We start from the raw sequence: 115,343 nt of genomic DNA, 5'->3' as shown, positions 1-115,343 counted from the left end.
TAAATGTTACACAGGCATATCTTTCAGATATAGAAAATCGTAGAAAAATGGTCAGCCCTAAAAAGGCAGCAGAAATAGCCGGTCTACTTGGTCAGTCTCAAAAACAGTTTATAAGGCTTGCAATTCAAGACTTACTTGATAGAGACGGATTACACTATGATGTTGATCTTCATGATGTTGCGTAATAACTGGCTTTTATAAAATTGTCTCAGCAGCGAAGTCTTCAGCTTTAGGCGTTACCTTTAGTAGGGTGACTAACCATCCATGGCAGCTCCGCATTGGATCCTCACGCCATCCTGGCTCAGGATGACAAGTAAGAGGCTGTCATTGCGAGCATGGATGCGTGGCAATCCATTTTTATCAGGGATGATTGATTTAACGTCGTTGCAAAGCCTATATTTACAAGCTGCTTCTGGATATTAATTTAACATAATATATATTATGCGAAATATTATTGGAAATAGTGGGAATGACTACTATGCGCATTTATGCTTGTGTTCATCTTGTTAATTAAGGTAAAAACAACTATCATCTTTCATTATGAAAACTGATATGACCATTTATTATCATGGATAAATCCAAAGCGCTTATTGCAATTTTACTTTGTACACCAATATTTGGAATTGGCATTGATCTTTATACGCCATCTTTGCCGCATATGAGTGCTTACTTTAATAGCACGGCAGCAGCAACTAAGTTAAGCATTAGTTTGTTTATGCTTGGTGCATTTATTGGCATGATTGTTTTTGGTACGATTGCTGACGCTTTGGGAAGGCGCAAAATTGTCTTATGGAGTTTGGCGCTTAATGTCATATTTAATATCGCTATTGCATTATCACCTTCCATGTCATGGGTTATTTTTTTCCGTTTTATCACGGGTATTTGTGCAGGAAGTGTGTCATCGATGAATCGCGCGCAAGCCACAGATATCTTTAGCGCACAAGAGATGAAAAAAGTCTCCTCATCGATGACGATTGCTTGGGGGCTTGGACCGATTTTGGCACCCTTTATTGGCGGTTTGTTACAAGAATATATTTCATGGAAAGCAAGCTTTGTGTTTCTCGCTTTTTATTCCTTTATTCTCATGGCATTTGTTTATCGTTATGTGCCCGAAACCCACATACATAAGCATAAATTAAGCTTATCCAAGGTGTTTACTAATTATAAGTTAGTGCTAAGCTGCCAACAATTTCTAGGTGCTATTTTACAAAGTGGCGTGTTGTATATGCTGCTGCTTTATTTTGGGATTATTGGCAGTTTTTATATTCAAGAAATATTACATTATTCTGCCGCAAGTTTCGGTTATATTTCGTTATTTATCGGTATCGCTTATTTTGTCGGGACGATCGTCAGACGCCTATTAAGCTTTGTTGATGATAAAATTCTAATGAATATCTCATTTGTTATTTTGCTTATGAGTAATGTTGTATTCCTTATCATGAGTTTTGCGTTTAGCCAAAGTCTTAGCATATTACTTATTAATATCTTTATCGCCTGCTTTCTTACCGGTATTTTATATCCTATTTACTTAAGTAAAACCTTAAGCTTATTTCCGCAATTAGGAGGTACTGCAGGCGCTATGGCAGGAGCTTCAGTGATGTTAATTATCAGCTTAATGACCTCCATTGCCAGTCTTTTTCGTATCCATACGTTAACAGAGTTTTTTGTGCTTTATCTTGTGACTGTCGTTATTGTAATTATTATTCAAATGCTAACAACCACAAAAAAAGCTTAAAAATGCCGTTGGTGTCGTTTCAAAAAAACCATTGACAACAATAATGTAAATAATTATTTAAGATATCTCATATTTTGTGTTTTGATTTTAAATAGATGAGCTTTTGCGCAATTTTACTCTCAAGTCCCCTATCCGTTGGATAGTAATATTGGTGAGTTACACCTTCCGGTAGATAACGCTGATTAACATATGCATCTGGAAAATCATGTGGGTATTTATAGCTTTGCCCTATTACCTCTCCGGCAGGTTTTACATTACGCAAATGCATTGGCACACTGACATCTGAATGATTTTTTAAATCACTAAAAACATTCTTATATGCCATGTATGAGGCATTACTTTTAGGCGCTGAAGCTAAATAAATCGCTGCTTGAATTAATGGCAAGCGCCCTTCTGGTAAACCTAAACGTTCATACGATTGCCATGCATCTAATGCAACGTTTAGCGCACGTGGATCGGCATTACCAATATCTTCTGAGGCAATACACAGCATACGCCGTGCAATCACTAAAGGATCAGCACCACTTTCGATCATATTAGCAAGCCAGAAAATAGCCGCATCAGGATCAGAGCCGCGCACTGACTTGTGAAATGCCGATAACTGGTCGTAGAAATAATCACCTTGCTTATCGAGCTTATGCGCGTTTTCACCCAGTGCAATGTTTAGCAATTCATCATTTAATTCAATCGGTTTTTCTTGACTGGTATCTGCCATTAAAAAGAGCATTTCAAGAACATTAAGTGCTTGCCTACAATCTCCTTTGGCATAATGATATATTTTATCAATGACTGTATCGGGTAATGTTAGTTCGTGTGCTGATAGTGTTTCATCGTAGATAAGCACATATTGCAAAAGCTCACTGATATCTTCAAGAGACAATGGCTTTAAGCGCAGCACCGTTAAACGCGATAATAATGCATTATTAACTGAAAAAAATGGATTCTCTGTGGTCGCACCAATTAAAATTAAATCACCACTTTCAACATGAGGTAATAATGCATCTTGCTGCGATTTATTAAAGCGATGAATCTCATCTAAAAATAAAATAGTTGCCTGTTTATGCTCAGCAAAATGCATTTTTGCGGATTCCACGGCAAGCTTAATATCTTTAACTCCTGCACTTACCGCCGATAATTCTATAAATTGATAGGAAAGCTCATGAGCTAAGACTTTGGCCAAAGTGGTTTTGCCCACCCCAGGATCACCATAGAAGATCATCGATACGATATGTGACTTATCAAGCATCCGTGTTAGTATCTTTTGCTCACCTAACAAATGTCGCTGACCAACATAGTGCTTGATGTTTTTAGGGCGCATTCGATAGGCTAATGGTGCTTGAGCATAAGACATGGCTAATCCTTATTGTTTTGATAATTATTGACGATTTCGTATAACATGCCTTCACGCAATGCGCCATCTGATTTCAACATGTTTTTAATCGATAAACGATTAAACAGTGCATAGAGTACACAAAACCCACCCGCTAAGATGTTTTCGCGATCTGTCCTTAGACCATTGAAGTGAATATTAGCAACCACCTTCTTTTGTAATAACTCAGCAGCTAAATTTTCTAGCACTTCACGCGTAATACTGCCATCTGACCAGTTATTTGCTAATGCTAAATCCGCAATCGAGCGAATAGTACCAGAGGATCCCAACACAACTTCCCAACCCTTTTGAATATATTCTGTGGCAATTGGTTCAATCAACGTGTGTGCATAGGTAATCGCCTGCGTCATATTGGAGAGACTTAGTAAACCATCATTAAAAAATTGATTTTGCATGCTGACACAACCCATTTCAAGACTAACTAACGCCTTTAGATTCTGTCCTTTGCCAATGACTAGTTCTGTTGAACCACCACCAATATCAATAATCAAGGCTTGTTTCTTTTTGGCTTGAGTTACAGATGAAGCACCTACATAGACAAGACGCGCTTCTTCTTCACCTGAGATAACTTCAATCTTTGTTTTTAAGATATGCCGAGCTTCTGTTAAAAAGTCTTGAATATTATTTTTTGCCTTACGCAATGTATATGTGCCAACGACTTTTACCTCATCTACTTGATAATGGTCAATCGATAAGCCAAAGTTTTGCAGGCATTCCAAAGCACGTGCTTTGGCTTCATCAGTAAGCCCCATGTCATCGGTAAGTCCTGCCCTTAATTGCACTTTGCTTTTACCACGATATAGCTCTTTGATATCACCCTCAGTCGTCACCTCAGAGATAAGCATATGAAAACTATTAGAACCCAAATCGATTGTCGCCACTTTTTTACTCGACATAATGTATTATTTTTCCCAATTTTTTCTATCCATTGGCATCATAGCATAGCAACCAGTAATGCCAAAGGTATTCATTTATTGACTCAACAACTCCCAAGCTTGTTCTTTGTATGAACAAGCTGCTGATCTAGGATTATTTGCTCCGTAGATCCCTCTGCCCACAATAATAATATCTGCTTTCTTCTGCATGATGACATGTTCTGGCGTATTATAGTTTTGTCCTAGATTATCCCCTTTAGATTCAAAGTTAACCCCAGGCGTCATCGTGATTAAATCATTATCTTGACTTAATTTTTCTTGCGCAATAAAACCCATGACAAAGTCTTTGTGATTTTCTGCTTCAAACACTGTTGTTTGCATGTATTCATCACTAAATAAATTACCTTTACTACTCATTTGTGCCAAAAGGAGCAAACCAATATCATGCCCTTTACACCCTTCTTTTAACCCATCAATAATGCCAACACCAGGCAAAAGGTGGGCATTGATAATATCTGCCCATTGGGCAATATGATAAATCCCATCACGCACTTGGTGACAAACAGTGTTACCAATATCGGCAAATTTACGATCTTCAAAGATAAGAAAACCTGCTTCATCTGCAATTTGGCGTAATTCTTTTGTTAATTGTGGTGTGAAGTCAGACACAATATCAATATGGGTTTTCAAAATAGCAATATGATCCGCTGTTTGCTCAACAAGCTTTAAAAGTGATTTACTATCAGTAACATCAGCTGAAAGTGCTAAATTAGTTTTTTTGTTTTGTACAATTTTGTGTAATTTTTGTGTGACCGGATGCGTTGATTGAGCATAAGGAACTAGCATATATTTCAAACCTAACTGGATAAGTGATTTGAGCGCAAACTATAACATAGGCACCCTTAAGCGTCTATGAATGACATTGAATATTTTAATGATTTTAATTATTTAATCGACTGCATCAAATAACGAATAATCTGATCATCGGCATCAACTGTTGGTGATTGGTAACTTACGGGAATAAGCTTAGGTGCTATCAAATACCCTTCTTTAGCAATTTTATGCAGGTTATCAAGATACTTAAGACTGGTCTTACCAGTAAATAACAGATTAATATCCATCTTTTGATGCGCGTCAATGACTTCACGTAAGCCGCTGAGATATAAAAAGTCTTTGCTAAAGCCACCACCACGATAAGCACGCGCGACCAAACGAAAACAAGCATGTGACTCAAGCCCGCTAATCGAGCGCAAATAATGATAGGTTTTAGAAAACTGCATGTGTTTTATCATATGTTCAACAGCAATAACACGAAGTGCTAATTCATGCAGGCGCTTAATCGTGAGGTTTCCAGATAAATACTCACTAAAAATTGCCAAACCTTCTTGCGTATGCGTATTATTTGGCAAGCCTAAACGCAGTAAGGACAAAGGCTGAGCCTCAGCATTAATCGTTGTTAATGCATGCACACCGACCTCATGATGGATCAACGCTTGTAATTCTTTATGATTGAATTTGGCATTTTTATTAATCACCACTTCTTTTTTGCCATTATCAACCATTGCTTTGGCAATAATCTGATCGGAAAGTTTGATTTTAAAGTCAATTTGATAATTCTGAATGACCTCTTCAAAGGCACTGATAAGCTCATCACCTTCATAACTTAATTTGCATGGTTTAGTGATATCCGGTGCATGCAGTAAAAAGTTGGCATTAGCAATATCACGGTTACTCGGTTCACCATAAATACGTAAACTATTATAGAAAAATTCATCTTTGCCAACACTTGTTAAAAGATCGACATTTAAAGCAATCGAGTCGATCACCTCGCAATATAACTGCCTTAATGCAGGAGATTCAACATCATGCAAAGGTAAATGATAAAGCTTCTCTCTAAATTCAAAAGGGTTGATTCTTAACTGGCGATAATGAAACTTCGGCTCATAATCACCACGCTTTTGAAAAAATTTCTTCTTCTCGGTGTAAAAATTCACAGGGTTAACATAATTAAGCACATCGATTTTGTGCGATAATTGAAAAAGTCGTTTATCAAAAGCAAGTAACCCTTTATCGAGCAAAGGTTTTTTATGACGAACTTGACGAGGCGTCTTACTAAACCCTTCCATTGTTTTATAAACTGCACTTTGTAAGCCTTGGGCAATCGCCTCAATGACCAGAGGATAACTCTCACTACTTAACTCATCCATATAGATTTTTTTGACTTCTAAGGGTATGAGTAAGGTGTTTTTAAAATGTGTATGGATAAACTCAGCCTGATAAGCGCGTCCATAAAACACCAGATCCTGCTCAACAGTCGTTTCAATATTTGGGATAGCCATTTCAGTTAACAGTGCTAGGCTGAATTTTTTAAGTGTATTATGCCATTTACGCTTATTGATAAAATGTGTGCCAATGTTAAACACCGGTGTGATTTTATCCTTAATACGTTGATAATTATAACTGTGTACATCGATAACACAGCATTTTTGATGAGTGCTTTCAATTGCAGTCACAAGCGCTGAAAGCACCTCATAATAACTTGTATGCTTAGCAAGTATTGCATTCGTTACTTTACTGGCAAGTGGCGTGTGCCAAACGGCTTTACCCCAGGCAGTATAATAAATACATGAATCTGGTGTGCGATTGAGATCATACGCATAACGCGAATCATGGGCAATTAATGTTATTGGCAGTCCAGTAATAAAATGATCAGTAAATGGATCTTCTTCAAAATAGCGCTCAGTTTCAGTGAGCTTACAGTGAGATTTAAGCGCGCTATCAAAGTTGCTACCCGCATGAATAGCGGTAGCAATAAATGGCGCATAATCACGAATGGAAATACTAAATCCACCATGATCAACCGTTGCCTCAAAGCATTCATGAGATTTTATTTTATCAATAATTTCATTGGTCGTTAGCGTTAGCATCATCAATCACCTTGGTTAATAACTTCTTATGTTTGATCAAATTTTTGCGTGTGACTACAATATTCTCCAAGAAATCAATGACTTTTTCTTGTAGTTTGACTTTGTTTAACATGTTTATCCGTGAGATACCACCTGGACTTTGGACATTAACTTCAATCAACTTGCCATTGATGATATCAACTCCAACAAAATAAAGTCCATCTTCTACTAATTTAGGACCAATAAACTTGCATAGTGCTTTTTCTTGCTTTGTTAAACTATGTTTTTGTACATGCCCTCCCGCGTGAATGTTTGAGCGAATATCATCTTTAGCAGGTACACGCTTCATTGCGCCAATGGGCTCACCATTGAGCATGAGAATTCGTACATCGCCCTCTTCAGCACCATCAACATACTCTTGCAAAATAACATAATTGCCTTTGGAGTTTTTATCCCCTATATAGAAATCAAGTAATGATTTGAAGTTTGATGAAGCTTTCTTTTCAACCACAATCACACCTTCACCACCAAAACCATTTAAGGGTTTTAAAATCATCTTTTCGCCGGGTGATTCCTCAAGTACACGCTGTAGATACTCACGGTTTTTTGAAGCGTGTGTTACTGGAATAAACTGATTTTCATGATCATTAAAGCCTGCAGTATAAAGCTTATTATTAGCGATTCTAAGCCCATTTAAGCTATTCATAATAAAGGTATCTGAATGAATTGAATCAAGGAAATTTAATGCCAAATTATCCAACGGTGGATTATCACGCATAAAGATCACATCAAAACCTGATAATGGCAATTGGCAACGTTTAAACTTAGCATTATTATAAAAGGACACAAAACTTGAGCTTATCTTTGTTTCTTTGGTAAAAACATCCGCATAGGCCTGTGCAACGCTATCACGAATCGTGAGGTTACTAGGTGTTGCAATCGCAACCATATGCCCTCTTTTAACACATTCGTGAATCAAACGCAGGGTTGAATCCATCTTTGGTTCAACACGCTCCCAAGGGTACATAATAAAGCATATTCTCATGTGTATTTCCTATTTTCTTATGCCAATTTGGCAATCCATGCGCATCTTAATCACAAATAAGTGTAGTGTAAAATAAAAAATATGTCGTGCATGAAGAAGGATATTTGATGGAAAGATGATTCCATCGGAGAAATTGACTTGTTATTCGCTTTCAGCTGGTAGGTTTTTGTCAACACTATGAGCGACAGTGCAACCGGCAACTACTGCAGTAAAAGCTGTTGCTAACCAGAATATATAAAAGCTTTCAAATACATAGGACAACACCAAAGCGGCAATGCCAATAATCCATAAAATTAACTTCATTTTAAAACCTCTTAGTTTTCTTAATATAACTCATGTGAGCGTTGTTCAACTTCTTGTGCGGTCATTTTTGCATCTCTGCCCCACATTTTCTTGTAAACAAAGGTCGTGTAGATAAAAATGATTGGCAACATGATCACTGCCACAACCAATATGCCAATTAACGAAGTCAATGAACTACTTGAGTTCCAAAGCACCATACTTTGCATAGGTTCAATGCTTGATGGCATGATAAATGGAAATAAACTAAATCCTAGTGTGAACACGGCACCAAAACATGCAATGACACTGCCTGAAAACGCAAGTAATGGCTTAGGTTTTTTGGCAAAGCTTAACACCATAATTGCACCAACGAAGCCAAGGATAGGCGCGATTAGCATCCAAATATGGTTGCCGTAATTAGTCCACCAACCGCCTTGTGTTACCGTTACAACACCACCAGTTAATGGGTGATTGATTGCTTGTGAATACGTGCTTAAGTCGCCTGCTAACTGCCAATGAAAGCCAGGAAGAAAGATAAGCCAAATACCACCAATAGCAAATAGGATGATAAAAAGCCACGCAGTCACTTTCTGAATTTTAACAAAACGATCTAATAACACGCCACTGGTGCGCATTGCACAATAGGATGCGCCATGCATAATCGACATAACCACAGCAAAGATGCCAATTAATAATGCAAAAGGTCTTAGTAAGCCAATCAGTGAGATAAAGGCAGGTTCTTGCACCAATGCTTTGGTTTCACCATAGTAAAAACGCAAAGAATGTGGGTCAAATTGAAATGGTAAGCCTAAGAATAAATTGCCAATAGCCACACCAATAATCAAGATGGGAATCAAGCTACCTAAGCATAGCATCCAATCCCAGAAACCTGCCCACTTGGTATTTTCAATTTTATGGCGATACTCAAAGGCAACAGGACGTAAAAACAAGCCCCAAAGCACAACCAAAACACCTAAATACATGCCTGAGAATGATCCGGCATAGACACGTGGCCAAATGGCAAATAACCCAGCACCTGCGGTGATTAACCAGACTTGGTTGCCATCCCATGTTGGTGCAACAATATTGATAATCGCACGTTTTTCATTGTCATTTTTACCAACAAAACGCGCAAGAATGCCCGCACCAAAGTCAAAGCACATCGTTGCGGCCGTCAAGAACATGATAAGACCAACCGCTAACCAGCTTAATAACTGAATAACACTATATAAATCGATCATTATTACTTCTCCTTCGTGATTGCTGGTGCTTTATTAAGAACTTTGCTTGGTCCTAAACGTGCAAACTTAAACATCAAATACATTTCAACAGCAAACAATAAGGCGTAGAACAGGCAGAATACGGCTAGCGTAAACAAAATATCCCAGCCATTAATCATTGATGAGCTTACGGTTGTTGGCAATATATCATACACTGTCCATGGTTGGCGTCCGTGTTCGGTAACGATCCAGCCACACAAGCAAGCAATCCAAGGTAATGGAATCATATAAAGCATCGTTCGTAAAACCCAACGCTTCTCCCATAAAGTTTTTCTAAAGAGCAAGATCAAACCGCCAACCATAACTAAGAACATAAAGACACCAATGCCAACCATAATTCTGAATGTCCAGAATATGGTTGAAACATTTGGCACTGTATCTAAGGCTGCAGCACGAATTTGTTGAGAAGTCGCTTGAGTTAATGGTTCACCGACTGGTAAATAACGCAACAGCAACATGCCATACCCCAGATCTTGGTGATATTCGTTATAAGTAGCGTAGTCACTTTTTGCTGCCGAGCCATCGCGCATTTTCATCATTGCCTCATAGGCTTTCGCGCCATTGGCAATGCGTGTGGTAACTGCTGGAATCTCTTTGCCGGTTATCACATCAGTGTAGCCATCAAACAATATGGTGTTGACGCCATAAATCTTCTGATCAAATGAATGCGTTGCTAATAGACCTAATAATTTAGGTACTTGAATTGAGAAATCATTCTTGCGTTCAGATTGGTTAGGGAATGCTATAACATTAAAATTCGCAGGAGGCGTTTGCGTGCCCCATTCTGCTTCAATCGCCGCCAGTTTCATAGGCTGATATTTATACGCCAAAATACCCTGCTCATCACCCATCACCATCACCATTAATGAAGCGATTAAACCAAAGCCTAGACCAACACCCATGGAGCGCTTAGCAAAGGCAATATCACTTTTACTTTTCTTGCGCAGCAAGTAAAAAGCGCTAATACCAATGACAAAAACAGACGATGTTATGTAACCAGCAATTACCGTATGAGCAAAGCCAATTTGAGCTATTGGATTAATAAATAAATCCCATAAATGCGTTGTTTCCATACGCATCGTTTGCCAAACAAACTCGCCACCGGCAGGGACTTGCATAAAGCCATTAGCAACGAGAATTAACAATGCAGATAAATTTGAACCAATTGCCAAGCAGAATGTTACACATAGATGCTGTTTCTTAGAAAGCTTGTTCCAACCTAAGAAGAACATACCAACAAAGGTTGACTCAAGCATAAAGGCAACTAAGCCTTCAATTGCCAATGGTGTTCCAAAAATATCACCAACAAATTGTGAATAATATGCCCAATTTAAACCAAATGAAAACTCCATCGTTAAACCTGACAAAACACCTACTGCAAAGTTAATTCCAAGGAGTTTTCCCCAGAACTTGGTCATGTCTTTATAGACTTGTTTGCCAGTAATGACATACATAAGCTCCATCGTGAAAATAATCCACGTAAGCCCCAGTGTCAATGGTACAAAAATAAAGTGAAAGCAGGCGACAAAGGCAAATTGCCAACGCGCAAGCTCCACCGATAATAGACTTGGTATCATTTATACTACCCTTCATTATGATTGAACGTTTTTATCGACACCATGCCTATAGCAAAGCATCTTAGTGCCATTGTAGTTTGAGTTATTAGCAAGCTAAACTATCAAAGATAAATCAATGAAGTAAGCTTGCTGTTTATTGACATAAATCAAGTTTTTGGCACAATGATTGATATCTCTTTTTAGAATAAGAAACAAATTCATGGTGATACGCCCAATACATAAATCAACTGATCGCCCTAAAACTTGTCATTTTTGTGATTGCCGTGATTTATGTAGTGCACTTAATATTAATCCGTTTGATGATGACAAAACACTAACTAAGGTGAAGTCTATTGTGGTTAATGTTAAAAAAGGCGATGCGTTATATACAATCAATCGTAATCTAACTGCCTTTTATAGTGTGCGCGCTGGTAGCTTTAAACTGGTGAATGCTCATGAACATATCGTTGATTTTTGTCTACAAGGTGACGCGTTTGGATTTGATGGCATTGAGGCAAGTACGCATCAATTAAATGCAATTGCCTTAGAGGATAGTACGGTATGTGGTTTTGATTACCATAGTTTTGTACAAGCCATTTCAAATGATACGCTATCTAATTTAGATTTTTTGCAATTAATGAGTAAAAAATTTAACGCTGCCATTCATCTTGTTGATGCAAACTGTGAGGCGCATATTAAATTAGCACAGTTTATTTATCGATTAAGCACCCATCAAAAACGCTGTGGTTACTCCAACACATTCTTTACTTTACCGATGAAGCACTTAGAAATTGCCAATCATCTCAACCTAAGTATTGAGACAATTTCGCGCGCCTTTAAAACACTTGCCAAAGATGGTATCGTTCAAGCTAAGCACAAGGAGATTACGATATTAGATAAGGTGAAACTTAAAGCGCTCGTATCATAAACTTTTCACACTTAATTCAAACTAGACGAATTGTCGCAACCAATACGCTATGCTACACTACGCGTCATTATGCATAGTTAGCTAGAGTGTTTATTTATGTCTAAAGATATTCAAACCGTCAAAGTGTCCAGTGGACAAAGAATCTGTTGCCCTATTCCTGAACACGCTTCTTGGAACCAACATCCACGCGTATATATAGACCTACATGATCAAAACGAAGGCGTCTGTCCCTACTGCAGTACGCGCTTTGTTGTCGTTGATAATGACCAAACTGTCTCTGATGCGTAAATATCTTATTATTGCGCCTAGTTGGGTTGGTGATATGGTGATGTCGCAATCGCTTTATCGCTTTCTCAAATCACAAGATCTCAATTGTATTATCGATATCGCAGCGCCCAAACATTGTTGTGACCTAGCGCAGTTTATGCCTGAAATTAATGAAGCCTTTGAGCTTGAATTTAAGCATGGTCAATTTAGCTTTAGTGCACGTAAACAAAAAGCCCTTGAATTTAAAGGCAAAGATTATAGTGATGCCATTGTATTACCCAATTCATGGAAATCGGCACTCATTCCTTTTTTTGCCCACATTAAAAAACGCACAGGTTGGCATGGTGAAATGCGTTTTGTGCTGTTAAATGACCGCCGTAAACTCAATAAAACAAAATATCCCTTAATGATTGAGCGTTTTTGCGCATTAGGCATTGCTAAAAAAGAACACTTACCCACAAAGCTGCCCTACCCTAAGTTTAATGTTGATAGTAACCTCGTTGAAACGACACTGGCTAAGTATCGTTTAAGCAAAGATAAAGCGATTATCGCGCTGTGCCCGGGGGCTGAGTTTGGTCCTGCTAAAAAATGGCCAAGTGCTTATTATACTGAGCTTGCGCAATATCTTTTAGATCAGAATTATCAAGTGCTTTTATTAGGTGGGACTAAAGATCAGCAAACCACATCAGATATTAGCAAAGGCTGCAATCATCACGCCCATTTATTTAATTTAGCAGGAAAAACCACTCTATCAGAAGCCGTTTATCTGTTAGCAAGTTGCCAAAGGGTCATCAGTAATGATTCAGGGTTAATGCATATCGCTTGTGCGCTTAATATTCCAACCTTAGTTATTTATGGCTCAACTTCTGATAAGTTCACTCCACCATTAAATACATTGGCGAAAAGTGTTTATCTTGAGGATCTTGACTGTCGTCCTTGTTTTAAACGTGAATGCCCATTAGAGCACATGGATTGTATGAATAAATTGCTCCCACAAAAGATTATTGCTGAGCTTGAGAAATTGCCACTAAGCTTGCCAACATCATATTCACATAATCCGGACTACTAGGTACCCCTTGAACTTTATTCATTGCTTGTTTAAATGCTTTTGAACTTATTGCTAATGAGCAGCGCTTAAGCGATGGCAATGCCTCTTTAATCGCAGGATAAAGTGATTTATCAACACTACTTATCGTCGCTCTTAATTTCGTTAGATCTAAATCTTTATGATCAAAGCTTTTAGGATCAGAGATCCATTTGTCTAGCCAATATTGTTCAATAAACTTTGACATATCCATTTGTAATTGACTAAACATTAAGGTTGGATAAAGTGGCAAACCCTCCTTCTTAGCAATTGCTTGAACGTTTTGTAACACCTTTATCTCACGCGCTGGTGCGTAAATATTTGTTTTATCTGAGTATTTATCAGCAGCGACTAATTGCATCACTTCAGCCCGTTTTGCAATTAAATTAAATGCATTGGTGAGTTTGCTGCTATCACAATCAGAGGCATGCGCCACACTGGTTAATACTACTGCCATAAAACATACCTTTGTTACTTTATTGATTATTTTTAACATTATTTCCTTCTCATGATAAAGCCGTAAAATCAATAATATTAAGCTATATCAAATCGTTAGTTTCAATGCTTTTATGCAAAAAACATTAATTTATCCAAGTCTTTGCCATTTCATGCGCCACTTCTCGCACCAATTTAGGAACAAGATAGCCTGAGGTTAATGATTTAAGCCTGGTATGTATTTCTTTGGCTGTTATCTCATCAACATCAAAGTGCGCTGCCCCTTTGACTTTATCCAACACATGTAAATAATATGGTATTACACCAGTAGCAAAAAGTGCTTCAGATAAAGCTTTTAATATATGTGCATTATCATTAACGCCTTTAAGTAACGTTGATTGATTGAGTAAAGTAAACTGTGACTGATTCTTAAGTGCTGCCAAAGCAGTCGTGACATCGTCATTAATTTCATTGGCATGATTGGCGTGAATGACCATAATTTTTTGTAATTGCGTTTCTTTAAACACATCAATCAACTCAGGAGTGATTCGCTCAGGCAATACTATAGGTATTCTTGTATGAATGCGCAAACGTTTGATATGTGGAATATCCTCTATTTGCGCCAAAAACCATTTCAATAACAGATCATTATGCATGAGTGGATCGCCGCCGGATAAAATGACTTCGTCAAGCTCTATGTTTTTGCGAATATACTCAAAAGCATCAAGCCACAATGCTTTTGATTGTGTTTGCGCTTGATAATCATACTCTCGACGAAAGCAATAACGACAATGGACGGCACACGCTGGATGAAGTATTAATAATGTGCGATTTTTATACTTATGCAAAACGCCTTTTGTCGGATTAAAATCCGCTTCTTGTAAGGGATCATCAATATAGCCATTGGGCAACTCAAACTCTTTTGCTGAAGGTAAGACTTGCAATAATAATGGGTCATTGATGTTACCCTTTTGCATACGTGACGCAAAGCTTAATGGAATACGCATTGGAAATGATTGAAGTGTCGGAATATCATAAGACACCGGATCAATTTCCAAAAATTGCGCCAAAGCTTGCCAATGTGCAAAACCTGTTGCCAATGCATGCTTCCAATCTGCATTTTTGCTATGCGCTTTATTCTGTTGCTTGACGTGTTTTTCGTGTATCATGTTCGACGTTTTGAAATAAAGTAGCGCTAATATACTAAAGAGGAAAAAGATGGCAAGTTTTAGTACAAACGAATTCAAAAATGGTTTGAAGCTTTTACTCGATGGCAATCCAATGGTTATCGTTGAAAACGAGTTTGTGAAGCCAGGTAAAGGTCAAGCATTTAATCGTGTCAAGTTACGTAATCTAAAAAATGGGCGCGTGATTGAGAAGACATTTAAATCAGGTGAATCCGTTGATGCAGCAGATGTTCTAGAAGTAGCAGCAAGCTATTCATACTTTGATGGTGAGTTTTATGTTTTCATGCATGATGAAACATTTGAGCAATACAATGTTACTGAAATAGCATTAGCTGATAGTAAAAAATGGATCAAAGAGCAAGATCAATGTGCTATCACTTTGTTCAATGGCGAACCCATTAGTGTGACACCGCCAAATTTTGTGCAACTTAAAATTGTTGAAACAGACCCAGGATTAAAGGGAGATACCGCGGGCACAGGTGGTAAACCGGCAACACTTGAAACAGGTGCTGTGGTTAAAGTGCCTTTATTTGTTCAAATTGACGAGATCGTCAAAGTTGATACACGTACCGGTGAGTACGTTTCACGCGCTAAGGACTAAGGTTGTGAGCGACGTGGCACAAACAAAAAGCAACCTTATTTGGCTTGACCTTGAGATGACAGGTCTTGAGATAGACTCTTGTCATATTATTGAAATCGCTGCGATTATCACTGATCCAGATTTGAATATCTTGGCTGAATCGCCTGCTATTGCCATTCATCAAAATGAAAACGTGTTAAAAAATATGAATTCATGGTGTGTTAAAACGCATGGTCAATCAGGCTTAACGGAACGTGTCAGACAAAGTGACATTGGTTTAAACGAAGCAGAACAATTGATTTTGGATTTCATTAAGCCGTATGTCAAAAAAGGTCAATCCCCCTTATGTGGTAACTCTGTTTGGCAAGATCGCAAATTTTTAGCAAAATATATGCCCACTTTAGAGGACTATTTCCATTACCGCCTGTTTGATGTAAGTTCTTTTAAAATTGCAGCCTCCTTCTGGCGACCAGAGCTATTGCAGCAATTCAATAAAGAAAGCACCCATTTGGCTTTAGATGATATTAAAGAGTCCATAGATGAGATGAAGTTTTATCAGACAAACTTATTAAATCTAGATGCATAGCCAACTTATATTCACTTTGGGGGGTATTATAGTCTTGTAGAGTGGCTTACTTTCGATCAAAAATTTTGTAGACCTCATCATCGTTTCTTTTTCCAACCACAGTTATATAAAGTATTTCACTATCTGTTTTATAGATTATTCGGTACTCACCTATATCTTTACGAAAAAAGTCATCAGACCCTTTTAGTTTTATAATGTCTTGTTGTTCAGGGTTTTTAGCTAGTCTAAAAAGTTCTTTTACAATTTGTTTAAATTGTTTTGGTGGTAACTTATCAAGAAATTTATCAGATTCTTTACTTAGATTGATCAAGAGCATTTTTTAGCTTACCCATACTTTGCTCAACACCAATATACCCATCTTTTTCAGATTGTAATGCTTGATTAAGCCAATATAAATCTTCAATAGATTGCAATCTATCATATTCCTTTTTACTAATAAGGACGGCTTCATTTGATCGACGTTTCACAAAAACAGCTTTGTGCATTGCTTCTGTTAAATACTCACCTAAATGTGTTTTAAACTCTGTACTGGTTATCATGATTAAATAAACCCATTTGATTAATTTAATCAAATTATAGGATGAATCACTCGATAGATCAAGATGTAAAATTTTCCCCCCATTTTTCTTTGCTATATAGCACCCTAATTGACCCAGCTAAATCATTAGCTAGCGATTGCTTACTAGATATTTCCTTTTTAAAACAACTTTTTCTTTAAGATATAAACTCAATTCAAAGACATCATTTAGTTTAACCTCACCAACACCTTCGGGTGTGCCTGTCATCACAATATCATGATCATTCAAGCTGAAATACGTCTGAATATATTGAACTAAAGACTCTGGTTTATAAAGCATATGCTCATACAAGCCATGCTGTTTAACACAGCCATTAATCATTAGTTTAAATGATAAATCAGCTAAATCCTTGATATTCTCTAAGGGAATAAATGCACTAAAAACCGCAGCGCCATCAAATCCTTTGGCTTTCTCCCATGGTAGCCCTTTTTGTTTAAGCTTGCTTTGCAGATTGCGATCGGTTAAGTCAAGCCCCAAGCCAACCCCTGCTATTTTTTGTGATTCTACCAGCAGACATAACTCTGCTTCATAGTGCAGTGCGCGCGCGGAATCAATAACTAAAACTTCACTAATTGCTGAAATAGGCTTTATAAAAAGCACAGGCTCTTCGGGCATCTCATTATTAAGCTCTTTGATGTGATTTAAGTAATTACGTCCAACACAGACGATTTTTGAAGGGAAAACAATTTTATTATTAAAAGCAATGCTATGCATATAAGCTCTATCACTCTAACTTAAGTAAAACAAGGCTAACAGTTTTTAAATCTTCTGTAATGATTAATATAAGCAAAATCATAAAATTAACCGATTGAGCGTTTGCGTGAATTACAAATTTTTCTTATGATAGCCGCCGCTCTTAACCGATTAATGGAAGTTATAACAAATATGTTTAATAAAAGTCTTATGACAAATCTCGTTGCCCTAATCATCAGTATTTTAGGGGTAGTATTTGCTAATGCCCAACTTAAAGCCGTTGGTTTCTATGCCCTTTCTGGTGCTATCACCAATTGGCTGGCGATTGTGATGCTTTTTGACAAAATCCCCTTTGTCTATGGCTCAGGCGTTATTCCACGCCAATTTGAAGGCTTTAAACGCGCTATTAAAAGTATGTTGTTAAAGCAGTTTTTCAAGACTGAATACCTTGAGCGCTTTTTGTTAAGTGCTTTTTCTGATGAGAAAAACAGCTTTAAAGACACTATTGCCAAAAAGGTTGATTATGACTTGCTATTTGACAGTTTTGTTGAAGCAATCATGGAGAGTCAGTTTGGTAGCATGATCGAGTCTTTTCTTGGCGGAAAAGATGCTATTGAGCCGATGCGCGACTCTTTCAAAGCCAAGATGGAAAAATCAATTATAACGATGCTAAGTAACGCTGATAGCAATGGCAGTTTTCAATTTGATCAGTTAAATGCACACCATATTGCTGAAAAGCTTGAATCTATGATTGATGCGCGTCTAGAAGAACTCACACCTAAAATGGTGAAAAACATCATTCAAGAGATGATTAGAAAGCACCTTGGCTGGCTCGTGGTTTGGGGTGGCGTTTTTGGCGCTATTATTGGGCTTGTTGCCAGTTTTTTCTGAATTAACCATCTAAAATAAGATCTCTGTTTACAGCAGATATTCTCGGACTTGCTCAGAGAATTAAAAGAATAACTATGTTTGTATGACTACTTAATATGCTCTTGGCATAACTGCTCAGCAATTCCGATATAATTAGCAGGTGTCATTGCTTTTAGACTTTCCTTAACGTCATGTGGTAAAGCTAATCCATCGATAAAGACGGATAAATCATTGAGTGAAATACGTTTGCCACGTGTTAACTCTTTGAGTTTCTCATATGGCTTTTCAATACCATAACGACGCATCACGGTTTGCACGGCCTCACCTAAAACTTCGACATTATTTTTTAAATCTTCTAAAATAGGCTCTCGATTAAGCTCAAGTTTTTTCATGCCCTTTAGCATCGCCTGATAAGCAATCAAGCTATAGGCTAAGCCAACACCAATATTGCGTAGCACCGTCGAATCCGTCAAATCGCGTTGCCAGCGTGAAATAGGCAATTTAGCCGATAAGTGATTCATTAACGCATTGGCAAGACCCAAGTTACCTTCAGCATTTTCAAAATCAATTGGGTTAACTTTGTGTGGCATGGTTGATGAGCCAATCTCACCGGCAATCGTTTTTTGTTTGAAGTAATTTAAAGAAATATAACCCCAAATATCACGATTAAAGTCGATACAAATAGTATTAATACGACATAAACAATCAAAACATTCAGCCACATAGTCATGTGGTTCGATCTGTGTTGTTAATGGGTTATAGCTTAACCCTAAGCTGCCGACAAATGACTTAGCCAATTTCTGCCAATCAATATCAGGGTATGCTGCAATATGTGCATTAAAGTTACCCACCGCACCATTGATTTTACCCAAATACTCAATTTGTGCTAACTGCTTGGTTTGACGCGATAAACGATAAGCAACATTAATGAGCTCTTTGCCAAGCGTTGTCGGTGACGCAGGCTGACCATGAGTGCGCGATAACATCGGTTGATCAGCAAAATCATTTGCTAATTTTTGAATAAAGTCTTGAACGTGTTTAACCTCGGGTAATACGACTTTTTCAATTGCATTTTTCAACATCAAAGCATAAGAAAGATTATTGATATCCTCAGAGGTGCAGGCAAAATGAATAAACTCGCTGATATTAGCAAGCTCGGCATGCTCTGCAATTTTATTTTTAATGAAGTATTCAACGGCTTTGACATCGTGATTGGTTGTTTTTTCAATCTCTTTAACCGCCAGCGCATCTTTTTCACTAAAGTTATTGATAATGCCATCTAAGACATTTAAAGCATCATGAGATAACTTTGGCACTTCATTAATTTCAGGCGTATTAGCAAGATGCTTTAGCCATTTGATTTCAACTAGCGCGCGATAATAAATCAGACCATACTCACTTAAAAAGGGACGTAATTCAGATGCTTTATCAGCATAACGACCATCAACAGGTGATAAACACAATACGGAATCCATAAGACTAAGACTCAACATTCAAAAACAAAGGTAGCCCGATTGTAACAAAAACTATTTAGCAGCCTCAAACGCTATTTATAAGTTTTAATGAATTATTTGTTTTTACTGTCAACAAATATCTTTAGAGATCAATCACAAATGATAGTTATCAAGATCCATCAGATTTTGATGCTGTTTACTGAGATGATTAACTTCATATTCAAAAATGTTATTAAGCGTATCGTTATCATTTGCTTTGTCTACGCGATCTGTAATTATAGAGATAACTCCTTTAAGATTGCTCCTTTTTGGAAAGTTTTTGGCTAAATAGTCTCCTACATACGTTAGCTCTTGATCTGTATCTAATAATTCATTTAAGTATTTATCCTCCAATTTAGCTAGTTCAAGCATGTTTTCTATGGTCAAAGGACGTTCTTGTGCAAGTTTCATTTCTTCGGTTGGATTATCTACAATGCTGTTCATAATGGATGAACCCAATCCACATTTGTTAAAAGAATACTGCACAGCCTTTTGCATGTGTAAACACGTTAGGTCTTTTTTTTGCGTTTCAAACAATCCTAAACCTGGTGTTTCGATGTCTTTGAAAAGCATATTTCTGTAAGCATTGTAAGCAACATAGGCAACCATAACCTTTTTGGCTGTTTTCATTTATTAACCTTTCCTGTTTTATTGGTTTGTAACACTACCAATCATTTTGTACTTAAATGTAGTTGAGAATGAATGGCATAATTAGACTATCACGATAGTCAGTGTTTATATTCAGGGATTCAATAGCATATTTAAACTCTACTAAAATCTATTTTGATATATTTTTTGTTCATAATTGGATTTAACTATTCTCAATGTTGATTATTGATATTGTAATTAAAGAGAATTAATTACATTTTAAGGAATGCTTTACTTTGGGCATTAAATCCGCTATTTTCCTTAGCATTGTGACTAGGCTTTTATGTTGATTTTATGGCGTATTATATTTATGAAGATATTGAAATGATTCGCGTATTTGGCGCGGACTGCGTGAAGTTCTTACAAGGACAACTTACCAACGATGTGACATTGCTTAATGCTAAGAACCCGATACAGCTAAATGCGCTATGCAACCAAAAGGGACGTATTATCGCCCTATTCTTTATGCGTTTTGTTGCTGAGAATGATTTGTTGTTAGCGTTACCTAGAAACTTGGCTGACCAAGTATTACAAGCCCTTAGAAAATATGCTGTATTTTCAAAGATTAAGTTTGAAGCTTGTGATCAATATCAACTGGTATATAGCCAAGATGATGAAAAAAGCTTTTTGCTGCAACATGCCATTGTTGATGTTTCTCAACAGCTTGTTAGCTCATTAAATTTTGACGAAGTACAAAAAGAGAATATTTGCCAACAATTGCCGATGATTGATATTCATAATAGCGAATCCTTTTTACCGGCAGAGCTTAACCTTGATCGCCTAGATGTCGTTAGCTATCAAAAAGGCTGCTTTATGGGGCAAGAGATCATTGCACGCATGAAATATCGCGGTAATTTAAAGAAATCCTTGTTAAGCATTGAAACCGATAAGGCATTGCCTTTTGCCGAGAAACTGCAAAACGTTGAAGGAAAAAATATCGCTGACATTGTCAATCAAGTGAATATTAATGATAAAAGCTTTGTGCTTGCCGTGTTTAATCACGCCATTGAAAACGCACCGATTATCTTACAAGGCGATATTGATGCCAAAATTATTGCTTAAACTAAAATGCGTCAATTAAATCCAGAGCAACAACAAGCGGTTGAATATATCAGTGGTCCACTATTAGTACTGGCGGGTGCCGGAAGTGGTAAAACCAGTGTCATTACTGAGAAAATTGCCTATCTCATTCAAAAGTGTCATTACAAAGCGCATAGTATCTTAGCGGTTACCTTTACCAATAAAGCCGCCAAAGAGATGAAGTCACGTGTGCAATCTCGTCTTGAAGGCGAGAACACTAGAGGCTTGCGTATCTCAACTTTTCACAATCTTGGTTTAACCTTATTACGTAAGCATCATACTTTGCTTGGCTATAAAGCTAATTTCACTCTATTTGATGAGCAAGATGCCATTACCCTAATTCACGAGATTGCTTATAGTGCTTTTCAATCAACCAAACAAGCAGCGGCTGAATTTAAGCAACAGATTTCATTGTGGAAAAATGCATTACTCACCCCAGCTGATGTCATGCTCACTGGCAATGATCATTTAAAACAGGCGCATGAAGTATATATTCAATATCAGAAATATCTTAAAGCCTATAATGCGGTAGACTTTGATGATTTGATTTTCATTCCAGTGCAATTATTGAAAAAACATCCTGAGGTTAAAGAGTATTGGCAACAACGCTTTCATTATGTATTAATTGATGAGTATCAAGACACCAACGAAAGCCAATATAAATTAATGCAATTATTAGTTTCTCAGCGCCAGCAATTTACCGTGGTCGGTGACGATGATCAGTCAATTTATGCTTGGCGTGGTGCGCGTCCTGAGAATTTATCTCTCTTGCAACAAGATTATCCAAAGCTTAAAGTCATTAAGTTGGAACAAAATTATCGCTCAAGTGGGCGTATTTTGCATGCGGCGAATACATTAATTGATAACAACCCTCACCTATTTACCAAGAAACTGTGGTCAGCTCATCATTATGGTGAACCAATTCGTGTACTTATAACCAAAAGTGAAGAAGATGAAGCGCAACGCATTGCCAGTGAAATCATGACGCACAAAGTCAATAATAATACGCATTTTAAAGATTATGCCGTGCTTATTCGTGGCAATCATCAATCTTTTTTGATCGAGCGCTATTTTCAGTTATATAAAATCCCCTATGCCATTAGTGGTGGCAGTTCATTTTTTGCTAAAACAGAAATCAAAGATGCGCTGGCTTATTTTAAGCTTTTGGTCAATAATCAAGATGACTGCGCATTTTTACGCGTGATCAATACCCCAAGGCGCGAAATCGGTCCATCAACACTTGAGAAGCTCGGTGAATATGCAACATCACGACATATCTCATTATTCGATGCCATCGATGAAATGGGGTTAACACAAGTATTAAAACCTATTGCAATTGAAAAGCTGAAAGTTTTTAAACAATTTATTTATGACTATCAGCGTAAAATTAAGGATGTACATCATTTAGCAATGCATCTGATCCATATGATGGAAGCAATCAATTACCATACTTGGCTGGTTGATAATGCGAATTCGTTAGCGCAAGCGGAAAAACGCTATAAAAACGTACTGGATTTAATTGGTTGGATTTGTGAGAAAAAAGAAGATAACGATATAGCTGATGTAGAGAAAACAACAGAAGCGGAAAATACGGAAAATGCAGAAAGCTCAAAAAACCAATCCGTAGCGATAAATTTTGCAGAAACGATCAATCGCATGCTGTTATTAGATATTATTGATCGAGAACAAGAGCAAAAAGAGGATGAAAAAGTGCAGATCCTCACAGTGCATGCCTCAAAAGGTCTAGAATATCCACATGTTTATGTAATGGGCGTTGAGGAAGGTTTATTACCACATCAGCAAAGCATTGATGATAATTTTGTCGAAGAAGAGCGCCGTTTGGCTTATGTGGCCATCACGCGTGCCAAACATACCTTAACCCTGACCTTGACAAAAATGCGTAAAAGATTTGGTGAAACAATCCCTTCAAAACCCAGTCGTTTTATCGATGAGCTGCCACAAGATGACCTTACTTGGAGTGGCAAATCAGAAACCACTCAAGCCGAGAGAAAGACACTTGCTAAGAGTAATTTAAGCTTATTAAAGGGGCGTTTTAGCTAGTTGTCGTAAACAAAAACGCATTTTCATGAGCTAAGTATTTGGCTTTGATTTTAAATGCTTCTCTAAACTTATCATCAAGTATTACTTTTTTGGGCTCATCCATTTTAAGCAATCTGCCATTATCCATTAAGAGCATTTGATCACAAAATTGAGCGGCTAAATTTAAATCATGCATCACCATAATGACACCCAGATTATGGCGCTTTAATAACTCATCTAAAATTTCAAAAACCAGTGCTTGCTGATAAAGATCTAATCCAGCAGCATGCTCATCTAATAGCAGCCATTTTTCTTCATTATTATTGCCAGCAATAATTTGTAATACCACACGCGCTAAATGAACACGCTGTTTTTGTCCGCCTGAAAGCGTATGAAAAGGCATGTTTTTTTGTTTAGTTACCCTTAACATTTCGCACACTTGATTGATTAGATTCTCTTTACGATTGGAGTTTAAATCATATGGGTAAAGCCCCATACCGATAATATCATTAACAGTGTAATTAAATAAAACCTGTGTATTTTGCGCAAGAAAAGCAAATCTTTGGGCGCGCTTTTTTGGATTGAATTTAGCTATATTTTTACCGCCAAGCAGAACCTCCCCCGTAACCTGTTTATTGGAAAGCTTGGCTGATATTATGTCTAACAGCGATGTTTTACCGGCACCATTGATGCCGATGATTGCGTATTTTTTACCAGACTCAAATGATACGTTCACGTCAAAAATCCTAGCATCAATATTGATATTTCTTAACTCAAGCATGCGCCTTGCTCAATCCAACCAACAAGGGCATCACTATAAAGAAAAGCCCTTAACATCGCAATAAAGAATCATTTGCATATTTATGCATCTTAACATTCAAATACCCGAACATTCATATATTTAAATATTCAGATATACAGATATTTGAAAAATCAGGTATTTATATATGCCTTTATGCATATATTGTTTGACTGCCCTGCCCTCATCGGTAAAAATAGATGTAATTTAAGATCATCAAGGGATATTTATATGTCGATATTAAAAAACTTAGGCTCAACTTATCAGACAGAACTGTGTTTAAAGGCATTTAAAGCACTGGCTAATCCCGATAGATTTAATATTGCCCTATGGTTATTAGAGCCTAAAAAAAATTTTTTCTCTGAGAAAATTGATATTGAAAAAGAAGGTGTCACCATTAATATGATTATGCAAAAATTAGACCTCTCTCAATCGGTCACCTCACAACACATTCAACAACTTCAAGAAGCTGGCATTATTAGTTGTGAACGCAAGGCGCAATTTAGAATGTGCAAATTAAATAAAACCTACACACGCCAAATGTTTGAATCCATTGCCGATATGTTTCAGTAACCTGCCCTTTTATTCATAGCGTATAAAATTTCTTTTTATTATCAATTGTCACCTAATAAAAACCGATGGTTTTAGTTATTTCTAAACTTTATGATTTTATTCATTTAATCTAAACAAACATCGCTATGTTATTGATGGTTTCTATTTTAATCCAACTAAAATCATATTGACAAAATGACATGTATCCCTCGTAAAGATAGCTCTTGCTAGTTTATAATATCAATCTACTTTTCATAAAGAGACAGATAAAATATGCAACATTTTGATTTGATTTGTATTGGTGGTGGCAGTGGCGGCATTGCCGCAGGTGTTCAGGCTGCACGCTTGGGGAAAAAAGTCGCTATTGTTGAAGCCAAAGACCTAGGTGGCACTTGTGTTAATCGCGGATGCGTGCCTAAAAAAGCCATGTGGTACGCAGCTAATCTTGGCTCTCGTTTAAAACATGATTATCAAGGCTATGGCTTTGATTTGGATGTCAAAGGCTTTGATTGGCAAACACTTAAAAACAAACGTGACACCTATATTTCTAACATTCACCAGTTTTATAATAAACTATTTGATAGCCAAAAAATCACCCACTTTAAGGGATGGGGAAAATTTAAAGACAGTAATACTATCATCATTAATAACGAAAATAATATCACTGAAATTAGTGCTGATTATATCTATGTTTGTCCAGGAGCCTACCCTTTGATTCCAGAGAATATTCTTGGTGCTGAGCATGGTATTACATCGGATGATTTTTTTGAGCTTGACACACAACCGCAAAAATCAGTCATTGTCGGTGGTGGTTATATTGGTGTTGAAATTGCCGGTGTTTTTCATGAGTTGGGTACTGAGACACACCTTCTTATTCGTCGTGATAAACCACTTAAAGAATTTGATGAGATGTTAAGTGATGAATTACTTAATAGCATGCAAATGCTAAAGATGGATGTAAGAACCAATACCACTATTACTAAAGTGGTTAAAAAATCCAATGACCTACTTGATATTCATTTAAATAATGGTGATGCGCTTTATGATGTTGATTGTCTCGTTTGGGCAACTGGACGCGCGCCACTCACCGCTAATTTGGGATTGGAAAATACAGACATTAAACTCAATGCCAATGGCACGATTATTGTTGATGAATATCAAACGACAACGGTTTCTCATATTTTCGCCATTGGTGATGCTACGGGGGCTGCACAACTAACTCCAGTTGCAATTGCCGCCGGCAGACGTTTATCCAGACGGTTATTCAATGATGAAACTAAACTTAAATTAGACGCACATTTGATTCCTACGGTTGTCTTCTCGCATCCTGCAATCGGTACTGTTGGTTTATCAGAAAAAGAAGCCAATGATCAGTATGGCAAAGATAATATCAAAGTTTATCAAAGTAAATTCACTCCACTTTTTGCTGCGATCTCAGGCTTTAGATTGCCTACTGTGATGAAGCTTATTGTTGCAGGTGTTGATGAAAAAGTGGTAGGTTGCCACTTGATTGGTTTAGATGCCGATGAGATATTGCAAGGCTTTGCAGTTGCTATCCAAATGGGGGCGACAAAGCAAGATCTTGATAATACCATTGCTATTCATCCAACCAGTGCCGAAGAACTGGTTACGATGCGTTAATTTCTAAAAGGATTAATATATGGCAGATGATGTTCGTTTAGATAAGTGGCTGTGGGCAGCGCGTTTTTTTAAAACGCGGCAACTTGCCAAAGAAGCCATTGAAGGCGGTAAGGTGCACTATAATGGTGCGCGCTCCAAAGTCAGTAAAAAGGTTGAGATTGGTGCAAAACTTACCATTCGTCAAGGGTATGCTGAAAAAGTTGTTATCATTGTGGCTTTATCAGATAAACGCGGCGCGGCAAGCATTGCGCAAACGCTTTACAATGAAACCACTGCTAGCATAGAAAAACGTGAACACGAAACAATGCTTAGGAAACTAAATAAAGCCACCCTGCCCAATCCAACAAAACCAAATAAAAAAGAGCGTCGCCAGATTATCTCTTTTAAACATCAACAAGATAGTGGTGATTGAGAAGTTATAACCGCAATATTTTCTTTAACAATATCTTCATCGGTTACGTTATAACTTAGTGAACTTTTGCTAAAAACACTTTCACTTTTCACATTACTTTTGTTACTCGCCGCTGAGAAATGCACGGCATCGACGCCAGTTTCCTTAAATTGTGGAATATTATCTTTATTAACACCACCACCTGCCATAATTTCAATTTGACCATGATATCTTTGCACTATTTTGGCAATATCATCTAGCCCCATATATGCTTTACTTTTACCACCGGATGTTAAAATGCGATCAATACCTAGATCAATACATAGCTGCACACTGTCAAGGTAATCAGGCACCATATCAATCGCACGATGAAAAGTCACTTCTAATTGATAAGACTTAGCAAGCTCTGTTAAATATTTCGTTGCTGCGATATTAATATGACTATGTTTGTCAAGCACGCCTAGAACGATACCATCAGCCCCAGACTCATACATAAGTTTTATCTCTTGCGCCATCATCTTAATTTCAGCCTCGTTATAACACAAATCCCCCGCGCGTGGACGGATCATCGTATGGCGACAAGCCACTGATTTCTCTTTAGCATATTGTACTAAATACGGTGAGGGGGTTAAACCATCTAAACTCAGTGCGTTACAGATCTCCAAACGAGTTATCTCGGGGAATTTTGCTACCACATCAATGGATTCAATATTATCCACGCAAATTTCAATATTCATGTTTAACTGTTTCCCCCCACTTTTTGCTTTTAATATCTGTTATAGACTTTCTTGATTTGCTATTTTCACTATTTTTTTATCTTTTCATTTTTTCATTTTTTTATCATGTGCTAAAAGACAAATCATGTCACAAGCAACATGTGCCGCAGCAATTGCCGTAATTTCAGCATGATCATAAGCCGGAGCCACTTCAACCACATCAGCACCAATTAAATTTAAACCGGTTAACCCACGCAAAATAGCTAAACCTTGCGCTGAGCTTAATCCACCTGCTACAGGGGTGCCCGTACCTGGTGCAAATGCTGGATCCAAACAATCAATATCAAAGGTAATATACGTTGGTCTATCCCCAACAATCTGCTTTACGCGTTCAATTACTGTTTTAACACCATGCTCATGGACAAAAGGAGCATCTAATACATTCATGCCCATAAAGTCTTGATTCCATGTACGAATACCAATTTGTGCCGAATGCTTTGGATCGACAATGCCATTTTTAATCGCTTTATAAAACATTGTCCCGTGATTTAACGAATCTTCATCATCATCACGCCACGTATCACAATGCGCATCAAAATGAATGACTGATAAGCCTTTGCCATATTTTTGAGCCATCGCTTTTAAAATAGGATAAGTAATATAATGATCACCACCAAAGGTCAGTGGAAAAACGCTGTGATTAAGTAAATGCGCGATATGTGCTTGTATGGCATTCGGTGTCGTCAGCGGATTATGTGGATCTAAAAAACAATCACCATAATCAATTACTGCCAATTCATCAAAAGGGTTAAAGCCCCATGGAAACGTAGTAAGCTCTGCCAATTGCACTGATGCTGCGCGTATTGCCCTTGGACCCAAACGCGCGCCTGAGCGATAAGTAACTGCCAAATCAAAAGGCACACCGCTCACGGCAACATCAACATTGGTCAGATCTTTGGTGTAATTGCGACGCATAAAGCTTGTTACCCCACCATACGTCATCTCAAACTGTGATCCTTTTAACGCTTTGCGCGCAATAGCTGCATCAACTAATTCACTCATTTATGATCATTCCTTTTATTGATTAATTTGTGTGTAAATACGATTAGCCCAAGGCAACATCTGCTCGTATTGAACAACCTCCGCATGATAGCGTGAAAACTGCAAACGATAGTAATCCAAACTGTTATCAATCACATGTAACTCGTCAAACAAAGCATGATGATTGATTAAATTAGTAACTGATTCATCATAACGTTTGATAATAAGATCTGTTTCAATATTGTGTCCACCCTTTTTAACTCGATCAGCAACACGCTCAATATTCAGCTCAACGCGCTCTAAGCCCATAAAATAACATACAGTGCGATAACCTTGCTGTTTAGCGCGCAAGATACGACTTAAAATACTTTTGCCTGAGAACGTGCTTTCCATACAAGTGTTTAAGCTATTATCAAGTGCGGTTTTATACAGAGCAATGGCTTGCTTTGATGCAAAGATCAACGGGTTGTCTTTATTTTTTAACGTCGCAATACGATTAAGCGCGTCAGGATCAATATTCGTTTGAATATTTGATAAGTCCAAATAGGCACGTAATGAGCTTTTGCCCGAACCATTTGCCCCTAATAAAAAAATAGCAACAGGCTCACTCTCAGAGCTAACCTGAATGGATTGCGTTACAAAATGATTAATCGTTGTATTCATCGCATTTTTCTTTTTTAGTGATTAGGTGTAATCCGTGTCTAATCGGCAATATTAAATTATCCACTTCTGGATGACCACAAATATATTGATTAAAATCATCTAAGGCCTTGGCGCGCTTATCCACAGGATCAAGCACCTCACCACGCCATAAAACATCATCAACAACAATCATCCCCTTTGCACTTAACTTCGGCAGTAGCAAGTCAAAATAGCGATGCGTTTGCATCTTATCAGCGTCAATAAAAGCAAAGTCAATACCATCAGGAAGTGAATTAATTGCATCAATCCCTTCTTGAATAAGCATTTTAATTTTATAACCCACATCGCTTTCTTCAATATATTTACAAGCCAATTCATGACCGGATTGATGTTCTCGATCAATCGTATATATTAGCGTATCATCATCAGCTGCTTCCGCCATTGCTAGTGCTGACAATCCACTAAAGGTGCCTAAATCAACGCATATTTTAGGGTTTTGCATTTTGATAAAGAATTGCAAAAGCTTAGTGACAATGGTTTCTGATAACATTTGTGCGCCATGTACTGAACTTTCAGTGTCAGCCTTTAATGCTTGTAAAAGCGGTGAGTTTGGCTTGGTATGGTCAAGACAATACTGCCATATGTTTTGTTCTGTAAATTGGTTTTGTTTCATGTGATAATCTCCCAGTAACCACCTTTAGCTGAACCAATCCGCTTGATAACACCTTGCTTTTTAAGACGGCTAATTATTTTCTCTACACCTGAGGTACTTAACCCTGTTTCTTCTGCAATAGCTACTATGCTTATATTATTGCTATATGAAATCAATGCCAAAACTTTGCTTTCATTTTCACCCCACTTTTCACCCCACTTTTCACCCCACTTTTCACCCCACTTTTCACCCCACTTTTCACCCCACTTTTTCACCGGCGTTTTCACGCTTTTGTCGAAATCTTTTTCTTCCAACGAGTCGAAATAATCACGATCATAAGGAAAAGCAACCTCCATAAAATTTTCACTGAAATGGAAAACACGTTTTGAATAAGCTTGTAAAATACGATTCATGCCAGAGCCTAACTGCTCAACCAAATCAAGGTCTCGGTATACTCGCATCAACTCACGATTACGAATCATTGAGCGACCTTTGAAAAACTCTGCTTTACTTAAGCCTGACACCAGCCCACCGTAAGAAGTAATTGTTAAACGATCAGCATAAATTTCAACAACAGGTGTCACCTCGCGGGTATAATCATTGTGCACCATAGCATTAATCAATGCCTCTCGAAGAGCCGTTTTATCGATCATATTCTTTTGCAATCGACGTGCTGCACCGGTAACCTTAGTAAAGGTTTTATTCTCAACTACAAGCTTATCTAATACTCGCTCTGTCGCTTTAATCAGTGAGCAATAGCCATACTCTTCATTTTCAATCAAATCAACTTTATTGCTCCCAGCATACTTTGCAACTTTGATTGATACACTGTTTTGATCTGCCAGTAGATATGCGACATAATTAAACTCACCATGTGATGTGTATAGATCCAGATTCTCCAAGAAGGCATCATTTACCGTAAAACCTTTCTCGTCATAATAAATTTTAAGCTGATGAAAGCTTAAGTTTTTGCGCGGTGAGGGAATGTTACGCAATGAATCACGCGCACGTGTGGCGTAAAGCCTTTCAATCATTTCAGTCGTCAGCGGCTGAGCTGCCGTACCAACCCGAATATATGCACCTGCTGGAGACATGCCGTATTTTTTCAGGTAATAAGGCTTCTCAGTACCGCGCGTCACGATGACTTTAATCACCGATTTACCATCAAATGTTTGCGTCACCACATCGAAAAACCCCAAAGTAGTCGGTAAAATATTATTTTTAATCCGATCAATAATGGCTAATTGTAGTTTATCAGGATGCTTTACACCGATAATAGTCCCGTCATCTTCAACCCCAATGTAAATATCACCACCTTTTGCAGAGTTTAAAAAAGCAACTACTTCCTTTTCCAGTCTATCGGTGAGTTCACGCTTAAATTCAGTGGTTTCGTCTTCGTAAGGATGAAAGGTGGTCATTTTTGCTGCTTCCTCAAACTGACAATTTTATTGTTAATAATTGGAGATTTAGACAATGTTTTTATCAAGATCATCATTTATGCTATTTAAATATCGAATGCAGCTTAAGTTTATGCGCATTATCACATGCTAAAGTAATTCCGACAACCTGATCGCTTATAGAAAAGCTACATGCGCCAAAATCTTTACTATAATTTATTAGAAACATCAACAAGGACTGTGATATGAAACCAAAATTCAATTTAGAACAATGTGATTCGTTAAAAGCTTTATGTGAAAAAGAGCTTCGAAGAACACACAAAGCGCCACCACAAAAATTTAGCCTAATGCTGCCATCTATTGAGGCTCTTTTGTATTTAGTTGGTATTATTTTTTCCATTTTTTTATTTTCGATGGCGCTTTTGGCAATACCATTTTTTCAAGAAATTAATGAACATATTCGTCCCACTTTCTCGATTACCCCTACCATATTTATTGGTATTATTGCAGCGATCATTGCAATCTGTACTTTCGTGCTAGAATATACGAACTCAGATAAAAAAAACGGCAGAGCATTAGTTGCTAACAGCTATTTTTATGCTCTTTTTATTACCTATATGACAACCTTATTTTTCATATTGCAGTCTCATCTTTTTAACAATTATTTGTTTCCTATTTTTGGTTTTATAGTAATCTATCTTTGGCTTATATTTGCTTTTCATAAAACTGTAATATTTATTATATTCTCAGCTAAAAGAAATCAATTGATTGACAAATTTTATATTTCACTATTTGATCAAGCTTATGCGGAAGCTTATATCTATGATGAAATAAAAAATTTTGCTGATCAACAACTTATATCACTAGAGTTGCTTGATTATAAATTTTTTGGTCAAAATAACCCAAACTATAAGTACATTCGAGCCAATCAAAATGGCTTTGTGTTAGACATATCTCTAAAAGCACTGATCCAATTTGCCAAACAATTAAACTCTCCCATATATCTATACCCTACCATATCCAGAAAAGTAAAAATGGGTGATGCATTAATTGCCATTCCAAACACTGATAACTTAGATTTAGGTGAATTTAATAGTCTTATCAACATATTTACCATCTCAGATCATTTATTATTTCTAAATGAATTTGATGAACTTGAGGTGAGCACAATTGAATCCATGAAAAATGAAAACAAAACTAATATCCAAAAAAACTTCGATCTATACAAAAAATTGATTCTACATTTTTATAAGCTTGAAAAACCTCTCACTCGAAAACAAGCATACTGTGTGATGCAGAATAATATGCTTGATCCATTTATGTGCCTTGTTCCTTTTAGATCGTTGGAAAGGAGCATCTATCCATGGTGTTTTAAACAAATAGATACCTTAAATTTTCCTTTGCTATGGCAATTCCACAAAGACGTCCTCTTTTTAGCTATCCGCAATCAAGATTATTATTTCTTTAATATGCAAATTCAATATTTTCAAATACCATTTTATAGTGCAGTTAAAGATGTCACAGACCCAACTATAGGTAAATCTGAAGCATGGGATTTTTTGCGGCGTATTTTTATGTATCAGATCAGTGATGTTATTAATAGCAATCCTGAGAGGTATAAAGAGTATGTCATATGTATACTACAAGCTTTTCAACAATTATTTAAACTAGCATTTGATGCTAATAAAGATAATGATTTTCGTGAAATGTTGCAAAGCTATTTAAATTTATTTGTTGATCAAACGTATAGTTCTGAATCCGATCAAAGTACTAAAGCGCTATTTGAATTTCGCCAGCAAGTTAGATCCTGTATATTGTTTGAATTTATGGCGTATTTACTTCATGTGGCAAACAATAATTCAAAATGGGGAGAGCGCTGCAAAAATTTCTTTAGCATTTTTATGGAAAATAAAACTCCCTTAAACTGGAATTCCTTTTCTTCGCTTAGCAATATTTATCTTAATGCTAAGCCTTATGAATATCAAAGCTACTGGGCAAAATGGTGTATGGAATCTTCAAGTGGGGGTGCTTTTGAACTTGAGCAGGTTGAGACATTTCGTAGACTTTATGTAGTATTACTCCTTAAGTTGGATATAAAACCATTAAGACTATCAGGAGTTGGTAGTTTCGAGGATAAAAACAATGCCTTAAAGCAAGAGAAAACCCAATTAATTGAAGACTTGAAATCTATTGAAATGTGGGCAAGTTTTTTGGATATGACCCAAACTCAAGCAGATGAGCTTATTCAAAAGATAGAAAGTAGCCCATTTTTTAATCCACAAACCACATCATAAACTAGCACCACCCTTCTCAATCTCCAACAACTTCGCCTTATTATCCAATCCCCCACCAAAACCGGTTAAATTGCCATTGCTGCCTATGACTCGGTGACATGGCACAATAATTGAAATCGGGTTTAAGCCATTGGCAAGTCCAACGGCGCGTGCTTTGTTTTTATCACCCAAGCGTCTTGCTTGCTCACCATAGCTTATGGTTTCGCCATAGGGTATCTGACGAAGCTCCTGCCAAACACTTAGCTGAAAGTCTGTGCCATGCGGGCATAATGGAATATCAAATACTTGACGTTTGCCTTTGAAATATTCAGTCAATTGAGTTTTTGCTTTAACAATTATCGGATGATCAGCATCTTGCTTAAATGATTGAATACCCACCTGAAAAGCTTCTAACTGTGCTTCGTGTTCCCAAAAGACATGATGAAGTCCTTTATTCGATGCAAAAAAAATAAGCTCGCCAACAGGTGAACTGATCTTATCATAGACCGTTTGATCAGGTAAAATTTTAAAAAATTTTTGAATTCTTTTCATGGTTTTCCCTTTCGTTTTACGATGTAATGAGCCAAGGATAAGTTGAGTTTTAATTTACCCCCTCACCCGTGCAGCTTAAGCTACACGACCTCTCCCACAAGGGGCGAGGTGAATACCCATCACAAAGAAGTTATTTATACCTCATTACTATCTCACAATTTTATCATTTTACAATTTCAAAATCAGGTAAATTCTCCAAAAGTGCTTTGCCATAAAATTTGGTTCTTAAGCGCTTATCTAGAATAATCACCTCGCCAATATCGGATTCTGTACGCACTAGACGCCCTACCATTTGTGTTAACTTTAGTGATGCTTGTGGCAGTGATATATCCATAAAGGGCTTGCGCTTAATCGACTCTAACCACTCCGAGCGTGTTTTGTCAATCGGATTCGTTGGTACAGAAAATGGTAATTTATGAATAATCAGTCGTGTTAAATAAGCGCCTGGTAAATCAACGCCTTCAGAAAAGCTGTCAACACCAAAAATAATCGACGGTTTAAATTGATCAACGCGCTTTTTATGAATGGCAATCATTGCCTGCTTTGAGCGATCACCCTGAATCAACGTGATTTTCTTAAGGACACTGTTTAAGCGCATATAGACCTTTTCCATCGCATGGATACTGGTAAAGAGCATTAAAGCGCCTTCATGCAAATCCTTAAAATAGACTTCATTAAGTAACTTGGCTGTTTCTTCAATATGTTTATCTTGTTGCGCTGGCTCATACTGCATATCAGCAATAACAAGCTTTGATTTGGAGTAATTTAATGGCGATGACAACAGTAAGGTTTTGGCTTCTTTTTTAAGTGCCGTGGCATTTAAAAAACGATCAAACTTACCCAGTGAGCGCACTGTGGCTGAACACATCACCACTCCGTGTTGTACATTTTGCCAAAAGACTTGTTTTAATAATGACGCCGCTTCAATCGGTGAGGCGTGAATATCATAATCTTGAAAATTAGTTGCCAACATATCCGTTTGCACTTCTTCCTGCTTGACTTTCTTTTCATGCGGAATAACCCATTTGGCAATTGGCGGCATCGTTGCTTGGTTGATCATCAATGACCACACGCTATAAAGATTTTTTGACCGCTCTAACAAAAAACCGATTTGCGTGAATTGTTTCTCTAAGCTACTGGCTGAATGAATTTGACTTTTTTCGGCAAAATCATCAAGTTTTGTTTTGAGCTTATCACACTGATTCATATAAAAGGCAGCACCCTCTTTGATGGACGTGGCAAGCGTCAACATCTCTTCATCAATGTGTGTCATACGCCAAACATTTTCTTCTTTTAATGCCTTATTATAGATTGGATCAATCAATTGTTGCATTTGGGTTAGCTGCTGAATGAGATTTTTACGCACCTCTTTCCAGTTCTCACGCATGGTTCGATCAGCCAATTCAGAAGGTAAGGCATTTAACAGTTTATCAACATCATTAATCCATGTTTGTGAGCCTAATAGTGAGGCAAAACCAGAAAGTGACCTTAATGCCCGATCAGGTAAGTGATGACACTCATCGATAATATAAAGACTGTCTTCAAATTTAGGTAAAATCGCGCCATCTCCTAGATCCAAGTGCGACAGTAATAAACTATGGTTGACGACAATAATATCAACCTTACGCAAGCCTTGGCGCGCGTTAAAAAAAGGACATTCACGATAACACTCACAGCGGCTAAATGAACATGAACTGCTGGTGTTATAAATCTCACTCATCAATGCTTTAGAAACAGGCTTCTCCAATAGATCAAAATCACCATCCCAATCTTTGCTCAAACGCTGATCTAGCATTTCAGCTTCTTTTTGCAAGTCACTGTCAGCACTGTCAAAGTGATGCAATTTACGTGGGCATAAATAGCGTGAACGCCCTTTTGCCAATTGATAACTAAACTCAATTTTATGGTGTTGCATAAGCTTATGAATAAACGGCAAATCTTTATCAATCAGCTGTTCTTGCAACGCCACCGTTGCTGTTGATACGATAATCGATAGCTTTTCTTCGCCCTTCGCTGCTCGCGCCTCATTGGCTAAAAGAGCACCCAAAAGATAGGCAAAGCTTTTACCGGTTGCCGTTGGTGCTTCAATAACAATTTTTTGATTATTGATTAGTGTCTCTTTAACCGCTTCAATCATTTGTAATTGCGCATCACGCACATATAAACCGGCTTCTTCAAACAATTTTTTGATATTGAATTCTGTATGATTGATGCTTTGTTTAGCCATAATACTTACCTTTAACATATTAATGGCGTCAAGTGCGCAATCTTAAGGCTAACATAAGTACTGCCATTAAAATGCTCTTTAGATAAACGGTACGCTACTTGAACTTCATCACCGACTTTAAGGTCTGTGTGATTTAAATATTCATCGGCAAAAAACCAGATACTTTTAAGTGTTTTACCATAAATGGTGAGCATTAATTGTAAATGTTGGCTTTCTTTACCCACCCATTTGAAGCTATGAACACTTGCCTTATTACAAAATATAGGTGCTTCAAACTCGCGACCATAAGGCTCAAGCAAAGCGAATTTTTCAACATGTTTAAGCGTGAACTCCTCAGCAGTTAACTCACCATCACAATAAATAATTGGCGTGGCAGCAATATTTTTTTTAAGAATCGCTTTTTGACAATAATCATTAAATACTCGAGAAAATTCTACAAACTTTTCTTTATAAATAGTTAATCCAGCAGCTCCTGTATGTCCACCGTATTTGATCAGAATATCTGTTGTATTGTGATGAATAAGGTCTAAAACCGCTTTAATATTTAAGCCATCGATGCTGCGCGCCGATCCTGTGATAATATCATTCTCACCTTGCTTGGGCGAAAATAAAATCGTCGGCAAGCCAAAACTATCTTTAATGCGACTAGCAGAAATCCCATGCACCCCAGCATGCCCATCGTCAAGATAGACACAAATACTTGATGTGCCTTTTGCATATTGTTTTGAGGCTTCCATCATCGCTTTGGCAGTCATTTCTTTTTGAATTGCTTTGCGATGATTATTTTGTTGTTGTAAGAACTCAACCCATCGTTTGGTTTTTTGATGATCATCATTTAATAAGAAACTTACCGAGCTTAATGCATCGGACATTCGTCCATCGCTATTTAATAATGGTGCAATTACAAATCCCAAAAATTCACTATCGACCTTATGGTGAAAATAATCACTAAAGCTACTCCAACAGCTACGTGTTAACTGTGAAATCTTGCGCATCCCATAAAAAGCCACAACGCGATTATTAATACTCTTTGCCATAGACACACAGTCAGCGACGGTGCCAACAGCAACGAAGTCTAATAAATCCGTTAACTGATAGTCATTATTGATCGGTTTTCCTTCAAGCAATAGTAGCCTTCTGACTTCAGCCACCAATAACCAAGCAACCATACATCCGGCAATAAAGGGATCATTATACTCACAGCCCTTTTGTGTGGGGTTCAACACCGCATAAGCGCTTTGCGGCACACCTTCTTCAGGAATCGCGTGATGATCAGTAACAATCACATCAATGTCTTGTGATTTTAATAACGCAATACGCGCTTCATCAGTAGAGCCATTATCGGCAGTGATTACAAGATTAGGGCGTATGTCATCATCTAAAATACGTTGCGCAAGTTTATCAGATAAACCATAACCTTCCTCCATTCTATGCCCGATATAAGATCGGACTTTATCTAGTGGATGGTTAAAAATCTTGGTTAATGCAACATGTAAAATCGCATGTGATGTTTGCCCATCACAATCATGATCGGTTTCAAGCCCAATAATTTCGCCGGCTTCTAGTGTTTGAATAATACGTTTTGCAGCTTTGGTCGCATCTTTTAATAAATGTGGAGAAGTTAAAAATTTAAGCTTTAAGTTGACAAACTTTAAGGCGTGCTCTGGATCATCAATGCGTCGCGCGATAATGCTTGCGATAAAACTATCGACCTTATTTTCAAGCAACACTTGGTGTACTTTACGATGAAATGGACGCAGTTTAATGATGATCTCTGGACGTTTTAATTTTGGTGCAGCAATTGTTTCAGCCATTAGGCTTCCTTTGGTTTTTTGTTATTAATATTGCGTCGTGTCCACATTTTCACACCTGAGTTTATGAGTGCTGCCAATGGAATCGCAAAGAACAAACCCCAAAAGCCCCATATACCACCAAAGATAAGCACTGCGGCAATGACTGCTACCGGATGAAGGCTCAGTGCCTCAGAGTATAATAGTGGCACCAATAGATTGCCATCCAAACCTTGAATGATCAAATAAACCAAAAGCATATAGAAAAGCTCGGAGCTAAAGCCAAACTGACTAATGCCAATAAGCACAACGGGGATCGTAACAATCACCATCCCAATATAAGGGATAAATACTGAAAGCCCGACACAAATGGCTAATAGTAACGAGTAATTTAAGCCAAAAACAATAAAGCCAATATAAGTAACGACGGTAACAATTAAACATTCAATGGTTTTACCTTTGACATAGTTACCCAACTGTGGGCGCACATCTGCCCATACTTCCTCTAATGCACCACGCTCTTTAGGCAACATATTAACAAACCACTTACCAATACGTTCTTTGTCTTTTAAAAAGAAAAATGCTAATAATGGCACAATAAATAAATAGACCAACCAAGTAAATAGACTTGATAACGAGGCAAGCGAAAACTTCAATAAATACTGACCAATACCTGCAATTTTATCCATTTTAATATTTGAGATGGTGCTAATCGCGTCCTTAATCTGCTCAGGTGTGATAACTGTTGGGTATTTCTTCGACAACTCCAATAAACTTGCATGGAGATTATTCATTTGCTGAGGAATACTTTGCACAAACTGCCCTGCTTGGTGCATCAGTGCAGGTAGCACAAATAGCAATAACATAATCACTAACGCAATAAAAATTAAAAACACAATGTAAACCGCTATGTTACGATTAAGCTTTAATACTTTAGATAGAAAAGAAACAACTGCTTCCAATAAATAAGCAATGATCACACCCGCTAAAATCGGTGCTAAAAGGTCACCAAAAAAGTTAATAATCAGTACCGCAACAACCGTTACGACTATAAAAACGGCAGGCTCATTGCTATCAAATTTTTTCTGATACCACTGCCTTAAATACTTAATCAAAGGAATTACCTATTTGTAAGATTCAATGACAAATGATTGTATACAAATTATTATGTTTTTTATAGTGTTTCATGATCGCAAATTGCGCGGAATTTTTGAGTGTTAGAGTGTAATTGACTGGTAACAACCTAAGTTCTTCAAAAACGACGTTTTCTTTAAAATCGCTAATAAAGCAGCTTGCACATTATGCTCTTCTTCATGCCCTTCAAAATCCACAAAAAAGCTATAATCCCAAGCACGCGAGCGTGATGGTCTAGATTCAATCTTACACATATTGATATTGTGCTCTGATAAACAAGCAAGTACTTGTACTAATGCATTAGGTTTATGCAATGTTGTAAAGATAATTGATGATTTATACAATTGATCTTTTTCATAGGGTATATTTAGCTCATCACGTCCCAATAAGAAAAATCGTGTGAAGTTAAACGGCTCATCTTCAAAGTGCTCTTTGATGACCTTTAACGAATAGGTTTGCGCGGCTAACTTACTAGCAATCGCCGCCTGCGTTAAAATCTCTTTTTCGGCAATGTATTTGGCAGCACCCGCGGTATCAACAAAACTCTTAGGTGATAAACCCATGCGCTCAATATTGTTCTGGCACTGTGCCAAAGCTTGTGGATGTGAACGCACTAGCTCAATGTTATCGATATCTGCATCAGGGTGAATCATCAAACAATGCTCAACCTTTAAAATAACCTCATGCTGAATACGCAGATTGTATTTAATCAACTCATCATAGGCAGGAATGACACTACCAGCAATCGAGTTTTCCACTGGAATCATCGCAAAATCGGCCTTTTTTTCAGCAACCATCTCAAGCGCTTCGGCAAATGATGCACATGCTAAGGTTTCAATTTGATCTTGCCTATTTTGCTTATTTTGCGCTTGATAAAACTTATGAATCGCCTGTTCTGAATAAGCACCTTTTTCCCCTTGAAACGATATGACTAAAAGCAAATTAACCCCCTTTTTTACTATCTTTTACTATATAGAAACAGCTTCAATGATTAACAACAATAACGACTTGAGGTTTCAAATCGAAAATTCTTGGCAACATAATCTGACACTCATGTGTTATTTAATAAATCTAGCGGATAAACTATTATCAATTAACTGTTGGATTTCTGCAGTACCTAACTGTAAACCTTCAATCAGTTCAATATAGTTTTGATTAACATAACCACCAAAATACGCCGGATCATCGGAGTTAATCGTCACTTTGATGCCTTTATCTAACAAAATTTGCGCCGGATGATCGATCAAGTTTGGGACTACTTTTAAAGCTTTATTTGATAATGGGCACATCGTGAGCGCGATATTATCTTTGGCAATACGTTTCATCAATACATCATCAGTTAAGATTGCATTACCATGATCAATACGTTCAACCCCTAGAATATCCAACGCCTGCCAAACATAATCGTCAGGTCCCTCTTCACCAGCATGCGCAACGAGATGTAACTTTTCTTTACGCGCTAATTCAAAGAGGTTTTTAAATTTCTCGGGTGGATTGCCAAGCTCAGAGCTATCCAAACCAATGCCAATAAAGTTATCGCGATAATCCATTAATTGATCAAAGGTGTTTAAAGCATCTTTTTCCGATAAATGACGTAAGAAACACATAATTAATTGTGTATCTATGTTTAGTTCAGCTTGCGCTTGTTTAACCGCACGATTGACACCATCAAAAAGTATATAAAGTGAAATGCCACGTGATAAATGCGCTTGTGGATCGATAAAAATCTCAGTATGTGTTACATGATCTTGTTGTGATTTGAGTAGATAAGCATAAGTTAAATCATAAAAATCATCCGCAGTTTGAAGCACTGACATGCCTTGATAATATAAATCTAAAAACTCTTGCAGATTGTTAAAGTTATAGGCTTTTTTAACCTCTGCTAAATTTTTGTACTTTAGTTTGACGCCATTTTTTTGCGCCAAGTTCAGCATCATCTCAGGCTCAAGACTGCCTTCAAGATGCATATGTAATTCAGCTTTAGGTTGTTGCAATAAGGTTTTGATATTGTATGACATGGTTTTGTTTTCACCTATTTTTTGTGTTTTTTCTTTGACTTATTTTTATTTACCAAAAATCTGCTTAAGCATACGCGCACTATGCGCTTGTAGGTTAGGATACTTTACCAGTTGTTCTTTTAACTGGTTTTGCCAAGGGGTGTGCGCAATATTGGCAACGACAGAATATACAATATGATCCAACAAACTGGGAGAATCATCAAAGAAATAGTTGTTGTGACCTAAAAAATTAGATAATGCCCACAAGTCTTCATCTGCTTTTTGATAAATTTGCGCTTTGGTCAAGCGCCCTAATCCTTGTTCATATGTTTGCTTTGTCGCATTTTTTGTCATGACTTTAAAGATCATACCAAACAATAACTTAGGCAACTTAGTGCCCTCTTGAACTACCTTGCGCCAGTTATTATCAGCGGAAACATCAACCCAACGACTATAGACCAACGCCCAATACAAATGCTCCTCACATAATCTCTGATAAGCCAAGGTTTGTGATTTTTCTAAATCAGTTAAGTTTTGCTGCATTGGTTCAACACATTCTTTCTCAAGCAAATCAATAATTAAACTACTGTCGCTATAAAACTTATCTTGTTTCCTAATATATGGCATTTTCCCCGTTGGGGAGCGACGCAAATCCGCACTATAAAAGTTTTGATACGGCACTTTTTGTGCAATCAAATAGCTTTCTAATTTCATGCAAAAAGGACTGGAATTTGGCACATTACCTAATTTAGGAAATTGATGTAATTCAATCATCAGCTCACTACTCCTTGTCATTATCTTTATTGGGCGGTTTTTTATCTTCTGTGCGATAAGCACTTAAGTCGATAATATTATTTGTGTATGTCTGTTTATTATAAGTTGTGTTTTCGCCTTGTATCTCTTTGAAGTCTATCTTTTGATCATTCGATATAACCTGCAAAAATTGATTACCATTAAACTGCAACAAAGCCTTATAACGATCAATACCATCATAGCTATACTCAAATGCATATTCGCGAAATAAGCACATGCTACCGATATTGCTTTGGCGCGATAAGCGCATTTTGGTCAAACACACCGTATCATCTAATAGCTGAACATCCCATTGCTTTGCTATTTTAACTGCCATATAAACCGCATGCTCTCTTGCTTTCATTGAGCTGCGCCAGATCAAGATCGCGATAACGATAATAATGATGGCACTTACTACGCCAATACTCATGCTAAACCTACTTATTGTTTAAGTTATTTAAAATGACCGTTGCTCTTTGTCCGGTATTTGGCACAGTCACCAAACCATTTTTGGTATCATAAAGCACTTTATCTCCGGAGAAGCGATTACCTGCGCGGTCAACATAAGCTTTATCTTGTATGGTCAACGTGCTATTGAGCAAATTAAAGTTCATCTGTCTGCCTTCAGCATACATAGTTTGTTGATCTGAGTCAGGCTCTTTCTGTTTAGATTGTTTTGGAAACGGCAAAGAATAAAATTTAGCAATATATGGTGCTGTAGAAGTCAAAACCACATCTTTGACTTGCTTATTTTGATCATCAAATAAAACCGTTAGCATTTGCCCCGTTAAAAAACGGCAGCCATTTTGCTTTTTACAAATGTTCTTGGCATAGTCTAATGCCGCTTGTTGCACTTTGGTATAGTCCACTTTGCCATCGGCTTCTTTTGGGTCAGGGAATTGATATACCGGCCACTTACTATTTTCATTAGGCACACTATAACCGCCACATTGAATATTGGCATCTTTGGTTTGCATCACAAGCACATTGCCCTGATAAATCATCTTATGCGCATCCTGACTATAAGATAAACTGTCACTACAAATGGTAATTTGTCCATCACTGCTGGCGTTTTTACCAAACATGCCAGCAGCATCCATTGAACCACCTTGTTCAGCGGCAAAAGCATGCTGTAACATAAATAAAGAAGCCGCGCCAAATAATGCATACTTTAGCAATCTATGTTTTATTTCATGTTCATTTTTTTTACTTTTTTTACTTTGTTTGCTTCTTTTGTCTCTTTTACTGTCCTGCATAATAACTTCTTACATCCTTCAATAACTTAAAATCACCTTTTTTAGGTGATCCATTCATGCCTGTACCAATCGTATTATTTAGTGTACCTGGTTGACTTATCGTAACTTTTTTATCTGTATCCATATAGTCTTTGTCATCATCGTAATTGACCGAATCAGTCGTAATTTTAATCGCAGGTGAGTTTTTGCCATTGGCATGACGCAACATCACCACATTGCCATATAAATGCATATTATTGTTGTTATTGGTAATATCGGCATAATGTGCACTGATATTCCAAGGTTTATCTTTTTTGTCTTTTGAATATAGCGTAGCGTTAACCGTTGTAAGCTTTGAATCTTGATTATAAAAACGTGTTGCATCAACTGCGGTTGCTGTATATTCTAGCCAACCTTTTGTGTTATATTTTTCATAGGTGATAGCCTTTGCGGTGTTCTCAACAAAATGCGCTGGCAGGTCCCCATGGCTAATTTGCTCTTGCGCTGATTTAACCACCAACCAACCGCTAGTACCAATCACAACGACAAGTCCAACGGTTGTGAAGAAAACGCGCTTACTAAAAAACATTAAACTTTAACCTCACCAACAGTGATATAATCATCAATGATTTTATCTAATAACCCTTTACTTTCTAATATCAGATCACAGACTTCGCGCACTGCACCGCAGCCGCCTTGTTGTGATGTTACGTAATCAACACGCATTTTAACAGCACTTAACGCGTCAGCTGGTGCAAAGGATACTGCTGATTTCAGCATCAAAGTCAAATCAGGTAAATCATCTCCCATATAGGCGACATTTCTCTCGATTATTTGATGTTTTGTTAATAAATCTTCGTAAGCTTGAATTTTATTTTTTTGTCCTTGGTAGATGTCATTAACACCCAAAGCAGTTAATCGATCATGAACAATTTGTGAACTTTTTCCTGTAATAACAGCCAGTTTAATGCCAAATTTTTGCAGTAAAAGGATCCCTAAACCATCTTTTACATCAAAGTGTTTAGTTTCATTACCATCATTGCTTAAAATAATTTTACCATCACTTAAAACCCCGTCTACATCCAGTATCAATAACTGAATATTTGCCATTTTCTCTTTTAAACTTTTGTTAATCATTATGTGATATAAACTCTATTTAGAAACTTGGCTTAGTATATACCGCTCGCAAATCATTTTACAGTGTTTCTCTAGCTATAATCAACGCGATTTAAAAACTTCAACTCTCTGCATGACATTTAAATTATGGCGTATTAGTATGCTTAAGCTTATTAATAAATAGTAATAAAAAAGGAAACTAAATGTTAAGTTATAAGGACATGCCCAAAGGTGTCTTAAATATTAATTTAATTCAAATCTTTTCAACCGTTGGCTATGCGGTACTCATGGGACTCTTAAATTTCTATCTTAGTCGTCAAGCAGGCATGAGCAAGATCGAAGCAAATACGCTAACTGCTAGCTTTTTTGCACTAAACTTTTTGTTTCACTTTCTAGGAGGGGCTGTCGGTGGACGGTATGTAAGCTTTAGAGGTCTATTCTGTGCAAGTTTAGTGTTACAGTTTATGGGATTATTTCTTATTGCCGTACATGTACATATGATTATTTTAATCGGCATGGCAGTTTTTATCACGGGTTCTGGCCTTAATGTTAGTTGCATTAATATGATGCTCACGCAATTATTTAATCAAGATGACAAACGCCGCCGCATCGCATTTTCAATTAACTATAGCTGCATGAACATAGGCTTTGTTTTAAGCTTCTTTGTGGCTGGAATTTTGCAAGGAAATAACCTTTACAGTGCTGCTTTTATCTTTGCCGCAGTGTGTTTATTTATCGCATTTGTACTTCATCTTGTGAATTGGAAAAATGTTAATGACAAAGATACGTATTACGTTACTTCATTTGCCTTCAATACAAAGCGTTTTTATATTGCGCCTTTAATTGTCATTGCCTGTTTACTGTTTGCTTATTACTTGATGCATCACCCTGATGTTGGTTCAATACTTATTTATATTGCCTTTATTGCAGCATTGATTTACATGATCTATTTTGCACTAAAACAGCAAAGCAATTATCGCACAAGAATTTATGCCTATCTTATTTTAAGCTCGGCGAGTATGGCGTTTGCGTTTGTTCAAGGCTTACAATCAACAGCTTTAGAAAACTTTGTTGAATTCAATACCTCAAAATCTCTTTTTGGTATTCCGATGCAACCTGCTACTGTCAATCTTTTTGAAAGCCTTGGGGTTATTATCTTTGGCTTTATCTTAGCAGGCATGATGAAAAAACGTCAGCAAGCAAATAATCCTTATCAACCCGGCTCATTAGTAGCGCGCGGCTTAAGCATGTATGTTATCGCTTTTTTAATGATCCCTTTAGGCATATTTCTTGCAGATAAAGCGCATTTAGTTAATGTCTTATTCCCTATCCTGCTGCTTTTAATCGTTTCAGCGGGTGAAATTCATGTTAATGCTGTGAATTATGCTATGGCAGGAGAGATGATTGAGCCCAAGCATCAAGGTTTATTCACGGGTTATTTATTTATCAATATCGCCTTTGGGATTAACTTAGCAGGTCCTGTGTCAAACTTTGCGTTAAGTGGTACTGAGCACGCGCAAAACATTACTGCTGCTGCAACCAACCCAATGTACGCCAAGATATTCTTAGTCATGACAGCAGTTGCTTTTATTGTTGCGATCATTTTCTCACTGATGATGAAAAAACTAAACAGTATGCTTAACGCCAATAGAATACAACCCGTTTTACAAAGCGAGTTAGAATAATCTAAGAATTAGTATCAACCTCAACGGTTGCTGATGCGCCAACGCGCAGACTCGGCACTTTGTTAACTTCACTCTGATTAAGGACAACTTTTACAGGAAAGCGCTGTATTACTTTGACCCAGTTACCTGATGCATTCTCAGGAGGCAATAAAGAAAATACACTGCCACTTCCTTCACTAATACTTTGAATCGTGCCATGTAATGTCACATTCGGATACATATCAAGGATGACGGATGCTTTTTGTCCGACTTTCATCCGTGACATTTGCGTTTCTTTGAAGTTAGCATCCAACCAATAGGATTCATTACTCACTAGCACAAATAGATTTTGATTTTGTGTGATCAGTGAGCCTGGACGCAACGTAAAGTTCGTCACAAATCCTGATGCTGGCGCATAAACCTTAGTATAACTTAAGTTTAATGACGCCGTTGATACATCTGCTTTAGCTGCAGCAATTTTTGATTTTTGCAATGTTAATTGTTTTTGCTCTTGGGCAATGCTAGCTAATGCGGCATTAACATTGGCATTGGCCACTTCAAGATCACCTTTAGCCTCATCGGCATCTTCTTTTGAAACCATTGCTTGAACAGCAAGCTTGGCAATGCGTGCTTCTTTTTGTTCTGCGACAAATTTTTGTGCTTGTGCCTGTTTTAGCTTGGCTTCTTGTAGGTTAATCGAGTCTTTAATCGCAGCAACTTCCACTTCTGCCAATGTCAAATCTGCTTTGGCTTTAGCAAGCTCATACTCAAAGCTTTGCGGCTCAATTGTAAATAACAGCTCACCCTTTTTCACCGCTTGGTTATTACTGATATATAACTTATCAAGCTTACCTGTGACTTGCGCTGACATATGAATAACATCGGCATTGACATAAGCATCATCGGTTGATGGATAAATTTCGGTATATTTTACATAAGCATAAAATCCGATCACACAAAGCAAAATAACAACACCTAAAATAACATACTTCTTCCATGCTTTTGCCCCTGCATTTTTTGATGTTGGTATTTTATTTTGACTATCTGTTTCGGTTTTATTTGAAATTTCTGTTGTTTGTTCAATCATTGACAATAGCTCCAGTCGTAAAAAACCTAAAAAACCTAAAAATCATAACCCAATGATTTAAGCGCGCGATCATCATCTGACCAACCTTCTTTAACTTTAACCCATAGTTGTAAAAACACTTTTTTTCCAAGCATAAACTCCATATCTTGACGAGCTTCACTACCGATCTTTTTGAGTTTCTGCCCTTTAGCACCAATGACCATTGCTTTTTGACCAGAGCGCTCAACAAAGATTGTTGCGTAAACGTCCATAATTTGCCGTGCTTCATCAAATTTGCTTTTGTTAATCTCAACGGTTAATTGATATGGTACCTCTTGACCCAGTGTACGCATTAATTTCTCACGAATAATTTCCGCCATCATAAATCGCTCAGTGCGATCAGTAACCTGATCTTCAGCATAAAAAAAGTGCTCACTTTCCGGCAAGTAACTTTCAATTTTAGCTTCTAGTTCATTGATTAAATGCCCCTGTTTGGCAGAAATAAGAAAACTTGCGGCAAAGGGATATTTCTGCTTGATTTCATCAGTAAACTCGACTGCTTCTTGACGGTTATTTAATTGATCAACCTTGTTAATCACTAAGATTACGGGTACTTTGACCGACTCAATTTTTTGTAATATCCACTCTTCAGCCGTTGTCCATTTACCAACCTCAACGACAAATAAAATGACATCAACATCATTAATTACACTACTTGCTTGTTTATTCATCATACGATTAATCGCACGTGGCTCATCTTGATGAAGTCCAGGTGTATCGACATAGATAAATTGTGTGTTTTCAATGGTTTTAATGCCGGTAATTTGATGGCGTGTTGTTTGTGGTTTACGACTTGTGATACTGATTTTATATTTTAGGATATGATTTAAAAGCGTTGATTTTCCAACATTCGGTCGCCCAATAATGGCGACAAATCCACATTTTTTCATCTTATGATCGTCTTACTGTTTCCTTATGAAATTGTAGATATTGTAGTGAGCACCACGCTTATTGTCGAATGAAATCATGACTTTATATTGCAATGCAATACTTCATTTTTTATTGTGTTATGCGTAGCACCCTGTCAACACTACTAAGCAACGTGTCGTTATGCGTAATGATGATCACCGTTTTATCTTTAAACACTGCTTGTAAGTTATCAATCACCTTTCTTTCAATGACCTTATCTAAACCTTCTGTCGGTTCATCCAAAATCAAAATAGGTGTTTGAGATAATACCGCACGCGCTAATGATAAACGCTTTTGCTGACCCTTTGAAAGATGCTTGCCATACTCCCCGGTCCAGCTGTCTAACTGACATGGCAACGCCAAGGCAAAGTTTTTTAAATCAACAACATGTAAGGCATGCCACAACATCTCATCAGTTGCCTGAGGATTTGCGATTAACAGATTATCACGGATACTACCATTAAAAATATGTGCATGCTGACCGATAATCGTTATTTGCTCACGCAGTTGTGACTCGGTAAATTGTGCAATATTAACACCACCTATTAATATGTTGCCTGCTGATGGCGCATAAAACCTTGCCAACAAGGAAACAATCGTTGACTTACCACAACCTGTAGCGCCTACAATAGCAAGCTTTTCATTGGCTGCAATCTCAAGATTAAAATGCTCATAGACAAGCTTATTGCGTCCTGGATAACTAAATGAAATATCTTCAAAAGAAATGTTATTCAGTTTTGGACTATTTAGTTGCTCACTGTTGTCAGCATTAACAAATAATTTTGCCGGTTTTTGCTCAATAATATTTAATAGTCTCTTAGCTGAAGACAGCGTACGCCCCAAATACTGATAAGCCACAGGTAAAGGCATAATCGCCTCAAATAAGCCCATAATACCTAAAGCAACTAGGGCAATAAAAGCACCACTTATAACACCTTGATGAACAAGTCCGACCATTAGCCACACACCACACCACAGTGTCGCACCCAAGAACAAGGTCATAAGGGCAGCATTAAGCCCCGTATAGTGACTCATTTTTTGTTGCGTTGTAATAAGCGCTTTATTTTGCATATTAATTATCTCTGCATGTTTATCTTCTGCGGCAAAGACTTTAAGCTCTGCTAAATATTGCACATGCTCAGTTATTGATGTTTTTAAATCTGCAGACTCTTGTGCTAGCGTTTTTGCGGTATGAGCAGATAATTTGCCACCCACGACAGGGATACAAAACCCTGCAACAAAAGCAAAGCCCATGGTCATTAATGCTAAAGGAATACTTAAAAAGCTAAAAAATACACCAATCAGTAATATCGATAAAAACAGCACACAACTTGGCGAGATAATCCGAATATATAGGTTATCCAGACTATTGACATCATTCACTAAGCGATTTAGTAAGTCACCACTTTTATATTGTGCTAAATGTGTTGGCGCCAAGGGCACAAGCCTGTTATAAACCCATACCCTAATATCGGTTAGTAGCTTAAACGTTGCCTCATGTGTGACAACACGCTCACCATAGCGCGTTAAAATACGCATCAATGAAAAGGCACGCACGCCAGCGGAAGGATAAAAATAATTAAATTGACTGGCAATTGCGTAACTTGAAATAGCCACAAATCCTGTTGATGAAATAAACCAACCAGATAAAGACAATAAACCGATACTGGCTAAAATCGCTAAAAATGCAAGAAATGTACCAATAAACATCCATTTTGCTTGATGCTTAAAAATACTTAAAAAAGGAATTAATGCGCGCATGCAACTTCTCCTTCTAAGATTTGGTGACGATATAACGCATAAAAGTAACTTGACTGATCTTGCAACAATTTCTCCAAGCACCCTTGTTGTACGATGTGTCCTTCATCCATGACGATAATATGATCCATTTCACTCAAGAACTGTAAGCGATGCGTCAACATGATCACCGTTTTATTTTGCCAATTATTTAATAAGCTGTGCATGATAAGACGCTCATTTTCTTTATCTAAACTTGCTGTAGGCTCATCTAACAAGAGTAACTCACAAGGCTTAAGATAGGCGCGCGCTAATGCCAAACGCTGTGCCTGCCCTCCGGATAAGCCTATGCTTTGCTCACCGATTTCAGTTGCTAATTTATCGGGGAATGCATTCACTTCTTGATCTAATTGTGCCAATTTTAACGCATGCCATAATGACTCATCTTGAGCATTAGCATCTGCAAGTTGTAAATTATAGCGAATGCTGCCTTTAAAGAGACCTGCATTTTGTCCAAGCCAACTAATTCTACTAAGCCAAAGCTTTTCATCAATGCGATTAAGTGGTAAATCATGATTGATCATAATGCCTTCATCTTTTGCATGCATAAATTGCATAAGCAAATTTAAAATAGTCGTTTTACCGGCACCACTGGCGCCTACAATTGCAACTTTTTGCTTATGCTTAATTTCAAAGCATATATTTGTCAGTGCATTTTTATGTTTATTGGCATAACAAAAACTTAAATTATTAAATTGAATTGAATCAATCATTGGTAAGTCTTGTATCAAGCTGACTTGATTAATCTTTCCATCTTCTTTAGCTTGCTCACCATTCTCGCCTTGTACATCTTCATGTTTTGATAAAGCAAATATTTTTTGCAATTCAAGAGCGGCCCCCATCGCTTCGGTTTTTGCATGATAATGCGTGCTTAACTCACGAAGAGGCAAGAAAAATTCAGGTGCCAATAGCAAAATAAACAAACCACCTTGCAAGGTCATATTTTCAAAAGACCACCACACTGTATGTACATTGGCACTGTTGATAAAACCCATACCCAGATAAATAGCTACTAGTGCAATTGATGCGGCGGAAAACACCTCAAGGACTGCCGATGACAAAAAGGCAATACGCAATACTTTCATCGTTTTGATGCGATAATCATCAGAGTATTCAAAGATTTTTTGCGCGTGACTCGACGCTCGATTAAATAAACGTAAAGTCGTTAAACCATGCAGTGTGTCTAAAAAGGCACTACTCATTCGCGCTAAGGTTTGAAAATGTTTTTGGTTTTCACTTTCAGCGCCCCAACCAACCAGCATCATAAAAAGTGGGATTAACGGTGCGCACACCAATAAAATAATGCCACAAACAATACTTTGTGGAAAAATAAAGATTAAAATCGCCAGTGGCATAAGTCCTGCTAAGGTCATTTGTGGCAAAAAATACATTAAGAAATTATTTAAGCCTTCCACTTGCTCCATTGCTGCACTGATTAAATCACCACTACTTAGCTCACCTGATTTCACAGGACCTAATTGATTAATATGTGCAATAATATCGTCTCTTAATTGCTCTTTTACTTTAGCCGTAGCCTTAAAGCTCACGATCTCCTTAAGCCACGACAAACCTGCCCGCATAAACACAATAGCAATAATAGCAACAAAGTAGCTAATCAATTCAATGTTTGAGAGTTTCTCAATATAGGCGGCATAACAAATATGCGCCAACAGATAAAGTTGTCCAATAAGTAACAAGCCACTTAAGAAACTCACTAGAATGGTGAGTTGTACCCATTTTTTAGCAGGATGAGCACGAGATTTTAACCAAGCACGCGCTGACTTGCGTTCTGAAGCTGTATTTGCTTGCATAAAGGTGAAATAAATCGATCTAAAACAGTGGTGGCATTATAACAGCACCACGCTGACATGTAAGTGAATATAGACAGTTTGCGAGTTTATTGTAGGATAAATTGGCTATAACCATATTCCTGCCCACTTTGATTGTGTAAGCGTTGGCTGAGCGTAAGTCGAAGCCTCTATGAAGTGTGACTTTTCCAAGCTTACCCACTTCGACTGATGCTCAGTGCATCGCTTCGACTTACGCTCAAGGTAAGGTAAGTACTTGTGGGTGAACATTTAGTCTTAGGCGATAAATCAATCTGAAAATGGTGCAGAAGAATGATGTAAGACAATTTTTAGCTGACCATTTGGCATTTTAACGTAAGCGAAGGTATATTCAACGGTTGTTACTTTACCCTCATCATCGGTAAAGTCATACGTACCCATCGCAATCGCCATATCACCATGGAAATACATCTCATCATTGTGGAAAATCACTTTTGTCCATGGCTGAAGCGCAAAGCCTTTATCTTCTTTAAATTTTTTGTTGCCACCAACAAAGTAAGAAAGTGCGGATTCCTTCGTTGGTCTAAACGGAATATCCTTTGCTTTAGTCGGTTTAAACATCACCACACCTTTTTCATAATTATAAGCATAGAGCTTATTGATTATTTTTCGCGCCACTTTCTTGTAGTTTTTTTTGTTGGTATAAGCCTCTCCTATTGCGACAATTCCTGCTGCCCATTGAGATTGTGCTTTTTCAACTTCTTCAACGGTAATACTATTAGTGCTTTGCGTGAGTGTTGTTAATGCTTTACTGTCAGTTGTAGTTGGTGCCGCTGCTGCATTTATTTTTTGCGTGGCAGCAATCCCAAGCACAAGAAACAAACTCAATACAACAGGTGTAATACGCCCTTTTAAATCCAATGACTTCACTTTTTCAGACTGAAATTTTAGTGATTTTTTATCGCTATCCATAAACCATCTCCTTTGTTAATAGCTTGTATCAATATGTATACCTTGGTGAGTTAAGCATCAAATTGCTAAATTTGCAATTTTTTTACATTTTGTGCTAGCCAATCGCTAAGAATTTATATTAAAGTAACTGGCAACTAATAAGCACCATGTTCAATTTTAGCTTATTTACCGAAGCAGGATGCTTAATTAGGACACGTGAATTGTAATATTTTGTTAAGTCGCAATGACAAAACAAATATAAGGACGAACGCATAGGGAGAAAATTAATGAAGAAAATCACCGTTGAAGAAAAAATTACTAACCTTTATCACTGCTCGATTTTAGAGTTTTTTCAACAGTGCATGCAACGTAAAATGGAAACCCATGATATAGCCAAATTACTCGATTGTAGTGTCAGTAATTTACGCCGTATCGCTCGTAAGTATAACTTTCATTTTCACCACCCCGAGCCAACACCGATGTTGGCGCAAAATCAAAATTTTCTGAAAAAGAAGCTTAATATCGATAATTTCCTCTCGCGTCGCTGGCGAATTGGGCAGTATGCTTAGAAAAAATACCTCTTTGTTGAAAATTGCCCACTTGGGTCGTCAATCGTTAAAGAGAAGCCTTTGTTTCGATCAAAACTGTTAGCAGCTAATTGCCATTGATTATTGCCTTGTCGAATAAGGTGTCTATTTTGTGGAATGCCTTGTTTGTCTACATAATGAATAATCACATAAGCACGCTCTTGTATAGCATTAAGCTTGATATGAAACGCCCCATTAGACTGATTAATAATTGCCAATAAGCTAAAGTGTTCTTCATCTATCTCAATACGTTGATCGACATTATGATTGCTGTTGTTAGAGGAGTCACTTGCAGATTCTGTTGTATCCGTTGCTGAGTCCACTTTCAATGGCGCTAATGAATACTCAGAAGAGCTAAATTGCCCAACATGCATATCGTGTACGGTAAACTGCACTGATTTCATCACGTCAATATTGCTACCCTGCCAAGTCCATTGATAACCATCTGTATGTAGCCGACGGTCATGTCAGCAAAATGTGGGTATTGATAACCTGAATTGCGTTGTAGTATTTTGCCCTGCCATTCATGCGAATAAACACGTGGCTCTTGTGGATAGCCAATCTCTAACCCTTTGGCATTTGTTTTGACACTTAATGGATGCGGAAACATCGCCTCTGAAAACATGTTTTGATTATTAAAACTCCAAATCAGTGACGACCACCAATCCGTTGTTGGGTAGGGTGAGCTCAATTGTGATGAGACCTTAGGTACTGCATTTAATGCAGTAAATGGTTTGCCACTGATGATATCTACTCTATTATGCAAACTATCGGTATAACTACCCTTTTCAAGCTGTAAGATATCAGCAAATGTTGGTGACAAACAAAATAATGAGCCAAAGCCTAAATATCGCGATAGGTGTGACACTTTAAAAAACTTAACAGGCAATAACAACTTATTTGTATTCATAATATGCTCCTCTTAAAGTGAAAAGAATATGTGCACATTTAGTATACAAATGAATAAAGAATCACAGGTGTTATTCTTGATGACTAAAGATGACTAGAAATAACTCATGCGACAAACAATCGCAAATTCACAATACTGACAACTAGCCGCTGAAGGCGTTAGCATCGACTCACCTGCGACAAAACTCGACATTTGTTCATCAAGTTGGACTTGCCAATAGTGCTTTAATGCCGTGTAATTTTGTGGTGCATCATCAGCTATTTTATTGCCTTTTTTCGCTGGATAAGCTTTAGGTTCGCCTTCTTGTATCCAATCGTCAATGCTTGAGATACTTTGCAAACCAATCTTCGCACCATTTACCGTCGCAACTGCCACGGCATCAGCATTTTCATAGATGGCATATAATGGCAGTTGAGATTCGGTAATCGGTGATTTGAGCAAATCACTAATTTGGTAACTTTTAGAGGTTTTATAATCAATGACTACCGTATGATTATCCAACAATCTATCGATTCGATCTAACCGTAGCTTAAGTGTCACGCCTGCAATCATGCATTTGAGTTCTTTCTCAAGTGCTAAGACCTCAAATGGCGCTTGTCGTGATTTCTCATAGTCAAGCCACTGTAAAATTACCTCTTGCAGACGCACAATCTCAACTTCTTTGATAAGTTGCGGCAGCATATTGATTAATGCCACATGCCTATTTAATGCTGATTGAACATGTTGCGCTACTTTTTCAATCAGCGTCTCTTTTGGCATATTAATTAAGTTGTCAGATGTTTTTAATTCGCGCCAAATCTGCTCTAGTACATGATGGATAATCACACCCTTCTCAAGCGCTGATAATATTGGCTTATGAGCTTTATCAGCATCTAGATGCAAACGATGAATCAATGCTGCGCGATACGGACATTCCGCAAAGTTTTTAAAAAATTGCGAACCACCCTTGAGTGTTTGACAGTCGTTAGCTGTCATAGCTTGTAATGCATTATCTTCAAATAGTGTAAATTGCACTTCATTACTCTTTTTGCAATCAAACTTTGTGTGATCATAATCAATTGTAGCTAGCCCCATCAGTAAAGGTGAGCACATTTGTATTTTTTCATCATTTAATAATGCATAGCTAAAATGAATATGTTTCGCCTGCTTTGTTAAACGCTTGGTAATGGTTTTGGCAAATTGAAGCTCACGCTCAACACTGGAATGCGGCATCGATTGTGATCTTTGCAATGACAAAGGCAAATAAGGATTCATATTGGCAAGACTTGGCCAGTTACTATCATTCATGCGTATCACAAACAAGTGATCAAAGTAAACTTCGGTTGCCTCAAGCATCCCTAGAATATGCACGCGTGGATTCGTTGTCGTTTCAGTTTGAAAAAGTGTGTTACTGGCTAAGGTTTGTAGCTCAACCAACCACTGATTAAATTCAAGCTTAATCTCTAAACGCGTTAATATGATAAGCTTATTAAGTAGCTTATAAAACTGTGTCAACGTCTGGTGTTCTATACTGGTAAGCTTGCAATGATCAAGATACCCAAGTATTGCGAGTGCTTCTTTTAACTTCTCAATAAAAGTAAAAGCCGTGATTTTACCCTCTTGCCTATGCGATTTATGAAAATGCAACATCTGTGTGATCACTTCCAATAAAATTGGATCACAATCATCAATAAATAACTTAAGCTTAATCAACTTAGCAAATTCAATGGATTCAGGTACTTTCGATTTAAGTACCTGTAGCTTTTGATATCTTTGTGCTTTGTAATCGCCATGCCCTTTAAGATAGCTCGAGCTTAACATCAACTTAATCTCATCATAGCTTAGCGTTTTACTCATCTTAAGCCATAGCATCAGCTGATAAACAATGCCTTGACACAATAAGCTTTCGCCACCTGATATGGTATATTCACGAGAACTGTTATCTAAAAGTGGGTTTGGCTTTTGTTCATCTGCAATAAAATACTGATCAAAGGCATCAGTCAAAGTATCAAATTGTGTCTGTAAATCTGGCACAATTACGCCAATTGTTGCTTGTGGCTCTCTTTGACTTAATTCAAAAACAGCTTTGGCAACTTTTTGAATCTCTAGTTGTTCCTCAAGGTATTCGGTTATGTTAACCTTGGTTTTTGTATCCGCTAAAGTCCAGTCATCTATAATAATATTAAGCTCAGAGGTGCAATGCGCAAAAAAGACGTCCATTTGCGGTGTCACAGTATCAAAACCGACAAGCATAATTTTATGATAATCTAAATACGCAAACGTCTTAGCTAATATCTCATGCTTTGCCAAAAGCGCTGTAATCAGGCGTGACTTATCTATCCAGTTATTTTCAGTTAAGGTGTTTTGATAGCGCTCGATCCATCTTAAAAATAAACGAACATTCTTATTATATGTTTCACTCTCAAGCGCTTCTGTCGTCAAATTCCATTGCTGTAACAATTGCCACGCACTAAGTACAAGCTTCGCCTGTTGCGCATTAGGCATAAAGACATCTGTATCTTCCTTAAGAAAGCTTAATAACAAAAATCGTGCTTCATCATCGCTGATCAGATTTGGTAATGAGGGATCTATCATTTGTGCATTAGCATATAGCGCATCCACAAATCCATCAAAGCTCATAAAAACATCACGCAACACAACATATTGCTGCTGATTGCGTGCATAGTCTAAATACATTGTCGTTAGATGATCTTTTAAGCGAGTATTAGCCGTAATAACGATTGTTTTGTTATCGATTTGATTTAATAAACTAAGGTAATGACTTATATCTTTATCGCCATTTAATTGACTTTGTGCATTTTTTGCATCAAGCATTTTTCAGAATGACCACATCACACGGTGCATTATTAGAGATCTTACTTGCCACTGAGCCCATGCGCCCAAAAACGCCATGGTGATGTCCATTGAGAATCAAAAGATCAATGTTTTGTTTTTCAATATATTCAATAATGCCATCTGCCACAGAATCCGCATCAATCACTTTGCAGATCACATGATCGTGTTTGGCAATATTTGCGGTAACTTCAGTAAACTTCTGTGTTAAGCGATCCTTGATTAATTGATTAGGTGTCTTCTCTGAAATGCCCGCGCCATAGCCATAATCAAACACTGTTTTGTGCACAGTAACAACATGCAAGTTGGCTTTTTTGGTTTTAGCATAATCAACCAAATGATCTAATACTTTTGCTACATCATCATTGACATCAATTGCATAAATAATATTTTGGTATTCAAACATTCATATCTCCTTTTTTATCTCTTTTTTACCTGATCAAAGTCACCTATTTTCATCCCTCTATACTCTATTGTGATCTTGGGATTAAGGTCAAGCGAATACTTTGCAGGAATGAACCTTTTTACTTCAATTTAATTTTAGCTACAATATCCTTGTTTTGTATTTTCAATAAAAGATCAATAAAGGACAAGTTATGGATAAGGATTTGAGTTTTTTATGCAATATGCCATTAGCGCCCCATGCCAGTGCTATCAAGCAATTGTTTACTAGCAAATTATCACCTCAAGAAAAATGGCAGCAACTAACACAATGCTATTTAACAGCCGATATTCCTTTTGATATTCATTATAAGCTATATCACCTTTGTTATGCTGAAACCGAATTTAAACCCATTTGGCTACCTGATAATGAGACAGTGAACAATAGCTATCTCGGCAAATGGCTTGAGAAGCTTAATTTTTCAGATGTTTCTCAATTTTATCAATACAGCATTGACTGCCCTGAATCTTTCTGGGGACAAGCGATTACTGACCTAAACTTATCCTTTAGCAACAAGCCAACAGCAAGCTTTGATATGTCATTATTCCCCTACACGCCAACATGGTTGCCGAGTGCTTCTTTTAATATTGCTGATTGCTGTATTGAGGTTGAAGAGGATCTTGCCATGAAGCCTGCGATTATTTATAAAGGGATGCGTTATGGTAAATGTGTTGAACAAACAATAAATTATGCCGAGTTCAAAAACTTGGTACTTACAATTGCTAGAGGACTTAAGCATCATTATCAATTAAGCCCCAAAGATACCGTAGCCATTATTATGCCGATGAATATCGAGGTAGTGGCAACTTACTTGGCCGTTATCTATCTTGGCGCGAGTGTTGTCTCAATTGCCGATAGCTTTTCTGAGAGTGAAATCAATAAACGACTTAAGATAAGTAACTGCAAACTCGTGGTAACACAAGATGTGATCACTCGTGGCAATAAAACATTGGATCTTTATCAAAAAATCATAAATTGTCAGGTTTCATCAATTATCTGTTTAAACACCAAACATCAAGGCATCAACTTACGCGCTAATGACATGTCCTTTGATGATCTATTGACGCCAAACAATATAAATATAACACCCGCCCCTTATCTACAGAGTGCACAAGGTGTTATCAACATTTTATTCTCATCAGGCACAACAGGCACACCAAAAGCCATTATTTGGGAGCAAAGTACGGCACTTAAAGTAGCAACCGATGCTAAGCTGTATATGGATACGAACAAAGAAGATATCTGGGCGTGGCCCACAAATCTTGGCTGGATGATGGGACCCTGGCTTGTATTTGCGGTTTTTTTAAATCGTGCAACGATGGTATTAACTGAAGATTTACCTACTTCGCTTGAATTCGCCCAGTTTATTGAAAAAACTCAAGTAACCAAACTGGGTGTGATTCCAAGTATTGTTAATGCTTGGCGCACTAATGCTGTGCTTGAGAAAGTTAATTGGCAGCATATGAAGCTCTTTGCCAGCACTGGTGAATCCTCTAATGTTGAAGATATGTTTTATCTATCATTACATGCCGGCTATAGACCGATTATTGAATATTGCGGTGGCACCGAGATTGGTGGTGCTTATATCAGCTCAACACTGTTGCAGGCGAATGTCCCCTCTCAATTCTCACAAGTTTGTTTTGGTATTGAGCTTAAGCTTTTGGATGAGAAGCATCATATTTTGTCACAAAACACTGTGTGCATTGGCGAAGCTGCGTTAAGTTCTTGTGCATTAGGCTTGTCCAACCGCTTATTAAATGCCGATAACAGTGATATATATTATCGTGATATGCCACCTTATAATAATACACCATTACGTCGACATGGCGATTTATTAAAGCGCTCAACTAATGGCTATTATCGCTCATTAGGGCGCGCTGATAACACCATGAATTTAGGTGGAATTAAAACCTCAAGTGCTGAGATTGAACAAGTGCTTTTAAATTTAGAACATATCTATGAGCTTGCGGCAGTGGCAGTGAATGATGAAATTGAAGGAATATCTAAACTCGTTATTTATGTCGTACCAACAGCACAAATGGATCTTTGTCAGTTAAAATCACAAATGCAAACATTGCTTAAATCGCGTTTAAATCCATTATTTAAAATAAGCGATGTTATTTTAATTGAAAAACTGCCCAGAACAGCAAGCAACAAGGTGATACATCGTCAATTAAAATCGCATTATGCACAATATTGTCAAAACAGTCCGTGTTGTTAAAAATTTATCAGGGATATAGGGATATTAAGTACCTATGTAATAATTCAAAAATAAGTTGAGCTTTAATTACTCCCCCTCACCCGTGCAGCTTAAGCTGCACGACCTCTCCCGCAAGGGGAGAGGTAATAGTTGACGCAACTTATTCTTGATTCATTACTATGCAAATATTATCAGGTATTTTTTTAGATTCTCAAGGAGCTATTGTTTAGGTGCTTAATTGCTATCTGGATTAGCTTTACGCGCTAAAGTTTGCCCTTCGGTTAAACTATTTTGGTTAGATTGAGTCTGTGTTTTTACTTGACGAATCGTATTATAACGTTCTGTCGTCACATCAACATCAAAGCCGGTTGCGATAATCGTAATATCAACAGTGTCACCCATATCTTCTTTGATAGAGGTTCCGATAATAACGGGCGCATCAGCAGAGGCAATCTCTGCCACTTTATCACCTAGCTCAGTAAATTCGCCTAAAGAAATATCATTGCTTGAAGTAACACACACCAATAAACCTTTGGCATCTTTAAGTTCAATATCTTCTAACAAATCACAAGAAACCGCCTTATCAACGGCTTTTAAAATACGATCTTCACCACCGGCGTGCCCTGTCCCGATCACTGCCAAACCAGGGGACGCCATAACTGTTTTCACATCGGCAAAGTCAACGTTGATGTGTCCAGGGGTTCGAATAATCCCAGTCATTGATGACATCGCATTAAAAAGTACATCATTGGCAGCATGAAATGCTTCCATTAGGGTTGTTCTGTCCCCCAATGATTTACGTAATTTATCATTAGGAATAACGATCAAGGAATTGACATGCTCTTGAAGCGCTGAAATACCTTGTCTGGCAACAACTTCACGACGACGCCCTTCAAATGAAAAAGGTGTCGTTACCACGCCGACCGTCACAATACCTTTACGCTTTGCAACTTCGGCAATAACACCTGCGGCCCCTGTACCGGTACCACCACCCATACCCGCAGTAATGAATAACATATCACAATCAGCAATAGCTTCCTCAATATGATGCATGCTTTCTTGCGCGGCTTTAAGACCAACCTCAGGATTGGCTCCAGCACCTAGTCCTTTGGAAATAAACTCACCAATTTGTACTTTGTGTGGTGCGGCATTCTTATCAAGTGCCTGCTTATCGGTATTCATCGCATAAATTTGCGCACCTTGTAAGCCTTTCTCGACCATGTAACCTACCGCGTTACCTCCGCCGCCGCCAACACCGATTACTTTAATGCGACCATGTTCAAAACCACTTGAATGTTTTTCTTGCTCTAAACTTGCCATCGTTTCTCCTAAAACTTTTCCCTTAACTAAAAACGCTTATAGTATATACGTAAATACGCTAAAATAACGATATTTCTGCGCTATCATGCAAAAATCTTTCGTAAATAAAAGAAATTGGCTAAGACTAAATGCTCACCCACAAGTGCTCACCGTACCCTGAGCGTAAGTCGAAGGGTAGCTTGTGAAAATCATACTTCATAAAGGCTTCGACTTACGCTCAGCCAACGCTTACACAATCAAAGTGGGCAGGAATATGGTCATAGCCAAGAAATTTAGCATAAATTATTTTTTGCATCGTGTATTTGCTTTTCGCATATATTGATATTGGGTGATTTATGTTACACTGCGATTCAAGCAAGTTTTCTAGATAATGGGAATTTTTTCATGGAGAAGCAATACGACAAAAACGAAGTTAGGCTCATTAAGAAGTATCCTAATAGGCGCTTATATGATACACAGGACAGCTGCTACATTACGGCAGAAGGTGTACATAAGCTCATTATTGAGCATGAAAATGTTGTTGTAGTTGAAAATAAAAGTGGCAAAGATATTACCCGAAGTGTATTGATGCAGATTATTAATGATCTTGAGGAGACCAGTCCAAGACAAATGTTTAGTAATGAGTTTTTAGCTCAAGTGATTAAATCCTATGGCACAGATATGCAAAATACATTGGTGATGTGCTTTAATAAAACATTGGATTTATATCTAGGACAAAAGCACGCCACCGCAGCCATTACTAAAAAACCAAATGCGGCAATCACACCAAGTGATTATTTCAATACCACCGCAAGAGACAATATTCACCGTTGGCAAAAATCATGGGATAATTTAAAAAGCTCTAAGAAGTCATAGTATTTATTTTGAGTTCAAGAAACGTTCAATCCGCTGATATAATACCTCACATTCTTGTGGCACCAATTTGCCAAAATTAATAAACCCGTGAATCATATTATCAAAATGATAATGATGTGTATCAACCCCTTTTTCCATCAAGCTTTGTGCAAAGAGCAAACCCTCATCTCTTAAAGGATCAAACCCTGCAGTAAACACCATAGTGCGTGGCATTTTTTCAAGATCGGTAATGTACAGCGGAGATATCTCGGGCTCAGTACCATTCATATCTTTAGGGCGATACTGTGAGTTATACCAATTAACTTGACGTGACTCTAACAAATACCCTTGACTAAACTCACGCATTGATTCTGTATTATGTGTTAAATCAGTTGTCGGATAGATGAGCACCTGATTGCTAACTATAAATTCACCTGTTTGAATGGATTTCTCAACACAAAGCGCGGTGTAGTTGCCTCCCGAGCTATCACCAATCATCGTAAAATCGTTATGATCTGCCTTAATATCAGCAGCATGCTCATACGCCCATTTAGCTACCTGATAAACATCATTAAACCCAGCTGGATATGGACTTTCAGGTGCTAAACGATAATCAATGGCTAACACCACACGATGGGTTGTATGAGACAGGTGCCTGCATGGTGTGTCAAATGAGTCCAGCGTTCCGGATACAAAGCCGCCACCATGAATATAAATCACAATAGGTAAATGTTCTTTAGGATTTGGATGGTACAAACGCACATTAACCTCACGCCCATCGACCTTCACTGCGAAATCACGCACAGAGGCAATATCAACCTCGCTACCGGCATATAACATAAGTGATGCTGCCGATTTGCGTACGCCTTCGATGGATAAGGTCTCATCTTTTTTATACTTATTGACGAAATCTAATAAGTTTTGCAGTTTTTCTGGTACCGCTTTTTGTCCATGATAAAGGGTTACTTCTCGAATACGCTCAGCAGCTGCTTTGGAAACAACAACTTCACTATTAGATTTTGCTAACACATTAAACCAGCTTTGTTGGCGCGGCGTCATTCTATCGCCCATGCCACTGATAGAGCTTGCAATACCTTGATCACTACAATCATTTTGTGAAAATTCGGTTAATTTTTCACCAACCCAGTGAATTAAAGCCACAGCCTTAGCATGGTTATCAAAGCGGGTTTGCAATATGCAGTCGTTATTATCAATATCATCCGACCACGGTACGTAATCAACAATAAAGTTACAAGGTAGATAATGAAGTCCCGCCTCGCGTGCTAAGGCAAATTCAGGAAAGGCAGTCATCCCAATAACCCCTCCGCCCATTGCTTGATAACATTTAGCATCAATCATTGTTGGAAATTGCGGACCTTCAATACATACACAAATTTGCCCAAAATGAATTGGAAAATCAAAGTTTGCCTTTTGTTTTTTAATAATATCAGCAGCTTTTTCACTGATTGGATGGGTTAATGATACATAGGCCAAAATGCCATCATCACAAAAAGTCGATTCGCGCAAACCCTTAGTGCGATCAATATACTGGTAGGGAATTGCCATATCACCAGGTTTTAATACCGTTTGCAAACTACGCACAGATGACAAGGCTAAAATAGCGGTTGCACCATATTTTTTAAGGGCATAAATGTTCGCGCGATAATTAATTTTACTCGGTAAAATATTTTCAGATTGTCCGGTGCGACACAGAAATAACATTTCTCTATTGCCAACTTTAATACGATAAAAGCCATTGGAGCATAGCCCAAATGGTGTCTCGCGTGGCAATGTTTCTACTATCTCAAACTCATCAAACTCTTCAAAGCCACTGCTACCGATAATTGCCCACATAACGCTTCCTTATAATGCTTGTGAATGATTAGCATAAGTATCCCAATCAGGCACATAGTTTTCTGATTGATTTCCCCATACTACCCAACTCTCTCGTGAACCTCTAGCAAAAAGCTCTAAATAAGGACCTGGACTACATGCTTCAATTAATTCATATTGCTCATCTGGTTTTCGGCTATGCTCACGCTTTCTAGATAGAAGAATATTTTCCTGACTTCGACCTGGTTGTAATGTTCTTGCGTTTTTGCCTCTTATTCCAAATAGGATTATCTCTGTTACATTTCTAAAATAGAATCCGACACCTCTTCGATCTGGGCCACCATCTTTACGAATTTTATACCAGACTAAATTTGTTTTATAAGTAAAGCCCCAAGATTTCATAACGTCAAGGCCTTCAGCTAGTAGTGCATTAGGAACCCATAAGTATAAATGAGATGTATCATCGGATACATCAGCTATAGGCAATTGTTTAATTTCATCTAGCGTTAACGTTGGATAACGGTTTAATCTTTTATGCTCAGGAGCGACCTTTCCAGTTCTATTTTGAAATTGCCATGGTGGATCTGCTAAAATTGTTTTAAATTTTTTGCCACCTAACTCATTGATAAAGTCTTCTTTAGCCCCCATTTAAACATCCTCTTCAAATAAACTTTTCTTAATCCCAAAAACAAGTAAAGGGCAACCAGCACCTCCGCCTCCACTTATTCTCGGTAATAACTTGCCAATGTGCGTTGTGGATGCGCCATAAGATGATCCTCGTCCAAGCTCATTAAAGAGTTCTTGTAACTCATCTGAGCGAGTAATAATAACCCCAACACTTATGGCTTTTAAATCAAATAGCAGTCTAAAATTATTAAGATCCCTATCATAAAAAGGGTCTTTATTATTCCATTCGATCTCTAACGCTACTCTATTTTTGAAGCAATCAACCTTATGTGTTGGGGAGTCATAATTCACACTATCTATAACTACTTGGGTGTTAAATTGTTTCTCAACCCAACCACGTTTGTACAAATATGTATCAATATATTCAGACACTTTTGATTTGCGCCCACCTGAGTTTACAATCCAACTTTTTTTTAGTTTAAAATCACTTAGCAAAGCAAGGAGCTCTGACCATTCTTCAGGAAAGTCTTCCTTTAAAATGGCACAAGCATGTTTATATTCATAAACCTCATAGTGTGAACGAACATAATCAGACAATACTTCAATTCCCATTGTTTACACCTCAAAACTTGCCGTAATATCCTTCTTTTAAAGCGTCATAAAGATTCGCTGCGGTGTGTTCTTCACCATCATATTCAATCATTTCATTGCCCTTTAGCTCAAGCACTGAGCCATCATCAAGGGTAAAACGATACTTGGTTTTCTCAAGATCTTCATCTTTAACCAATACACCTTGAAAGACTTCAGGATTAAACCTAAAGGTTGTACAGCCCTTTAAGCCTTGATGATAAGCATAAAGATATATGTCTTTAAAATCAGCAAATGGGAAATCCGTCGGCACATTAGCTGTTTTTGAAATACTCGAATCAACCCATTTTTGCGCTGCTGCTTGAATATCAACGTGCTCTTTTGGTTTAACATTATCGGCACTAATAAAATATTCAGGTAACTTTTGTGCTGGTTCCTTGGTAAAAGGCATTGCTTCTTTATTGATTAATTGGCGATATGCCAATAGCTCATAAGAGAATACATCGACTTTTTCTTTGGATTTTTTGCCCGCACGAATGACATTACGTGCATAGTGATGAGCAAAGCTTGGCTCAATGCCATTACTGACATTATTCGCTAATGATAAAGAAATCGTGCCAGTGGGGGCAATCGATGTATGATGGGTAAAGCGACAACCATGCTCACAAATAGCGTCAATAATCGAGATATCTTCTTTAGAAATGCGCTGCATATAGCGGCTATATTTGGCATGTAACATCCGCCCTTTTATCACATCACCCACTTTAATCCCATCTGCAGCCATCTCAGGACGCAAGCGCAAAAATTCTTCAGTGACGGTATAGTCTTTTTCAAGCACTGGCGCACTACCCTTTTCTTTGGCAAGTTTAACGCCTTCACGCCAGCCTTCTAGCGCCATTTGTTTGGCAACTTCTTCGGTAAATGCTACCGAGTCTTTGCTGCCATATTTCATCTTAAGCATGGTAATAGCAGATCCCAAACCTAAAAAGCCCATGCCATGGCGGCGCTTGGATTCGATTTCATGACGTTGCTCTTTTAATGGTAAACCATTGATTTCAACGACATTATCAAGCATACGCGTGAAAATACGCACGACTTTACGGTATTTATCCCAATCAAAACGTGCTTCTTTGGTAAATGGTGCTTCGATAAATTTAGTCAAATTAACCGAACCCAACAAACAAGAGCCATAAGGTGGTAATGGTTGTTCACCACATGGGTTCGTTGCACGGATCGTCTCACAAAACCAGTTGTTATTATCTTCATTAACCTTGTCGATCAAAATAAATCCAGGCTCAGCATAATCATAGGTTGATGACATGATCATGTCCCACAAACGACGCGCCTTGATCGTGTTATAAATCTTGCAAGCAACAAGACCTGAATCATCACTAATATAATCATCTTTAACTGGCCAATCACGCCATAATACTTGTGTTTTATCCTGCAAATCAATGTTATGTGCCTTTTGTTCAGCCTCAGTCATCGGGAAAGCCAAATGCCATTGACCATCATGCTCAACAGCATCCATGAAATCTTTAGTAATGAGTAATGACAGATTAAATTGGCGCAAACGCCCATCTTCGCGTTTGGCACGAATAAAATCAAACACATCTGGATGACCAACATCGAATGTGCCCATTTGTGCACCGCGCCTACCACCTGCTGATGCCACGGTAAAGCACATCTTGTCATAAATATCCATAAATGACATGGGGCCCGAGGTGTGCGCACCGGCTCCAGCAACAAACGCGCCTTTAGGACGTAATGTCGAGAACTCATAACCGATTCCACATCCGGCTTTAAGTGTTAACCCTGACTCATGTACTTTTTGCAAAATATCATCCATTGAGTCATGGATCGTGCCTGAAACCGTACAGTTAATCGTAGAAGTCGCCGGCTTATGTTCAAGCGCGCCGGCATTAGAGACGATTCTTCCGGCGGGAATGGCACCATTTCTTAGTGCCCACAAGAATTCTTCATAATGTTTTTGTTGCAACTTTTTGGTTGTCTCAACCTCTGATAATGCTTTAGCAACACGTTGATAAGTTGCATCAATATCTTGATCAACTGGCTCACCTACACGTGTTTTTAAACGATATTTACTGTCCCAAATATCCAAGGATGCTGCCTGGAAATCGATTGTTGGTATTGCTTCTGTCAATGACATGACGGGCTCCTCATAAGCTAAAAATAACAAAATACATTCGCTATTCTAGCGATATTTTTCACGAAAGGCGGCAACTTTTTCCTTGAATATTTCCGTAATATGACTTGACTCACTCTCCGTAATTAGATCTTGTGATAAAAATAAAACCTTTTGATGGCATGTATAAGAGCAAGATCTAAAAGACGCGATTAAAAATCATAAATTACATTTGCTTTCAGTCACTTTTTCTTTACAGTTATCAATCATAAGCAAAGCAATCAAGTTTAGTTATGTCCTTAAAAAAAACCATTATCATTACTGGTGGCAGTCAAGGAATCGGCAAGGCGTGCTGCGCTCTGTTTCGTGCCAATAATTATCAAGTGATTAATCTAGATATAGCCCAAAATGAACTTCAAGGCGTTGATTATATTCAAACGGATTTAAGTCAAGTTGCGGCAATCAATGAGTCTTTTAAGCAAGTTAAAGAAAAATATCCACGTATCGATGCGCTTATCTCTAATGCCGGCATTCACTTTTCAGCTAGTATTGAAAACACCACAGAGGCGGACTATTTTCGTGTATTAAACACTAATCTGACTTCTTGCTTTTTTGTGCTTAAGGAAACAATACAATTAATGAAGCACAACCCAAACGGTGGACGTATTGTTACGATCGGTTCGGATCAGTCTTTTGTTGCTAAGAACAACTCGGCAGTTTATGGCTTAACAAAAGCTGCAATTGCTCAATTGACCAAAAACATCGCCCTTGATTACGCTAAATATAATATTACTGCCAACTGTGTTTGTCCCGGCACCATTGAAACACCACTTTATTGGCAGGCAATAAAAAACTACTGTCAACAATCAGGTGCTGATATTGATACCATTCATAAAGAAGAACAATTACTACAACCGGCAAAACGCTTAGGACAACCAGAAGAAGTCGCCAGCTTGATCTATTATTTGATTGATCAAGCTGGCAGTTTCTTATTGGGTAGCGATATTGCCATTGATGGCGGCTATACTGCGCAATAATCGGCATCTTTTCTGGTATATGTTAAGGGAGTTCGATAAAATAATGCCACCGAATATTCTAGATTTAACTTTACCATGCAGATTCTGCCAAAAGCGACACGCAACATTTATGCCAATGCCATTCCTACGGCGCTATCGCTTGCTTTAAATGAATATATCTTAAACCATGATCAGCAGCCTCATTTGCTGGTATGTGAGAGCGCACAAGTCGCATTACAACTGTATGATGAACTATGCTTTTTACTGCCACAAAAAAACATTTTACATTTTGCTGATCTTGAGATTTTGCCTTTTGATTATTTCTCCGCGAGTGAAGATGTTATTTCCTCGCGCTTGAATACATTAAATCAGATTCTAAACAATCCTAATAGTATAATTATCGTCAGCGTTAATACTCTGACTAAATATTTGCCTCCAACATCCTTTTTACATACTAATGCTTTCATGATCAAAAAAGGTGACAGACTTGATCTGACTGAGAAAATGCGTCAATTACAGACGGATGGTTATCAGAAAGTCACCCAAGTGATTAGTCGAGGCGAATTTAGTGTGCGTGGTAGTATCTTGGATATCTTCCCAATGGGGTCAGATGACGCTTATCGTATTGATTTGTTTGACGATGAGGTTGATAGTATCCGTTGTATTGATGTCGAGACGCAACGTTCACACACCGCGATTGATGAAGTTAATATTTTACCGACACAAGAGTTTATACTGGATAAAAAAACACTCGATCAATTTGCGCTAAATTGGTATGAGCTAATACCGCACGCAGATACTCAAAATCAAATTTACCAAAGTATTATCAAAGGGCAAATGATCAGTGGTATTGAATTTTATCTGCCACTTTTTTTTGAGCGTGTTAACACCCTCTTTGACTATTTACAACAAGATACAATCATTCATAGCATTTATAACTGTCAATTGTCATTGGAGAAATATCACACTGATATTTTGACACGGCATGACCAGTTAGCGCATGATCGCGAGCGCCCTATTTTAAAACCTGAGCAGGTTTTTCTATCACCTGCTGCATTTAATGGTTTAATTAAAAACTTCTCACATATTAAATGGTTGCATCAGGATAAAACCAAAGCAAATAACCTTGAGGTTAACGCACTTCCTGATATTCATGTGCATTATCAGTATAAAGAGCCCTATCAAAAACTTCTGGATTTATTAACAAATACAAGCTTTAACAAAGTTATTTTTTGTGCTGAAAGTCCCGGTAGAAAAGCGCTTATGTATGAAAACTTAAGTAAATTGGGCTTAAAGCTTGATACCTATGTGAATTTTAGCGACGCACTTGAATCCACTTCAACACACTCGATCACGGTTGCGCCCTTTACCCAAGGTATTATTACGGAGGACGAAAAGAATAATAGGATATTGATTGTTACTGAGTTTGATCTGTTTGCAAATCACAGTGCCATCAATTTACGCACGCGTATTAAACAAAAAGATGAAAGTATACCCACTGTTGCCCTCAAAGATTTATCGGAATTAAGCTTAGGCAGTCCGGTGGTACATATTGAACATGGCATTGCTCGCTTTGATGGCTTGACTAAACTGGATTTCGGTGCTCAAGACACCGAGTTTCTAACGCTTAAATTTAAAAATGATGAAAAACTCTATGTACCCATTTATGCACTACATCTAGTCAGTCGCTATAGCGGCACTGAGCTTGAACACGCACCTATTAGTAAACTCGGTACCGACACTTGGCAAAAAGAAAAAGAAAAAGCCGCTAAAAAAATCAATGATGTTGCCGCTGATCTTTTGGCAATTTATGCAGAACGCGCACTTAAAGAAGGCTATGGCAATATCTTTCACGAGAAAGATTATCTGGCATTTTGTGAAGGCTTTCCCTTTGAAGAAACCCCTGATCAAGCCATTGCCATCAATGATGTCATTAAAGATATGCTCTCAAATAAACCAATGGATCGACTCGTGTGTGGCGATGTTGGCTTTGGTAAAACAGAAGTGGCAATGCGTGCGGCATTTATTGCCGCGAGTAACAATAAACAAGTCGCCGTTTTAGCGCCTACGACCTTATTGGCACAGCAACACTTTGATAACTTTAGTGACCGCTTTAGTGAAATGGGCGCGACAGTTGAGGTGCTATCACGCTTTAAAACAACCAAAGAGCAAAATGCGGCTATTAAACAAATCAACGATGGCAGTATTGATATCGTTATCGGCACACATAAACTATTATCTGAAAAGATTAACTTTCATAATCTGGGATTATTAATTATTGATGAGGAGCACCGCTTTGGTGTGACACACAAAGAAAAAATGAAAGCAATGCGTGCTAATATTGATATTCTAACAATGACAGCCACCCCTATTCCACGCACCTTGAATATGGCATTTTCGAATATTCGTGACTTGTCAGTCATTGCCACGGCTCCGGCAAAACGTCTATCGGTTAAAACTTTTGTCAGACAATATAATAACAGCACTGTTAAAGAAGCCGTGATGCGTGAGGCATTAAGAGGTGGACAAGTCTACTATCTTTATAATAGTGTTAGCACAATTTATCATAAGGCTGAGGAGTTACAGAAACTCTTTCCTGATATTAAAATTGCAGTAGCTCATGGTCAAATGCGCGAACGTGAACTTGAAAAAATCATGTTTGAGTTCCAACAAAATCGCTATCAAATTTTAGTATGTACCACGATTATTGAAACCGGTATCGATATTGCTAACGCCAATACCATTGTTATTGAACGCGCTGATAATTTTGGCTTAGCGCAATTACATCAATTGCGTGGACGTGTTGGGCGTTCACATCATCAAGCTTATGCTTATTTACTGACACCTCCTGAAACATCATTAGCAAAAGACGCTAAAAAGCGTCTTGAAGCTATCTTAGAAACTGAGTCTCTAGGTGGTGGCTATATGCTTGCCAATCATGATCTTGAGATCCGAGGCGCCGGTGAGATGCTTGGCAAAGAGCAAAGTGGTAACATGCAAGGTATTGGCTTTAACCTGTATATGGACTTACTGCAAAAAACCATTTCTGCCTTACAAAAAGGTGAAACCTTTGATGCAACCAAGATCAATCAATCATTTCAGCTAGATGCTCAGATTGAGCTGCGGATACCAACACTTTTCCCTGAAGAGTATATCTATGATGTGCACACGCGCCTTGGACTTTACAAGCGTATATCCAGTGCAGAGACACATGATGAACTCGATAGAGTTAAAGTTGAAGTGATTGATCGCTTTGGTTTATTACCCGAACATGCGCAATATTTATTTGACATTACTCATTTGAAATTAAGTGCAACACACCTTGGTATTCATAAAATCGAAATGCACTCATCAGGTGGTAAGATCAGCTTCAACACACCGCTTGAGTTTGATCCTATTCACCTTATCACGCTAGTGCAAATGCAGCCGCAAGATTTCCAATTAAGCCAAGATCAGAAATTGATGATTAAAAAAGCTTTACCTCAAGCCCAAGAGCGAATTGCATTTATTAGTGCGTTTATCGATAAGTTACAGTCAAAAATAAAACACACTATTAACATGTAGGGGCGTATCGCATACGCCCTGCCATGCTCGAGATTATAAAACAGATAAATCAGCTACTTGACGAAATAATTGGGATATTTTTTGTAAGATTGCCAAACGATTATTTTTGATCTTTTCATCTTCAGCAATAACCATGATGTGTTCAAAAAACTCGGCAATCGGTTCATCCAATGTCGACAAAACCAGTAAAGCCTCTTGGTATTTTTTGTCACTTATTAACAGAGATAATTTACTTTCAACAGAATGTAATGCTTCAAACAAACTGATTTCTTCAGCTTCTTGCAGTATGCTTTGATCAACACTCAACACATCATTGACAGCATTTTTTGCCAGAATATTAGCAACACGCTTGTTGCTTTGCGCCAAGCGTGCGCACGCTGCATGCGACTTAAAGCTAATCAAGGCATTAATACGCGCATCAAAGTCAGCAACATCGGCGTGATCAACGGCTTTCACTGCTTCAAATATTTCTGCAGTAACCCCCTCTTCTTTATAAATTACCTTTAAGCGATCAATAAAGAATTGCCTCAAGCTATTCTTTAAATCTGCTCGTGCTGTTAATTGCCCCGCTTGGAAGGTGTTGATCGATAACTCGATCAATGTTGATAAAGAGATCGCTAAATGATGCTCTTTTAATATACGTAGCACACCAATCGCTGCACGTCTTAAAGCAAAGGGATCCTTGTCCCCTGTTGGCTTTTGTCCAATGCCAAATATGCCAACTAACGTATCCATTTTCTCAGCAATAGCTAACGCTTGTGCTATTTTACTTTCAGGCAATTTATCGCCTGCATATTTTGGCCAATACTGCTGTTCAATTGCCTGACACACTTCACTGTCTTCGCCATGTGCTTTGGCATAATATTTACCGATAATGCCTTGTAAATCAGTAAACTCATAAACCATATCGGTCATTAGATCCGCCTTACTTAAGTATCCTGCACGATGCGCAAGCTTCTCATCAGCGCCAATGACCTTAGCAATCGCTTGCGCTAATAAAGCGATACGTTCAGTGCGATCAAATACAGAGCCTAATTCCTTTTGGAATGTCACAATCTTTAACTTCTCAACATACGCTTCTAATGGCTTTTTAACATCGGTATCATAAAAAAATGCGGCATCTGATAAGCGTGCTGCCATTACTTTGTTGTTACCTTTAATCACGGTTTGTGGGTTTGAACTATCGATATTACTCATGGTGATAAAATGATTGATCATCTTATTGTTGTCATCCATTAAGGCAAAACACTTTTGATGCTCCTCCATTGCCGATATTAATGCCTCTTGTGGCACACGCAAAAAGTTTTGATCAAAGTCACATAATAAAGCATGTGGATACTCGACAATGGCTGTAACCTCTTCAACTAAGTCATCATTTAATACCACATGAGCATGGTGCGTTTTAGCTAAGGCTTTGGCAGAAGTGACCACTTTGTCTTTACGCACTTGCCAATCAATCAATACATGTGCCGCCTCTAATTTACGTACATACTCACTAGCATCATTGATGTGTATTGCATCCGGCGCGTGAAAACGATGACCATAAGTAATATGTGAGGTTTTGCAGCCATAAAAGTGAGCATCAACTAGCTCATCACCAAGAAGCAGTACCGCCCAGTGCACAGGACGCACAAACTGATACTCCTCATCGCCCCAACGCATCATTTTTGGAATCGGTAGTTTCTTCAGTGCACTATCAATAATATCAGCAATGATCTCTTTGGTTTGTTGTCCCTTTTGCTCAATTTGATAAAAAAGTCGTGTACCTTTACTGTGTTCAATAGTGGTAAGTTGATCAAAATTCACACCGCAAGATCTTGCAAACCCTAAAGCCGCTTTAGTTGGCTTACCATCCTCGTCATATGCTTTATCGATAAACGGACCTTCTTTATCGATCAATTTATCTTTTTGCGTTATTTGTAATTGCTCAATCACAAAAGCCAGACGTCTTGGTGAAGCATAGAATATTTTGCCTTGATAGCCAATATCTAACTCATCTAATACTTTACAGACATTTTCTAACAGTTTTTGTGCCATATTTTTTAAGGCTTTCGGTGGCAGCTCCTCCGTGCCTAATTCAAATAATAAATCAGCAGTATTCAACATAAATTAATTTCGTTAATTTCATCACTTGCAATGGGGCTGTATTTTAACGTTAATAATAAGCAAAAGTAAGCAAAAGCAGTAAAAACCTAAAACTCTAATGGAAAAATACTATTTTCACCCTGCTTTAAGTATACTTTGCATCATTTTCTTCTACACTGTCCTTGAGCATATACCGCTCGTAAATCATTTTGCGGTGTTCGATGTCAAAGAAGTTTTTGATGATTTTGAGTGATTGTATTACAGGTAATAGCTAGGACTATTGGCAAAATACAATCACTCAAAAGTGCAGGAAGTTCGACGGCAGAAATATTGTAAAATGGTTTGTGAGCGGTATATAAGACATGCTCCCCAACTTAAAAGGAAATTAAAGGAGAAGACAATGAAGCGATGGAAGTTAATAATCAGTGTTTTGATGTTAGTGATCACACCCTATCTCTTTGCTGCTAAGATCAAAGTGATGACGTATAATGTGAATTTATTACCCAACATTCCTACCCCATTAACCACAAATTTAAATAAACCTTATCAACGTGCTTATTATATCCCTAAAGAAATTGCCAAACATAATATCGATGTTGTCGCACTGCAAGAAGCGATTGCGCCGATTTCTTTTTATATTTTGGATAAACGCATGAAAGCTTTCGGCTATAAGTATCGTACAGATGTTGTCGGTCAGCCAAGTCTCGCGCATCTAAATCTACTTAATGGTGGCGTTGTCATTTACAGTAGATATCCAATTGTTGGTCAACCTCAATATGTGATTTTCCCACGTTCCTATGGACTTGAGAGCATTTCCAATAAAGGGGCTGTATTTGCTGCCATTGAAAAAGATCATCAAATCTATCATTTTATTTCACTACATGCGCAAAGCTTCAGCGGCACTATCGATGATAATGAGTTTAACGTATGGAAAAGACAGATGGGCGCTCTGCAAGAAGCTATTTCAAATCAACATTTCACAAGCAATGACAAAGTTATATTAATGGGCGACTTTAACGCAGATAGCGGTTATTCAAGTGCTACAGAACCTACTACTGGTAATATCGTCTATCGAACATTGCTTAATATGCTGCATTTAAAGTCAAGCGCGCCTTTTGCTCAAAACACACTGCCCTTTAGCTATGATAAATTAACCAATAGCATGGCAGTCAGTGATGAAAGAACGACACTTGATCACATGCTTTGTATTGATGGCGCTATCTGCCCAAGTGACACACAATCAACCATAGAAATTGTTGCACTTAAAAACAAGCATCTAGGTGATATGCCAGATTTATCTGATCATTATGCAATGATTGGCAGCTTGGTTTATCCTTAGTCTTTCTTAAGTCTTATCTTTTTGCGTGGACAAAAAGGTAAGCGAAAAATCCAGCGCAGAAAGTTTTTAAATGGCACTTACGCCGCAGTTTTTAAAACTCGTTACACTCAAACAGTTAAAAACCTTATTGCCCCTTAAGCGCCTAAAACTTCTCATCTGCACCGAACTCTGAAGGTTTTTGTCATTCTTTTCGACTCAACTTTAAATTATCACAAAGCAACTATTAAGCATGATGAATTCTCGTTTTAAATGCATTGCACCATCTGACATCACTATTTAAAATGCCTTTGCTTTACATAAAAAACACGATTAAATTAATGCTGCAATTCTTGATATATCCGATTCACATCTTTGAGACTCAACTCCGTAATTTCAGCCACATCCTCAATTGTGTAACCTTTCGACAGCATGTTTTGAGCAACTACTACGGTTTTGTCACGCATACCTTGTTGCATACCTTGCTGCATTCCTTGTTGCATTCCTTGTTGCATACCATCTTGCTTTGCTGCTGCTTCTCTTCTTTGTAGGTAGTTCATAAATTCACCTTCTGTATTGTCATTAATTACCGCAATCAACCGATCAATAATCACTTCATTGGCACCAGGCCTGCTTTCTATGTATGAGAATATCTGATTTAACAGGTTTTTTCCAGCCTGTAAAAAATATATGGCTTGATTGGGATGCACTAATAACCACTCAATCAATGATTGCACTAATCGCTCGCGACTATGTTTGAGCATATACTCAAACATTAAATCTGGATCAAACTTTGCAAGTGCTTCATCACTCATTGTTGTCAAATCAATCAATTCAAACTGTCCCAGCTTAAGCTTGCCTGCTAACTCAGCATCCTCAAAACAATCATCCAGCGCTGTGCTATACGGATATGGAGAAACCTCACCATGATAAAGCACAATTGGTACCACCAAAGGCAACTGTTTATTGCCTTGATCTAAATGCCGCTGTATGATTTGCACCGAGTACGAAAGCATTCTAAAAGCCATCAAGCTTTCTGCTTTAGATTGATGTTCCCACAAAAAATAAAGATAGGCATCTTTATCATTAATCTTTGCTGCATATAGCACGTCAGAAACCACTTTACGTAAGTTATGTTGAATAAACTCCGTAGGTTGTTTGACTAAGCTTTTAAAATCAACCTTAGCCACTAAATACTCTGGCAGATGTTGCTTAATCAGCTTTACCACTTTAAGCTTTTCCGAGAGATTCGCCTTAAAAAAAGCATCATGCGCAGTTAATACCTCTTTATTCTTTTTCGGCTTTTGTTGATGTGTTTGATCATTTTGTTTGGTTTGCCCACTATCCTTAGCCTGATCAATGTCTTTGTTTTTTGTCATAAACATACACAGCTTTACTTCAATACAACCATTGTTGTTGATTCACGCAACTAGATCAACTGTATTCTGTTGTCAATTTGATGGGAAAAATACTTCACCGCTGCAAGCGGCTTGTGTGACTTACTTTTTTGCGTGGACAAAAAGTAAGCGAAAAATCCAACGCGGAAAGTTTTCAAACGACACTTACGCCGCAGTTTTTAAAACTCGTTCACTCAAACAGTTAAAAATCTTATTGCGCCTTAAGCGCCTAAAACTTCCCATGCGCACCGAGCTTGTATGGCTTCTGCTTGCATCAAACGCTAACTGCTGCGATAGCTAAAAGCCCATTCAAGTTTTTAGCCCAAGAAAATGGTACAGATTTTTGCTTGCCAATCTCTGTCCTCTGTCATCTGAATGGGCAAATACTTATCAATATGCCATCAAACCGCATAATGGATATTAGTCCAACTCTGTCATTTTTGGTGTCTGTGGCGAATGTTAGCCCTGCCCCGTCATTTTTCAAGATAAAGCTTTATAATACATTAACGATTTATGCTTAAGTCTTATCTTTTTGTGATATTGGCTGCATTACTTGCCCTAAGCGAAATTTTTTATTGCCCAATATCGCCTGATTATAGACCACCATATTGCGCAAAATATTCTTAACGTATTTACGCGTCTCACCAAACGGGATGATTTCAATCCATTGATCCGCATCTAGTTGTTGTGCTGGTAACCAGTTTGCCGCATTACCTTGCCCTGCATTATATGCTGCCATACCGATAATCAAATTATTGTTAAACAATTGATCCATAAAGTTCAAATTAGCAGCACCCAGCATGATGACTTTATTAGGTTTGTATAAATCATCATCTTCATAGCTTAAGCGGTATTTTTTTGCCAGAAATGCGGCTGTCGTTGGCAAAAGCTGCATTAATCCTGTAGCACTTGCAGAAGAAGTCCCATGTACACGAAAAGCAGACTCTTGACGCATCATTGATATGATCACATCTGGTTTAATATGAAACTCTTTGCCCGCCTTTTGCACATCTGACCAAAATGCTAGCGGATATAGTCCTGTTAGATTATTCCAACTTCCCGCATTAGCATAAGCACTGGTTGAGATCTGATAAATCTGTTGTTGTCCAGCAAGTTGCGCAATGGCTAACTGTTCCTCGTTGGTAAAGCCATTTCGACTAAAGCGCCATAAAGCAAATGACAAACCATATTCTTTAATCTGATATAAATCAAAGATCTGTAAAACGGTCTGATTACTTGCCATCTCGTCTAAGGTTTTTTGATCAACCTTGACGGTTTTATTATTTAACACATAAGGTAGACCTAGGTTATCGGCAGCTAAAAAGCCATAATAACTCGTATCTTTTGCCAATGCTGTTAAAATCGCTTTAGCTTTACTCTCTTGCTTTAAAGCTTGATAACTTTTCGCCTGCCAATAACGCCAACCATCTGCTGATTTGAGCGATTTCGGTAATTCACTATACCAATTTAAATAGTCATCATAATCATTCCAATAAATTGCTGTACGTAAACGCCACTGCCATAAGAGAGTTGATGCATATTTATTTTCGACATCTTTGAGCCATTTCAGCGCTTTTTTATTATGCGCTCTGGCATAATCAATCGCAATTTCAGCACTGATCAAATTAATGGTTTTATTATCAAGCAAATGCTTTTGTTTAAAGGCAAGCCAAAAATCCTCGGCATAATGTGTATCTTTAGACGATAGATTGGCCATGACACTGATAACAGCAGATGAGAACCCATTGATATGATGATATTGAACCGTCCAATCATCCATATATTTTTTAGGGTTTTGCGTAGACTTTAACCATAAGCCATAAAAGCCTTGAAGTTCTTTATTTTTTGTCTTATTAATCCACTTGAATGCTTCTTTAACGCGACCAGAAGTAGCTAAAGCATATGCTTTTAACCTGATTTGACGCTCACTTAAATTGACATGTTTCTCCCAAGTAGATTCAAAATCATCACAAGCTCGCGGCAAATTGGCACGCGATAGCCACAGATTAGTAAAATCATTAATCGCTTTATCTTTATCACCAACGCTATACTCGGCAACAACGGCATAACACTTGCCATTAAAGCCTAAGTTATTGTCATAATAATGTAAAAACTTCTGCCAATCTTTTTGCTTAAGATAGTAATTTGCTAAATCCTGCTTCAATTGACTTGCCCAAAAACTCCCTTGATTTTGCTTTAAATAAGCATCGATGGTTTCTTGCTTAAATGAATCAGGGTCAACAGTGATCTCTTGGTATTGTAGAAAGGGGTACAATGGCGTTTTAGTGAGCTTTGCTTTGACTTGATAATAGTCTTTATAATTTTTTGCCTGTAACAAACTTTCCGCTTTATTGAAATTAGCTAAGTCTGTTTTATTCATTGCAAAGCTTGTTGATAGCATCAAAATGGGTGCAGTTAATAGCAGTAATTTTTTAAAGTGCATGAAGCGGTTAATCCTAAGAAGCTGTAATAACACCTCATTTAATAAAAAATGTGGCATAAATACAATAATTGCACTCACATTTGTATGCGTTTGTATAAAAAAATCTTACAATAAGTCACTACAATACATGCCTTACCAAAGGATGATTATTTTATACTCCGCATTAGTCGGATTTTTTGCAAGCTGCTTATCCAGCATCTTTGGTGGTGGTTTTGGTCTACTTTCAGTACCTGCCATTTTCTGGATTATTAGCCATTTCTATGCTGACATGCCCCAAGCGATGCAAATGACTATTGCCACTGGCTCATTATGTTCAATTCCTTTAGGCATTATTGCCAGTTATAAGCAAATCGTAAAATACAAAAATTTTGATGCTGCTCTTTACAAAAAAAGTATCATTTTCATGACAGCAGGTGCATTAATTGGCGCCTTTATTGCCTCAATCATTCATAGCGATCAGATCAGGTATACCTTTGCTATTGTGGTATTAATCGCGGCTGTTTGGTTGTTGTTTTTCAACAAAGAAAAAGATACTGAACACCACGCCCCTCAATCGTTATATCGAGTATTATCAGGCTTTGTTGGCGGTATCTCGACACTCACAGGTGTCTCAGTATTTACCGTACCCTTTTTCGTACTATGTGGCATTAAAATCAAAAAAGCCATTGGTACATCAACCGTTATTGTATTTACCTATTCGTCCATTGCTGGCATTTGGCTTATTTGTCTTGGCATTCCCTCTATGGGCATTAGCTGGCATAACTTTGGTTACGCCAATTTAGTAATCTTTGCCTCAGCATTAATTCCCTGCTTAATTGGCGGATTGATCGGTGCCAAACTTGTCCACATACTACCGAGTCAATTTCTACGTAAAATTTTTATTTTAATGATGTTTGTCGTTGCGATTTCTATGCTTGTTTAGCATTTTATCAACTTTACATTATACTTAACCTTCAAAAGGACCTGATATCTAATTGATGGAAAAAGCATGACAAGCCAATTTACACAAAAAGTAAACACACACTTCACAACACTTTTTCTAAAGAACTATATCAGCTTCCCAAAACTGATTAGCATTATGCTGATTCTAGTTATTCTCAATAGCTTTTTTATTACGGCTATTCACTTGCACTATCACGCAAAATATGAGGATTCATTAGTGCAAAACTCGCTGTTTAGTTTACTACGCATTCGTAATCAATACTTAACCCAAGCTAATGTTGAGCCGCGCTTTGTGCACTTTCAAACAGAAGTGCATCAAAGTACGCAGCTCAATCAATTTAATATTATCTTTCAAAAAGTTGCTGGCGCCTATGAAGTGAATAATACCTTTGTTAGCAACGAACTATTTGATCAAATGCATCACGACCTACTGGCTAACCACCAATTGTTTATTACCAGTGCTATTGATGATGATAAAGACCATAAGGTTATTACTTTTTATGTTTTCCTTAATCCTGATAATGACCTTCCTTATCTTTTAAGTAGCAGCATTAGTATTAGTATTGCTATTATTTTATTACTTTTTTTCATGTGGTATCTAGCACGGTTTATTCTTCCGAAATTATTACTCAACTCAGCAACCAATGATAAACAAACAAATCAATTGCCAAAATATCTCAACAAAGACGTCTCAATCCTAAAGCAGCAAATACATTTATTGCTACAAGAAAAAACCATTATGTTGTCATCAATGTCACATGATATGAAAAACTCACTGACTAAATTAAAACTCTTGAAATATATTATTGATAATGACAAAGCGCAATCCATATTAAGTCAAGAAATCGATGAGATGCAAATGATTATCGACTCATCTTTGGCCTTTGCAGAACGTGGTAGCAATAATGCAAAAGTGAATTTTGATCTATGTGCATTTCTTGACAACGTATATCAACAGCTCTGCCAACGTGGTTATGCATTTACTTTTACCAATGAGCTAAAAGCGCATACTTTTTTCTTGGGGTACCCTAATTTATTAAAGCGTGCGTTACTCAATATCATTAATAATGCTGTCAAGTATGCACCTAATTACACGTTGAACGCCTACATTAAAAATGATCATATTGTCATTGACATTAAGGATAACGGTCCTGGTATATCAGAAAGCGACTTAAAGAATATTTCTCAAGCATTTACACGCGCACAACACGACGAACATCAAAACATCGATGGTCATGGTTTAGGGCTTGCCATTACTCGAGTTGCCATTGAGTTTAACGCTGGAGAGCTTAGTTTTGAAAACTTAAAACCCAATGGACTGCTTGTTCGCATACGTTTAGCAATCAGTGAAAGCTAAACAGTACGAAAGGATTCAGGTCAAGACCAAATATTCATCCATAAGTACTCACCACACTCTGAGCGTAAGTCGAAGCGATGCACTGGGCATCAGTCGAAGTGGGTAAGCTTAAGAAAATCACACTTCATAGAGGCTTCGACTTACGCTCAGCCAACGCTTACACAATCAAAGGGGAAGCATATGGTCATAGCCAGAATTCACAGCCATACGCAATACTTTATATACGGTATACATCACAGTAAATAGTACATATTTATTGAAAATAAACTACATAAGATGTATTTTATAGCTACTTTTGATTTGGCTAAACATTGTAAAACGTTAGTAACTTCGTTAGTACAAAGCAAATAACATTACGATATAGCTGTTTCATTTATGCTTTACGTATTTTAGTTTCTATATATACTTGAGTGCATGATAATATTGCAGTTAATAGCTTGTTCTATTAGCAATAATATCATCATATAAAAGTCCCAAGTAGATGGCGAAAATTGTGCAGAGAGTATAGATGGGGTGGCGATAAATACAATGGGGGATAAAACAATGATAATGAGGGATAAACAATGGGATTAACATTATATGCGCCTGTTAATGGGTTTATTGTTGAATTAGATCAAGTGCCAGATCCGGTATTTGCAGAAAAAATGGTTGGTAATGGCTTTGCAATTGAACCTTTGGATCAAAATATATACTCACCAGTAAAGGGTGTTGTTAAAAATATTGCTAAAACCAAACATGCCATCACCATTGCTACTGAATCAGGCTATGATGTACTGATTCATTTAGGACTCGAGAGTGTTGCACTTAATGGGCAAGGGATTGATGTACATGTATCAATCAACGATCAAGTTGATATCAATACTCTATTGCTTAACTTTGACTTAGCCGTCATCAGCAAAAAGATTAAATCCTTAATTACACCGGTGATTATTACTGATTATCAAGAAGATGACTTTTTATTAAAAATCAAAGGCAGATGTGCCGCCCAAACACCAGTCATTACATTGGATGGCACAATACATAATGATGGCAATAAGCCATCATCAAAGTCAGAAGATCAAATTTTTGTCACTCGCAGCATCATGATCAAAAACCCACATGGCTTGCATGCTCGCCCTGCGGCATTATTAGCGCATACCTTAAAATCATACGATGCTACTGCAATAATCTACAAAGGCGATGCTAGTGCTGATGTTAAAAGTCTTGTTGCATTAATGGGACTAAATATACAACTCAATGACAAAATCACACTAACTGTCAGTGGTCAAGATGCTGAAAAGGCAGCTTGCGCATTAGAACATGCACTCATTAACTTTGTCGACGATCACATAGCCGAAGCGCAACCGGCAAAATCTGAACTTAATCAGAATAAAATTAACGGTAATCAATACTTAGGTGTCTCTGCTGCTAAGGGGCTTGTTATCGGTCAATTACAACGAATTAATGAGGAAAGCTTTAACTATGCCGATGAGACCAATGTGCCAGAAGCACAAGAGCTTGAGCGCTTTACATTAGCCAAAGAACAGCATGAGAAGCAACTATCAGCACAAATGTCTACGTATGCACATGATAAGGCAAAACATGCAATGCTTGATGCACATTTAGCACTTTTAAATGATGTAAATATCAACAACAGCGTCACTCAATTTCTCGCACAAGGCAAAACAGCAGAATATGCATGGGATCATGCAATTTTAGAATCAATTACTACTCTTGAAAAGACACAAAATACCCTATTGCAAGAGCGAGTTGCTGATTTAAAAGACATTCGCAAACAAGTGCTATACCTATTAACCAATAGCACACCAGCAAAAACACATTACACCAAGCCAACCATTTTGATCGCTGACGAGTTTACCTTGTCGGATATTTTAGAGGCGGATCAAAATATTGTAGGCTTTATCTCAATAAAAGGCGGACGCACATCTCATGTTGCGATTATTGCCAACAATAATAACTTGCCTTTATTAATCCAAGTAGATAGCAATTTATTTAATCACTGTGCTCAACAAGTTATCTTAAATGCGACAGATGGTTATGCCATTATTAATCCTGATCTTGATACGATAACGCAATACCAAGCTAAAATTGCTACTTTAAATGATGCCTTAGCACTAATACGTGCTAAAGCAACAGAACCTGCTAAAACAAAGGATGATCATACAATCCATTGTTATATGAATATCAAATCACCTGAAGGATGTTTTAGTTTTGCGCAATCGGGTGCTGAAGGTGTTGGGCTATTTAGAAGCGAATTTATTTTCTATGATCGCGTAACAGCACCCACTGAAGATGAGCAACTTAGCATTTATAATGAAGTATTAGATGCAACCAATGATACACCAATTATTATCCGTACTTTAGATGCCGGTGGTGACAAGCAAATCGATTATTTAAATATGCCACATGAAATGAATCCTTTTTTAGGGGTTCGCGGTATTCGTTTATGTTTGAAGCACCCTGAGATTTTACGCACACAATTGCGCGCAATTATTCGTACACAAAACCCTAATGCGCAGATTATGCTGCCAATGATTACGCATATTGATGAATTTCGTCAGGTCAAAGCCATCTATGAAGAAGAGCGCCTAAAACTCGGTATTAACATCAAACAACCATTAGGCATTATGGTTGAAGTCCCTAGTGTTGTTTTTCAAGCGGAGCTTTTTGCCAAAGAAGTTGACTTTATGTCAATTGGCACCAATGATTTGACACAATACTTGTTGGCAATGGATCGTGAGCATGATGTGCTTGCCGCTGATATTGACCACTTACACCCTGCGGTTATTCAAGCCATTAACATGGTCAACATTGCCGCACAAAAGCATAACACTAAGCTCTCTGTTTGTGGATTAATGGCTGCAGATCAAGAGGCATTAGCAATACTCATCGGCTTAGGTATTAAGCATTTATCAATGCGCAGCAATATGCTTGCTGAGAACAAAGCTTTGATTCGTGGACTTAGTTTGCTTGATTGCCAAAAACTGGCACAACAAGCTTTAACACTTGAATCAGCCGAAGCCGTGAGAATACTTGTACGTCAACAAATTAGTTTTAATGAGGGAGGAAACTAATGGCTAAAAAATTTAACTTTCAAAATTTACAACAACTTGGTCGAGCATTAATGCTACCAATTGCAGTATTGCCCGTTGCTGGTATTTTACTGCGTTTTGGTCAACCCGATCTACTTAATATCAAAGCGGTTGCTGATGCTGGCAATGCCATCTTTGCTCACTTACCACTCTTATTTGCTGTGGGTGTAGCCTTGGGCTTTGCTAAGAAGAACCATGGAGCTGCTGCTCTTGCCGCTGTTGTTGGTTTCTTTATTATGAATAGTGTCATCAACACCATTGATACCGGCGTTAATACGGGTGTACTTGGTGGTATTGTCATCGGTATTATTGCAGGCATGCTTTATAACCGTTTTTATGAAATTAAACTACCCGAATATCTGGCATTTTTTGGTGGCAAACGCTTTGTGCCCATTATTACAGGGCTTACCGCTGTATTGCTTGGCTTTCTCTTTGGGTTTATTTGGCCACCCATTCAAGATGGCATTAATGCCTTTGGTACCTGGTTGATTGGCTCAGGTTCAATTGGCTTGTTTCTATATGGTGTCTTTAACCGTATTTTATTGATGTTTGGTTTACATCACATCCTAAACAATCTTGTCTGGTTTCAATTTGGCTCATTTCATGGTGCAGCAGGTGTTGTTCATGGGGATATTGCACGCTTTATGGCGGGTGATCCAACGGCTGGTGCATTTATGGCAGGCTTCTTCCCCATTATGATGTTTGGCTTACCTGCAGCTTGTTTTGCGATGTATCGCCATGCCCATAGCCATAAACAAAAAGCGGTTGCCGGCATGTTATTTTCCATTGCATTAACTGCCTTTTTAACCGGAGTTACTGAACCAATTGAATATAGCTTTATGTTTCTTGCTCCTGTTCTATACCTTATACACGCTGTACTTACTGGTATTTCAATGGTCGTTATGTATGTGCTAGGTGTTAAGCTTGGATTTACTTTCTCAGCAGGCTTAATCGATTATGCACTCTTTTTTAAGATGGATACACATCCGTGGCTATTGCTACCTGTCGGTGCCGTGACTGCTGTTGTTTATTACTTCTTATTTAGTTTCTTTATTAAGAAGTTTAACCTGCTAACTATCGGTCGCGAAGTCGATGAAGTCGTTGAAGAAGATGAAAAGGACGCTCCACAGTTGACCGAGTCACGTGCACTTAACTTTATTGGTGCTTTAGGTGGTAAAAACAACTTAGATAATATTGACGCTTGTACAACGCGCTTACGCTTGCAAGTCAAAGACAGTGACAACATCAATCAAACACTACTTAAAAAGCTTGGTGCGCGCGGCATTGTGATACCTGATAGCAAAACCGTTCAAGTCATCCTAGGACCTGAAGCAGATCTCATTGCAGGTGAGATGAATGAAGCCCTGCCATACGCAGCTGATATATCATTTGGTAATATATCTGAAAATAAAGCAAGCATTCAACCTAAGGTGACTTCAAAAGCAGTTGCGTCGAACGCCAAACATTATGACATTGACGCGATTATTCATGCGCTTGGTGGTAGTGATAATATTATCAATGCCAACATGTGCTCATTAACGCGTATTGATGTGGAACTTCAAAGTGTGCATCAGTTAAATTTAACTAAGCTATATGAGCTTGGTGTTGATGGTTATACTATGTTGAATGACACCACGATACAGTTGTTGGTCATGGATAATGCCAGTGCAATGGCAAATGATTTAAAGACAACAAGTGTTAGTTGCGAATAAGGCTCGGAATAATCTACATCAAAAAACTAACACAAATTCAAAAAAGCACTTACCAAGTGACTCAATAACATTTATGATTTGTATATGATCAAGCTTTCGCTTTATGATGATAACTAATTACTATATTGTTGCGGATTTGCATTTAAATGAATCACGCCCACAAACTATTGATTTATTTAAGATATTTTTAAATAACATTAGCCACGTGGGTAATGCACTTTTTATCTTAGGTGATTTTTTTGATTACTGGGTTGGCGATGATGTAATAAGCCATATGCAAGAAGATATTATCGAAGCACTTTTTAATGCCCATCATAAGGGGTTAACTATTTATTTCATGCACGGCAACCGTGATTTTTTAATTGGCAAAACCTTTGTACAAAAAACGCAAGTAATCCTTATTGATGATCCATATCTTTTGCAATTAAAGCACAAAAATATTGTGCTAATGCATGGTGACTTATTATGCACTAATGATAGAAGCTATCAAATATTTCGCTGCATTGTCCGTAATCTACTGGTTAAAAAACTTTACCTATCACTATCAGCAAAAACACGCCAACGTATTGCACAAAAAATCCGCGCTAAAAGCAAACAGAAAAACAAAAAATACAAAATAATTGATGTCACATCCAAAGGAGTTAAACGATATTTAGGTGATAATAAATTATTAATTCATGGTCATACCCATTTGTTCAATACGCATTATGAAACAAGCTATACACGCTATGTTTTAGGTGATTGGTTTAATACAGGCAGTTATATTCATATTGATCATGATGAAAATATTAAGCTTTTAAAGCTAGATGCAGTTTGAAAAATAGCAAGACTTTGCCATACTTACAGTGTCATAAATATTTCAAAAAATGGAGCTTAACATACGATGAGTCAGGAAAATATTACTAGCATTACCACGCAAACGACAACGCTCTCAAGTGATCCACATGCCATTTTAGGCATGGGCATTGCACTACTTATTATGATCGTTGTTTTCTATATTTTTTCAATCGCCTTTTCATGGAGCGTTTATAAATTATTAAAATGCATTGATCAAGACAAACAAGTCACCAAACCATGGTTTGCCTGGCTTTTCCTTATTCCGATCGTCGGTTATATTTTCCAATGGATTGTATTGCCCTTTGGCGTTGGTAATGCACTTAAAAAATATCAATATATGACCATTAAACTGCGCGGTGATACTCTATTCATTCTAGGATTAGCTTTGGTTATATTGCCAATTATTACCTTTATTCCGATCATATCACCGTTTGCATCAGTCGCTTGTATGGTGATCTATATTATCTATTGGGTCAAAATTGTTAAAGTGCGTAAACTACTTGAGGCATCAAATCTTAATACAAATGAAGCTTAATAGACACTTATTCTCTACTACTGCGTAAGCGTTGGCTGAGCGTAAGTCGAAGCCTTTATAATTCCCCCTCACCCGCGCAGCTTATGCTGCACGAGGGATCCCACAAGAGGCGAGGTGGAAAAATAACACAACTTTATTTCTATCATTACTAAGCATCTTGCCCCCAAACGTGCCCTTCGACTGATGCTCAGGGTACGTGCTTTTGAGTAAATATTTAATGCAGTCAATACAGGCTACTTTTCTTCTTCTCAACTCTGTTAAGCACGTGGATGATGTTCCTTATATAAATTCATTAATCGCACTTGTGATATATGCGTATAAATCGTCGTCGTTGATACACTGCTATGCCCTAACAGCATCTGTACTGAACGCAAATCAGCGCCATGGGTTAATAGATGTGTCGCAAAGGCGTGACGCAATGTATGCGGTGAAATCTCTTTTTTGATGCCGACAAGCTCAACATAAAACTTAATACGATGCCAGAACGTCTGGCGCGTAATCCCCTTTCGATGATGTGATACAAATAACTTATCAAGCTTCAATCCCTGCAGCCAGCCATCACGTACTTCATTAATATACTTATTTAAATACTCCAAAGCATATTCACCGGTTGGCACTAAACGTTCCTTTGAGCCTTTACCCATAACACGCACGACACCTTGACGTAAATTAACATCGTCTAAGGTTAAATTAACCAATTCACTCACGCGTAAGCCCGTGGCATAGATTAGCTCTAACAATGCCTTATCGCGAATGCCAATCTCTGTCGTTAAATCAGGTGCATCTAGCAACTTCTCGACATCTTCTTCAGATAGGTCTTTAGGTAAACTTTTAGGTAATTTGGGTAATATTAACTTCTGTGTTGGATCTGTTGTAATCTTTTGCTGTGCGTAACACCAACCGTAAAATTTATGCAAGGTTGAAATCATTCGTGCATTAGATCGAGCACTGTAACCTTCACTTAAGCGTTTGGCTAAAAAGGCTTGTAACTCTAAAAGTTGAAGATTAACTAAATCATGCTTTTGATAGAATTTAAGCAGATGATTTAAATCCGTTTTATAAGAGGATAAAGTGTTTTGGCTTAAACCTTCACTTAGCCAGATATCATCGATAAATTGATTAATAACTTCAGAATAATTATGCATTTTTAGCCGCAATTAAATTTTCTATGCTTTCAAGCCATTCATTAAAGAGAAAACATTTTTCTCTTATGCAAGGTATGCCTATTTTCATTGCAATAGCTATCCCCGTTGTTGTCTTGGCAAACTTACCTGTTGCAGTAAATCCATCAAGTCTTTTAGAAGGCGCTGTCTCTCTAGAGTTATTAATTGCTTCAGGTGTAGAAAACGCTTCAACTATCTTAGTTATTTTATGTTCATCAATATTTAAGGATTGTGCCAGAATGCTACTGTCGCTAAATAACAACGCCTCGAATTCATGCATTACCATATAAGGGATAAATCGTGCTGTGATGTGTAACTGAGGTAAGTCTTCACATAGTGTACTAATCGTTCGCTCATTAAGGTGTTTTGAAATGTCTTGTATTGAGTAATTTTGTGATATATCTGCAATACCAGGCCATTCTTTAATCCCGTAGTAATCAATCATGGTTGTTACATAAATATCAGAACGTTGCTTTAGATGTATGGCTATATCTTGCTTAACTCTTTCAAATCGAACATCACCACCTTTTTGTCCAGGTTTTGAAACTTGAGTTGCCCGTATAAATATATTCTTAGGCGCAAGATACGGCTGCACTACTTTTTCAATAAACGTCTGCTCTGTTCTACCTTCGACTATAGTCATAACCTCAATATAATTACTCATACTGAGGTCCTCCAGCAATAACATTTTTAGCCCATAACTCGCCAACTGAGTAATTTTCAAGCCATTGTGAAAAATCTTTTTCACTTAAACGCTCAAAAGTCGATGCTCCTTCTTTGCGATTAACGACAATAATATCTTCAACTGCAAATTGATCGATCAATTCCGGAGATTGTGTCGCTACAATTACTTGCGTTCTTTGAGCTGCTTGCTGAATTAGCTCTGCCAAGATAACAATAGCTGCTGGATGAAGCCCTAACTCTGGTTCATCAATAATAATTGTTGATGGTGGTTCAGGTTGTAATAAGGCAGTTGCTAGACAAATAAAACGAATTGATCCGTCGGATAAATGATATGGTTGCATTGGGTAATCTGAGCCTTTTTGTAACCAATCAAGCTTTACTGTTTGCTCTTGTCCAGATACTTTAATATCTAATATAAAATCATCAAAAAATGGCATAACCAATCTAATCGCATTAAGAATTTCTATATAGGAATCATGAAAATTATTTCTTAAATTTAATAGAAATGATGCAATATTTTTTGCATCACCATAAAGCTTCTTATTATTCTCAACAATATCTGATCGACGCATCGGTGAGTTAGCACTTGTATCATGAAAGTGATATACAACCCAGTTAGATATCGAACGATGCACAAAATATCCAATGCCATTATATTTGCCATCTGCAGACCTCTCACTTTTTAACTCCGAAATTCTGCTCTCTCTACTGGGCAGTCCATAGCTACGCCATGTATCTTTTGATGGCCATGACCACCCTTCATTTTCTGTATGCAACTTTGAATCCATTTCGTCAATCTCAAATTCCAAACCCATGAAAGGGTTCTTTTGAAATGCTCTACTTTCTTCAATTAGAAAATCCTCTTCTACTGTTGGCACTAGCTCAAGAGCATAGTAATTTCTCGCTTCCATATTGTTTGTTGACTGGAACTCAAAAGAAACTTTTATTCTTTCCGTAATTTTGGGGCCATTATAAAGGAAGTTATCAGCCCTACCACGACTACTAATAAATGATGTGAAGTTACCCTCACTCATTGCCATCAGCATTCGAAAAATTTGAATAAAATTACTTTTTCCTGCACCATTGGCACCAATTAAAATATTTAAACTTCCAAGCTCTAGACTATCTAAATCAGCAATAGATTTAAACCCACTAACTTTCATTCGCGTTAAATAACCTTTCATATTATTCCTTGAGATCACTCAAAACTCTGAAGTTGTCTAAGTACATTAGGGCTATTTTAATCAATATTTCGGATAACGTTAACCAATATTTTGGATCAAAAAATCATGACAACGAACGCTTAAATGACATGAGACAAACTTACTTTAACAAAAAAATCGAATGGTTAATTTTAAGTAAGTCATAAAAACAAAAAAGGTTGGCGATGCCAACCTTGAAAATTATACTTTTTCTTTGATTCTTGCGGCCTTACCAGTCAAGCCACGCATGTAGTAAAGCTTAGCGCGACGAACTTTAGCACGTCTTTCGACAACAACGCTGTCAATAATTGGGCTATGTGTTTGAAACGTACGCTCCACACCTTCACCAGATGACATTTTACGTACAGTAAATGCTGAGTTGATACCACGATTCTTGATCGCAAGTACGAAGCCTTTAAACGCCTGAATACGCGCTTTATCACCTTCTTTTACCCATACATTAACTGTTACTGAATCACCAGGGTGAAATGTTGGCAAATCAGTGCGTAGTTGTGAATTCTCAACCATTTCTAAGTATTTATTCTTCATTTCTTTCTCCTAATTGTGCATTCTCTATCACATTTATTGTTTTTCATCTTGGGCTAACTGCTCAAGATATTGCTTATCTTCATTCGATAGACATAGGCACTCAATCAATTCTTTACGTCGTAGAAAAGTACGTTTTAACTTTTGCTGATACCGCCATTGTTGAATCTTCTGATGATCTCCAGATAACAATACCGTCGGCACATCACCTGCATCAACATGTGTTGCAGGTCGCGTATAATGCGGACAATCTAACAAACCATCATAAAATGAATCTTCAACAGCTGATGCTTGATCATTTAACACACCCGGCAGTAAGCGCACGATGCTATCAATCAATGTCATCGCCGGTAGCTCGCCACCGCTTAAGACATAATCACCTATTGAAATTTCTTCATCAACATGACGCTCAATCAAACGCTCATCGATACCTTCATAACGACCACAAAGCAAGATTAAAGCATCTTCACAAGCAAATTCTTTAACTACGTTTTGAGTTAAGGGTTTTCCTTGCGGCGACAAGTATACAACTTTAGCGGGTTTGTTCAATCTTTTTTTGGCTTCAACAATGGCTTTTTGCAAAGGGTCATACATCATCACCATCCCAGGTCCACCACCAAAGGGACGATCATCAATTGTCTGATAACGATTCATTGCAAACTGGCGCGGATTAATGGTCATAAGCCTTGCTTTTTCAAGCTGAAATGCGCGTGCTGAAACACCGTATTGAGTAATCGCATCAAACATTTCAGGAAATATCGTAATCGCTGCAAAGTTAATCATTATACTTTCTCTTAATAGTCGTATTGCCAATTAACAGTTATTATCTTTTGATTCTTGTTAACGTCAATCACATAGTCGTTCACAAAAGGTATCAAATACGATTGATCTTTATGTTTGCAACAAAGCACCTCATTGGCACCTGTATCTAAAATATCATCAACCCTGCCAAATGACTGCCCTTCTTTGTTAACAACCTGCATACCGATTAAGTCTACCCAATAGTATTCATCTTCTGCTGTTTCTTTTAACACCGACCTTGGCACAGCGAGTAAGGCATTGGTATATTTCGCTGCAATTTCTTTGACATCGGCATCAGCAAACTGAATCACAAGCTTATCACCGACGCGACTGACAGATTCTCCTGTTAACACTGACCACGTGCGATCACTTGCTTTTTTGATATACCATTGACCATAAGACAGCGCTGTTTCAATCGAATCACTTAAGACATATAGCTTTAATTCACCTTTTAAACGATATGTTGCACCCACTTTGGCAATGACGATCATTTCATCATTTTGCACATTATCTTGTTGTGACATGTTAACAACCTTATTCTGCAATCAATTAAAATAAAATTAAACACATAAAACAAAAACGCCAATCAACGATATAAGCGTGATTGGCGTTTCTTAAAAACTTAAAAACTCAACATAAGCACTTAGCGTGCTTTGTGCTTTTATTTTATTTAAGCTTGCGCTGTTGCTTTACGCGCTTCTTTAACAATAGAAGTCACACGATCAGACATCTTAGCACCTGTACCTAACCAGTAGTCTACACGCTCAAGATCAACACGCACTTTTTCTTCATGTTCTTTTGCCAATGGATTAAAGAAACCCACACGTTCGATAGGACGACCATCACGCGCTTTACGGCTATCTGTTACTACGATTCTATAAAAAGGACGCTTCTTAGCGCCACCTCTAGCCATACGAATTACGACCATAATATTCTCCAAATTTTCTATATTAATTATTGTTGCTCTAGAATCTGTGCTAAACACAAAAACGGGCGCATTTTAGCGTATTTTTGACATAAGCACCAGTGGTTTTCGAGTTTAGTTTTTATTTTTATGTAAATTAATTTATGGCTTATCTGATCATTTTATTGGGCGCTTTGACAGCGAGTCTTCTCCCAGTATTTTTCCCAGTGGATCATAAACTCACAGCGACATACCATAAAGAAACAGCAAAATGAGTTTGCTTTAATTACAAAATAAGGAGAGCTTTTTATGAGTATTGCTACAGTTCATGGGGTACCTAGCAATTCGAGCGTGGATACAGAAGAAAATATTGAGGATTTTTGTTACAAACTAAATATCGTTGCTGTTTGCTATAACGACGTCGGCAAACTCGTTAAGACCACAGCAAACTTTGACCTAATAAACCTACCATTAAATGAATTTCACAACTTAGTCTCATTTGAGAGTCTATCGCGTTTAGGCACTCAGTACATAACGCATGAAACAACCAACCAAGTGATCACATTGCGCTTAAATATTATTTACCAATCTAAAAACCACTATTGGATAGGTGTTAATATTGCCGAACTTATGAAGCTGCCTAAATCCTATCGGCAAATTTTAAAAGATTTTTCCAAGCAAATCCCTATTGCCAATTATGTGAAAGATGCAAAAGGTATTTATATGTACGGTAATGATTATCTACGCCGTCTTACAAATGTGAAAAGCATCAATAATAAAACTGATCATGATCTCATCTGGCATAATCATGCCGAGCACCTTATCCAAAATGATTACAAGGTTATGAGCGATATTGCACCAAATTATTTTTTTGAAACCGTTACTGTTGAAGATAAATCAACAACATTCTTATCAATCAAAACAAGTGATGGCTCAGATCTTTACGGTTCATCAATCAATCTTAGCTTTATTCATACAAAACTTTTACAACAAATGGAACAAATTCCAATTGATGTCAATGATACATCACTTTCAGCACAGGAATTTGAATGCGCTTATTGGATGTCTCAAGGCAAAAGTGCCTGGGAAATTGCACAATTAACGCATCGCTCACAAAAAACAGTTGAATGGTATCTGGCAAAACTTAGAAAAAAGTTGCACTGTAAAAAAGCATCAAGCCTTGCATTTTTATTAGGGAAATATCACACCAACTTTGTTAAACATTAATATCTTGTGTAACGCCATGATCAATAAAGCAACTACCACACAGTGTTATATCGACTTTTGCCAAAATATGCAAATCCCTCTTATCGTATGTCGACATGATTTTTCTGTGGCATATTATAATCTTTATATCCCGCCTATTTTTGGTGACTCATTACAACGAGAATTAAACCTAAACGCTACGCATATCCAATCACTCGCGAAAGGTGAGACTTTCTATAGTATGATTACCAACAAAACATATGATTTCAAATTGCGCTGGGACTTGCTTAGTAGTGATCATGAATATTATTGCTTTAGCATTCGTATCGTTACTAAATATTTGAAAAATACACACAAAGAACTTACTAATTTATTTGACACACTTCCCATTTCAAGCTTTATGAAAACAGCCCAAGGTATCTACGTGCATAGTAATGCATGCCATAATCAATTAGCCGGATTTGACTCTCTTGTTGGGCGCTCACATTATGATGCTTTTGGTGAGGTGGATGGCAACAAAGTAGCACAGAATGATTTAAAGCTTTTGCAAACCAAATCCAGCCTTTTCGTATATGAACATGTACATAATGCGCTTGTGCTCACCATGAAATTTTATACTGTTATTGATGGTCAAGAGTATATTTATGGTGCAGCCCTTAACATGTCCAAAGCGCACAAAGCACTACTGACATCTGAGGTTGCGCAGGCTGATGCCCCTGACATTGATATTAACTTAACAGAATCTGAAATTCGTTGTGTCAACTTCATGGTTAAAGGTCACACTGCATCGACCATTGCCCGTCAATTAAATATATCCCATAAGACCGTTGAGTTTCATTTGGATAATGCTAAGCGCAAACTGAATTGTTACAAAACCAGTAAGTTGGCATTTATGATTGGCAAATATCATGCCCACTTTATAAAATAATAAAAGTGATCAAACTTTAGAATATTTACCACAACGATAATTTTTATAACCATCTATTAACTGTTCTTGAACACTTATTTTAGCAAGCCTTTTACGTGTTTTTATGCAAATTTTACAGCGTGTTTTTTTACCCCTATAATCCGCCTAAAATATCACTTACATACTTAATTTATGGACACTCGACAGACTATTATTTCGTTCTGTGACAATATGCATATTCCGTTAATTATTAGCACACCAAACTTAAACATTACGTTTTATAATGACTACGCCAAGATACTGTTAGATTTACCAATCAACTTACGTCATGCTGTTGATAATATTGAAAAGCTACTAATACATTCCCAAAATGAGCTTACAAGTTATCATAATACAACGAATAAAACACTCACATTAAGATGGTATCAACATCATCAAGGTGTCAGCGAACGTTATATTAGTATTAAAGTCGTGAAGCGTGAAAAGCGTAACCATGATGACAGACCAACGATAAAGCAACTGATTGCACACCTACCTGCTTCAGTACTTATTAAGGATCAGTCTGGCAACTATCTATATGCCAACAACCATCATACACAAGCAGCCAGAGCAACAAGCATTGTGGGACGCAAAGATGTTGATTTACCATGGTGTGAATCAGCACATAAGTTTCGTGCGCATGACAGAATTTGTTTTACCAAGGATGAAAATGAACCCTACTATTTTATTGAGCAGCAAGCATATCGCAATGATAATAATCAACTCATTCACAACACCATGCTTTGTGCAACGCACCATAAAAACAATCAGCTTTATGGCTTTTCAATGAATCTACGCGATATTCACCAAAGTCTTTTTGTAAAATATGCACAAACAACGGGTACTACTGATGCCAATATCGACTTATCAACGCGTGAGATGGAATGTATCAATTGGCTTGTCGAGGGAAAATCAAGCAGTGAAATCGCCACGATCTTAGGGATATCACGCAAAACCGTTGAATGGCATATCGCCAATATTAAACAAAAATTTGGCTGCTATAAATTAACAAAGCTTGCCTTTTTAATCGGCAAGTTTCATGGGTATTTTATTGAGAGGGATTTTGCAGGCTGAAAAATTATTATACGTCAGTTTCCAAGAATCTAGTTGCCCCTTGAACTCTAGCAACTGTTCCTCGAACTCCAGAAATATAATCTGTTATAGAGTTTTCAATTCTCTGCATAAAATAACGAGGGATCTCACGATCTCCAAATAATGGGTTATTCATACTTCTGGACACAGACTGATAACTTACATTCCCTGCTTGGTCAAGTTCTACGGAAAAGCCCGCAAACACATCATCATTTGGTCTCTCAATATATTTTTTAAACACTTCATGTGATGAATAAGCTTCTGAATTTCCAGTCCTTGCATCATATACTTCAGTTATTCTCGGCAAAAATTCAAGTTCTTTTTGAACTAATTCCATATAAGTACGGCGCCTACTAAATCTTTGTATTAAACGTTCATCATTTGGTGGGTCATAAGGTGCTCTCAAACCCACTAAGCTATAGTACTTATTCATATGAGCATTTCCATCTAATGAATTTGTCATCTTCCAAACATACTGTTGATAGCCTGGAAAAAGATGTATATCCCCATTTCTCATATTAATTAAGCCGACAAGTGGAAACCCTTGAGCAAAAGGTCTATCAATCATTCGCGTAGAATCTCTTGTTAGTTGAACAGTATTTGGCAAAGGCACCCCTCTGTTTGCACGACGAACTGGATGTGGGTCATGACGATTAAATCTTAACATATTTACTCCTTGGTCTATTTTCTTATTTATTTTTTGATTTAGATCCACTTTCAGTTATATTCGCAAGCGAACTAGCCCTAGCCAAATGGATTATGTCTGCTATTTCTTTAATTCCTCTATCGTTAGGCATGCAAACTATCTCCAATATACTTTTTCAGGGAAAATCCATATAAGTAAAATTATAAATTCTGATCAAATAAAAACAGCTAGTAAAAACACCAATCAAATGAAGTGTATCAACACCAATCTACAACCTAAAAACATTAGGAAAATCACTAGTTATTATAAAACCAACAAATAAGTAGCATATTCAGTCTAGCTACCATCACTCAACACCATGAAAGCATTTGTTTACACGTAAATTTTGAGGTTCTTTATGCCATTTAATTATAAAAAGATACCATCTGAATGGTTATGTTACACCAAAAATAAAAAAGTAAGTGATGATTATTATTATCATATTACTCGTTTATCGACATTTAGAGAATTCATAGAACATTCTGGACTTACTACGTCATACAATCGCACTTTCAAGCTTCATGAAAATAAACATGGCGCGTTAGCTGAAGGTAGAGATAAACGAATTCAGGAAAGCTATAATCAATTATTGCAAAAAGCCAGTAAAATGTTTATAAATTCAGATGTTATAACAAGTAAGCTAAACTATAAAATATGCGAATTTATTGATAACTCCATATTTGAAAAGATTGCTAAAAACTATGACGCTTATGACTTAAATCTACAAAACTTAGCAAAAGATGGGCTCTATTGCTCAGACTATATCACTGAACTTTTTAATACATTTGAATATGATATTCAACAAACCATTATAAATAAACAACCAGCTAAACAAAACAAAGTAAGACCACTTGATTTAACGCTTTTTTGTCAGCTTCCTACTGAGTCAATTGAACATTTTCAATTAGCATTTGACACCCTTCCCGCATTTAAAAAAAATAAAATTAAAAATGCTCGCATCAGCCTCATGAGGCTGTATGACATGGTGAAAGAAAATAAACAACGCCAAAGTATATTACAGACCTTAATATATGATAACCCTAATTCTACCTTTGCTTTAGCCTGTATGGTGTTGGCTAAGTTAAAATGGAATGCCGAAGCTTATATGTGCGCTACACACATATATTTCTTTGATCTATATGGATTAAAAGATAATTTTTTGACTTATGCCACAAAACATCTTCAAGGCAGTGATGTTGTACTTATACGTGTTAAGAAAAAAGATACGCTTGTTATTCCTGATCCTCAACAGTCAGATGCATTTATCTCAAGTCAAAACTTACCATCTTGCTTACTTGAATATTGTATTTTTAGGGGACAAAATATAGGTAATGACATTGCCAATAATATCCAATGGATTAATACTGCAGCAAGATTAAATAGTGTAAACATGGATTTTGGTGAGGAGCCATCTTATGAACAAGCTCAATTAATTTATAGCCAAATGAAGAAAACTAATAATGATATAAACCCTGTTTTAAAATTTTATCATCAATTCACGCTTAATAAAGCGCGATTCCGACTAATTTAAAGATTCTCATTAAAACAAATCCATCACATCAAAACCAAAATGATCATTGATTTTTTGGTGCGCATTTTTAGCATGATGCCATTTAAGCTTGCTTTGGCTCCATTGTTGAACCTTCTGCTGGTTTGGTTTGCCAAAACAAAATTATTATTACTTGGATCGCAATACATAGCCAGATAAAAGGCTAACGAGCCTTCTTGCTTAGCATTAGGCAGGTATGGATAAAAAGCTTGGTAGGCATTCTCGAGTTATTTAACCCCAATCTGGTGCATTACATACTGATAAAGCGCTTTTTGTACCTGATACGTTGGATGAACATGATCCCAGAAAGCATAGCGCCATGGGTCATTACACATTTGTCCACTGGTTGAAGCCATAATCGTTGCTTTGATATCAGCAGATAATGGCACTTTATTAATGTACTCTAGATTATTTTCACCCGTTACATTTTTCATCAGCAACATTCGATAAAAAGCATTTGGATCCTCAGATTCGGCATTTAAATGTGTTGCAAAATATCCACCTTGCCAACAAGATTGCCCTATGACCTTGGGATCTAGTCGCGTGTGATAGGTTTGGTTAAACTGCTCTGGGTCTTTTAACATTGATTCAAACATCTCATCAATACCAATAAATTTAACATTGCTTTGAGAAGCTGCAAACTGCTTTAACAAGGTGTTGTGTAGATTACTGATATAACTTAACACAGCCTCATTACCCAACTCTTTTGATTCAATGGTTAATGCTAAATTTGGTAGTCCAATAATGAGTGCATTATCTGCACCAACTTCACCAATTGATGAAATAATCTTGCCAACAACCTGATTAACCGCATGATCCATTGCCTCTTTGCTCATTGATTTATCAGCTGTGAGGTAGTCATTGGCACCAATAAAGAAGATTGCCAGTTTATTTTCACCTTGCGGCCAGCTTTGTTTATCTAACTGATACATTTTAACCTCTGCCGCTAGATTATAAGGCAAGCCCCGACTCGCCCAGCTTGGTGACAACACAACCGTGGCGCCACCAACCGAGTAGTTGCTCACTTCAACGCCATAAGGCTTGAGCATATTTTTAAGCTGCACTGCCCATACATTGCCATTGGAGAACATGCCACTATAGTAAGGGGTGGATTTAGGAATTAATCCGCCTGAGAAATTATAAATATTGCCTTGATCACTTAAACTATCGCCAAAAATTAAGACACGATTGACATGTTCAAGCGCACTGCCCTTGATGCTTAATGCGCTTCGGCAAGCTGAAACAGTAAAGCTTGGAATATTATAGTTACCTGACAAGGTATAGCTATGCCATGATTTTTGATAATCCTGAGCGAGATTTCCATGTTCAACCTCAATCTCACCATTTAGCTTCTTAAATGTTGCATTATTACTTGTCCAACCATTATTTAATAGATATTGCACACTGCCTGATGGCTCCTTATCATCTGTAGAAGACGCAAAAGATATACGAATATCTGAGGTGGTATGACTAAATTTATTACTATTGGTATATCTTCCTGCTAGGTAATATTGATTGGGTGAAACTTCTGTACTGAAACTTGATCCGGCATTATCGCCATCTAGCTTAAAAGTCACTGGATAAGGGCAATTATTCTCTAAGATCAATTCTGATCTAGCATCAGCATTACTTAGCGTAGCACACCCCATTAAAGATAATGCGATAACCATTGATAGTGATTTTTTATTTGTACTAAACATATATGACTCTTTCCTATATTTTAACAAACATTGATACGTACTTTAGGTGTACCACTTGGACGGTTCCACCAAGTTGATGTCTCATTAAGATTCTCCGTCCACCAATTATAAACAGACATCGTCAGTGCCCCTTGTAAAGGAGCAACATACATGGTATTAGTCCACAGCCCTGGCGTTAATGTTAAGCTGATTTTGCCAATGATATTTACAATAGAATCCCCTGATTCTTTGACCGTAATTTCTTCATTTAACGGTGGTGAGTTATAGCTTGCTGTTGCAATTTGCCCTAATGACACCTCAGCATCTTGCGCAATAACTTTTTTTAAGTGTGTTTCCTTCGCTGTAATCTCAATCGGGTTAACACAATTGTTTTTAACCGTGACATCAATACCAACATTTGCCAAGGCTGCCACAGGTAACAAACAGCCCAAACTATATATATGTTTTATCTTCATTTTGCTCTCCTTAACTGACGATATGTTCGATAATATCCTGATAGTCACTATTGTTCTTGATGTAATGATAATTAAATGACAGCAACCCTCCATACCCATAAGTATTATAAGGATCCCATAAATAAACCGTAGCACTCTTTGTTGGAAGACCATTTATACCTAAACTGGGTGCCTCAAATTGCAAACCGTCTTTTGATAACTGATCAAAGGTTAAATAGTAATAATGACCATTGAAATTAAACTCATCTGCATTCTGTGCATAGAAGTATTCATTATCATAACGTTTGCCAAGCTTAGCAACAGGCGCAATCCCTTGATAAATATAATTACTCTGTGTGCCAAAATCTCCGGATAGTAACACACGTTTTTGAGCACTTGCACCTGCTTGATCAACAGAGTTTTTCACTGCCACAATCCAACTTTGATTACTCGGCAGCAATGATGTCCATGGATAGAGCGCGTATTGTTTGAAGTTATTTTTTAACACACCAACATGCTTAAATAACTCTAGTGCACTAAGTGATGACTTATCATAAGATGCAAGCTTTACATCGGCATTACAATGGTCAAAACCTGACTCACCCATACATTGATTTAAATTGCGTTCAATCGTAGTCATATTACTTTTGGCAGTATCTTTAAAATGGGTCAATATGCGACGCAGGTCACTACCATCCTCTGTGAGACTTGATAAACTTTGTGCCGCTGAATAAATACTTGCCTGCGCATTGTATAAATCAAAGAGTTTTTTTGATTTCTCATCAAAATACTCTGGTGCTTTCGCATCTTCAACAATACTACTACCTCATCCTTTAAATAAGTAAATATTATGTCGCCTGTAGAACTCTCCCCTTATATGTCCATTTAAATGGCTTAGCCAATACATCATTAAAGTACCCAATAAATGCCGTTATTTTATCTTTAAGCTCAACTGTTGACTTCGTAGATAAACGTTTAAGTAATCGCTTAACCAAAATGCTAAACCATATCTCAACTTGATTAAGCCATGAAGCATGTTTCGGTGTATATACAAACCGAATACGATGTGAACTATCTTCAAGAAACGCTTTACGTGTTTGCATGTTTTTCAACACGCCATGTTTGCCTTTTTCACCAATATCCACCCCAGTAATACCACACAAATTAAGCACTAGCAAAACCAACGCTTCAGACATGTGCGTATTTAATTGATCAACAACGAAAACCCAATTAGCCTTAGGCTTCGTTTGCACTGTTTGCTCGACATGATTCTTGAAATCTTCTTCCGTTCTGGTATCACCTATGGTTGGAGCAATTATTTTACCTGAAGCAATATCAAAATTTGCAATTAAACATTGTGTGCCATGGCGTTCATAGCTGTTATCAACGCGTTCACAATGATCCAGATTCATTGGAGTGATTTGACGCTCCAATGCCTGTATCCCTGTTTTCTCATCACAACTGACCACTTGAAGCATGTCATTGTCCTTTTCATCATATGCTTTTTGATAGGTGTTGCACACTTGCGCTACTTCATGATCAAATGTGGCTTGATCCTCAATGGGTGTGTGTATCCACTGTTTTACCTTATGGGGCTTTATATCTGCCTGATTTTAAAAAAACATGTAGTTGGGAAATTGAAATGCTGTCCACTATTTGTCGTTTAACTAACTCTGCAGCCAAACTTGGTAAACTCCAATGACTTAAAGGAAGCCCTGATTTTTCTGGTGCTTCGCAAGCAACGCTTATAATTTTACAAATTTGCTCTGCGCTAAACTTTGCAGGTGTTCCTTCTCTAGGTAGATCATCAAGTATTTCGCATATAGCTCGCTCATACTCAATACCTTTTATTTCTTCTCGTTCAAGGCATGCAAGTTTTTCTGAAGCATTATTCCAACGATCACGCCATTTGCCTACCGTGCTAGCTACTATATTCAACTCAGAAAGTGTATCTTTTGTGCGTCTATGATCTGCGCTGTCAAGAATAATCTTGGCTCTTAGTTTATAGCGATATTGTCCCGTATTTGATGTATGCAGTTTTGACAGAATATGTCTTTGTTTTTCAGTCAGAATAATTGCTTGTTTAGCCTTTGCCATTGTCGCTTTAATAGTCAGTCATTTATAAGGATTTATTATACTACATTTTGTCTTTGTTTATTTAGAATATGCAGCACTACTGCTATCAATCTCTGAAGGTAGTCCGATATTAACCGCACCCGCTGATTTTAATTGTGAATACGTTTTTGCTTTGTCAATTTGCTGTAACTGATACGAATAACCCGTGGTTGTTTTATCATCAGCAATATACTCCATAATTGCATTGGCAACACCAATACACTTATCCATGTTATCGGCATTACAATATAAAAATCCGTCTTTAACGTCCTCTTTATTTAGAATTGAATTAATTGATGATGGATTGCCGCCAACTTGCTTAATCGTAATGCTGATACTTGTCTTAAGACCAAGATTCTTTGATGCGGCTTTAACACTCATCAATGCATCAACGAAGGTAGCATAGCTGATATTAAGTTGCGACTTAAACTCACTCATAGCAACGGATGACTCCATATCAATATTAATTGAAGCTAACAAATATGAACCTAATGATTGCCCAACAACAATGCTACTACCGCAACGTTTTGCAAATAACTGTGGTGTCTGGCGATACATCTGGCCATCTTGATTGAGTTTCACACGTGAATTTAAACGCACTTTGCGATAAGTTTTTGATAAAAAGGTAAGCCTTAATGCATTACTTTTATTTTGCTGTGAGCTCAGATAAGAAGCCTGCAAACTGCCAGATAGTAGTCCATAATTACCTTTAATTGTTGAGTTGATATTAAGCTCTTGGGCAAGCTCTTGCTGTTCTTTGATAAACTTCAAGCTCAGACTCCCTTCTGAAGCACCAAAAGAAACCTCATCATCTTTGGGTAGTTCTATACAATTAACCGCCGCTAATGCATTATCTAGCGGCATTACACCAACGCCAAGTTCAGCATAGTCAATCACCGCCAGTGGGCTACCTACAAGTGATTTTAGTTGTATGTTATTAGTTTGATCACCGTCTATATGATGACGAATCGTTTGATATTGTTTAATCAGCTCAGTTGCACTGCCAACACTGACACCTGAGATGATTGCTAATGTAATTAATGCCATATTCCTTATCATTTCTACTCTCCTTTTATAACGATATCTTATTTACTATTACCCCTATTGCTCTCTCCTGAGAAATTTCTTCTATTAAGTACCTAAGCAATGGTTTGTAATAATTCAAAAATAAGTTGAGCTTCAATTACTCCCCTCACCCGTGCAGCTTAAGCTGCACGACCTCTCCCGCAAGGGGAGAGGTACTAACTGACGCAACTTATTCTTGATTCATTACTTTACTGGTAATCATGGATATTCGGGTCAAGCCCGAACATGACGACTTGTAGTCACTCTCGGACTTGATCCGAGAATCCAAAAAACACCTGATAATATTTGCATAGTTACTTATTTCGATACTAAGTAAATTATAAAATTATTAATAAATAATCTGGCTTTCTAATGCGAAATGATCCGATAAATCAAGCATCCCATAAGGTGCATAAGGCACTTTAAGTCCACCATCATACATAGCATTCTCATCTGGCGCCCTTAGCACCAAAATTTGTGAGGTTTGTGTTATTGGTTGCGCGTAATCTTTCATAGCTAAAACATAATCCAACATTTCACGTGAATCATCGGTGTTCATCTTATTCTTAGTGAAATCAGATGAATAAGGTACTAATGTTTGGTTAATCCAATGCGGTGCTTGTAATACATGCGGCATGATATTGCGATTATACTGTACTCTATCTTTTTCCCACCAATTGATATTTAAATCCCCTGCCAATAATACTGGCTCAGTATTTGGAATATTTCTGCTTTGAATAAAGCTATATATTTGTTGAAATTGTCGATCTCTTGCTGCAATCGCCTTTTCATCATTCCATGCTTGAGTATGCGTACCAAAGATATTGTAAAGCTTGCCTTTTTTATCGATTTTAACCCACTGAATCGCCTTGTGTGCACCACAATCTGAACCTGCACAATCACGATAGATTAGTGCATCACTTTGCACAATAGGCCAACGACTAAATATGACTACACCACTGGTTAACCTTGGATCAATTTCACTAGGACAAACTGGACCATAGTGATAAGGATAAGATTTGTTCATTCCGGCAATAAAGTGCTCACGATGAGATTTATCAAATAACTCTTCAGCAATAACAACGTCATAATTCTGGATTTTAGTAGGTATGATCTTTGCTCTTTCACTCGCCATATTCATACGCGTATTCCCTACGGCAAAGTAAAAAGGATTTAACTGCACATTATAGGTTAGCACATTTAATACATTAGCCTCTTCATTGACCTTAGATGCCAATGATGGCTGTGGCGCATCAAGCACAAAGAAAATATCATCGGTACTTTGCACACTAGCGCCGTGATGTACAATGCCTACATATAAATTAAAGACTTGTCCATCATGTGTAAATATCTCTTTTTTGCTAATAAGCTGAGTATTATAAGGAAAGCTTCCTGGTGTTGGTTTGCGATCAAAAAGTGTTATTTTGCTACGCCCATCATTCGTGTGTACTTCACTATCTGAAGACATAACACTAGAGCCAACCCAATCCCCTCTAATACATAGATTAAAATCAATGCGATTAAATGCTTTTTGATGACTTAGATCTGCTAATGTACTGACAAAGCAATATGTCTGACCATTTTTAATCCCTTCGTTATAGTTAATATCAAACAAAGGCGCATATCCATAAGGTGAGACATCATGATCATATCCCTTGTATGCACTAGTAGAAATTGCTTGTGACGATGCGCCTGCATTGAAAGAGGACTGCGCTTTCACTGCCTTATTTGTATTATTAATAAACTCAATATGATATTCCCCATATGACAAACCGCTACATAATAAACTGAGCACCCAGATAGATTTTCTCATCATTGCTTCCTGTTATCCTTTTTTATTTTTAACCCATCATTGGTTTAATAAAATTCTAATCACTTAAAAAATTTTAAATAACTAGTAAAAGTACTCAATAGTTATATCTTAGGTTTTTTCCCTCTTAATCACAAAATGACAAAACCTGAAATAAAAGTAATCTGGACTATTGGTGGTATCTGTACCATATCTGTTATGGCAATTTCAGCCGTTGCTATTTTTTTATTGTAAAAATCTGCGTTTCAGCGCAGCTAATCAAAATCTAAATGTAACTCTATTACTCTGTAATTGATATGGACAATGCTTTACCACTATTATCACTATCGCTAGAGTTGGCTTTGATATCAAAATCACCTAATGGCCCAATACCATGAATAGTAATAGAACCCCTTCGCTGATAAGCCCACGCATAAATTCCACCTACTATTGTATAACGCACGTAGTGACTAGGTATGACATAGCTAAATGAAATATTCCCTCCTTCTGACGAACAAAAATTCTGCTGCGCCCGAAATGAGTACGACTTTAAGGTTTTTTTATCAATAACATTAAATGACATATCAGGTCCCCAAGTTAACGAAGCCTCTCCAACCAATTTGGTTTCATTACATGTAATAATATATCCATGATTTTCATATCTATTATTACAATCAATTTTGAAACTAGGGTCATCCATCCATACTTCTAAATAATTACAAGGTCGAGAATCAGCCAATACTAACTGACTAACTAATAATAAAATAACCCCAAATCTTAGGCGCAATCTAAAATTCATGTATGTTATAAACATTTTTACTCCATTAAGGTAATTTAATATTTAATGAACACCGTTGCTCTGGCACCACCACAACGCCTGAATTCAAGCAATCTCCTGTTATATATGGCTTTATAGCTTCGGGTATCTGCATGCTCAAGTTTTTAATGGATGCATCACCTGTATTTTTAATCCACAACGTTCGACTTTCATTTGGTTTTAATGCGATCGAGCTAATTTCTTGGTCTGCTTGATTAACATAAATTATATGTCCAGATAGCTTTATAGTGAAAGGTATTGCCAACGCGACATCTTTTACCCATGCTGATGAGTCCGCCACTAAATAAATTGTACCTTTATACACCTGACCAGCTATTAGCTCCTCCGATGTATCAATAAGTTTAAGTTCAATTCGCGAGTATTCACCACCTGCATTTACTTGTGGCTTTATGGATTCTAATGGATGACCAGCATTGCTCATAGAAAAAGTAGCTTTCACGCCATTATTCAATCTAATTTCCACCAAAGATTTGCCCTGAGCTTCAATCCAACTGGTTTCGTCTGGACCTAACAACATCGAGCTGTATGCTTTATTCACTATATATCCAACTCTCTTACCTGGACCAGGCCAAAATTTAGATAAGTTGTTCAAAATTGAATCCATACTAACATAATAGTCCTGATTTAAATGTGTAATTGCCACCTCAGGGATATCAATAGGTAATACTTTAGTTGAGGTTGCCAAGCTAACAGCTTGCCCATCTTGATATGATAAAGTGGCTTCAAGCTTTGCATCCACTTCTCTCTGTGGCGAATACATTCCTTCAATAACACACATATCTTTGGGAGCTATATTACTCCATATGCAACTGTTTTTCGTGACTTTAAACTCATCTGTAAAGTTAGTACCTAACTGCAGGTTGTTTGCTTGGTACTGCGAGCTATTATTAGTAAATGTAAATTCAACTGGATATGGTACTTTATATTGCATTTTTTGTGGCAGAGGTTTTGTCACTTCCCCAGTAATAAAATTTGCTTTTTCTCTATTGATATGAAGGTTAACTGTGTTTGTTCTAAAACCTTCTATATCAAGAGCATATATAGGAATATCAAAGCTCAATCCTTTAACCTCTTCAATAAATGATATCTTAAGAGGCCACCCCCCATCAGTTTTAAACAAAGAGTTACCTATCACAAAACGACTAATTGCTCGAGCAGTTTTACCCTCTTTTCCTGAATATGACAGTGGGACATTAAACTCTTTTGCTCCATATGCAATGGTAATAGTATTTTGGGAAAGCTTAAGCACAGGTATTCTATCAGGATCTGCTATAACCGTATATGTCACGGTCGTAGGTTTACTTCTCGCACCAGCGTTATCCTCAACCTCTACAGACACACTATAGTTATTAGACTTATTAGCACTATAAGCTGGCGCAGTAAACACTGGATTATAGACATTGCCTGCACTTAAACAATTACCACAACTCGCACTCCAGTAGTAATTATTACTTGGAATACTACGCCCTTTTCCAGCTGTTGCTTGCGCATTTAGGCGTATACTCTGACCTTCAAGAATCTCTTGATCTGTGCCTAAAGTGACACTTGGTGCTAGTACTGCATCTGGCTTAACTTCTACTGAATGCTGCGCATTTGCTTTAAAACCTTCACTATCGGTCACCTCTACAGAAATGTTAGCAGTTTGCCCTGCTGATTTATATTGAGGTGCTTTAATAGTAACTTGTACTTGATTAGCACCACTAATAATTTGCCAAGATGCCGGAACATGCCAAGTATAATTGCTTATACTTCGCCCGCCATTGGCTTGCGCATCAGCAGTTAAGGCAAACTCAGAGGATTCTACAATAGAGGTTACTCCATTGATACTAACTGTTGGTAAAAAATCATTATTAGGCGTTACTTGATAGGTCACCTGACCAGTTGATGATTTGCCGTAAGCATTCGTCACCGTTAAAGTGAAAGTATATTGATTGTTTCCATTAGCACGATAGGCTGGCGCATCAAAGCTTGCATTTAACTGATTCGCATTATTAATTACAATATGAGAATCTGATACCTGCCAGTGATAGCTAAGTGTTTGATCTGGTGCACTTGTATCACCCTGCACAATGGCGTTTAAAGCTTTATTAGTTTGCTCAGTGATATTACCATTATCTGGCATTGTAATGCTTGGAGCCTTGTATATTATGACAGTTAAAGCCACATCGTATAGCAATTGGTAACCAGAATCAGGGCTTTTGACACTTATTAACACATTTCCAGTATAACGACCTGCGTGTGCTTGATCATAAGCGGCTGTTTTCACCAACTGAAAAACCATTTGGTTTTTATCTAACATTTGATCAATTAATCTATTTAATGGAAACCAACGATAGCCATCGATAAGACTTCTATACCCCTTAAAATTAAAGCTTACAACTTTGCCTTGCGCATTTTTAAGCTCTGCGCTAAAAGCCGTGTGATCAGGATTGCCAGTCGCTTCTTTATCAGTCAACTTACTTGGCAAACCAGACACTTCTGTATTTGCAGTTGCTTGCAGATCAGCTACATTTACATAAGCAAGCAGCTGAGCATTGGTATTGATAAACTTATCTTTGTAATCCAAAGTAGCACCGGAAAAACGGCTATCATCTTCTTTTGCAAAGTCCCAATGTAGAGCTTTAACTTCGGTAGCTATGGTGCTTCCAGCACTAGCTACCATCTGCGCTTTATTTGTATAAACTACTTTTATCGTGGGCGTATACGCACCTTTAGTCGTTGTTTCAAATACAGCATTAATCTCACACGAGTCACCGACGCCTAAGTTTTCAGAGCACGTAAGACTACTTTGCTGCAAGCCATTAGAGAAAATAAGGTTACCTAAGCCTTTGGCAATTCGATTGCCTTGATTTATCACGCGAAATTTTACGTTATAAGGCTGATTAATCATAATATTTTCAGGTAATGGTTTTGTCGCTACAATCTGTAATTGAACATTTTCAATCACATTAATTATTATCGATTGCTCCGTCTGCACCCCAGTATTATCGGTAACGGTTAATTTAAGCGCATAGCTATTTGAACCATCTTGATTGAACATAGGTGCAGTAAACTCTTTATGCGTATTATCTCCTGTTATATGTGCCACAGCAGATCCAGACCACTGATAGTCTTCAATACTTCTTCCGGCGCCTGCATTTACTATTGCGTGAATATCTATTTTCTGTCCTTCAACAACACTATGGTTTCCGCCTAATACCACCGTTGGCGCTAGAGCACTGTCCGCGTCAACAGATATAGTTAACATCGCTTGATCACTTCGTGTTCCTGTGCTATCAACAACAGTTAATGCAACCTCACCTTCTTGGCCTAACCTACTATACGCTGGTGCTTTTAAGGTAATATGTTTCCCTTCTTTATCTCCTACAACCTCCCAACCCTTAGGAATTATCCAATGATAATTATTCTCTGGAATATTGCGCCCACCTTTGGCTTGCGCATCAGCACTTAAGGTGATCTCTTGACTTTCTGTAACTTGTGTACCGCCTTGGATTGTTACCGTCGGCTTTAGAGCGCTATTAGCTTCTACAATATACTTAAGTGCTTTTGTTGAGGTTTGTCCCGTTGAATCAGTCACTGTCAGCTCCAGCTGATATTCATTACCATTTAACTGATAAACTGGCGCTGTAAAACTAGGACTTAAAGTGTTTGAGCCATTTAACTGAATACCACCATTAGCTACCCACTTGTAGCTTGTAATTTGACGCTGTCCTTCTGCTTGTACCGTAATATTATCAACATTTACTAGCTCACCTTCCGTTACTTTTCTTACAGGATTAACCATGATAATCTCAGGTTTAAGCTTTGAGTCAGGCATAACAATAATAGTGTGACTGACTGGCGCACTTGACTGTTGCGTGTCATCTGTGACAAATACACTCACCTCAAGCTCATCTTCAGATGATCCACTATAAGCAGGGGCTTGTAAATGAAGCTCATGCTCATCACTTGCCCCATCTATTTTCCATGCCTTATTTTTTATTAGCCAATGATAGCCATTTGTAGGAATACTTCTGCCATTACCAGCTTGCGCATGCGTTACTAAGATAATGTCATCACCTTCAATTACCTCACCATTCTTATTATCACTAATACTATTTATAATAGGGTCTTTACTGCTATCAGAGGTTACGATGATATTAATAGATGCAGGCTTACTTTGAATTCCAGTATTATCAATTGCAATCACTTGCAATTGATATTTATCCTCATTTCCCTCAAACCTTGGTGCTGTAAAGATCCTTTCTTGATCATGACCTTTTAAATGCGCGACGGCTGAACCAGAGAACTGATATCTACTAATTGATCGACCATTACCTGCTTGGGCAATTGCATTAATAGTAATGCTTTGCCCTTCAATCACCGTACGATCACTACCTATACTCACCGTTGGCTTTAAATCTTCATCTGGCATGATTTCAATGCTATGCTCTGCTTGAGCACTCTTGACACCTACGCTATCAACCACTGAAACTTTAAAGCTTCCTTTAACACCTACTGTTGTATATTTAGGCACTTTTACTGTTAATTGTTTATGATTGCGATTGCCTATAATCTCCCAACCTTCGGGCACCAGCCAATGGTAGTTATCCTCCGGAATATTGCGCCCACCTTTAGCTTGTGCATCAGCACTTAAGGTGATCTCTTGACTTTCTGTAACTTGTGTACCGCCTTGGATTGTTACCGTCGGCTTTAGAGCGCTATTAGCTTCTACAATATACTTAAGTGCTTTTGTTGAGGTTTGTCCCGTTGAATCAGTCACTGTCAGCTCCAGCTGATATTCATTACCATTTAACTGATAAACTGGCGCTGTAAAACTAGGACTTAAGGTGTTTGAGCCATTTAACTGAATACCACCACTAGCTACCCACTTGTAGCTTGTAATTTGACGCTGTCCTTCTGCTTGTACCGTAATATTATCAACATTTACTAGCTCACCTTCCGTTACTTTTCTTACAGGATTAACCATCGTAATCTCAGGTTTAAGCTTTGAGTCAGGCATAACAATAATAGTGTGACTGACTGGCGCACTTGATTGTTGCGTGTCATCGGTGACAAATACACTCACCTCAAGCTCATCTTCAGATGATCCACTATAAGCAGGGGCTTGTAAATGAAGCTCATGCTCATCACTTGCCCCATCTATTTTCCATGCCTTATTTTTTATTAGCCAATGATAGCCATTTATAGGAATACTTCTGCCATTACCAGCTTGCGCATGCGCTACTAAGATAATGTCGTCACCTTCAATTACCTCACCATTCTTATTATCACTAATACTATTTATAATAGGGTCTTTACTGTTATCAGAGGTTACGATGATATTAATAGATGCAGGCTTACTTTGAATTCCAGTATTATCAATTGCAATCACTTGCAATTGATATTTATCCTCATTTCCCTCAAACCTTGGTGCTGTAAAGATCCTTTCTTGATCATGACCTTTTAAATGCGCGACGGCTGAACCAGAGAACTGATATCTACTAATTGATCGACCATTACCTGCTTGGGCAATTGCATTAATAGTAATGCTTTGCCCTTCAATCACCGTACGATCACTACCTATACTCACCGTTGGCTTTAAATCTTTATCTGGCATGATTTCAATGCTATGCTCTGCTTGAGCACTCTTGACGCCTACGCTATCAATCACCGAAACTTTAAAGCTTCCTTTAACACCTACTGTTGTATATTTAGGCACTTTTACTGTTAATTGTTTATGATTGCGATTGCCTATAACCTCCCAACCTTCGGGTACTAGCCAGTGGTAGTTATCCTCAGGGATACTGCGCCCACCTTTGGCAGTTGCTTTTGCTGCTAATGTTATCTTTTGCCCCTCTACAGCCTGTGTATCCGCTGTAATTTCAACACTTGGTTCTAATAGCGCATCTGGCGTTACCGTATAAATAACACTACTAGACTCACTAACAATACCTGCATTATCCGTCACACTCAACGTTAGTTCATACTTATCTTGCAAACCTCCCTTATAAGAAGGTGCTGTAAAAACTGGTTTTAATATATTAGGGTCACCTAAATAGCTTGCACCATTGCCACTCCAATGGTACGAAGTGATAGATCTACCTTCTCCAGCAATTGCACTAGCAAGTACTTGATGGATTTTACCTTCTTCTACTGACTGAGCTAACCCCGCATTTGCTGTTGGTTGCTTTTTACTATCGGGGAGCACCTCAAGCGAGGAGAAAACGGTTTGTTTATTGCCCTTATTATCGGCAACAACTAATTTAAAGTCATAGGTATTATGATCTTTATTGTATGCAGGCGCTGTCATCTGTACTGTTTTTTGCGCACTGTCTACAATATGAACACATTTTGCAAAGACCCACTGGTAGTGTAGACTTTTACCCTCTGGAAAAATAACCGGTGTCAGTGAGTCATTTTGCCCTTCTTGCAATGTTATTTTTTGCGGCAAATAGATTGCATAATCTTGTGTTGAGATGACACTTTTTTTCACTGATTGCATAAATGCAGGATTGCTACTCAAAGACATCAGCACTTTATTATTCTTATCCTTTTCTTCTTGAGCTGGTGATAATTGTCTAATATCATAGGTTTCACCATGATTTTTAGTGCTATAATAAACCCCTTGATCTGCTAGCGTCATATGCTGGTAATTGCTGGAGCTTTGATAAAGTGCTTTAATATTTTCACCTGCTGTGAAATAAAGTAAATATTCGCCAGATTGAGAACGTAAATTACTGATATAAAACGCATCACCAGTGCCAGTAATTGCACTTAACAATCCATATGGCAGAGTGTTATCGACTTCAATTGAGCGCGGTGTTAACTTGACCTTTTCTGATAATTGATACCATGTCAACTGCCCCACCAAATTAACGAGAACATTAATCAATCCATTTTGATATGATAGCGCCATAATATAGTGCGGACTATCGAATAAATGTACCAGTGGCTCTATACGCGTTTTGCTTGCATCCTTTGCTATAATAACATATCTCACCCCACTGTTATTTGGTGTGTTAATCGCAAGTAACGCCTGTTCTTTACCAACTAAAACCAATGATTGAATAGACCCTGCGAAACTCGCAACTTTAGTAACGCTACTGAAGTCACTTGCAATCTGATAAACACTATTTAGCTTAGTCACAGGGTTATAACTTGTCACGAGTATTGCCTGCATACTATCAACATAAAGTAAGTGTTGCAGAAATTGTGGATAGGTTTGAGAGAGTGTTAATGGAAATAGTTGCTCATTACTATACTTAAATAACGTATTACTTATGTCATCACTTGCAAAATAAATATCTCCATGCTCATCTGCTATGGCGCTATGTATTGATTTGATCATAGGATCTAGTTTAGCAACATCTATCGTCTGACTGTCTTGAGAGTCTTGTGATAGCAATATATGAATTTGACTACCCATATTTGCCAAAACACCATGTATAGGGAAAATATAATCTTTGGTGTTAAATAAGTTATTTTTAATATCTAAGGTTGCCGGCTCACCTCCTGCTTCCACCTTAAACTGACACACCTCATGACTTGCTAAAGTAACTTTTTGATTTATAAACTCACAGGCATGCCTTTTTAGCTGACTACTAACATCAACACCCTTACTCAGTATCTCGGTGCTAACAGTCGTGTCACTGCCATTATAAAGCGTGTACAAATAATCAGTATCATTTATTTTATGATAAAAACGCCAAAACTTTTGCCCTACAGGTTTAACATAAATAGGAATCTCGGTATCAGCTTGTAAATTGCTATCAAGTGCATTAATTTTTAAGTAATAGGGCTCACTATCTTGTTGTTCTTTGAGCGGTGGCACATAACGATAATATATCTTACAAGCTTCGTTTGGTTTAAGTGATGTCAGATGCAAGCAATCCTGTGGCTGGGGGAGATAGGAAAAACGCTGATCTTTAGCAAACTCATTATCATCAAAATTGACTTGGGAAAATCCCTGCCAAGCAAATGGCGAATCATTATGTATTGTGAAATAGTACGACTTACTATTGCCTGTAAATATTGGCACGTCCGTTTGTAACTTTATTGGCGCCACCATAATTTTACCCGTATACACTTCAATTTGCTTATCAAACTGCCCTGTTATACTAACATAGCCTGAACCAAAGCTATCTGCATCAGCAATAAGCCATAGACTATAACGTTGATTCGCTTGCAAGATGCCACCAACGAATAAAGGGTTATCGCCATCGATTTTTACACCTTTTGGCAACACAATATCCACAGAACTTATTTTTAAGTCATGCTTAGGTACGATCGTCATTTCATAGCGTTGGTTTGGTTGGCTAATATATACATTATTAAACGAAAATGCCTGACTGTTATACGTTTTCAGCTGAATATCATTACGCATGTTTGAAGCGCTAATCGTATATACACCTTGGTTTAATGACGAGGTCAAATAATCTGTATTAAGCGAAATATCCGCAGTAGCTAACGCGGGGATTACCTGCTGCCTTGAGACAACTTTATTATTATAAGACAACGCAACATTATTTAAAGGAATAACACTTGGATTAAATAGTGTCACACTATTTGTATCATGACTCAGAAAAATATCATTATTATTTGTAGATAAAAAATTAAGTATCGGCTCATCCAATAGTGCATTACCTTGCGGCTTAACCGTTGTCGAAAAATGTTTATAAAATACCTGGTTTGTTGTCGTGCTCACAGTGACATCAAAATTAAGCGCACCTAACTGACTTGCCGTAACATAAAGAGGGATTGTACATTCATCTGCAAAACTTCTAAAAATGCCCTGATTATTAAAGCAGGTTTCCGCACCTGCTAAATCTTTGGCTAAACTGACGTTTTTATTGTTGATAAAAATATTTGTGATTTTAACGTTATGATTTACATCCGAATGATTGCCAATAATTAAGGGATCCCCCTTATCATTGAAGAGTTTCAGGACTAATACAGCCTTACTATGCTCTTTTATGTAATGTGGCAGACTAATATCGGTGCCAATGGATATTCTAGCTTCATCAGCTCCGTCACCTTTTGCGCCACACCCAGCAATAAGTAAAAGATATACTGCAAAGCATAAATATCGCACATAGTTAAAACAAAGCATGTTAAAGACCACCCCATCATATTTGTTTTTTTAATCAAATAGTTTCTTCAAACAGATTATATCGGGCTAAATATTTGATCATACCTAGGGTTTTTACTAATGAAGCAATCACGAGAACCCGTCTGTTGGAACATTAACCAACGACATTAATGCTATAAAATGGCTTGTAAGTAGCTAAGCCATAGTTTATTGGTAATCAT

The 115,343-nt window shown here is 37.5% G+C and carries 97 protein-coding genes (1 of these 97 cut by a window edge); 31 read left to right on the top strand and 66 right to left on the bottom strand.

Going from position 1 to position 115,343, the window contains the following annotated elements; genetic code table 11:
* Together ACZ5V8_RS06265 and ACZ5V8_RS06260 are read left to right on the top strand one after the other, a co-directional pair.
* Positions 1–185, top strand: the 3' portion of a protein-coding gene (locus ACZ5V8_RS06265) for a helix-turn-helix domain-containing protein (protein ID WP_464217095.1). Its footprint begins 121 nt before the window's first position; only the last 185 of its 306 coding nucleotides appear in the window; its start codon lies beyond the left edge, outside the window; it ends in the stop codon at positions 183–185.
* Between the two features lie 383 nt (positions 186–568).
* A complete protein-coding gene (locus ACZ5V8_RS06260) occupies positions 569–1,735 on the top strand; it encodes an MFS transporter (protein WP_464217094.1) in 1,167 nt (388 codons plus the stop codon).
* Between the two features lie 67 nt (positions 1,736–1,802).
* Here ACZ5V8_RS06260 and ACZ5V8_RS06255 read toward each other — a convergent pair whose 3' ends face one another.
* The 8 genes from ACZ5V8_RS06255 to ACZ5V8_RS06220 form a co-directional block, all read right to left on the bottom strand.
* Positions 1,803–3,086 carry a replication-associated recombination protein A gene (locus ACZ5V8_RS06255; protein ID WP_464217092.1) on the bottom strand — a complete coding sequence of 428 codons (1,284 nt, stop codon included), beginning with the start codon at positions 3,084–3,086 and terminating at the stop codon, positions 1,803–1,805.
* 2 nt (positions 3,087–3,088) lie between these two features.
* Positions 3,089–4,021, bottom strand: coding sequence for a Ppx/GppA phosphatase family protein (locus ACZ5V8_RS06250; protein WP_464217091.1), 933 nt, complete (start codon positions 4,019–4,021; stop codon positions 3,089–3,091).
* 75 nt (positions 4,022–4,096) lie between these two features.
* Positions 4,097–4,846, bottom strand: a complete 750-nt coding sequence (gene pyrF / locus ACZ5V8_RS06245) for an orotidine-5'-phosphate decarboxylase (protein WP_464217090.1) — start codon at positions 4,844–4,846, stop codon at positions 4,097–4,099.
* A gap of 98 nt (positions 4,847–4,944) precedes the next feature.
* Positions 4,945–6,930, bottom strand: a complete 1,986-nt coding sequence (locus ACZ5V8_RS06240; RefSeq protein WP_464217089.1) for a flavohemoglobin expression-modulating QEGLA motif protein — start codon at positions 6,928–6,930, stop codon at positions 4,945–4,947.
* Positions 6,905–7,951 carry a glutathione synthase gene (gene gshB / locus ACZ5V8_RS06235; protein WP_464217088.1) on the bottom strand — a complete coding sequence of 349 codons (1,047 nt, stop codon included), beginning with the start codon at positions 7,949–7,951 and terminating at the stop codon, positions 6,905–6,907. Before gshB ends, ACZ5V8_RS06240 begins: the two co-directional genes overlap by 26 nt.
* Before the next feature lie 141 nt (positions 7,952–8,092).
* Positions 8,093–8,254, bottom strand: coding sequence for a hypothetical protein (locus ACZ5V8_RS06230; RefSeq protein WP_157968156.1), 162 nt, complete (start codon positions 8,252–8,254; stop codon positions 8,093–8,095).
* A gap of 20 nt (positions 8,255–8,274) precedes the next feature.
* Entirely contained in the window at positions 8,275–9,474 is a 1,200-nt protein-coding gene (gene cydB, locus ACZ5V8_RS06225) for a cytochrome d ubiquinol oxidase subunit II (RefSeq protein ID WP_464217087.1), read from the bottom strand.
* A 2-nt stretch (positions 9,475–9,476) separates the two neighbouring features.
* Positions 9,477–11,090 carry a cytochrome ubiquinol oxidase subunit I gene (locus ACZ5V8_RS06220; RefSeq protein WP_464217086.1) on the bottom strand — a complete coding sequence of 538 codons (1,614 nt, stop codon included), beginning with the start codon at positions 11,088–11,090 and terminating at the stop codon, positions 9,477–9,479.
* Positions 11,091–11,289: 199 nt separating this feature from the next.
* On the opposite strand from ACZ5V8_RS06220, the gene ACZ5V8_RS06215 reads away from it, so the two are divergent.
* From ACZ5V8_RS06215 to waaF, 3 genes are all read left to right on the top strand, one after another.
* Positions 11,290–11,997, top strand: coding sequence for a Crp/Fnr family transcriptional regulator (locus tag ACZ5V8_RS06215; protein ID WP_464217085.1), 708 nt, complete (start codon positions 11,290–11,292; stop codon positions 11,995–11,997).
* 96 nt (positions 11,998–12,093) lie between these two features.
* Entirely contained in the window at positions 12,094–12,285 is a 192-nt protein-coding gene (locus tag ACZ5V8_RS06210) for a zinc-finger domain-containing protein (RefSeq protein ID WP_464217084.1), read from the top strand.
* The gene (gene waaF / locus ACZ5V8_RS06205) at positions 12,203–13,333 is read left to right on the top strand and encodes a lipopolysaccharide heptosyltransferase II (RefSeq protein WP_464217083.1); all 1,131 of its coding nucleotides are present in this window, start codon (positions 12,203–12,205) and stop codon (positions 13,331–13,333) included. The genes ACZ5V8_RS06210 and waaF overlap by 83 nt, the downstream gene beginning before the upstream one ends.
* Here the strand turns inward: waaF and ACZ5V8_RS06200 are convergent.
* A complete protein-coding gene (locus ACZ5V8_RS06200) occupies positions 13,266–13,805 on the bottom strand; it encodes a chorismate mutase (protein WP_464217082.1) in 540 nt (179 codons plus the stop codon). The genes waaF and ACZ5V8_RS06200 overlap by 68 nt on opposite strands.
* Before the next feature lie 124 nt (positions 13,806–13,929).
* Positions 13,930–14,952 (bottom strand): EF-P beta-lysylation protein EpmB, encoded by a 1,023-nt coding sequence (gene epmB, locus ACZ5V8_RS06195; protein ID WP_464217081.1) that lies wholly within the window; start codon positions 14,950–14,952, stop codon positions 13,930–13,932.
* 49 nt (positions 14,953–15,001) lie between these two features.
* Between epmB and efp the strand changes: the two genes are divergently transcribed.
* The gene (gene efp, locus ACZ5V8_RS06190; RefSeq protein WP_440617019.1) at positions 15,002–15,571 is read left to right on the top strand and encodes an elongation factor P; all 570 of its coding nucleotides are present in this window, start codon (positions 15,002–15,004) and stop codon (positions 15,569–15,571) included.
* A gap of 13 nt (positions 15,572–15,584) precedes the next feature.
* On the top strand, positions 15,585–16,136 hold the full coding sequence (orn, locus tag ACZ5V8_RS06185; protein ID WP_464217080.1) for an oligoribonuclease: 552 nt from the start codon (positions 15,585–15,587) through the stop codon (positions 16,134–16,136).
* A gap of 46 nt (positions 16,137–16,182) precedes the next feature.
* On the opposite strand, the gene ACZ5V8_RS06180 is transcribed toward orn, so the two are convergent.
* The 3 genes from ACZ5V8_RS06180 to ACZ5V8_RS06170 all read right to left on the bottom strand — a co-directional run bounded on the left by ACZ5V8_RS06180 (position 16,183) and on the right by ACZ5V8_RS06170 (position 17,428).
* Positions 16,183–16,452, bottom strand: coding sequence for a type II toxin-antitoxin system RelE family toxin (locus ACZ5V8_RS06180; RefSeq protein WP_464217079.1), 270 nt, complete (start codon positions 16,450–16,452; stop codon positions 16,183–16,185).
* Positions 16,430–16,675 (bottom strand): type II toxin-antitoxin system prevent-host-death family antitoxin, encoded by a 246-nt coding sequence (locus tag ACZ5V8_RS06175; RefSeq protein ID WP_440617022.1) that lies wholly within the window; start codon positions 16,673–16,675, stop codon positions 16,430–16,432. The genes ACZ5V8_RS06180 and ACZ5V8_RS06175 overlap by 23 nt, the downstream gene beginning before the upstream one ends.
* Positions 16,676–16,804: 129 nt before the next feature.
* On the bottom strand, positions 16,805–17,428 hold the full coding sequence (locus ACZ5V8_RS06170) for a fumarylacetoacetate hydrolase family protein (RefSeq protein WP_464217078.1): 624 nt from the start codon (positions 17,426–17,428) through the stop codon (positions 16,805–16,807).
* A 171-nt stretch (positions 17,429–17,599) separates the two neighbouring features.
* Here ACZ5V8_RS06170 and ACZ5V8_RS06165 point away from each other — a divergent pair, with 171 nt between their 5' ends.
* Positions 17,600–18,298 carry a DUF445 domain-containing protein gene (locus ACZ5V8_RS06165; RefSeq protein ID WP_464217077.1) on the top strand — a complete coding sequence of 233 codons (699 nt, stop codon included), beginning with the start codon at positions 17,600–17,602 and terminating at the stop codon, positions 18,296–18,298.
* 86 nt (positions 18,299–18,384) lie between these two features.
* Here ACZ5V8_RS06165 and purB read toward each other — a convergent pair whose 3' ends face one another.
* On the bottom strand, positions 18,385–19,752 hold the full coding sequence (purB, locus tag ACZ5V8_RS06160; RefSeq protein ID WP_440617025.1) for an adenylosuccinate lyase: 1,368 nt from the start codon (positions 19,750–19,752) through the stop codon (positions 18,385–18,387).
* A 132-nt stretch (positions 19,753–19,884) separates the two neighbouring features.
* Positions 19,885–20,400 carry a hypothetical protein gene (locus ACZ5V8_RS06155; RefSeq protein ID WP_440617026.1) on the bottom strand — a complete coding sequence of 172 codons (516 nt, stop codon included), beginning with the start codon at positions 20,398–20,400 and terminating at the stop codon, positions 19,885–19,887.
* 312 nt (positions 20,401–20,712) lie between these two features.
* Here ACZ5V8_RS06155 and ygfZ point away from each other — a divergent pair, with 312 nt between their 5' ends.
* Together ygfZ and ACZ5V8_RS06145 are read left to right on the top strand one after the other, a co-directional pair.
* Positions 20,713–21,480 carry a CAF17-like 4Fe-4S cluster assembly/insertion protein YgfZ gene (gene ygfZ / locus ACZ5V8_RS06150; protein ID WP_464217076.1) on the top strand — a complete coding sequence of 256 codons (768 nt, stop codon included), beginning with the start codon at positions 20,713–20,715 and terminating at the stop codon, positions 21,478–21,480.
* Between the two features lie 6 nt (positions 21,481–21,486).
* A complete protein-coding gene (locus tag ACZ5V8_RS06145) occupies positions 21,487–23,559 on the top strand; it encodes a UvrD-helicase domain-containing protein (protein WP_464217075.1) in 2,073 nt (690 codons plus the stop codon).
* On the opposite strand, the gene ACZ5V8_RS06140 is transcribed toward ACZ5V8_RS06145, so the two are convergent.
* Positions 23,552–24,274 (bottom strand): ATP-binding cassette domain-containing protein, encoded by a 723-nt coding sequence (locus tag ACZ5V8_RS06140; protein WP_464217074.1) that lies wholly within the window; start codon positions 24,272–24,274, stop codon positions 23,552–23,554. The genes ACZ5V8_RS06145 and ACZ5V8_RS06140 overlap by 8 nt on opposite strands.
* 294 nt (positions 24,275–24,568) lie before the next feature.
* On the opposite strand from ACZ5V8_RS06140, the gene ACZ5V8_RS06135 reads away from it, so the two are divergent.
* The 3 genes from ACZ5V8_RS06135 to hslR all read left to right on the top strand — a co-directional run bounded on the left by ACZ5V8_RS06135 (position 24,569) and on the right by hslR (position 26,942).
* A complete protein-coding gene (locus ACZ5V8_RS06135) occupies positions 24,569–24,910 on the top strand; it encodes an ArsR/SmtB family transcription factor (RefSeq protein WP_440617931.1) in 342 nt (113 codons plus the stop codon).
* 252 nt (positions 24,911–25,162) lie between these two features.
* Positions 25,163–26,530 (top strand): glutathione-disulfide reductase, encoded by a 1,368-nt coding sequence (gene gorA / locus ACZ5V8_RS06130; RefSeq protein ID WP_464217073.1) that lies wholly within the window; start codon positions 25,163–25,165, stop codon positions 26,528–26,530.
* 19 nt (positions 26,531–26,549) lie between these two features.
* Positions 26,550–26,942, top strand: a complete 393-nt coding sequence (hslR, locus tag ACZ5V8_RS06125) for a ribosome-associated heat shock protein Hsp15 (protein ID WP_464217072.1) — start codon at positions 26,550–26,552, stop codon at positions 26,940–26,942.
* Here the strand turns inward: hslR and ACZ5V8_RS06120 are convergent.
* The 5 genes from ACZ5V8_RS06120 to ACZ5V8_RS06100 form a co-directional block, all read right to left on the bottom strand.
* The gene (locus ACZ5V8_RS06120) at positions 26,921–27,658 is read right to left on the bottom strand and encodes a copper homeostasis protein CutC (protein WP_464217071.1); all 738 of its coding nucleotides are present in this window, start codon (positions 27,656–27,658) and stop codon (positions 26,921–26,923) included. The two genes, hslR and ACZ5V8_RS06120, sit on opposite strands and share 22 nt — an antisense overlap.
* A gap of 84 nt (positions 27,659–27,742) precedes the next feature.
* Positions 27,743–28,699: an agmatinase gene (gene speB / locus ACZ5V8_RS06115; protein WP_464217070.1), complete on the bottom strand. Its 957-nt coding sequence runs from the start codon at positions 28,697–28,699 to the stop codon at positions 27,743–27,745.
* 15 nt (positions 28,700–28,714) lie between these two features.
* Positions 28,715–29,341: a zeta toxin family protein gene (locus tag ACZ5V8_RS06110; protein ID WP_440617586.1), complete on the bottom strand. Its 627-nt coding sequence runs from the start codon at positions 29,339–29,341 to the stop codon at positions 28,715–28,717.
* Positions 29,325–29,993 carry an O-methyltransferase gene (locus ACZ5V8_RS06105; protein WP_464217069.1) on the bottom strand — a complete coding sequence of 223 codons (669 nt, stop codon included), beginning with the start codon at positions 29,991–29,993 and terminating at the stop codon, positions 29,325–29,327. Before ACZ5V8_RS06105 ends, ACZ5V8_RS06110 begins: the two co-directional genes overlap by 17 nt.
* Positions 29,990–31,390 (bottom strand): RNA-binding domain-containing protein, encoded by a 1,401-nt coding sequence (locus tag ACZ5V8_RS06100; protein WP_464217068.1) that lies wholly within the window; start codon positions 31,388–31,390, stop codon positions 29,990–29,992. The genes ACZ5V8_RS06105 and ACZ5V8_RS06100 overlap by 4 nt, the downstream gene beginning before the upstream one ends.
* 224 nt (positions 31,391–31,614) lie before the next feature.
* Between ACZ5V8_RS06100 and ACZ5V8_RS06095 the strand changes: the two genes are divergently transcribed.
* On the top strand, positions 31,615–33,663 hold the full coding sequence (locus tag ACZ5V8_RS06095) for a hypothetical protein (protein WP_464217067.1): 2,049 nt from the start codon (positions 31,615–31,617) through the stop codon (positions 33,661–33,663).
* Here ACZ5V8_RS06095 and ACZ5V8_RS06090 read toward each other — a convergent pair.
* The 11 genes from ACZ5V8_RS06090 to ACZ5V8_RS06040 all read right to left on the bottom strand — a co-directional run bounded on the left by ACZ5V8_RS06090 (position 33,658) and on the right by ACZ5V8_RS06040 (position 44,509).
* The gene (locus ACZ5V8_RS06090) at positions 33,658–34,194 is read right to left on the bottom strand and encodes a methylated-DNA--[protein]-cysteine S-methyltransferase (RefSeq protein WP_464217066.1); all 537 of its coding nucleotides are present in this window, start codon (positions 34,192–34,194) and stop codon (positions 33,658–33,660) included. The two genes, ACZ5V8_RS06095 and ACZ5V8_RS06090, sit on opposite strands and share 6 nt — an antisense overlap.
* A gap of 163 nt (positions 34,195–34,357) precedes the next feature.
* Complete coding sequence (dinG, locus tag ACZ5V8_RS06085) at positions 34,358–36,421, bottom strand: ATP-dependent DNA helicase DinG (protein WP_464217065.1); 2,064 nt, start codon at positions 36,419–36,421, stop codon at positions 34,358–34,360.
* 11 nt (positions 36,422–36,432) lie between these two features.
* Entirely contained in the window at positions 36,433–38,193 is a 1,761-nt protein-coding gene (locus tag ACZ5V8_RS06080) for a single-stranded-DNA-specific exonuclease RecJ (RefSeq protein WP_464218720.1), read from the bottom strand.
* A gap of 41 nt (positions 38,194–38,234) precedes the next feature.
* On the bottom strand, positions 38,235–39,326 hold the full coding sequence (locus ACZ5V8_RS06075; protein ID WP_464217064.1) for an AI-2E family transporter: 1,092 nt from the start codon (positions 39,324–39,326) through the stop codon (positions 38,235–38,237).
* Between the two features lie 102 nt (positions 39,327–39,428).
* Positions 39,429–40,286, bottom strand: a complete 858-nt coding sequence (pheA, locus tag ACZ5V8_RS06070) for a prephenate dehydratase (RefSeq protein ID WP_464217063.1) — start codon at positions 40,284–40,286, stop codon at positions 39,429–39,431.
* Positions 40,287–40,403: 117 nt separating this feature from the next.
* On the bottom strand, positions 40,404–41,363 hold the full coding sequence (locus ACZ5V8_RS06065; protein WP_464217062.1) for an adenosine deaminase: 960 nt from the start codon (positions 41,361–41,363) through the stop codon (positions 40,404–40,406).
* Between the two features lie 45 nt (positions 41,364–41,408).
* On the bottom strand, positions 41,409–42,116 hold the full coding sequence (locus tag ACZ5V8_RS06060) for a glutathione S-transferase family protein (protein ID WP_464217061.1): 708 nt from the start codon (positions 42,114–42,116) through the stop codon (positions 41,409–41,411).
* 7 nt (positions 42,117–42,123) lie between these two features.
* A complete protein-coding gene (locus ACZ5V8_RS06055) occupies positions 42,124–42,564 on the bottom strand; it encodes a DUF3301 domain-containing protein (protein WP_464217060.1) in 441 nt (146 codons plus the stop codon).
* 7 nt (positions 42,565–42,571) lie between these two features.
* The gene (locus ACZ5V8_RS06050) at positions 42,572–43,390 is read right to left on the bottom strand and encodes an LptA/OstA family protein (protein WP_464217059.1); all 819 of its coding nucleotides are present in this window, start codon (positions 43,388–43,390) and stop codon (positions 42,572–42,574) included.
* The gene (gene lptC, locus ACZ5V8_RS06045) at positions 43,377–43,958 is read right to left on the bottom strand and encodes an LPS export ABC transporter periplasmic protein LptC (RefSeq protein ID WP_464217058.1); all 582 of its coding nucleotides are present in this window, start codon (positions 43,956–43,958) and stop codon (positions 43,377–43,379) included. Before lptC ends, ACZ5V8_RS06050 begins: the two co-directional genes overlap by 14 nt.
* A complete protein-coding gene (locus ACZ5V8_RS06040; RefSeq protein WP_464218719.1) occupies positions 43,958–44,509 on the bottom strand; it encodes a KdsC family phosphatase in 552 nt (183 codons plus the stop codon). Before ACZ5V8_RS06040 ends, lptC begins: the two co-directional genes overlap by 1 nt.
* Before the next feature lie 179 nt (positions 44,510–44,688).
* On the opposite strand from ACZ5V8_RS06040, the gene ACZ5V8_RS06035 reads away from it, so the two are divergent.
* Positions 44,689–46,170, top strand: a complete 1,482-nt coding sequence (locus ACZ5V8_RS06035; RefSeq protein ID WP_464217057.1) for a peptide MFS transporter — start codon at positions 44,689–44,691, stop codon at positions 46,168–46,170.
* 1 nt (position 46,171) lies between these two features.
* Here the strand turns inward: ACZ5V8_RS06035 and ACZ5V8_RS06030 are convergent, their stop codons facing one another.
* The 5 genes from ACZ5V8_RS06030 to ACZ5V8_RS06010 all read right to left on the bottom strand — a co-directional run bounded on the left by ACZ5V8_RS06030 (position 46,172) and on the right by ACZ5V8_RS06010 (position 52,740).
* Positions 46,172–47,236, bottom strand: a complete 1,065-nt coding sequence (locus ACZ5V8_RS06030; protein ID WP_464217056.1) for an HlyD family secretion protein — start codon at positions 47,234–47,236, stop codon at positions 46,172–46,174.
* 35 nt (positions 47,237–47,271) lie between these two features.
* The gene (gene era, locus ACZ5V8_RS06025) at positions 47,272–48,165 is read right to left on the bottom strand and encodes a GTPase Era (protein WP_440617562.1); all 894 of its coding nucleotides are present in this window, start codon (positions 48,163–48,165) and stop codon (positions 47,272–47,274) included.
* A 109-nt stretch (positions 48,166–48,274) separates the two neighbouring features.
* Positions 48,275–49,945, bottom strand: a complete 1,671-nt coding sequence (gene cydC, locus ACZ5V8_RS06020) for a thiol reductant ABC exporter subunit CydC (protein WP_464217055.1) — start codon at positions 49,943–49,945, stop codon at positions 48,275–48,277.
* Positions 49,933–51,792, bottom strand: a complete 1,860-nt coding sequence (gene cydD, locus ACZ5V8_RS06015) for a thiol reductant ABC exporter subunit CydD (RefSeq protein WP_464217054.1) — start codon at positions 51,790–51,792, stop codon at positions 49,933–49,935. Before cydD ends, cydC begins: the two co-directional genes overlap by 13 nt.
* A gap of 285 nt (positions 51,793–52,077) precedes the next feature.
* Positions 52,078–52,740, bottom strand: coding sequence for a phosphoribosyl-AMP cyclohydrolase (locus ACZ5V8_RS06010; protein ID WP_464217053.1), 663 nt, complete (start codon positions 52,738–52,740; stop codon positions 52,078–52,080).
* A 266-nt stretch (positions 52,741–53,006) separates the two neighbouring features.
* On the opposite strand from ACZ5V8_RS06010, the gene ACZ5V8_RS06005 reads away from it, so the two are divergent.
* Entirely contained in the window at positions 53,007–53,288 is a 282-nt protein-coding gene (locus ACZ5V8_RS06005) for a hypothetical protein (RefSeq protein ID WP_440617558.1), read from the top strand.
* Here ACZ5V8_RS06005 and ACZ5V8_RS06000 read toward each other — a convergent pair.
* The 4 genes from ACZ5V8_RS06000 to ACZ5V8_RS05985 form a co-directional block, all read right to left on the bottom strand.
* Positions 53,285–53,713 carry a hypothetical protein gene (locus ACZ5V8_RS06000; protein ID WP_464217052.1) on the bottom strand — a complete coding sequence of 143 codons (429 nt, stop codon included), beginning with the start codon at positions 53,711–53,713 and terminating at the stop codon, positions 53,285–53,287. The two genes, ACZ5V8_RS06005 and ACZ5V8_RS06000, sit on opposite strands and share 4 nt — an antisense overlap.
* Entirely contained in the window at positions 53,710–54,216 is a 507-nt protein-coding gene (locus tag ACZ5V8_RS05995) for a hypothetical protein (protein ID WP_464217051.1), read from the bottom strand. Before ACZ5V8_RS05995 ends, ACZ5V8_RS06000 begins: the two co-directional genes overlap by 4 nt.
* A 93-nt stretch (positions 54,217–54,309) precedes the next feature.
* A complete protein-coding gene (locus ACZ5V8_RS05990) occupies positions 54,310–57,030 on the bottom strand; it encodes a PD-(D/E)XK nuclease family protein (protein ID WP_464217050.1) in 2,721 nt (906 codons plus the stop codon).
* On the bottom strand, positions 57,023–57,454 hold the full coding sequence (locus ACZ5V8_RS05985; RefSeq protein WP_464217049.1) for a universal stress protein: 432 nt from the start codon (positions 57,452–57,454) through the stop codon (positions 57,023–57,025). Before ACZ5V8_RS05985 ends, ACZ5V8_RS05990 begins: the two co-directional genes overlap by 8 nt.
* A 190-nt stretch (positions 57,455–57,644) precedes the next feature.
* Between ACZ5V8_RS05985 and ACZ5V8_RS05980 the strand changes: the two genes are divergently transcribed.
* Positions 57,645–59,711 (top strand): AMP-binding protein, encoded by a 2,067-nt coding sequence (locus ACZ5V8_RS05980; RefSeq protein WP_464217048.1) that lies wholly within the window; start codon positions 57,645–57,647, stop codon positions 59,709–59,711.
* Positions 59,712–59,924: 213 nt separating this feature from the next.
* Here ACZ5V8_RS05980 and ftsZ read toward each other — a convergent pair whose 3' ends face one another.
* The gene (ftsZ, locus tag ACZ5V8_RS05975; protein WP_440617552.1) at positions 59,925–61,010 is read right to left on the bottom strand and encodes a cell division protein FtsZ; all 1,086 of its coding nucleotides are present in this window, start codon (positions 61,008–61,010) and stop codon (positions 59,925–59,927) included.
* A gap of 384 nt (positions 61,011–61,394) precedes the next feature.
* Between ftsZ and ACZ5V8_RS05970 the strand changes: the two genes are divergently transcribed.
* On the top strand, positions 61,395–61,865 hold the full coding sequence (locus tag ACZ5V8_RS05970) for a polyhydroxyalkanoate synthesis regulator DNA-binding domain-containing protein (RefSeq protein WP_440617551.1): 471 nt from the start codon (positions 61,395–61,397) through the stop codon (positions 61,863–61,865).
* Positions 61,866–61,868: 3 nt separating this feature from the next.
* Here ACZ5V8_RS05970 and ACZ5V8_RS05965 read toward each other — a convergent pair whose 3' ends face one another.
* Genes ACZ5V8_RS05965 through ACZ5V8_RS05950 form a run of 4 tightly spaced genes read right to left on the bottom strand, consistent with a single transcriptional unit; the run spans position 61,869 to position 67,062 of the window.
* Positions 61,869–63,698: an alpha/beta hydrolase fold domain-containing protein gene (locus tag ACZ5V8_RS05965; protein ID WP_464217047.1), complete on the bottom strand. Its 1,830-nt coding sequence runs from the start codon at positions 63,696–63,698 to the stop codon at positions 61,869–61,871.
* Positions 63,699–63,707: 9 nt separating this feature from the next.
* Positions 63,708–64,325: an MT-A70 family methyltransferase gene (locus ACZ5V8_RS05960; RefSeq protein ID WP_464217046.1), complete on the bottom strand. Its 618-nt coding sequence runs from the start codon at positions 64,323–64,325 to the stop codon at positions 63,708–63,710.
* A complete protein-coding gene (locus ACZ5V8_RS05955) occupies positions 64,326–64,916 on the bottom strand; it encodes a BglII/BstYI family type II restriction endonuclease (RefSeq protein WP_464217045.1) in 591 nt (196 codons plus the stop codon).
* A 10-nt stretch (positions 64,917–64,926) separates the two neighbouring features.
* Positions 64,927–67,062: an adenosylcobalamin-dependent ribonucleoside-diphosphate reductase gene (locus tag ACZ5V8_RS05950; RefSeq protein ID WP_464217044.1), complete on the bottom strand. Its 2,136-nt coding sequence runs from the start codon at positions 67,060–67,062 to the stop codon at positions 64,927–64,929.
* Positions 67,063–67,331: 269 nt separating this feature from the next.
* Here ACZ5V8_RS05950 and ACZ5V8_RS05945 point away from each other — a divergent pair, with 269 nt between their 5' ends.
* Together ACZ5V8_RS05945 and mfd are read left to right on the top strand one after the other, a co-directional pair.
* Positions 67,332–68,075 carry an SDR family NAD(P)-dependent oxidoreductase gene (locus ACZ5V8_RS05945; protein WP_464217043.1) on the top strand — a complete coding sequence of 248 codons (744 nt, stop codon included), beginning with the start codon at positions 67,332–67,334 and terminating at the stop codon, positions 68,073–68,075.
* A gap of 75 nt (positions 68,076–68,150) precedes the next feature.
* Positions 68,151–71,618, top strand: coding sequence for a transcription-repair coupling factor (gene mfd, locus ACZ5V8_RS05940; RefSeq protein ID WP_464217042.1), 3,468 nt, complete (start codon positions 68,151–68,153; stop codon positions 71,616–71,618).
* A 33-nt stretch (positions 71,619–71,651) separates the two neighbouring features.
* Here mfd and glyS read toward each other — a convergent pair whose 3' ends face one another.
* Complete coding sequence (gene glyS / locus ACZ5V8_RS05935) at positions 71,652–73,724, bottom strand: glycine--tRNA ligase subunit beta (RefSeq protein ID WP_464217041.1); 2,073 nt, start codon at positions 73,722–73,724, stop codon at positions 71,652–71,654.
* Positions 73,725–74,103: 379 nt separating this feature from the next.
* On the opposite strand from glyS, the gene ACZ5V8_RS05930 reads away from it, so the two are divergent.
* A complete protein-coding gene (locus tag ACZ5V8_RS05930; protein ID WP_464217040.1) occupies positions 74,104–75,042 on the top strand; it encodes a sphingomyelin phosphodiesterase in 939 nt (312 codons plus the stop codon).
* A gap of 314 nt (positions 75,043–75,356) precedes the next feature.
* Here ACZ5V8_RS05930 and ACZ5V8_RS05925 read toward each other — a convergent pair whose 3' ends face one another.
* Together ACZ5V8_RS05925 and ACZ5V8_RS05920 are read right to left on the bottom strand one after the other, a co-directional pair.
* On the bottom strand, positions 75,357–76,397 hold the full coding sequence (locus ACZ5V8_RS05925) for an Rpn family recombination-promoting nuclease/putative transposase (RefSeq protein ID WP_464217039.1): 1,041 nt from the start codon (positions 76,395–76,397) through the stop codon (positions 75,357–75,359).
* Positions 76,398–76,932: 535 nt separating this feature from the next.
* Positions 76,933–78,858: a transglycosylase SLT domain-containing protein gene (locus ACZ5V8_RS05920; protein WP_464217038.1), complete on the bottom strand. Its 1,926-nt coding sequence runs from the start codon at positions 78,856–78,858 to the stop codon at positions 76,933–76,935.
* A 142-nt stretch (positions 78,859–79,000) separates the two neighbouring features.
* Here ACZ5V8_RS05920 and ACZ5V8_RS05915 point away from each other — a divergent pair, with 142 nt between their 5' ends.
* The 6 genes from ACZ5V8_RS05915 (at position 79,001) to ACZ5V8_RS05890 (ending at position 87,333) form a co-directional block, all read left to right on the top strand.
* Positions 79,001–79,780: a sulfite exporter TauE/SafE family protein gene (locus tag ACZ5V8_RS05915; RefSeq protein ID WP_440617621.1), complete on the top strand. Its 780-nt coding sequence runs from the start codon at positions 79,001–79,003 to the stop codon at positions 79,778–79,780.
* Positions 79,781–79,846: 66 nt separating this feature from the next.
* Complete coding sequence (locus ACZ5V8_RS05910; RefSeq protein WP_464217037.1) at positions 79,847–81,157, top strand: sensor histidine kinase; 1,311 nt, start codon at positions 79,847–79,849, stop codon at positions 81,155–81,157.
* A 563-nt stretch (positions 81,158–81,720) separates the two neighbouring features.
* Positions 81,721–84,231 carry a phosphoenolpyruvate--protein phosphotransferase gene (gene ptsP, locus ACZ5V8_RS05905; RefSeq protein WP_440617619.1) on the top strand — a complete coding sequence of 837 codons (2,511 nt, stop codon included), beginning with the start codon at positions 81,721–81,723 and terminating at the stop codon, positions 84,229–84,231.
* Positions 84,231–85,961: an N-acetylglucosamine-specific PTS transporter subunit IIBC gene (nagE, locus tag ACZ5V8_RS05900; protein ID WP_440617618.1), complete on the top strand. Its 1,731-nt coding sequence runs from the start codon at positions 84,231–84,233 to the stop codon at positions 85,959–85,961. The genes ptsP and nagE overlap by 1 nt, the downstream gene beginning before the upstream one ends.
* A gap of 103 nt (positions 85,962–86,064) precedes the next feature.
* Complete coding sequence (locus ACZ5V8_RS05895; protein ID WP_464217036.1) at positions 86,065–86,778, top strand: UDP-2,3-diacylglucosamine diphosphatase; 714 nt, start codon at positions 86,065–86,067, stop codon at positions 86,776–86,778.
* Between the two features lie 66 nt (positions 86,779–86,844).
* Positions 86,845–87,333, top strand: coding sequence for a hypothetical protein (locus ACZ5V8_RS05890; protein WP_464217035.1), 489 nt, complete (start codon positions 86,845–86,847; stop codon positions 87,331–87,333).
* 257 nt (positions 87,334–87,590) lie between these two features.
* Here ACZ5V8_RS05890 and xerD read toward each other — a convergent pair whose 3' ends face one another.
* The 7 genes from xerD to rpsP form a co-directional block, all read right to left on the bottom strand.
* Positions 87,591–88,478, bottom strand: a complete 888-nt coding sequence (gene xerD, locus ACZ5V8_RS05885; protein WP_464217034.1) for a site-specific tyrosine recombinase XerD — start codon at positions 88,476–88,478, stop codon at positions 87,591–87,593.
* Entirely contained in the window at positions 88,471–89,160 is a 690-nt protein-coding gene (locus tag ACZ5V8_RS05880; RefSeq protein ID WP_464217033.1) for a DUF4276 family protein, read from the bottom strand. Before ACZ5V8_RS05880 ends, xerD begins: the two co-directional genes overlap by 8 nt.
* Positions 89,153–90,364, bottom strand: a complete 1,212-nt coding sequence (locus ACZ5V8_RS05875; RefSeq protein WP_464217032.1) for an AAA family ATPase — start codon at positions 90,362–90,364, stop codon at positions 89,153–89,155. Before ACZ5V8_RS05875 ends, ACZ5V8_RS05880 begins: the two co-directional genes overlap by 8 nt.
* Before the next feature lie 219 nt (positions 90,365–90,583).
* Positions 90,584–90,931, bottom strand: a complete 348-nt coding sequence (rplS, locus tag ACZ5V8_RS05870; protein WP_117001346.1) for a 50S ribosomal protein L19 — start codon at positions 90,929–90,931, stop codon at positions 90,584–90,586.
* 33 nt (positions 90,932–90,964) lie between these two features.
* The gene (trmD, locus tag ACZ5V8_RS05865) at positions 90,965–91,708 is read right to left on the bottom strand and encodes a tRNA (guanosine(37)-N1)-methyltransferase TrmD (protein ID WP_440617143.1); all 744 of its coding nucleotides are present in this window, start codon (positions 91,706–91,708) and stop codon (positions 90,965–90,967) included.
* Positions 91,709–91,722: 14 nt separating this feature from the next.
* A complete protein-coding gene (gene rimM / locus ACZ5V8_RS05860) occupies positions 91,723–92,253 on the bottom strand; it encodes a ribosome maturation factor RimM (RefSeq protein ID WP_440617109.1) in 531 nt (176 codons plus the stop codon).
* Positions 92,254–92,399: 146 nt separating this feature from the next.
* Positions 92,400–92,657, bottom strand: a complete 258-nt coding sequence (rpsP, locus tag ACZ5V8_RS05855) for a 30S ribosomal protein S16 (RefSeq protein WP_440617110.1) — start codon at positions 92,655–92,657, stop codon at positions 92,400–92,402.
* A gap of 285 nt (positions 92,658–92,942) precedes the next feature.
* Here rpsP and ACZ5V8_RS05850 point away from each other — a divergent pair, with 285 nt between their 5' ends.
* From ACZ5V8_RS05850 to ACZ5V8_RS05840, 3 genes are all read left to right on the top strand, one after another.
* The gene (locus tag ACZ5V8_RS05850; RefSeq protein WP_464217031.1) at positions 92,943–93,860 is read left to right on the top strand and encodes a helix-turn-helix transcriptional regulator; all 918 of its coding nucleotides are present in this window, start codon (positions 92,943–92,945) and stop codon (positions 93,858–93,860) included.
* Positions 93,861–93,876: 16 nt separating this feature from the next.
* The gene (locus ACZ5V8_RS05845) at positions 93,877–94,767 is read left to right on the top strand and encodes a LuxR C-terminal-related transcriptional regulator (protein WP_464217030.1); all 891 of its coding nucleotides are present in this window, start codon (positions 93,877–93,879) and stop codon (positions 94,765–94,767) included.
* 210 nt (positions 94,768–94,977) lie between these two features.
* Positions 94,978–95,859 (top strand): helix-turn-helix domain-containing protein, encoded by an 882-nt coding sequence (locus ACZ5V8_RS05840; protein ID WP_464217029.1) that lies wholly within the window; start codon positions 94,978–94,980, stop codon positions 95,857–95,859.
* A 7-nt stretch (positions 95,860–95,866) separates the two neighbouring features.
* Here ACZ5V8_RS05840 and ACZ5V8_RS05835 read toward each other — a convergent pair whose 3' ends face one another.
* Positions 95,867–96,544, bottom strand: a complete 678-nt coding sequence (locus ACZ5V8_RS05835) for a hypothetical protein (protein WP_464217028.1) — start codon at positions 96,542–96,544, stop codon at positions 95,867–95,869.
* A gap of 376 nt (positions 96,545–96,920) precedes the next feature.
* Here ACZ5V8_RS05835 and ACZ5V8_RS05830 point away from each other — a divergent pair, with 376 nt between their 5' ends.
* On the top strand, positions 96,921–98,093 hold the full coding sequence (locus ACZ5V8_RS05830) for a hypothetical protein (RefSeq protein ID WP_464217027.1): 1,173 nt from the start codon (positions 96,921–96,923) through the stop codon (positions 98,091–98,093).
* Positions 98,094–98,338: 245 nt separating this feature from the next.
* Here ACZ5V8_RS05830 and ACZ5V8_RS05825 read toward each other — a convergent pair whose 3' ends face one another.
* The 9 genes from ACZ5V8_RS05825 to ACZ5V8_RS05785 all read right to left on the bottom strand — a co-directional run bounded on the left by ACZ5V8_RS05825 (position 98,339) and on the right by ACZ5V8_RS05785 (position 115,143).
* Positions 98,339–99,811: an SGNH/GDSL hydrolase family protein gene (locus tag ACZ5V8_RS05825; protein ID WP_464217026.1), complete on the bottom strand. Its 1,473-nt coding sequence runs from the start codon at positions 99,809–99,811 to the stop codon at positions 98,339–98,341.
* 20 nt (positions 99,812–99,831) lie between these two features.
* The gene (locus tag ACZ5V8_RS05820) at positions 99,832–100,266 is read right to left on the bottom strand and encodes a hypothetical protein (protein ID WP_464217025.1); all 435 of its coding nucleotides are present in this window, start codon (positions 100,264–100,266) and stop codon (positions 99,832–99,834) included.
* Between the two features lie 10 nt (positions 100,267–100,276).
* Complete coding sequence (locus ACZ5V8_RS05815) at positions 100,277–100,885, bottom strand: hypothetical protein (protein WP_464217024.1); 609 nt, start codon at positions 100,883–100,885, stop codon at positions 100,277–100,279.
* A 208-nt stretch (positions 100,886–101,093) separates the two neighbouring features.
* The gene (locus ACZ5V8_RS05810; protein ID WP_464217023.1) at positions 101,094–101,768 is read right to left on the bottom strand and encodes a transposase; all 675 of its coding nucleotides are present in this window, start codon (positions 101,766–101,768) and stop codon (positions 101,094–101,096) included.
* A gap of 64 nt (positions 101,769–101,832) precedes the next feature.
* Positions 101,833–102,342, bottom strand: coding sequence for a helix-turn-helix domain-containing protein (locus tag ACZ5V8_RS05805; protein WP_464217022.1), 510 nt, complete (start codon positions 102,340–102,342; stop codon positions 101,833–101,835).
* A gap of 57 nt (positions 102,343–102,399) precedes the next feature.
* Positions 102,400–103,419, bottom strand: coding sequence for a hypothetical protein (locus tag ACZ5V8_RS05800; protein WP_464217021.1), 1,020 nt, complete (start codon positions 103,417–103,419; stop codon positions 102,400–102,402).
* A 355-nt stretch (positions 103,420–103,774) separates the two neighbouring features.
* Positions 103,775–105,241: a sphingomyelin phosphodiesterase gene (locus tag ACZ5V8_RS05795; protein ID WP_464217020.1), complete on the bottom strand. Its 1,467-nt coding sequence runs from the start codon at positions 105,239–105,241 to the stop codon at positions 103,775–103,777.
* Positions 105,242–105,515: 274 nt separating this feature from the next.
* Positions 105,516–106,028 (bottom strand): hypothetical protein, encoded by a 513-nt coding sequence (locus tag ACZ5V8_RS05790; RefSeq protein WP_464217019.1) that lies wholly within the window; start codon positions 106,026–106,028, stop codon positions 105,516–105,518.
* A 10-nt stretch (positions 106,029–106,038) separates the two neighbouring features.
* Positions 106,039–115,143 (bottom strand): hypothetical protein, encoded by a 9,105-nt coding sequence (locus ACZ5V8_RS05785; RefSeq protein WP_464217018.1) that lies wholly within the window; start codon positions 115,141–115,143, stop codon positions 106,039–106,041.
* Positions 115,144–115,343: the final 200 nt, after the last annotated feature.

It is taken from the genome of Cysteiniphilum sp. GTC20157 (assembly GCF_055396795.1).
Note: the sequence above shows the minus strand (reverse complement) of the source record. Positions and strands in the feature narration are given on the sequence as shown.

What these genes read in the sequence shown, in the direction of transcription:
- era (WP_440617562.1), bottom strand. Translation starts at nt 48,165, where the DNA reads ATGAAAAAATGTGGATTTGTCGCCATTATTGGGCGACCGAATGTTGGA.
- ACZ5V8_RS05930 (WP_464217040.1), top strand. Translation starts at nt 74,104, where the DNA reads ATGAAGCGATGGAAGTTAATAATCAGTGTTTTGATGTTAGTGATCACA.
- gshB (WP_464217088.1), bottom strand. Translation starts at nt 7,951, where the DNA reads ATGAGAATATGCTTTATTATGTACCCTTGGGAGCGTGTTGAACCAAAG.
- cydD (WP_464217054.1), bottom strand. Translation starts at nt 51,792, where the DNA reads ATGCAAGCAAATACAGCTTCAGAACGCAAGTCAGCGCGTGCTTGGTTA.
- lptC (WP_464217058.1), bottom strand. Translation starts at nt 43,958, where the DNA reads ATGTTTTTTAGTAAGCGCGTTTTCTTCACAACCGTTGGACTTGTCGTT.
- cydC (WP_464217055.1), bottom strand. Translation starts at nt 49,945, where the DNA reads ATGCGCGCATTAATTCCTTTTTTAAGTATTTTTAAGCATCAAGCAAAA.
- gorA (WP_464217073.1), top strand. Translation starts at nt 25,163, where the DNA reads ATGCAACATTTTGATTTGATTTGTATTGGTGGTGGCAGTGGCGGCATT.
- ACZ5V8_RS05790 (WP_464217019.1), bottom strand. Translation starts at nt 106,028, where the DNA reads ATGTTTATAACATACATGAATTTTAGATTGCGCCTAAGATTTGGGGTT.
- ACZ5V8_RS06005 (WP_440617558.1), top strand. Translation starts at nt 53,007, where the DNA reads ATGAAGAAAATCACCGTTGAAGAAAAAATTACTAACCTTTATCACTGC.
- ACZ5V8_RS06030 (WP_464217056.1), bottom strand. Translation starts at nt 47,236, where the DNA reads ATGATTGAACAAACAACAGAAATTTCAAATAAAACCGAAACAGATAGT.
- ACZ5V8_RS06035 (WP_464217057.1), top strand. Translation starts at nt 44,689, where the DNA reads ATGTTAAGTTATAAGGACATGCCCAAAGGTGTCTTAAATATTAATTTA.
- cydB (WP_464217087.1), bottom strand. Translation starts at nt 9,474, where the DNA reads ATGATCGATTTATATAGTGTTATTCAGTTATTAAGCTGGTTAGCGGTT.
- mfd (WP_464217042.1), top strand. Translation starts at nt 68,151, where the DNA reads ATGCAGATTCTGCCAAAAGCGACACGCAACATTTATGCCAATGCCATT.
- xerD (WP_464217034.1), bottom strand. Translation starts at nt 88,478, where the DNA reads ATGCATAATTATTCTGAAGTTATTAATCAATTTATCGATGATATCTGG.
- ACZ5V8_RS06240 (WP_464217089.1), bottom strand. Translation starts at nt 6,930, where the DNA reads ATGATGCTAACGCTAACGACCAATGAAATTATTGATAAAATAAAATCT.
- hslR (WP_464217072.1), top strand. Translation starts at nt 26,550, where the DNA reads ATGGCAGATGATGTTCGTTTAGATAAGTGGCTGTGGGCAGCGCGTTTT.
- ftsZ (WP_440617552.1), bottom strand. Translation starts at nt 61,010, where the DNA reads ATGGCAAGTTTAGAGCAAGAAAAACATTCAAGTGGTTTTGAACATGGT.
- ACZ5V8_RS06050 (WP_464217059.1), bottom strand. Translation starts at nt 43,390, where the DNA reads ATGCAGGACAGTAAAAGAGACAAAAGAAGCAAACAAAGTAAAAAAAGT.
- ACZ5V8_RS05950 (WP_464217044.1), bottom strand. Translation starts at nt 67,062, where the DNA reads ATGTCATTGACAGAAGCAATACCAACAATCGATTTCCAGGCAGCATCC.
- ACZ5V8_RS06200 (WP_464217082.1), bottom strand. Translation starts at nt 13,805, where the DNA reads ATGGCAGTAGTATTAACCAGTGTGGCGCATGCCTCTGATTGTGATAGC.
- ACZ5V8_RS05840 (WP_464217029.1), top strand. Translation starts at nt 94,978, where the DNA reads ATGCATATTCCGTTAATTATTAGCACACCAAACTTAAACATTACGTTT.
- ACZ5V8_RS05880 (WP_464217033.1), bottom strand. Translation starts at nt 89,160, where the DNA reads ATGAGTAATTATATTGAGGTTATGACTATAGTCGAAGGTAGAACAGAG.
- ACZ5V8_RS05825 (WP_464217026.1), bottom strand. Translation starts at nt 99,811, where the DNA reads ATGTTTAGTACAAATAAAAAATCACTATCAATGGTTATCGCATTATCT.
- rpsP (WP_440617110.1), bottom strand. Translation starts at nt 92,657, where the DNA reads ATGGTCGTAATTCGTATGGCTAGAGGTGGCGCTAAGAAGCGTCCTTTT.
- ACZ5V8_RS06090 (WP_464217066.1), bottom strand. Translation starts at nt 34,194, where the DNA reads ATGAAAAGAATTCAAAAATTTTTTAAAATTTTACCTGATCAAACGGTC.
- ACZ5V8_RS05890 (WP_464217035.1), top strand. Translation starts at nt 86,845, where the DNA reads ATGAGTCAGGAAAATATTACTAGCATTACCACGCAAACGACAACGCTC.
- ACZ5V8_RS05835 (WP_464217028.1), bottom strand. Translation starts at nt 96,544, where the DNA reads ATGTTAAGATTTAATCGTCATGACCCACATCCAGTTCGTCGTGCAAAC.
- ACZ5V8_RS05795 (WP_464217020.1), bottom strand. Translation starts at nt 105,241, where the DNA reads ATGATGAGAAAATCTATCTGGGTGCTCAGTTTATTATGTAGCGGTTTG.
- ACZ5V8_RS05920 (WP_464217038.1), bottom strand. Translation starts at nt 78,858, where the DNA reads ATGCACTTTAAAAAATTACTGCTATTAACTGCACCCATTTTGATGCTA.
- ACZ5V8_RS06250 (WP_464217091.1), bottom strand. Translation starts at nt 4,021, where the DNA reads ATGTCGAGTAAAAAAGTGGCGACAATCGATTTGGGTTCTAATAGTTTT.
- ACZ5V8_RS06230 (WP_157968156.1), bottom strand. Translation starts at nt 8,254, where the DNA reads ATGAAGTTAATTTTATGGATTATTGGCATTGCCGCTTTGGTGTTGTCC.
- ACZ5V8_RS05910 (WP_464217037.1), top strand. Translation starts at nt 79,847, where the DNA reads ATGACAAGCCAATTTACACAAAAAGTAAACACACACTTCACAACACTT.
- ACZ5V8_RS05970 (WP_440617551.1), top strand. Translation starts at nt 61,395, where the DNA reads ATGGAGAAGCAATACGACAAAAACGAAGTTAGGCTCATTAAGAAGTAT.
- ACZ5V8_RS06135 (WP_440617931.1), top strand. Translation starts at nt 24,569, where the DNA reads ATGTCGATATTAAAAAACTTAGGCTCAACTTATCAGACAGAACTGTGT.
- purB (WP_440617025.1), bottom strand. Translation starts at nt 19,752, where the DNA reads ATGGATTCCGTATTGTGTTTATCACCTGTTGATGGTCGTTATGCTGAT.
- ptsP (WP_440617619.1), top strand. Translation starts at nt 81,721, where the DNA reads ATGGGATTAACATTATATGCGCCTGTTAATGGGTTTATTGTTGAATTA.
- ACZ5V8_RS05785 (WP_464217018.1), bottom strand. Translation starts at nt 115,143, where the DNA reads ATGCTTTGTTTTAACTATGTGCGATATTTATGCTTTGCAGTATATCTT.
- ACZ5V8_RS05985 (WP_464217049.1), bottom strand. Translation starts at nt 57,454, where the DNA reads ATGTTTGAATACCAAAATATTATTTATGCAATTGATGTCAATGATGAT.
- epmB (WP_464217081.1), bottom strand. Translation starts at nt 14,952, where the DNA reads ATGATACACGAAAAACACGTCAAGCAACAGAATAAAGCGCATAGCAAA.
- ACZ5V8_RS05990 (WP_464217050.1), bottom strand. Translation starts at nt 57,030, where the DNA reads ATGCTTGATGCAAAAAATGCACAAAGTCAATTAAATGGCGATAAAGAT.
- ACZ5V8_RS06145 (WP_464217075.1), top strand. Translation starts at nt 21,487, where the DNA reads ATGCGTCAATTAAATCCAGAGCAACAACAAGCGGTTGAATATATCAGT.
- rimM (WP_440617109.1), bottom strand. Translation starts at nt 92,253, where the DNA reads ATGTCACAACAAGATAATGTGCAAAATGATGAAATGATCGTCATTGCC.
- ACZ5V8_RS06055 (WP_464217060.1), bottom strand. Translation starts at nt 42,564, where the DNA reads ATGAGTATTGGCGTAGTAAGTGCCATCATTATTATCGTTATCGCGATC.
- ACZ5V8_RS06100 (WP_464217068.1), bottom strand. Translation starts at nt 31,390, where the DNA reads ATGACCACCTTTCATCCTTACGAAGACGAAACCACTGAATTTAAGCGT.
- ACZ5V8_RS05980 (WP_464217048.1), top strand. Translation starts at nt 57,645, where the DNA reads ATGGATAAGGATTTGAGTTTTTTATGCAATATGCCATTAGCGCCCCAT.
- dinG (WP_464217065.1), bottom strand. Translation starts at nt 36,421, where the DNA reads ATGGCTAAACAAAGCATCAATCATACAGAATTCAATATCAAAAAATTG.
- ACZ5V8_RS05955 (WP_464217045.1), bottom strand. Translation starts at nt 64,916, where the DNA reads ATGGGAATTGAAGTATTGTCTGATTATGTTCGTTCACACTATGAGGTT.
- ACZ5V8_RS05875 (WP_464217032.1), bottom strand. Translation starts at nt 90,364, where the DNA reads ATGAAAGGTTATTTAACGCGAATGAAAGTTAGTGGGTTTAAATCTATT.
- ACZ5V8_RS06220 (WP_464217086.1), bottom strand. Translation starts at nt 11,090, where the DNA reads ATGATACCAAGTCTATTATCGGTGGAGCTTGCGCGTTGGCAATTTGCC.
- ACZ5V8_RS05965 (WP_464217047.1), bottom strand. Translation starts at nt 63,698, where the DNA reads ATGTGGGCAATTATCGGTAGCAGTGGCTTTGAAGAGTTTGATGAGTTT.
- ACZ5V8_RS06010 (WP_464217053.1), bottom strand. Translation starts at nt 52,740, where the DNA reads ATGGATAGCGATAAAAAATCACTAAAATTTCAGTCTGAAAAAGTGAAG.
- ACZ5V8_RS06215 (WP_464217085.1), top strand. Translation starts at nt 11,290, where the DNA reads ATGGTGATACGCCCAATACATAAATCAACTGATCGCCCTAAAACTTGT.
- ACZ5V8_RS06165 (WP_464217077.1), top strand. Translation starts at nt 17,600, where the DNA reads ATGTTTAATAAAAGTCTTATGACAAATCTCGTTGCCCTAATCATCAGT.
- ACZ5V8_RS05820 (WP_464217025.1), bottom strand. Translation starts at nt 100,266, where the DNA reads ATGAAGATAAAACATATATATAGTTTGGGCTGTTTGTTACCTGTGGCA.
- ACZ5V8_RS06095 (WP_464217067.1), top strand. Translation starts at nt 31,615, where the DNA reads ATGAAACCAAAATTCAATTTAGAACAATGTGATTCGTTAAAAGCTTTA.
- ACZ5V8_RS05815 (WP_464217024.1), bottom strand. Translation starts at nt 100,885, where the DNA reads ATGACTACGATTGAACGCAATTTAAATCAATGTATGGGTGAGTCAGGT.
- nagE (WP_440617618.1), top strand. Translation starts at nt 84,231, where the DNA reads ATGGCTAAAAAATTTAACTTTCAAAATTTACAACAACTTGGTCGAGCA.
- ACZ5V8_RS06065 (WP_464217062.1), bottom strand. Translation starts at nt 41,363, where the DNA reads ATGTCATACAATATCAAAACCTTATTGCAACAACCTAAAGCTGAATTA.
- ACZ5V8_RS05845 (WP_464217030.1), top strand. Translation starts at nt 93,877, where the DNA reads ATGATCAATAAAGCAACTACCACACAGTGTTATATCGACTTTTGCCAA.
- ACZ5V8_RS05850 (WP_464217031.1), top strand. Translation starts at nt 92,943, where the DNA reads ATGAGTATTGCTACAGTTCATGGGGTACCTAGCAATTCGAGCGTGGAT.
- waaF (WP_464217083.1), top strand. Translation starts at nt 12,203, where the DNA reads ATGATCAAAACGAAGGCGTCTGTCCCTACTGCAGTACGCGCTTTGTTG.
- ACZ5V8_RS05805 (WP_464217022.1), bottom strand. Translation starts at nt 102,342, where the DNA reads ATGGCAAAGGCTAAACAAGCAATTATTCTGACTGAAAAACAAAGACAT.
- ACZ5V8_RS05945 (WP_464217043.1), top strand. Translation starts at nt 67,332, where the DNA reads ATGTCCTTAAAAAAAACCATTATCATTACTGGTGGCAGTCAAGGAATC.
- ACZ5V8_RS05800 (WP_464217021.1), bottom strand. Translation starts at nt 103,419, where the DNA reads ATGATAAGGAATATGGCATTAATTACATTAGCAATCATCTCAGGTGTC.
- ACZ5V8_RS05915 (WP_440617621.1), top strand. Translation starts at nt 79,001, where the DNA reads ATGATTATTTTATACTCCGCATTAGTCGGATTTTTTGCAAGCTGCTTA.
- ACZ5V8_RS06180 (WP_464217079.1), bottom strand. Translation starts at nt 16,452, where the DNA reads ATGCTCTTGATCAATCTAAGTAAAGAATCTGATAAATTTCTTGATAAG.
- ACZ5V8_RS06210 (WP_464217084.1), top strand. Translation starts at nt 12,094, where the DNA reads ATGTCTAAAGATATTCAAACCGTCAAAGTGTCCAGTGGACAAAGAATC.
- ACZ5V8_RS06175 (WP_440617022.1), bottom strand. Translation starts at nt 16,675, where the DNA reads ATGATAACCAGTACAGAGTTTAAAACACATTTAGGTGAGTATTTAACA.
- ACZ5V8_RS05830 (WP_464217027.1), top strand. Translation starts at nt 96,921, where the DNA reads ATGCCATTTAATTATAAAAAGATACCATCTGAATGGTTATGTTACACC.
- pyrF (WP_464217090.1), bottom strand. Translation starts at nt 4,846, where the DNA reads ATGCTAGTTCCTTATGCTCAATCAACGCATCCGGTCACACAAAAATTA.
- rplS (WP_117001346.1), bottom strand. Translation starts at nt 90,931, where the DNA reads ATGAAGAATAAATACTTAGAAATGGTTGAGAATTCACAACTACGCACT.
- ACZ5V8_RS05995 (WP_464217051.1), bottom strand. Translation starts at nt 54,216, where the DNA reads ATGAATACAAATAAGTTGTTATTGCCTGTTAAGTTTTTTAAAGTGTCA.
- speB (WP_464217070.1), bottom strand. Translation starts at nt 28,699, where the DNA reads ATGAGTGAATTAGTTGATGCAGCTATTGCGCGCAAAGCGTTAAAAGGA.
- glyS (WP_464217041.1), bottom strand. Translation starts at nt 73,724, where the DNA reads ATGTTGAATACTGCTGATTTATTATTTGAATTAGGCACGGAGGAGCTG.
- ACZ5V8_RS06105 (WP_464217069.1), bottom strand. Translation starts at nt 29,993, where the DNA reads ATGAAACAAAACCAATTTACAGAACAAAACATATGGCAGTATTGTCTT.
- ACZ5V8_RS06120 (WP_464217071.1), bottom strand. Translation starts at nt 27,658, where the DNA reads ATGAATATTGAAATTTGCGTGGATAATATTGAATCCATTGATGTGGTA.
- ACZ5V8_RS06260 (WP_464217094.1), top strand. Translation starts at nt 569, where the DNA reads ATGGATAAATCCAAAGCGCTTATTGCAATTTTACTTTGTACACCAATA.
- ACZ5V8_RS06170 (WP_464217078.1), bottom strand. Translation starts at nt 17,428, where the DNA reads ATGCATAGCATTGCTTTTAATAATAAAATTGTTTTCCCTTCAAAAATC.
- ACZ5V8_RS05960 (WP_464217046.1), bottom strand. Translation starts at nt 64,325, where the DNA reads ATGGGGGCTAAAGAAGACTTTATCAATGAGTTAGGTGGCAAAAAATTT.
- ACZ5V8_RS06155 (WP_440617026.1), bottom strand. Translation starts at nt 20,400, where the DNA reads ATGAAAACAGCCAAAAAGGTTATGGTTGCCTATGTTGCTTACAATGCT.
- ACZ5V8_RS06255 (WP_464217092.1), bottom strand. Translation starts at nt 3,086, where the DNA reads ATGTCTTATGCTCAAGCACCATTAGCCTATCGAATGCGCCCTAAAAAC.
- ACZ5V8_RS05925 (WP_464217039.1), bottom strand. Translation starts at nt 76,397, where the DNA reads ATGACAAAAAACAAAGACATTGATCAGGCTAAGGATAGTGGGCAAACC.
- efp (WP_440617019.1), top strand. Translation starts at nt 15,002, where the DNA reads ATGGCAAGTTTTAGTACAAACGAATTCAAAAATGGTTTGAAGCTTTTA.
- ygfZ (WP_464217076.1), top strand. Translation starts at nt 20,713, where the DNA reads ATGGCGTATTATATTTATGAAGATATTGAAATGATTCGCGTATTTGGC.
- ACZ5V8_RS06110 (WP_440617586.1), bottom strand. Translation starts at nt 29,341, where the DNA reads ATGAATACAACGATTAATCATTTTGTAACGCAATCCATTCAGGTTAGC.
- ACZ5V8_RS05895 (WP_464217036.1), top strand. Translation starts at nt 86,065, where the DNA reads ATGATGATAACTAATTACTATATTGTTGCGGATTTGCATTTAAATGAA.
- ACZ5V8_RS06060 (WP_464217061.1), bottom strand. Translation starts at nt 42,116, where the DNA reads ATGATTGAATTACATCAATTTCCTAAATTAGGTAATGTGCCAAATTCC.